Source organism: Shimwellia blattae DSM 4481 = NBRC 105725, from assembly GCF_000262305.1.
In the GTDB taxonomy this organism is placed as follows: Bacteria; Pseudomonadota; Gammaproteobacteria; order Enterobacterales; family Enterobacteriaceae; genus Shimwellia; species Shimwellia blattae.
Map to the genome: position 1 here is coordinate 1,152,930 of NC_017910.1, position 115,343 is coordinate 1,268,272.

At 53.7% G+C, this 115,343-nt stretch carries 101 protein-coding genes, 1 tRNA gene and 4 pseudogenes (2 of these 106 cut by a window edge); 84 read left to right on the forward strand and 22 right to left on the reverse strand.

Going from position 1 to position 115,343, the window contains the following annotated elements; all coding sequences use genetic code 11:
• Window positions 1–589 carry the 3' portion of an alpha-keto acid decarboxylase family protein gene (locus EBL_RS05375; protein WP_002441190.1) on the forward strand. The gene continues 1,094 nt to the left of window position 1, outside the view, so 589 of the gene's 1,683 nt are visible here — the last part of the coding sequence; its start codon lies off the left edge, out of view; the stop codon is at window positions 587–589.
• 141 nt (window positions 590–730) lie between these two features.
• Window positions 731–1,696 carry a glucokinase gene (gene glk / locus EBL_RS05380; protein ID WP_002441188.1) on the forward strand — a complete coding sequence of 322 codons (966 nt, stop codon included), beginning with the start codon at window positions 731–733 and terminating at the stop codon, window positions 1,694–1,696.
• A 31-nt stretch (window positions 1,697–1,727) separates the two neighbouring features.
• Here the strand turns inward: glk and EBL_RS05385 are convergent, their stop codons facing one another.
• Entirely contained in the window at window positions 1,728–2,459 is a 732-nt protein-coding gene (locus tag EBL_RS05385) for a LytR/AlgR family response regulator transcription factor (protein WP_002441186.1), read from the reverse strand.
• Window positions 2,460–2,483: 24 nt separating this feature from the next.
• Window positions 2,484–4,184 carry a sensor histidine kinase gene (locus EBL_RS05390; protein WP_002441184.1) on the reverse strand — a complete coding sequence of 567 codons (1,701 nt, stop codon included), beginning with the start codon at window positions 4,182–4,184 and terminating at the stop codon, window positions 2,484–2,486.
• A 459-nt stretch (window positions 4,185–4,643) separates the two neighbouring features.
• Here EBL_RS05390 and alaC point away from each other — a divergent pair, with 459 nt between their 5' ends.
• Window positions 4,644–5,852 carry an alanine transaminase gene (gene alaC, locus EBL_RS05395; protein ID WP_002441182.1) on the forward strand — a complete coding sequence of 403 codons (1,209 nt, stop codon included), beginning with the start codon at window positions 4,644–4,646 and terminating at the stop codon, window positions 5,850–5,852.
• 54 nt (window positions 5,853–5,906) lie between these two features.
• Here the strand turns inward: alaC and ypdK are convergent, their stop codons facing one another.
• The 3 genes from ypdK to cbpA form a co-directional block, all read right to left on the reverse strand.
• Window positions 5,907–6,014: a membrane protein YpdK gene (gene ypdK / locus EBL_RS20925; RefSeq protein WP_034920251.1), complete on the reverse strand. Its 108-nt coding sequence runs from the start codon at window positions 6,012–6,014 to the stop codon at window positions 5,907–5,909.
• A gap of 341 nt (window positions 6,015–6,355) precedes the next feature.
• The gene (gene cbpM, locus EBL_RS05405; protein ID WP_002441180.1) at window positions 6,356–6,661 is read right to left on the reverse strand and encodes a chaperone modulator CbpM; all 306 of its coding nucleotides are present in this window, start codon (window positions 6,659–6,661) and stop codon (window positions 6,356–6,358) included.
• Complete coding sequence (gene cbpA / locus EBL_RS05410) at window positions 6,661–7,587, reverse strand: curved DNA-binding protein (protein ID WP_002441179.1); 927 nt, start codon at window positions 7,585–7,587, stop codon at window positions 6,661–6,663. The genes cbpM and cbpA overlap by 1 nt, the downstream gene beginning before the upstream one ends.
• A gap of 196 nt (window positions 7,588–7,783) precedes the next feature.
• On the opposite strand from cbpA, the gene EBL_RS05415 reads away from it, so the two are divergent.
• Window positions 7,784–8,485 (forward strand): amino acid racemase, encoded by a 702-nt coding sequence (locus tag EBL_RS05415; RefSeq protein ID WP_002441176.1) that lies wholly within the window; start codon window positions 7,784–7,786, stop codon window positions 8,483–8,485.
• A 40-nt stretch (window positions 8,486–8,525) separates the two neighbouring features.
• On the opposite strand, the gene EBL_RS05420 is transcribed toward EBL_RS05415, so the two are convergent.
• Window positions 8,526–10,337 (reverse strand): sulfatase-like hydrolase/transferase, encoded by a 1,812-nt coding sequence (locus EBL_RS05420; protein ID WP_002441174.1) that lies wholly within the window; start codon window positions 10,335–10,337, stop codon window positions 8,526–8,528.
• Window positions 10,338–10,736: 399 nt separating this feature from the next.
• Here EBL_RS05420 and EBL_RS05430 point away from each other — a divergent pair, with 399 nt between their 5' ends.
• Window positions 10,737–11,036: a hypothetical protein gene (locus EBL_RS05430; RefSeq protein WP_014715895.1), complete on the forward strand. Its 300-nt coding sequence runs from the start codon at window positions 10,737–10,739 to the stop codon at window positions 11,034–11,036.
• Between the two features lie 58 nt (window positions 11,037–11,094).
• On the opposite strand, the gene uspF is transcribed toward EBL_RS05430, so the two are convergent.
• From uspF to mhpA, 4 genes are all read right to left on the reverse strand, one after another.
• Entirely contained in the window at window positions 11,095–11,526 is a 432-nt protein-coding gene (gene uspF, locus EBL_RS05435) for a universal stress protein UspF (protein ID WP_002441171.1), read from the reverse strand.
• A gap of 197 nt (window positions 11,527–11,723) precedes the next feature.
• Window positions 11,724–12,575 carry an intradiol ring-cleavage dioxygenase gene (locus EBL_RS05440; RefSeq protein ID WP_002441169.1) on the reverse strand — a complete coding sequence of 284 codons (852 nt, stop codon included), beginning with the start codon at window positions 12,573–12,575 and terminating at the stop codon, window positions 11,724–11,726.
• A gap of 24 nt (window positions 12,576–12,599) precedes the next feature.
• Window positions 12,600–13,655, reverse strand: a complete 1,056-nt coding sequence (locus tag EBL_RS05445) for a maleylacetate reductase (RefSeq protein WP_002441167.1) — start codon at window positions 13,653–13,655, stop codon at window positions 12,600–12,602.
• Between the two features lie 20 nt (window positions 13,656–13,675).
• Window positions 13,676–15,295, reverse strand: coding sequence for a bifunctional 3-(3-hydroxy-phenyl)propionate/3-hydroxycinnamic acid hydroxylase MhpA (gene mhpA, locus EBL_RS05450; RefSeq protein WP_002441165.1), 1,620 nt, complete (start codon window positions 15,293–15,295; stop codon window positions 13,676–13,678).
• A gap of 244 nt (window positions 15,296–15,539) precedes the next feature.
• Between mhpA and EBL_RS05455 the strand changes: the two genes are divergently transcribed.
• A complete protein-coding gene (locus EBL_RS05455; protein WP_232002149.1) occupies window positions 15,540–17,072 on the forward strand; it encodes a sigma-54-dependent Fis family transcriptional regulator in 1,533 nt (510 codons plus the stop codon).
• Here the strand turns inward: EBL_RS05455 and EBL_RS05460 are convergent, their stop codons facing one another.
• The 3 genes from EBL_RS05460 to ttrS form a co-directional block, all read right to left on the reverse strand.
• Window positions 17,073–18,707, reverse strand: coding sequence for a phosphoethanolamine transferase (locus EBL_RS05460; RefSeq protein WP_014715896.1), 1,635 nt, complete (start codon window positions 18,705–18,707; stop codon window positions 17,073–17,075). It abuts the gene before it with no gap.
• Window positions 18,708–18,826: 119 nt separating this feature from the next.
• Complete coding sequence (gene ttrR / locus EBL_RS05465; protein ID WP_002441159.1) at window positions 18,827–19,405, reverse strand: tetrathionate respiration response regulator TtrR; 579 nt, start codon at window positions 19,403–19,405, stop codon at window positions 18,827–18,829.
• Complete coding sequence (gene ttrS / locus EBL_RS05470; RefSeq protein ID WP_014715897.1) at window positions 19,402–21,174, reverse strand: tetrathionate respiration histidine kinase TtrS; 1,773 nt, start codon at window positions 21,172–21,174, stop codon at window positions 19,402–19,404. Before ttrS ends, ttrR begins: the two co-directional genes overlap by 4 nt.
• A gap of 153 nt (window positions 21,175–21,327) precedes the next feature.
• Here ttrS and ttrB point away from each other — a divergent pair, with 153 nt between their 5' ends.
• From ttrB to EBL_RS05770, 65 genes and pseudogenes are all read left to right on the forward strand, one after another.
• Window positions 21,328–22,077, forward strand: a complete 750-nt coding sequence (ttrB, locus tag EBL_RS05475) for a tetrathionate reductase subunit TtrB (protein ID WP_002441155.1) — start codon at window positions 21,328–21,330, stop codon at window positions 22,075–22,077.
• Entirely contained in the window at window positions 22,064–23,065 is a 1,002-nt protein-coding gene (gene ttrC / locus EBL_RS05480) for a tetrathionate reductase subunit TtrC (protein ID WP_002441154.1), read from the forward strand. Before ttrB ends, ttrC begins: the two co-directional genes overlap by 14 nt.
• Window positions 23,058–26,129 (forward strand): tetrathionate reductase subunit TtrA, encoded by a 3,072-nt coding sequence (gene ttrA, locus EBL_RS05485; protein ID WP_002441152.1) that lies wholly within the window; start codon window positions 23,058–23,060, stop codon window positions 26,127–26,129. The genes ttrC and ttrA overlap by 8 nt, the downstream gene beginning before the upstream one ends.
• A gap of 443 nt (window positions 26,130–26,572) precedes the next feature.
• A complete protein-coding gene (gene tssB, locus EBL_RS05490; protein WP_014715898.1) occupies window positions 26,573–27,070 on the forward strand; it encodes a type VI secretion system contractile sheath small subunit in 498 nt (165 codons plus the stop codon).
• Between the two features lie 33 nt (window positions 27,071–27,103).
• Window positions 27,104–28,651, forward strand: coding sequence for a type VI secretion system contractile sheath large subunit (gene tssC / locus EBL_RS05495; protein WP_002441148.1), 1,548 nt, complete (start codon window positions 27,104–27,106; stop codon window positions 28,649–28,651).
• Window positions 28,652–28,669: 18 nt separating this feature from the next.
• Window positions 28,670–30,019 (forward strand): type VI secretion system baseplate subunit TssK, encoded by a 1,350-nt coding sequence (gene tssK / locus EBL_RS05500; protein ID WP_002441146.1) that lies wholly within the window; start codon window positions 28,670–28,672, stop codon window positions 30,017–30,019.
• Window positions 30,016–30,768, forward strand: a complete 753-nt coding sequence (gene tssL / locus EBL_RS05505) for a type VI secretion system protein TssL, short form (RefSeq protein ID WP_002441142.1) — start codon at window positions 30,016–30,018, stop codon at window positions 30,766–30,768. The genes tssK and tssL overlap by 4 nt, the downstream gene beginning before the upstream one ends.
• Window positions 30,768–32,450, forward strand: coding sequence for an OmpA family protein (locus EBL_RS05510; RefSeq protein WP_002441140.1), 1,683 nt, complete (start codon window positions 30,768–30,770; stop codon window positions 32,448–32,450). Before tssL ends, EBL_RS05510 begins: the two co-directional genes overlap by 1 nt.
• Window positions 32,451–32,454: 4 nt before the next feature.
• Window positions 32,455–32,946: a type VI secretion system effector Hcp gene (hcp, locus tag EBL_RS05515; protein ID WP_002441138.1), complete on the forward strand. Its 492-nt coding sequence runs from the start codon at window positions 32,455–32,457 to the stop codon at window positions 32,944–32,946.
• Between the two features lie 277 nt (window positions 32,947–33,223).
• Window positions 33,224–35,869, forward strand: a complete 2,646-nt coding sequence (gene tssH / locus EBL_RS05525; protein WP_002441134.1) for a type VI secretion system ATPase TssH — start codon at window positions 33,224–33,226, stop codon at window positions 35,867–35,869.
• Window positions 35,869–38,223 (forward strand): type VI secretion system Vgr family protein, encoded by a 2,355-nt coding sequence (locus tag EBL_RS05530; protein WP_002441132.1) that lies wholly within the window; start codon window positions 35,869–35,871, stop codon window positions 38,221–38,223. Before tssH ends, EBL_RS05530 begins: the two co-directional genes overlap by 1 nt.
• Before the next feature lie 11 nt (window positions 38,224–38,234).
• Window positions 38,235–40,520 (forward strand): hypothetical protein, encoded by a 2,286-nt coding sequence (locus tag EBL_RS05535; protein WP_014715900.1) that lies wholly within the window; start codon window positions 38,235–38,237, stop codon window positions 40,518–40,520.
• Window positions 40,517–40,891, forward strand: coding sequence for a lysozyme inhibitor LprI family protein (locus EBL_RS05540; protein ID WP_014715901.1), 375 nt, complete (start codon window positions 40,517–40,519; stop codon window positions 40,889–40,891). The genes EBL_RS05535 and EBL_RS05540 overlap by 4 nt, the downstream gene beginning before the upstream one ends.
• A 176-nt stretch (window positions 40,892–41,067) precedes the next feature.
• On the forward strand, window positions 41,068–41,559 hold the full coding sequence (locus EBL_RS05545; protein WP_002445592.1) for a hypothetical protein: 492 nt from the start codon (window positions 41,068–41,070) through the stop codon (window positions 41,557–41,559).
• A 251-nt stretch (window positions 41,560–41,810) separates the two neighbouring features.
• Entirely contained in the window at window positions 41,811–42,116 is a 306-nt protein-coding gene (locus EBL_RS20485) for a hypothetical protein (protein WP_002445594.1), read from the forward strand.
• A complete protein-coding gene (locus tag EBL_RS20490) occupies window positions 42,113–42,439 on the forward strand; it encodes a hypothetical protein (protein WP_014715902.1) in 327 nt (108 codons plus the stop codon). The genes EBL_RS20485 and EBL_RS20490 overlap by 4 nt, the downstream gene beginning before the upstream one ends.
• Before the next feature lie 37 nt (window positions 42,440–42,476).
• Window positions 42,477–43,564 (forward strand): IS3 family transposase gene (locus EBL_RS05555; RefSeq protein WP_126298247.1). Its coding sequence is split into 2 segments (ribosomal slippage): window positions 42,477–42,729 and window positions 42,729–43,564, totalling 1,089 coding nucleotides; the frame shifts between segments, so codons are not numbered across the junction.
• A 75-nt stretch (window positions 43,565–43,639) separates the two neighbouring features.
• The gene (locus EBL_RS05560) at window positions 43,640–44,251 is read left to right on the forward strand and encodes a hypothetical protein (RefSeq protein ID WP_014715905.1); all 612 of its coding nucleotides are present in this window, start codon (window positions 43,640–43,642) and stop codon (window positions 44,249–44,251) included.
• 117 nt (window positions 44,252–44,368) lie between these two features.
• Window positions 44,369–46,864, forward strand: a complete 2,496-nt coding sequence (locus EBL_RS20800; protein WP_014715906.1) for a penta-EF hand family protein — start codon at window positions 44,369–44,371, stop codon at window positions 46,862–46,864.
• Complete coding sequence (locus tag EBL_RS19685; protein ID WP_002445535.1) at window positions 46,861–47,715, forward strand: hypothetical protein; 855 nt, start codon at window positions 46,861–46,863, stop codon at window positions 47,713–47,715. Before EBL_RS20800 ends, EBL_RS19685 begins: the two co-directional genes overlap by 4 nt.
• Window positions 47,716–47,875: 160 nt before the next feature.
• The gene (locus EBL_RS19690; protein ID WP_071840825.1) at window positions 47,876–48,175 is read left to right on the forward strand and encodes an N-acetylmuramidase domain-containing protein; all 300 of its coding nucleotides are present in this window, start codon (window positions 47,876–47,878) and stop codon (window positions 48,173–48,175) included.
• Complete coding sequence (locus tag EBL_RS05575; protein WP_002445539.1) at window positions 48,159–48,602, forward strand: hypothetical protein; 444 nt, start codon at window positions 48,159–48,161, stop codon at window positions 48,600–48,602. The genes EBL_RS19690 and EBL_RS05575 overlap by 17 nt, the downstream gene beginning before the upstream one ends.
• 300 nt (window positions 48,603–48,902) lie before the next feature.
• Window positions 48,903–49,001: pseudogene (locus EBL_RS20805) on the forward strand (hypothetical protein); the annotation flags it as partial.
• A gap of 291 nt (window positions 49,002–49,292) precedes the next feature.
• Window positions 49,293–49,688 (forward strand): lysozyme inhibitor LprI family protein, encoded by a 396-nt coding sequence (locus EBL_RS20810; RefSeq protein ID WP_232001964.1) that lies wholly within the window; start codon window positions 49,293–49,295, stop codon window positions 49,686–49,688.
• A gap of 275 nt (window positions 49,689–49,963) precedes the next feature.
• Entirely contained in the window at window positions 49,964–52,291 is a 2,328-nt protein-coding gene (locus EBL_RS05585) for a hypothetical protein (protein WP_014715907.1), read from the forward strand.
• A gap of 24 nt (window positions 52,292–52,315) precedes the next feature.
• Window positions 52,316–53,065: a hypothetical protein gene (locus tag EBL_RS05590; protein ID WP_002445170.1), complete on the forward strand. Its 750-nt coding sequence runs from the start codon at window positions 52,316–52,318 to the stop codon at window positions 53,063–53,065.
• Window positions 53,066–53,189: 124 nt separating this feature from the next.
• The gene (locus EBL_RS19700; protein WP_002445169.1) at window positions 53,190–53,540 is read left to right on the forward strand and encodes a VgrG-related protein; all 351 of its coding nucleotides are present in this window, start codon (window positions 53,190–53,192) and stop codon (window positions 53,538–53,540) included.
• Window positions 53,524–54,312: a tetratricopeptide repeat protein gene (locus EBL_RS05595; protein WP_002445167.1), complete on the forward strand. Its 789-nt coding sequence runs from the start codon at window positions 53,524–53,526 to the stop codon at window positions 54,310–54,312. The genes EBL_RS19700 and EBL_RS05595 overlap by 17 nt, the downstream gene beginning before the upstream one ends.
• A 186-nt stretch (window positions 54,313–54,498) precedes the next feature.
• The gene (locus EBL_RS05600; protein ID WP_002445165.1) at window positions 54,499–54,711 is read left to right on the forward strand and encodes a hypothetical protein; all 213 of its coding nucleotides are present in this window, start codon (window positions 54,499–54,501) and stop codon (window positions 54,709–54,711) included.
• Window positions 54,711–55,427, forward strand: coding sequence for a hypothetical protein (locus EBL_RS19705; protein ID WP_002445164.1), 717 nt, complete (start codon window positions 54,711–54,713; stop codon window positions 55,425–55,427). The genes EBL_RS05600 and EBL_RS19705 overlap by 1 nt, the downstream gene beginning before the upstream one ends.
• Window positions 55,428–55,530: 103 nt before the next feature.
• Window positions 55,531–56,910, forward strand: a complete 1,380-nt coding sequence (locus tag EBL_RS05605) for a hypothetical protein (RefSeq protein WP_014715910.1) — start codon at window positions 55,531–55,533, stop codon at window positions 56,908–56,910.
• 30 nt (window positions 56,911–56,940) lie between these two features.
• Window positions 56,941–57,693, forward strand: a complete 753-nt coding sequence (locus tag EBL_RS05610) for a hypothetical protein (protein ID WP_002445160.1) — start codon at window positions 56,941–56,943, stop codon at window positions 57,691–57,693.
• Between the two features lie 28 nt (window positions 57,694–57,721).
• Window positions 57,722–58,093 (forward strand): annotated as a pseudogene (locus EBL_RS05615) (hypothetical protein); the annotation flags it as partial.
• A gap of 178 nt (window positions 58,094–58,271) precedes the next feature.
• Entirely contained in the window at window positions 58,272–58,967 is a 696-nt protein-coding gene (locus EBL_RS05620) for an FG-GAP repeat protein (RefSeq protein ID WP_002445156.1), read from the forward strand.
• A 170-nt stretch (window positions 58,968–59,137) separates the two neighbouring features.
• Window positions 59,138–59,518 carry a hypothetical protein gene (locus EBL_RS05625; protein ID WP_002445154.1) on the forward strand — a complete coding sequence of 127 codons (381 nt, stop codon included), beginning with the start codon at window positions 59,138–59,140 and terminating at the stop codon, window positions 59,516–59,518.
• Window positions 59,519–59,890: 372 nt separating this feature from the next.
• Window positions 59,891–60,742, forward strand: coding sequence for a hypothetical protein (locus tag EBL_RS05630; protein ID WP_002445152.1), 852 nt, complete (start codon window positions 59,891–59,893; stop codon window positions 60,740–60,742).
• Between the two features lie 44 nt (window positions 60,743–60,786).
• Complete coding sequence (locus tag EBL_RS05635; protein ID WP_002445150.1) at window positions 60,787–61,044, forward strand: PAAR domain-containing protein; 258 nt, start codon at window positions 60,787–60,789, stop codon at window positions 61,042–61,044.
• 2 nt (window positions 61,045–61,046) lie between these two features.
• Window positions 61,047–62,207: a hypothetical protein gene (locus tag EBL_RS05640; RefSeq protein ID WP_002445149.1), complete on the forward strand. Its 1,161-nt coding sequence runs from the start codon at window positions 61,047–61,049 to the stop codon at window positions 62,205–62,207.
• A 26-nt stretch (window positions 62,208–62,233) separates the two neighbouring features.
• Complete coding sequence (locus EBL_RS05645) at window positions 62,234–65,605, forward strand: ImcF-related family protein (protein ID WP_014715913.1); 3,372 nt, start codon at window positions 62,234–62,236, stop codon at window positions 65,603–65,605.
• Entirely contained in the window at window positions 65,606–67,225 is a 1,620-nt protein-coding gene (gene tssA / locus EBL_RS05650; protein ID WP_002445145.1) for a type VI secretion system protein TssA, read from the forward strand.
• A gap of 76 nt (window positions 67,226–67,301) precedes the next feature.
• Complete coding sequence (gene tssF, locus EBL_RS05655; RefSeq protein WP_002445143.1) at window positions 67,302–69,071, forward strand: type VI secretion system baseplate subunit TssF; 1,770 nt, start codon at window positions 67,302–67,304, stop codon at window positions 69,069–69,071.
• Entirely contained in the window at window positions 69,035–70,114 is a 1,080-nt protein-coding gene (gene tssG / locus EBL_RS05660; RefSeq protein WP_002445141.1) for a type VI secretion system baseplate subunit TssG, read from the forward strand. Before tssF ends, tssG begins: the two co-directional genes overlap by 37 nt.
• Before the next feature lie 62 nt (window positions 70,115–70,176).
• Window positions 70,177–70,704 carry a type VI secretion system lipoprotein TssJ gene (tssJ, locus tag EBL_RS05665; RefSeq protein ID WP_002445139.1) on the forward strand — a complete coding sequence of 176 codons (528 nt, stop codon included), beginning with the start codon at window positions 70,177–70,179 and terminating at the stop codon, window positions 70,702–70,704.
• Between the two features lie 4 nt (window positions 70,705–70,708).
• A complete protein-coding gene (locus EBL_RS05670) occupies window positions 70,709–73,273 on the forward strand; it encodes a type VI secretion system Vgr family protein (RefSeq protein ID WP_002445138.1) in 2,565 nt (854 codons plus the stop codon).
• 128 nt (window positions 73,274–73,401) lie between these two features.
• Complete coding sequence (locus EBL_RS05675) at window positions 73,402–74,823, forward strand: hypothetical protein (RefSeq protein WP_232001929.1); 1,422 nt, start codon at window positions 73,402–73,404, stop codon at window positions 74,821–74,823.
• Window positions 74,823–75,965, forward strand: a complete 1,143-nt coding sequence (locus tag EBL_RS05680) for an Imm72 family immunity protein (protein ID WP_014715914.1) — start codon at window positions 74,823–74,825, stop codon at window positions 75,963–75,965. The genes EBL_RS05675 and EBL_RS05680 overlap by 1 nt, the downstream gene beginning before the upstream one ends.
• A 123-nt stretch (window positions 75,966–76,088) precedes the next feature.
• A pseudogene (locus EBL_RS05685) lies at window positions 76,089–76,415 on the forward strand (VRR-NUC domain-containing protein); the annotation flags it as partial.
• A 9-nt stretch (window positions 76,416–76,424) separates the two neighbouring features.
• Window positions 76,425–77,654, forward strand: a complete 1,230-nt coding sequence (locus EBL_RS05690) for a DUF3396 domain-containing protein (RefSeq protein ID WP_002445130.1) — start codon at window positions 76,425–76,427, stop codon at window positions 77,652–77,654.
• Window positions 77,655–77,711: 57 nt separating this feature from the next.
• Window positions 77,712–78,530: a DUF2345 domain-containing protein gene (locus tag EBL_RS05695; RefSeq protein ID WP_232001966.1), complete on the forward strand. Its 819-nt coding sequence runs from the start codon at window positions 77,712–77,714 to the stop codon at window positions 78,528–78,530.
• A 2-nt stretch (window positions 78,531–78,532) separates the two neighbouring features.
• On the forward strand, window positions 78,533–79,297 hold the full coding sequence (locus EBL_RS05700; protein ID WP_002445125.1) for a DUF4123 domain-containing protein: 765 nt from the start codon (window positions 78,533–78,535) through the stop codon (window positions 79,295–79,297).
• An 83-nt stretch (window positions 79,298–79,380) separates the two neighbouring features.
• Window positions 79,381–79,929: a DUF3304 domain-containing protein gene (locus EBL_RS05705; RefSeq protein ID WP_002445123.1), complete on the forward strand. Its 549-nt coding sequence runs from the start codon at window positions 79,381–79,383 to the stop codon at window positions 79,927–79,929.
• A 2-nt stretch (window positions 79,930–79,931) separates the two neighbouring features.
• Window positions 79,932–80,195, forward strand: coding sequence for a DUF2235 domain-containing protein (locus EBL_RS05710; protein WP_002445122.1), 264 nt, complete (start codon window positions 79,932–79,934; stop codon window positions 80,193–80,195).
• A gap of 24 nt (window positions 80,196–80,219) precedes the next feature.
• Window positions 80,220–80,378, forward strand: coding sequence for a hypothetical protein (locus EBL_RS20715; protein ID WP_155847053.1), 159 nt, complete (start codon window positions 80,220–80,222; stop codon window positions 80,376–80,378).
• A 32-nt stretch (window positions 80,379–80,410) separates the two neighbouring features.
• A complete protein-coding gene (locus tag EBL_RS05715) occupies window positions 80,411–81,082 on the forward strand; it encodes a hypothetical protein (RefSeq protein ID WP_002445117.1) in 672 nt (223 codons plus the stop codon).
• The gene (locus tag EBL_RS05720) at window positions 81,082–82,056 is read left to right on the forward strand and encodes a hypothetical protein (RefSeq protein ID WP_002445116.1); all 975 of its coding nucleotides are present in this window, start codon (window positions 81,082–81,084) and stop codon (window positions 82,054–82,056) included. Before EBL_RS05715 ends, EBL_RS05720 begins: the two co-directional genes overlap by 1 nt.
• A 36-nt stretch (window positions 82,057–82,092) precedes the next feature.
• The gene (locus EBL_RS05725; RefSeq protein ID WP_002445114.1) at window positions 82,093–82,458 is read left to right on the forward strand and encodes a hypothetical protein; all 366 of its coding nucleotides are present in this window, start codon (window positions 82,093–82,095) and stop codon (window positions 82,456–82,458) included.
• Window positions 82,458–83,522, forward strand: a complete 1,065-nt coding sequence (locus EBL_RS05730) for a hypothetical protein (RefSeq protein WP_002445113.1) — start codon at window positions 82,458–82,460, stop codon at window positions 83,520–83,522. The genes EBL_RS05725 and EBL_RS05730 overlap by 1 nt, the downstream gene beginning before the upstream one ends.
• Before the next feature lie 109 nt (window positions 83,523–83,631).
• Window positions 83,632–84,777, forward strand: coding sequence for an Imm72 family immunity protein (locus EBL_RS05735; protein ID WP_002445110.1), 1,146 nt, complete (start codon window positions 83,632–83,634; stop codon window positions 84,775–84,777).
• The gene (locus EBL_RS05740) at window positions 84,774–85,139 is read left to right on the forward strand and encodes a hypothetical protein (protein WP_002445109.1); all 366 of its coding nucleotides are present in this window, start codon (window positions 84,774–84,776) and stop codon (window positions 85,137–85,139) included. Before EBL_RS05735 ends, EBL_RS05740 begins: the two co-directional genes overlap by 4 nt.
• A pseudogene (locus EBL_RS05745) lies at window positions 85,139–86,202 on the forward strand (type VI secretion protein ImpA). The gene EBL_RS05740 and the pseudogene EBL_RS05745 overlap by 1 nt, the downstream one beginning before the upstream one ends.
• Before the next feature lie 112 nt (window positions 86,203–86,314).
• On the forward strand, window positions 86,315–87,457 hold the full coding sequence (locus EBL_RS05750) for an Imm72 family immunity protein (RefSeq protein ID WP_014715919.1): 1,143 nt from the start codon (window positions 86,315–86,317) through the stop codon (window positions 87,455–87,457).
• A 112-nt stretch (window positions 87,458–87,569) separates the two neighbouring features.
• The gene (locus tag EBL_RS05755; protein WP_014715920.1) at window positions 87,570–88,712 is read left to right on the forward strand and encodes an Imm72 family immunity protein; all 1,143 of its coding nucleotides are present in this window, start codon (window positions 87,570–87,572) and stop codon (window positions 88,710–88,712) included.
• A 2-nt stretch (window positions 88,713–88,714) separates the two neighbouring features.
• Window positions 88,715–89,164, forward strand: a complete 450-nt coding sequence (tssE, locus tag EBL_RS05760; RefSeq protein WP_002439660.1) for a type VI secretion system baseplate subunit TssE — start codon at window positions 88,715–88,717, stop codon at window positions 89,162–89,164.
• Window positions 89,165–89,177: 13 nt separating this feature from the next.
• Window positions 89,178–89,648, forward strand: coding sequence for a hypothetical protein (locus EBL_RS05765; RefSeq protein WP_002439661.1), 471 nt, complete (start codon window positions 89,178–89,180; stop codon window positions 89,646–89,648).
• A gap of 429 nt (window positions 89,649–90,077) precedes the next feature.
• Window positions 90,078–91,478, forward strand: a complete 1,401-nt coding sequence (locus EBL_RS05770; protein WP_002439663.1) for a VasL domain-containing protein — start codon at window positions 90,078–90,080, stop codon at window positions 91,476–91,478.
• Window positions 91,479–91,595: 117 nt separating this feature from the next.
• Here EBL_RS05770 and antC read toward each other — a convergent pair whose 3' ends face one another.
• The 5 genes from antC to EBL_RS05795 form a co-directional block, all read right to left on the reverse strand.
• Window positions 91,596–92,606: an anthranilate 1,2-dioxygenase electron transfer component AntC gene (gene antC, locus EBL_RS05775; protein ID WP_002439664.1), complete on the reverse strand. Its 1,011-nt coding sequence runs from the start codon at window positions 92,604–92,606 to the stop codon at window positions 91,596–91,598.
• 11 nt (window positions 92,607–92,617) lie between these two features.
• Window positions 92,618–93,109 carry an anthranilate 1,2-dioxygenase small subunit gene (gene antB, locus EBL_RS05780; protein ID WP_002439666.1) on the reverse strand — a complete coding sequence of 164 codons (492 nt, stop codon included), beginning with the start codon at window positions 93,107–93,109 and terminating at the stop codon, window positions 92,618–92,620.
• Window positions 93,109–94,518, reverse strand: coding sequence for an anthranilate 1,2-dioxygenase large subunit (gene antA, locus EBL_RS05785; RefSeq protein WP_014715921.1), 1,410 nt, complete (start codon window positions 94,516–94,518; stop codon window positions 93,109–93,111). Before antA ends, antB begins: the two co-directional genes overlap by 1 nt.
• Window positions 94,519–94,663: 145 nt before the next feature.
• Complete coding sequence (locus EBL_RS05790) at window positions 94,664–95,653, reverse strand: AraC family transcriptional regulator (RefSeq protein WP_002439670.1); 990 nt, start codon at window positions 95,651–95,653, stop codon at window positions 94,664–94,666.
• A 384-nt stretch (window positions 95,654–96,037) separates the two neighbouring features.
• A tRNA-Arg gene (locus EBL_RS05795) sits at window positions 96,038–96,112 on the reverse strand.
• A gap of 468 nt (window positions 96,113–96,580) precedes the next feature.
• Between EBL_RS05795 and mlaA the strand changes: the two genes are divergently transcribed.
• Entirely contained in the window at window positions 96,581–97,339 is a 759-nt protein-coding gene (gene mlaA, locus EBL_RS05800) for a phospholipid-binding lipoprotein MlaA (RefSeq protein WP_002439672.1), read from the forward strand.
• 58 nt (window positions 97,340–97,397) lie between these two features.
• Here mlaA and fadL read toward each other — a convergent pair whose 3' ends face one another.
• The gene (gene fadL, locus EBL_RS05805) at window positions 97,398–98,726 is read right to left on the reverse strand and encodes a long-chain fatty acid transporter FadL (protein WP_002439675.1); all 1,329 of its coding nucleotides are present in this window, start codon (window positions 98,724–98,726) and stop codon (window positions 97,398–97,400) included.
• Between the two features lie 499 nt (window positions 98,727–99,225).
• On the opposite strand from fadL, the gene fadI reads away from it, so the two are divergent.
• The 3 genes from fadI to sixA all read left to right on the forward strand — a co-directional run bounded on the left by fadI (window position 99,226) and on the right by sixA (window position 103,382).
• A complete protein-coding gene (gene fadI / locus EBL_RS05810; RefSeq protein WP_002439677.1) occupies window positions 99,226–100,536 on the forward strand; it encodes an acetyl-CoA C-acyltransferase FadI in 1,311 nt (436 codons plus the stop codon).
• A complete protein-coding gene (gene fadJ, locus EBL_RS05815; protein ID WP_002439679.1) occupies window positions 100,536–102,695 on the forward strand; it encodes a fatty acid oxidation complex subunit alpha FadJ in 2,160 nt (719 codons plus the stop codon). The genes fadI and fadJ overlap by 1 nt, the downstream gene beginning before the upstream one ends.
• 201 nt (window positions 102,696–102,896) lie before the next feature.
• On the forward strand, window positions 102,897–103,382 hold the full coding sequence (gene sixA / locus EBL_RS05820; RefSeq protein WP_002439681.1) for a phosphohistidine phosphatase SixA: 486 nt from the start codon (window positions 102,897–102,899) through the stop codon (window positions 103,380–103,382).
• Between the two features lie 79 nt (window positions 103,383–103,461).
• On the opposite strand, the gene smrB is transcribed toward sixA, so the two are convergent.
• Window positions 103,462–104,013 (reverse strand): endonuclease SmrB, encoded by a 552-nt coding sequence (smrB, locus tag EBL_RS05825; protein WP_002439682.1) that lies wholly within the window; start codon window positions 104,011–104,013, stop codon window positions 103,462–103,464.
• A gap of 160 nt (window positions 104,014–104,173) precedes the next feature.
• Between smrB and prmB the strand changes: the two genes are divergently transcribed.
• The 6 genes from prmB to EBL_RS05855 all read left to right on the forward strand — a co-directional run bounded on the left by prmB (window position 104,174) and on the right by EBL_RS05855 (window position 108,868).
• The gene (gene prmB, locus EBL_RS05830; RefSeq protein WP_002439683.1) at window positions 104,174–105,106 is read left to right on the forward strand and encodes a 50S ribosomal protein L3 N(5)-glutamine methyltransferase; all 933 of its coding nucleotides are present in this window, start codon (window positions 104,174–104,176) and stop codon (window positions 105,104–105,106) included.
• A 77-nt stretch (window positions 105,107–105,183) separates the two neighbouring features.
• Entirely contained in the window at window positions 105,184–106,269 is a 1,086-nt protein-coding gene (aroC, locus tag EBL_RS05835) for a chorismate synthase (protein ID WP_002439684.1), read from the forward strand.
• A gap of 5 nt (window positions 106,270–106,274) precedes the next feature.
• The gene (gene mepA / locus EBL_RS05840; protein ID WP_014715922.1) at window positions 106,275–107,099 is read left to right on the forward strand and encodes a penicillin-insensitive murein endopeptidase; all 825 of its coding nucleotides are present in this window, start codon (window positions 106,275–106,277) and stop codon (window positions 107,097–107,099) included.
• Window positions 107,100–107,200: 101 nt separating this feature from the next.
• Window positions 107,201–108,013 (forward strand): sulfite exporter TauE/SafE family protein, encoded by an 813-nt coding sequence (locus tag EBL_RS05845; RefSeq protein WP_002439687.1) that lies wholly within the window; start codon window positions 107,201–107,203, stop codon window positions 108,011–108,013.
• Window positions 108,010–108,564 (forward strand): elongation factor P hydroxylase, encoded by a 555-nt coding sequence (locus tag EBL_RS05850; protein WP_002439690.1) that lies wholly within the window; start codon window positions 108,010–108,012, stop codon window positions 108,562–108,564. The genes EBL_RS05845 and EBL_RS05850 overlap by 4 nt, the downstream gene beginning before the upstream one ends.
• A 25-nt stretch (window positions 108,565–108,589) precedes the next feature.
• Entirely contained in the window at window positions 108,590–108,868 is a 279-nt protein-coding gene (locus tag EBL_RS05855) for a YfcL family protein (RefSeq protein WP_002439692.1), read from the forward strand.
• Window positions 108,869–108,918: 50 nt separating this feature from the next.
• On the opposite strand, the gene mnmC is transcribed toward EBL_RS05855, so the two are convergent.
• Window positions 108,919–110,916 carry a bifunctional tRNA (5-methylaminomethyl-2-thiouridine)(34)-methyltransferase MnmC2/FAD-dependent 5-carboxymethylaminomethyl-2-thiouridine(34) oxidoreductase MnmC1 gene (gene mnmC / locus EBL_RS05860; RefSeq protein WP_002439693.1) on the reverse strand — a complete coding sequence of 666 codons (1,998 nt, stop codon included), beginning with the start codon at window positions 110,914–110,916 and terminating at the stop codon, window positions 108,919–108,921.
• 165 nt (window positions 110,917–111,081) lie between these two features.
• Between mnmC and fabB the strand changes: the two genes are divergently transcribed.
• Both fabB and EBL_RS05870 read left to right on the forward strand, forming a co-directional pair.
• Complete coding sequence (gene fabB, locus EBL_RS05865; protein ID WP_002439695.1) at window positions 111,082–112,299, forward strand: beta-ketoacyl-ACP synthase I; 1,218 nt, start codon at window positions 111,082–111,084, stop codon at window positions 112,297–112,299.
• A 219-nt stretch (window positions 112,300–112,518) separates the two neighbouring features.
• Complete coding sequence (locus EBL_RS05870; RefSeq protein WP_002439698.1) at window positions 112,519–113,724, forward strand: MFS transporter; 1,206 nt, start codon at window positions 112,519–112,521, stop codon at window positions 113,722–113,724.
• Between the two features lie 33 nt (window positions 113,725–113,757).
• Here the strand turns inward: EBL_RS05870 and EBL_RS05875 are convergent, their stop codons facing one another.
• Window positions 113,758–114,747 carry a hypothetical protein gene (locus EBL_RS05875; protein ID WP_002439700.1) on the reverse strand — a complete coding sequence of 330 codons (990 nt, stop codon included), beginning with the start codon at window positions 114,745–114,747 and terminating at the stop codon, window positions 113,758–113,760.
• A gap of 117 nt (window positions 114,748–114,864) precedes the next feature.
• Between EBL_RS05875 and pdxB the strand changes: the two genes are divergently transcribed.
• A protein-coding gene (gene pdxB, locus EBL_RS05880) for a 4-phosphoerythronate dehydrogenase PdxB (protein WP_002439703.1) crosses the window boundary here: on the forward strand, window positions 114,865–115,343 show its start. It continues 658 nt past the right edge of the window; the window shows 479 of its 1,137 coding nt (coding positions 1–479); the start codon lies at window positions 114,865–114,867; its stop codon lies off the right edge, out of view.

The window sequence follows — 115,343 nt, forward strand, 5'->3', positions numbered from 1 at the left end:
TGACCAGACGCGCTTCTGGCAGGTGGTGCAGCACGCGCTGCTGCCGGGGGACATTATCCTCGTGGATCAGGGCACCTCGGCGTTTGGTGCCGCAAATCTGCGCCTGCCGGCCGGGGCGTCGTTTATTGTCCAGCCCCTGTGGGGCTCGATAGGCTACAGCCTGGCGGCGGCATTCGGTGCCCAGACAGCCGAGCCCGGGCGGCGGGTGGTGCTGATCGTGGGTGACGGGGCGGCCCAGCTCACCATTCAGGAGATGGGCTCCATGCTGCGCGACGGGCAAAAACCGCTGATCCTGCTGCTCAATAACGGCGGCTATACGGTAGAGCGGGCGATCCACGGCCCGCACCAGCCCTATAACGACATCGCCGCCTGGAACTGGACCGCTATCCCCCACGCCTTACAGAGCGCGGCGCAGGCCCGCTGCTGGCGTGTGGAGCAGACCGCCCAGCTTGAGGAGGTGCTGCACCAGCTGGCGGCCCCGCAAGTGCTCTCGCTGGTTGAGGTGATTCTGCCGCCAATGGACATTCCCGTGCTGCTCTCCCGGGTGACCCGTTCCCTGGCGGCATGTAATGGCAGCGAGGAGGGCTAACCATCAGGCGCTGAAACGTTAAACCTGTTCTGTGATAAGGTTCAATATTTACACCCTGCGTGCCGCTGTGAACGTTGTTGTCCGGGAGCGATGATTTTACAGTGGTGCCAAGTGTTTTTTGACTTCAGGGGCAGTAAATAAATGACAAAGTATGCTTTGGTGGGCGATGTTGGCGGAACAAATACGCGCCTGGCGCTGTGTTGTCTGGAAAGCGGGGCGATTTCCCACATTCAGACTTACTCGGGGCTGGAGTACCCAAGCCTGGAAGCGGCGATACAAAACTATATTGCCGGGCAACAGGTGAGCATCAGCGACGGCTGCATCGCCATTGCCTGCCCCGTAACCGGTGACCGGGTGGCGATGACCAATCACAACTGGGCATTTTCGATTGCCGAAATGAAACGTAACCTCGGTTTTGCGCATCTGGAAGTGATTAACGATTTCACCGCCGTGTCGATGGCGATCCCGATGCTGAAACCGGAGGATGTTATCCAGTTCGGCGGCCAGGCGCCCCAGGCGAATAAACCCATTGCGGTATACGGCGCCGGTACGGGCCTTGGGGTATCACATCTGGTGCATGTGGAGAAACGCTGGGTAACCCTGCCCGGTGAAGGGGGCCATGTGGATTTCGCCCCCAACAGCGAAGAAGAGGCGCAAATCCTTGAGGTGCTGCGCAGCGAGCTGGGGCACGTTTCTGCCGAGCGGGTGCTCTCTGGCCCGGGGCTGGTGAACCTCTACCGGGCGATAGTCAAAGCCGATGGCCGCCTGCCGGACAATCTGCAACCCAAAGACATTACGAACCGGGCGCTGGATGACAGCGACACCGACTGTCGGCGTGCGCTGTCGCTGTTTTGTGTGCTGATGGGGCGCTTTGGCGGCAACCTGGCCCTGAATCTCGGCACCTTTGGCGGCGTCTATATTGCCGGTGGGATTGTGCCGCGCTTTATGTCTTTCTTTAAGGCTTCCGGGTTCCGGGGGGCCTTTGAGGATAAGGGCCGTTTTAAAGCCTATGTACAGGATATTCCGGTGTTCTTGATTACCCACCCGCAGCCGGGCCTGCTGGGCGCCGGTGCCTGGCTGCGCCAGACCCTGGGCCAGGTGCTCTGATCCCCCCAACGCCAGGGCCGCCGGGCCCTGGTTACAGATGCATTAACTGGCGGAACTCTTTCACCTTGCTGCGGCTGACCGGCACTTCAAAGTCCAGATCCCGCAGGCGCAGAATATAGGTGTTGTTAAACCAGGGTTCGATTTCACGGATCTTACTGATATTCACGCAGTATGAGCGGTGGCAGCGGAAGAAGTGGCTTTCCGGCAGGCGGCTGCAAAACTCGGTAATATTCATGGGCATCACGTAGGATTCCCGCCGGGTGTAGACGAACGTCATCTTCTCGTGGGCTTCGGCGTAGTAAATATCGTCAACCCCGGTCACGATGATGCGCTCATCTTTAATCAGGTTAATGGTGGCGTTTTCCCGGGGGGCGGCTTCGGCGGCCTGGGGGGCATTTTGCTGCAAAAATGCGCTTTCCAGCTTTTGCAGCATGCCGATAATCCGCGACTCCTGATACGGCTTGAGGATGTAGTCAAACGCCTCCAGCTCGAAGGCCTCCACCGCGTGCTCTTTCCAGGCGGTAATAAACACAATAAACGGCCGTCTGGCGAACTTGCTGATGTTCTGGGCCAGCAGGACACCGTCAAGGGACGGAATATTAATATCGAGGAAAATCGCATCAACCTCGTGGTGCTGCAGGTATTTCAGCACGTCCAGACCGTCGTCAAAGGTGGCGACGATCTCCATCTGGCTGTGGTTTTTTATCAGCCAGCTCAGCTCCTGCTGGGCCAGCACTTCGTCTTCGACAATAATGACTTTCATCTGGCTATTCCTGTTCGTGCCCCATTACAGTACCCGGCCGTCTGGCCCGGCGGGGCGCGGCATGGCGTGGGCGGGAATATAAAAAGAAATTTCTGTTCCCGGCGTCAGGCGGCGAATACGCAGCCCGTCGCCATAGAGCAGTTTCACCCGCTGGTGCACGTTCATCAGGCCAATTTTATTGGCGGGCTGGGCATCTGTGGTGACCCGCTCAATCACCGCCGGATCAATACCGTGCCCGGTATCGCGAACCGCAATCCGCACCCGGTCGCCCGCCTCGGTCACGCTGATGGTCACCACCCCTTTTCCTTTGCAGGGCTGGATCCCGTGCACAATGGCGTTCTCCACCAGTGGCTGAAGCAGCAGGCTGGGTAACTGGCAGCTCACGTCCTCATCAATATCATAGATAACCGTCAGCTTATCCCCAAAGCGTGCCTGCTCAATGGCGATATAGTCCTTGATCTGGTACAGCTCTTTCTTAATGTCGATCAGTTCATCGTCACTGAGCTCAATGTTGTAGCGCAGATAGCGGGAGAGATTAATAATCAGCTGGCGGGCGGTGTCCGGATTCAGCCGGATGGAGGACGAAATCGCATTCAGGGCATTGAATAAAAAATGCGGGTTAATCTTGCTCTGCAGGGCGCGCAGCTCTGCTTTATTGGCCATTTCGCGCAACTGCTCGGCCCGGGAGACTTCCAGCTGGGTAGAGATTATCTGGGAAAGCCCCACCGCCATCTCCTGCAGTGATGAGGTTATCTGGTGGGCGTGGCAGTAGTAGATTTTCAGCGTACCGGTAACAACGCCTTTCTCGCTTAACGGGATAACCAGCATGGAGTGGATTTCCGGGGTGCGGTAGGCTTCATCATTGTTTTTAATGATTATCTGGTTTTCTTCAATCGCCTGGCGGGTCACCGGGCTGATGTTATCGTCATGATCCCGGTAGTTATTCTCCCCAACCCCCACATACGCCAGCACCGCCGAGGTATTGGTAATGGCCACCGCATCTGCGTGGATATCGTCGCGGATAATCGCGCAAATTTTACGCAGCGCTTCGCTGTTGACGTGGCGAAACAGGGGCAGGGTTTTATTGGCGATATCCAGCGCCAGCTTCGCCTGGCGCGCGGCGCTGGCCTCTTTTTCTCCCTCGACACTTTGCACCAGCAGCACAATAAACCCGATACAGACACTGCCCAGGATCATCGGCAGGCCGATTTTGGAGACAATATCCACCCCCAGCGCAACAGAGGGCGCCCACAACACCACCAGCAGCATGGTCAGGGTTTCGCACAGCATGCCCCCCAGGATCCCCACCTTCCAGTGCAGCTTTTTGGGAATGCGCACGTGGATCCAGCCGGCGATTATCCCGGCCAGAATACTGGTGATAAGACAGGGAATGGAGGTAATGCCCCCGATATCAATCAGGTAGCGGTGGATCCCGGCGATAATACCGGTTATCACCCCCACCCAGGGGCCAAACAGGATCCCGCCGGACATCACGGCAATCACCCGCACGTTGACCAGCGAGCCTTCCACCGGGACCCCGGACCAGGTGCTGAACAGGGCAAACAGGGAAAAGATAGCGGTCACCGCCAGCAGCTCTCTGGGGGTGTGGGCGCTTTTATTGAGCAGCTCACGAAACAGCCGGATGCGAATCAGGAAAAACAGGCAAATCAGCATTAATGCGGCGCGATCATACACGGCCAGCAGCATATTCAGAATTTCATGCACGGTTACGCTCGTCGGGAAATTACCGGAGTGGTAGCGCAATAATAAAAAACCTTGCCCGGGAAGACCAGCCACCAGCGGCCGATAGCCATCTGGCGCGCGGGTTTCCATGATTAGAGGAAATCCAGGTGCCTAAAAGGGGATATCAGGGGGTGAAAATTATCACGTTAAAAAACAGTGCGTTAAATAAATGCCGTCGATTTTACGGCGTAACGGGCGGTGCACCCGGGGGGATGAGCGGTGCGGTTTTGCCGCAAGGGCAATGCATCCGGGTAATATGCTGATAATAATAAATTTATTGTAAATCCTTATTTCAGGCGTGATTTCCGGTTTTTACGCCGTGCGGTTATTTTTTCTGCGCCCTCTCGACAAGGGGAGATTTTCAGGTCATTTTCAGAAATACCACTGCGGTGGTTGCGTCGCTCGGATGGTCCGGGCGCTTACGTTTCTCAGAGGAAGACTATGGCTGATTCCCGTCCTGAACGCCGTTTTACGCGTATCGATCGTTTACCCCCTTATGTGTTTAATATTACGGCTGAGCTGAAGATGGCTGCGCGACGGCGCGGCGAAGATATTATTGATTTCAGTATGGGTAACCCGGATGGCCCTACACCGGCGCACATTGTGGAAAAACTCTGCACTGTTGCCCGGCGGGAAGATACCCACGGTTATTCTACCTCCCGGGGGATCCCGCGCTTGCGCCGGGCCATTTCCCGCTGGTATCAGGATCGCTACCAGGTCGCGATTGATCCGGAAAGCGAGGCCATTGTCACTATCGGCTCCAAAGAGGGGCTGGCGCATCTGATGCTGGCCACCCTTGATCACGGGGATACGGTGCTGGTGCCCAACCCCAGCTACCCGATTCATATCTACGGGGCGGTGATTGCCGGGGCGCAGGTGCGCTCGGTGCCGCTGGTGGAAGGGGTGGACTTCTTTAACGAGCTGGAGCGGGCTATCCGCGAAAGCTACCCGAAACCCAAAATGATCATCCTCGGCTTCCCGTCGAACCCGACTGCCCAGTGTGTCGAGCTGGATTTCTTCGAAAAAGTGGTCGCCCTGGCGAAGCAGTACAATATTCTGGTGGTCCACGATCTGGCCTACGCGGATATTGTGTATGACGGCTGGAAAGCCCCCTCGATTCTCCAGGTGCCCGGAGCCCGGGACGTGGCGGTAGAGTTTTTTACCCTGTCAAAAAGCTACAATATGGCGGGCTGGCGCATCGGGTTTATGGTGGGCAACCAGGAGCTGGTCAGCGCCCTGGCACGCATTAAAAGTTACCATGATTACGGCACCTTTACCCCGCTACAGGTAGCGGCCATTGCCGCTCTGGAGGGCGATCAGCAGTGTGTGCGGGATATTGCCGAGCAATATAAACGGCGCCGGGATGTGCTGGTCAAGGGGCTGCATGAAGCGGGCTGGATGGTCGAGTGTCCGAAGGCGTCTATGTATGTCTGGGCGAAGATCCCGGCCCCTTATGCGGCGATGGGCTCCCTGGAGTTTGCGAAAAAAATGCTCCGGGAGGCGAAAGTGTGTGTCTCTCCGGGGATTGGTTTCGGGGATTATGGCGATACCCACGTGCGCTTTGCGCTGATCGAGAACCGCGACAGGATCCGCCAGGCCATCAGAGGTATTAAGGCCATGTTCCGGGCAGACGGCCTGTTACCTGGCTGATAAAACAAAAACAGGAGCCGCCGGGCTCCTGTCTGTTCTGATGCGGAAGGGGGGTTATTCGACCATCAGGAAAAAGGTCCCGGCCCACAAAATAATAATCACTGAAATGCCCATCAGAAAATATTTCACGTTACTTCTCTCCGCTGGCGCTGGCGCCATCATCTGCTGTTCTACACGGTGTTTTCACACCCTTTACGCTACCGTAACCGGCCGTTTTGCCGCTACGTGAGTGGTGAATTTTTGTCCGCAAGGGACGGCTGGCGCCTAATGTACCTGCAATTTTCAGGGCTTACAATATGCGGCGAACTGTGATGCTGGTCATTTTTTTACCAATTAACCATAGAGCGGAAAACAGCGAAAAAGATGATTAAAAACAACGTGATAAGTGTCACCATATGGCGACATATTTTCAACGGCCAAAAAATTTTTTTCACCATCGCACAAAACAGACGGGGGCGGTTTCGTCAGGGGGGCTGCCAGCCCGTAACGGGCTGGCAATAGGATTAAAGGTGGGAGATAAACTGCGCCAGCCGCTGGTGGAGCTGGTGGTTTTCTTTATTGAGGCGTTTGACCTCTTCCATCAGCTCCAGCGCCACGGCAATCCCCGGCCAGTCCAGCTCCAGCTCCTGGCGCAGGCGCTGGGCGCGGCGCACCCGGAGCAGGGCCAGATCGTCAAAGAGCCACTCCGGCTCTTGCGGGTTGCGTGGCTCGACCACGCCCAGGCCGACAATCTCACTCAGATCGTCCCGGGTGACCCCGGAGTGCAGACAAAACTCACTGACAGTAAATGTCACTGTAACGCTGACCATTATGCTTTCCCCCAGCCGCTACGGGCATCAAAGGCGCTCTGGTTTTCTGCCAGCTGACGCCACAGTTGCGCGGTTTTTTCGTCCGCTTTCGGCGGCATAACAATTTTAAGCACCGCGTAGAGATCACCGGCCACTTTTTTATGGACCAGCCCCTTGCCTTTAAGACGCAGACGCTGCCCGGCCTGGCTGCCTGCCGGAATGGTCAGCAACAGCGGATCTTTGAGGGTCGGAACCGTCACTTTTGTGCCCAGCGCTGCCTCCCAGGGGGCCAGCGGGACGACAATTTCCAGATCGCGCCCGACAATGGTAAACAGCGGGTGTGGCGCCAGGTGGATAACCAGCCACAGATCGCCACTGGGGCCACCATTGATCCCGGGAGCCCCCTGGCCTTTGACCCGGATCCGTTCGCCGTCGCCAACACCGGCGGGGATTTTCACATTGAGGGTTTTAGGGATCTCTTTTTCTACCATGCCGTAGGCATTGTATTCCGGCAGTGAGTAGCGCAGGGTGCGGGTCTGGGCTTCCAGGGTTTCTTCGAGGAACAGTGCCACTTCCATCTCGATATCCTGGCCGCGCATACCCGGCGCCTGCTGATGGCTGAATCCGCCACGGGCGTGCTGGCCAAATATGGAGGAGAAGATATCGTCGAAATTACCGTTAGCGGAAAAATCGGCCCCCTGCCGGGCACCGGCCCCGAAGTGCGGGTCGTTACGGTGTTGCCAGAGCTGGTCGTATTCGGCACGGCGCCCTTCGTCTTTCAGGACTTCGTAGGCTTCGGCAACTTCTTTAAACCGGGCTTCAGCATCTTTTTCGCTGCTGACATCGGGGTGATATTTACGAGCAAGGCGGCGGTAGGCGGTTTTGATCGCTTTTAAATCGTCGTCACGCTTAACCCCAAGAATGGCATAATAATCCTTTAATTCCATAATGTTATCATCTCATTTCAAGCTATCGACGGGGTGTTGTGGTCCGCAATTTTCTGAAACTGTATTTAATAGTAGGGCAATGGCGCTGAAGGCGTAAGGGAAATTGTGTGATTTTTCATGTGGGCCGCCCGGGGGCTACTCCGGAATACTGTTCGGCGTTATTGTGGTAGTCATTTTTGATTCAGGAGCAGAGCAGATGAGAACAATTGGCCTGTTAGGCGGCATGAGCTGGGAATCTACCGCCCACTATTACCAGATGCTCAACGAAGGCATCAAACAGCGCCTGGGGGGGCTGCACTCGGCAAAAATTGTGCTGCACAGTGTGGATTTCCACGAGATAGAACGTTGCCAGGCACAGGGCGAGTGGGAGAAAGCCGGGGAGATTCTCGCCCGGGCCGCGCAGGGGCTGGAGCAGGCCGGTGCACAGGGGATGGTCCTGTGTACCAACACCATGCATAAGGTGGCCGGGCAGATTGAGTCTGCCATCCGGGTGCCGTTTTTACATATTGCCCAGTCCACCGGCCGGGCCATTACCGCCGCCGGGATCCACAAGGTGGCGCTGCTGGGCACCCGCTACACCATGGAGCAGGACTTCTACAAAGGGCGGCTGGCCGGGGAGTTTGCCATTCACTCGCTTATCCCGGACGCCCCGGCAAGGGAGGAGATTAACCGGATTATTTTTGACGAGCTGTGCCTTGGCAAGATTCACGCCGCCTCCCGCCAGACCATGCTGGATGCCATCGCCGTACTACAGGCCCGGGGGGCTCAGGGGGTGATTTTCGGCTGTACGGAAATTGGCATGCTGCTCAGCCAGCAGGCGTGCCCGCTGCCGGTGTTTGATACCACCGCCATTCACGCGCAGGATGCGGTGAATTTTATGCTGGCAGAAGAGGAGTAACAGAAACGGGGGCCTTACGGCCCCCGTGGTGACAGGCAGATCAGCGCTTATTGAAGTGGCGCATCTGATCCATGGCATCGTAGATAAACTTGTAGTTCGGGGTATCCGGAATATCCTGGTTATGTTTATCCATATAGTGGCTTATCCCCACCCCGTTGACCTGGTAGATGGTATCCGGTGTTTTCACCGCCCACATACTGTAGTTGGACATCAGCAGCCACTGGCGCGGTGTCATCGGGGTATAGAGATCTTCACCGGTGCTGTAGTCGCTCGCCGGGTTGGTGACCCCCAGATAGTGCTTCATCAGGGTCGGAACCACATCTTCATGGCTGGTTATCTGGCGGGCGTTTTGTTCAAGCGCTGCGCGGTACTCCTGCGGTGCGCCGACAATAATAAACGGCACCTTGACCTGGGCATCGGTAAAGTTACCGTTGTGCCCCCAGAAGCCCATTTTATTGTCGTTCATCTCCTGGGCGTGATCGCTGGTGATAATAATCAGGGTATTATCCAGCTCGCCGCGCTCTTTCAGCGTGTCAAATATCGGCTGTACCAGGCTATCAATATAGTAAACGCTGTTTTTGTAGCGGTTAAATACCGGTTGTGGATCGGTCTTATTATTGAGCGTCATATAGTCCAGATTCCCCGACGGCGTAAAGCGCGGCGGGAAGTCCGGCGGGTAGTCGATGGCGTGGGCTGAATCATAAAACAGGAACGAGAACGCCGGTTGCGCCGGATCCCGGTGTTTAAACCACTCTACCCAGTCTTTGGTCATTTGCGCGTCGCGCTGCCAGGCATTATCCCCTTTACTGGTAATGCGCAGCGGTTTCACGGTGGCAAACACGGTACGGTCAAATTCCGGGAACGATACCTTCGCAGAGGTAAAGACCCCAATCTCATATTTTTCCTGCTGCATGGTGGTCACCAGCAGGGAAGGGATACTGCTGTGCAGGAAGGTATCCCAGTAGGTGCCGGGAATTCCGTAATACATGCCAAAGATCCCGGTGCGGGTGGCGTTACCGGTCGAGAAGTGATTCTGGAAACTGATACCGTTCTGCTGCTCCACAAAGCGGTAGAGATTCGGTGACACCTCCCGGGAGAAGGTATCGAAACGCCAGGAGTCCAGCATCAGGAACATGATGTTTTTCGCTTTGCCGGTCACCGGGTTAATGACCAGCGGATGCAGCGGATAACTGACGTTCATATCGGTTTTGCCGGTGACAACCGGGCGTTTTTTCGCGCCGTCTTTATCGATGGCGGTCATAATTTTTTTCGACGTCAGCGGGTAATACAGCGGAATATGTTCGCGCACGCTCATAATGGGCGAATAGGCATAATAGAAGGCCACCATATACCAGCCGTTGGTGATAAGCAGCGCCACCACCGCAAACAGCACCGCGTACACCACCCCTTTTTTGCCGGGTTTAACGTATTTACTGACCAGAAACAGCAGGCCCAGCTCAACAAAAAACACCGCGAAGAAGATAGCCGCAACCAGCAGATACGTTGCCAGGGAGAAATCCACCACCTGGCCGGAGAGCACCAGCGTCAGTACCGACTGGTTAATATGGAAGCGGTACTGCTCAAAAACAATGGTGTCAATGTAGAGAACAATTTGCGACAGGGAAAAAAACAGGGCGAAAACGCTATTGCGAATATAGCGGTTGAGCAATAAAAACGGTAGACAGATCAGGAACAGTAATAAATATAAAACAAAGAAATGACCGGGCAGTGCCAGGGCGGAATATAATGTCACGGCCGGGGTAACAGATAAACCCGGGACCAGAAAGTACCTGATAGAGATCAGTGCTGAAATAAGCACGTTGATAAGCGCAAAAACAAACAACTTCTTCATAAAGTAACCCGATCTTTTGATTTTTCAGTACCACATAGCGTCAGTTACGCACCGTTTTGCAGGCGGCGCCCCCGGTGCTGCTAATCACCGGTTGTTCCGTTCTCCGAATTTTCGACAATGTAGCACACCAGGCGCACCTCATGGAACCAACACACCCTCCGGGCGTGTGGCGCAAAAAATGTTTCGCCGGTAAATAGTGGCTATCTGGTTTTATTTTGTTCGTTTTACCCGGCAATATTTTGCCCCGGCCCCCACCGGGGTAGCGATTGTTCTGGCCCGGGCGCAGACCTGCCGGATTAATCCCTGCCACCTGCCGGGGGGCCGCGTTGCAATTACCGCCCCGTGGCGGTATTTAACACAGCACACTGGAACGTACTGACCTGTATTGCCGGGGGGAATATGCCGGTTAGCCGCGTGGTTCTTGCGCCTTGTCTGCTGGCGCTGCTCTGGGGGCTGTTTGTCGCCAGCGAAATGGTGTTGTGGAGAGTAAGCGATCACTACCCGGCGCTTTTCGCCGGTGTGCGCTATGTGGATGATATTACGCTGCTGACCCCGCAGGCGATGGCGGACATTTGTCGCCTGCCTCTGAGCCGCCCGGAGCTGCAGCAAAAACGCAGCCGGTTATTTTTACGCTGCGGCACGCCAGGTTTCGAAGGGGTATACCGGATAGAGATCTGGGCCGGGGGCGAAGAGCGTTAACCGGGCACAAATTACCGCTTGCGCGGTAATTTTTTGCGCCCGGATAAGCATGGCACGGTTAGCGGATAACCAGTACCGGGCACTCTGCGTGGCGGACAACGGCCGCCGCGTTGGAGCCCAGCAGGTAAGTGGTAATATCCGGCCGGTGAGACGAAATAATCACCAGATCCGCAGGAAGGAGCCGGGCGGTCTCCAGAATGGTATCCCGGGGCGTCCCCTCCGCACAGTGCAGAATTTTACGATCATCGGGCAGGCTGAACTGAGCCGCAATCTCGGCAAGTTTCTTCTCAGCCCGTTCTTTAAGCTCGTGGATATCCGGAATATCCACCATGCCCTGGCCCAGGGACATATAGTAAGGCAGCACCGGGACAACGGTCAGGAAATGCACTTCGGCATCGTCAATACGCGCCTGCGCTTCCACCCAGGTGATGACCTTTTGTGTTAGCTCAGTTTCTGAAACATCAATGGGCACAAGAATCTTTCTTGTCATATAACCTCCTGTTGATTGCTGTTCTGATATTACGTGACTGGTTTAATAATCATACAACCAGAATGGCTTTTTTCCTGTGAACTATGACAAAGTGTGAAAATAAGCACAGATCGTTGCCGGGCTGGCCGGGAAATAGCAGGGGCGACAACCATAAATAAAGAAAACCGCAACCGGAGTGGGGGCCGGTTGCGGTTTCATCAGCAGTATGGTGACTGGGTTGTCATTACAAAATCAAAATCTGCAGTCCATAACGTATCGCCCCGGGGATTCGGCTCAAAGTGCTGAATAAGAGACGCTTTGACGCCAAATACCGCATCTGAGGTGAGATAGTTGTCTCCGGCAACGAAGGTATGAGTCACAATCCGCTGGTAGCCCGGCGCGGTCAGCATAAAATGGGTATGGGCTGGCCGCCAGGGGTGGCGCCCCAGTGCCGCCAGCATCATGCCTACCGGGCCGTCGTCCGGAATCGGGTAGGAGACAGGCCGGACTCCCCGGAAGGTATAGCGGCCATCGGCCCCGGTAATAAACCGGCCCCGGTTATTCCAGCGCGGCTGCGATTGTGGTTGCTGGACATCATAGTAACCATCCTCATTATCTGACCAGACATCCAGCATTGCCCCGGCGATGGGCTGGCCGTCCAGATCCAGCACCCTGCCACGGAACAGGCAGGATTCGCCTTTCCCGTCCAGAGAGATCGTGTCCCCCATCTGGCGCAGCGGTGCATTCGCCACATGAAACGGCCCGAAAACCGTATTTTCAGTGGCCCCCGGCGGACGCCGGTGATTAATGGCATCCACCAGCATCGATACCCCGAGCGTATCGCTGAGCAAAATAAACTCCTGGCGCTCTGGTGAGCATATCTGACCGGTGCGGGTCAGAAAGTCGATAGCCTGCTGCCACTCCGCTTCGCTGAGCTCAACCTCGCGGATAAACCCGTGTAGGTGCTCTACCAGGCTGGTCATTATCTGGCGCAGGCGAGGGGATACCGGCTCCGCCATGCGCCCGTTAACTGCCTGTGCCGATCGGGCTTCACTAAAAAAGTCGCTCATTATCTTCTCCTGAATCACCGGGTGTTATGCCGGGCTGTGCCCGGACCAGGCGCGCTGTAGCAGTGCGCGGATAGCCGTCTGCTCTATCGGGCGCGGGTTCCAGTAAGGGTTGCTGACGGCAATGTCCGCAGCCTGGTCCAGATCGTCTTTACCTATGCCCAGCGCCTGTAAACTCTGGGGAGCGCCCAGTTTTCCGGCGAAGTAAAACACCCCGCAGGCCAGATCGTCACCGAAAAACGCCGCCAGCGGCTGCAGCTCCCGGGCGGCAACATGCTGGTTCCAGGCCAGAGTGTGAGGCAGCATGACGGCGTGGGTCTGGGCATGGGGCAGGTTAAAACTGCCTCCCAGGGTGTGGCACAGCTTGTGGTGTAGCGCCATGCCCACGCTGCCCAGCACCGTACCGCACAGCCAGGCCCCGTATAGCGCCTGGCTGCGTGCCTGACTGTCTGCCGGATCACGGGCTATCACCGGCAGAGACTGGTGCAGGGCGCGGATCCCCTCTACGGCTATTAGCGAGGTGACCGGATTGCGGTCCCGGGCATATAGGCCCTCTATCGCATGAGCCATAGCATTCAGGCCACTGGTTATACTTACGGAAACCGGCAGGCTGAAGGTGAGCTCTGGATCGTAAATTACCACCTCAGGTAGCACCGAAGGGTCGCTCAGGGTGTGTTTGATACCATTGCTGGTCTGGCCCAGTACCGGGGTCACTTCGGATCCCGCGTAGGTTGTCGGGATCACAATTTGCGGGGTGTTGTTGCGCCAGGCGATAGCTTTACCAAGGCCGGTAGTCGAGCCGCCGCCAAGGGCAATCACGCAGTCAGCCTGGTACTGCTCAAAACAGGCCAGAGCCTGTTCAGTCACCTCAACCGGGGTGTGCATTACGGCCCGGGAGAAGAGCCCCGCACAGCGCTCACCAAGTTGATGGGCCAGGCGCTGTGCGTCATCCTGCTGGTCAGGCGTGGACAGCAGCAGTGCCCGCCGACAGCCGAGGGCATCCATCTCTTCTGCGACAAACTGTAGGCTTCCGGCACCAAACCGGATTCGGGCCGGGCGTGAGGTATAGATAAAAGGGGTCATTGGGATCTCCGGATCAATACTCAGTGGGTTACGGCAAGGGGGGACTGGGCGTGGGTTAAGGGCAGCTGTGCTAACCAGCACGCTATTTGTTGGCGAAAATGCCCGGCTGTGCGGGCGCTGGTAGCCACATAAAAATCCGGGCGCACCACCAGATAGCGGGTCTCGCTGGCGGCAAGCCAGGCACCGTAAACGCCGTCGCTATCTTCAATGTCGCACTCGCTTCCCGGGGGGCCCAGCACCACAAAGTGCGCGTTGAGCCGCGCCAGTGCAGTTAGCTGATGCTCCGCCAGCGCCTGGCGCGGGCAGACGCCGTAACCGATAACCATCCAACCGCGTCCGGCGATCTCATCAAAACGATCTTCGCGATCATCACGCCGGACTCTCCCCTGGTGGGCGATTTCGCCAGCGTGGGGGGCGTCGCTACACCAGGCTCCAGGGCCGAGTGCGGCCTGATCGGTCGGGAGCGGAGTGCCGCCCGTGGCGCGCAGTTCCGCCTGCATTTGCTGGTCCCGCAGGGTGGCCTGCTGCGGATCGGTAATGCAGATAATCCGCCCAAGGTACATGGAGAACTCAATATAGTGGCGAGCGTGTTCCCGGCGCTCGCTGGTATAGCTGTCGAGGATGCGCTCGTCCATTACGCCGCGCAGTATCGCATCCAGCCGCCAGCTCAGCGCCGCGGCGTCACGCAGCCCGGCGCACATCCCTTCCCCGGCAAAGGGCGGCATCAGGTGGGCGGCATCACCGGCAATCATGCCCCGCCCGCGCCGCCAGTTATCAGCCAGACAAGCCTGGAAGCGGTATACGGCGCTGCGCTCAAGGGTGGCATTCTGCGCAGTCACATTCCACGGCCGGAGCAGTTGCCAGGCGTTATCCTCCCGGGCTAACTCCTCCCGGGATTCACCAGGCAGGGCCATAAACTCCCAGCGCAGGCGGCCCGGTCCGCCGGGAACAATAGTGGTTGGTCTTTGGGGATCGCAAAGCTGCCAGTGGATCGGATCCATCTGGCGCGGCTGGTGCGGCTTCATATCGAGGATCAGCCAGTCATAGAAAAACCCCTGATCGACCAGGGGCAGATCCAGCGCCTGGCGCACAAAGCTGTTTGCACCATCGGCCCCCACCACATACCGGGCGCGGACAGATTCGGTGGCGGCGTTTGCTGCGGCCTGCCCGCTAAGCAGGATACCGTTCTCATCCTGGTGCAGGGTATGGGCCTCCCAGCCGCGAATCAGCCGGATGTTCTCCATACCTGTTGCGAGCCCGAGCAGCCGCTTTTCCAGATCCGGCTGATAGAACCAGTAGCGCACCCGCCAGCCGGATGCGGAGGTACTCTGCCAGTCAACAATTTGCAGATCCTCCCCGGCAGCATTGCGCCAGTAGTAGAGCGCGTCATGATGATCGATAGCGGGATCGTTATCCGCATCGATCCCGAGGACGGAGAGGATCCGGGCAATCTCGTGATCAAAGGTTACGGCTCTGGGGCGACTGTAAGGCTGAGGCCAGCGCTCAACAAGGGTGACCTGATGCCCCTGACGGGCCAGCAGAATAGCCAGCAGGGTTCCTGTTGGCCCGGCACCGACAATCGCTACATCGGCATCAAAGCGTGCGCCGGGCGCGCAACGTTGCGTCGTCATGTTGTTCATTATTTTCTCCTGGCCTGATGGCCATCTTTTTATGTGTAGGGTGGGCAGTCTGAGTGCCCACCAGGACTAAGCAAGCGCTGTGCCAGAGTGGCGATTATTATTTTTTATTTAAAAAACAATGAATTAAATTTTCAGTACGGGGTGCTTGTGAAGTAAATGTTGCTGATGATTAACATATTTGTTATCCATTGCCGATGGATGCACAACGATGTGAGGTCATGTGAGTCTCGAAGGGGATTTTCCTGTGGATCTGGCCACCCAGTTGCGCCTGATACCGGAGCAAGGGCATATCTGGCTGGGGGAGCAGCGGGCATTTTTGCTGCAGCTTCCGGCATTTGCTGCCTTTCGCAAACGACTGATTCACGCAGTCGGGGTGCCCCAGGCGCGCTATCTGCTGGCTCATATGGGGTTTATCACCGGTGCGACTGATGCCCGGCGGGCCAGGCAGGTGCGGGGATCGCGCCAGGATGCCTTTCAGGCCGGGCCGCTGTTTCACGCAATGGAAGGCATCACCCACCCGGAGACGGTACGCATGGAAATTGATCCGGCGCGCGGTCATTTTTACATCGAGCAGATCTGGCATGACTCGCTGGAGGCCAGCACCTGGCCTGCCCATTTGCCCGCCTCCCGGGAGCCGGTGTGCTGGATGCAAACCGGCCACGCCTGTGGTTTTAACAGCACGTTCTTTGGCCAGGAGATCCAGTTCCGGGAAGTGGAGTGCCGGGCCATGGGCCACGACCACTGCCGGATCATCGGCAAAACGCCGCAGATGTGGCAAACCCCGGCGCCGGTATTTACTCCGGCTGTTGCGGTGCCCTTTTCTGGGTTGGTGGGGCGCGATCCGGCATTTCTGCACGCCTGCCGCCAGGCGGAGAAAATTGCCAGCCGGGAGGTCACTGTGCTGCTGCGCGGTGAGAGCGGCGTAGGTAAAGAGCGCTTTGCCCGGCTATTGCACCAGTTAAGCCCCCGCGTCCGGGGGCCGTTTGTGGCGGTAAACTGCGCGGCTATCCCGGATAATCTTATCGAGTCTGAACTGTTCGGGGTTGAGAAGGGGGCATTTACCGGCGCAAACCGCAGCCGCGCGGGCTATTTTGAACAGGCCAGCGGTGGCACCCTGTTGCTGGATGAAATTGGCGCGCTCTCTGCCAGCGCACAGGACAAACTGCTGCGGGTTTTGCAGGAGCGGGAGGTGCAGCGCTTAGGGGGGGAGCGTCGGCTGCCGGTCGATATCCGCCTGCTGGCGGCGACCAATGCCCGGCTGGAGGAGGCCGTGCGCGAGGGTCGGTTTCGTGAGGATCTCTTCTTTCGTATTAATGTGGTACCGCTGGTGATCCCCGCACTGCGGGAGCGGCCCCGGGATATTTCTCTGTTGATCCGTTACTTTTTCCGCCAGTATACGGAGCGCCACCAGCGCCAGATTGCCGGTTTCACACCCGGAGCGCTGCGCACCCTGCTGTCCTGGCACTACCCGGGGAACGTGCGTGAGCTGGAAAATATTATTGAGCGTGGGGTGGTGCTGGCCGAAGAGGGGCAGCGCATCGGGCTTGCGGAGCTGATGATCCCGGAGGCGCGCCGCACGCGCTCCACGGGGATTTCTGCCGATCCGGCCCCGTTGCTCCAGCAGTGGCTGGACAACCACTCCCTCAACACTCTGGTTGATACCGCAGTACAGCGGGCGCTGGTCAGGGCGGAGGGCAATATCAGCCAGGCCGCTCGCCTGCTGGGGCTGACCCGCCGCCAGCTGGAGCACCGGCTGAAAAAATCACCCCGCAGCTGATTACCCGGCGCGACAGGGGCGGAACATATCCAGTTGCGGATCATAGACCTGAGTAGCGATATCCCATAACCCCAGCACTGATGAAAACAGATTGTCGTGGGACCAGGCATTGTGCGCAGCCGCGTTTTTCAGGCAGGCCATATCCAGATGTTTTGCGGCGCTGAACCCCGGCGACATCCACACCTGTAGCGGCACATGGGTTTGCTGCTCCGGGGCCAGTTTATAGGGGGTGCCGTGCAGATACAGGCCGTTTTCCCCCAGGGACTCCCCGTGGTCAGAAACATAAATCAGCACCGTGTTGTAGCGGTCGGCGTATTTTTTGAGCTTGTCTATCATTTGCGCCAGCACATAGTCGGTATAGCGCACGGTGTTGTCGTAGGTATTTACCAGCTCTTCCTGCGTGCAGTTTTCAATATCGCTGCGCGCGCACTCCGGCATGTAGTGGCGAAACGCTGGCGGATAGCGGCGATAATAGGTTGGCCCGTGGCTGCCGATAAAATGAAACGCCATCAGCTTATCCCCCGGTGTTGCGGTAATTTCCGCGTCCAGATTTTCCAGCATGACGCCGTCATAACAGGTTTCGCCATCACACATGTTATTCCCGGCGGTGGGTTTTATCTCAATGGTGGGGATCCGTTTGCACGCCCCTTTACAGCCGCCGTCGTTCTCTTTCCAGAGCAGGGAGACCCCGGTTTTGTGGACCACATCCAGCAGCCCCTCGCTGTTGGCGGCTTTTTCGGCATCGTAATGTTTGCGCCCCATACCGGAAAACAGACAGGGCACAGAGACCGCCGTTGCGGTGCCGCAGGAGTGAACATCAGCAAACGAGATAACATCTCCCTCCCGGACCGTGTAGGCATTGGTATCCCGGGTATAGCCATTCATCTGGTAGTTCTGGCTGCGGGCCGTTTCGCCAATGACCAGGAACATCAGGGTGGGCTTACCGTTACCCGCCGTTCGCCGGGCATCATCCCCCAGGGTCTGAAACGGTATTCTGGCGGTAAAGTAGGTCTTTTGCAGATACCGGGCGGCACTGTAAATATAGTTGGTGGGGATTATCTCTTTATTCAGTGTCGGGTTGTTGCGCCCCACAGAGGCGTAGTCCTGGTAATAGAGGGCGGCAACACCGCCAATAAAAACCAGCGACACCAGCATGGATAACAGGCGGTAGATAAGCCCCTGATACCACTTCGCGCAGTAGTCGATTTTCACCATAAACAGCAGCACTGCCGGTAATACCCCGGTCAGGGCCACCCAAAGGATGATGGTGCCATTCAGGTAAGAGGTGGCCTCCTGCGAGTCGGTTTCAAGGATGTTCTGGATCATCGACTGATCAAACATCACTTTATAGTGCAAGGTCGCATAGCTGGCGATAGCGCCGGTAATCAGCAGAACCGCGAAAAACGGTTTAAGCAAATAGCGGACGGAAAAGGGCATAAACACCACGTTCAGCGCCGCAATCAGCACCAGCGGAATCGAGATAACAAAACCAGCTTTAACATGTTCCAGGGCGGTCAGGATCTGGTAAAAATGCAGCAGGACAGGCCAGTTAAGCAGGGTGGCGAACACCACCGCCAGTAGTAAAATCAACGGGATGACACGCATCCTGAACAGCACGGGCATTGACAGTCGCATGAAATGCATGGGCTCCGGAAGGGTTAAGGCGTTGACACCGTTATCTGAAAGCAGCTGATTATTACCGGCGCAGATTAATGAAACCTGAAGTTGTGGTACTCCACTGTTGCTGTTGTGATTTAACTGATTTGATTCATCATGCCGATAAACCCGGCAATATTCTTCGCCGCCATTTTTTCCATCACCCGGGCGCGGTGAACCTCCACGGTGCGCACCGCAATATTCATCTGCGCGGCGATATCTTTGTTCATCAGACCGGCGACAACGCAGGCGGCTATCTCTTTTTCTTTTGATGTCAGCGACGCGAAGCGCACCCGGAGTGCGTGCTGCTCGTTAAGCCTTGCGGAGCGCCGGTAGCCTTCCGTAATGGCCGCCTGCAGGGCGTCTGCCGCGATGGGTTTTTCCAGGAAATCAACCGCCCCGAGGCGCATCTCTTTTACCGCCATGGGAACATCCCCGTGCCCGGTGAGGAAGACCACCGCCAGGGTGCTGCCCGCCTCGCGCATGGCCTGGAACAACGCGTGCCCGTCCATGCCCGGCATACGCATATCCAGCAGGGCAACGCCGGTGGTCATCAGCGGTGCGTCGCGCAGAAACTGCGCGCTCTGGTTCCAGCTCTGCACGGTATACCCCATGCTTTCTAATAAAAAACGGCATGAGCGGGTGACCGCGTCATCGTCATCAACTAAGTGAATCATCCGGGGTTCTCATCATTGTCAGTGACCGGGAGGGTGAGCGTAACACAGGCCCCTGCTGCGCCATCCGGCGCCGGGTGATTGTGCAGCGCAATATCACCGCTGACACCGCGCAGCAGGCGCTGGCAGATAACCAGCCCCAGCCCGATACCGCTGTTTTTGGTGGAGTGAAACGGGTGAAAAAGGCGGGCGGACTGCTCTGCTGTAAGCCCTCCGGCGTTATCCTGGAGCGTGATATGCAGCCGGGTGGCGCTGCACTGCGTGGTGATCCACAGGGCGGTCGCCCCGGCCTGTACTGCGTTCAGAATCACATTGACCAGCACCTGCTCCAGCAGCACCGGCGGCAACATAAGCTGCGCCGGGTGCGTATTGTCTGTATGAATGGTCAGGCCGGAGAGCCGCTTATCAAGCTGCAGCAGTGCCAGCACGTGCTTCAGGGTCTGGGCGACATCACAGGGCACGCGCTCCTGCGCCGCCCCCTGAGCCGGGTGGCCCGATGTGGCCCAGGCGCGCAGGTTTTTGATAATCATGCCGCAGCGCCCGGCCTGGGCCTCAATATTGCTGAGCGCCTCGGCTAACGGGGCCTGGTTATCGGGCCGGGCCAGGAGGTTCAGCCCCCCCTGGGCATACATGCGGATGGCCGACAGGGGCTGGTTCAGTTCATGGGCAAAGCCGGAGGCCATCTCCCCGAGGATGCTCATCTGCCGGGCCCGCTCCAGGGTTTGCTGCTGCTCAAGTAGCTGGTGGCTGGCCCGCTGGAGCGCTTTGCCGCGCCGGTTTACCAGCACCATCACCCAGGCGTAGTTGGCGATAAATATCACCACCAGCAATAACACCAGCCCGGGCACCGGCTTATGCTGGTTCAGCCAGTTGAGCACGGTTTGCGCGATACGCTGCTGCTCCGGATGGCGGTTCAGCGCCCGCAGCAGGGCTTCCGTTTCGCTGGTGGAGGTGGGGGCACCCCAGCGCCATTTGTCGGTATCCGGGGCGTTCAGCAGGGCTTTGGTGACCGCATCTGCCATATTGTCTTCCACGCCGGGCAGGGCGGCGAAAGACCAGTCCGGGTACAGGGCGGTACTGGTCTGGCAGGGGAATGAGGTGGTTTTTTGCAGTAATACGCGAAAGGTGTTCTTTGCGATAAGCCCCTCTTTTTCCATATTTTCCAGTAAACATACCGGCACAATGGCCGCCTGGATGGCGTTTTCCCGCAGCAGGTACAGCAGGGCATCCGCCGGGAACCCCATATAGCGCACCGTCAGCTGGTGGTCTACCTGTAAACCGGCCTTTTGCAGCTCGCGATAGCCTAACAGATACCCGCCAAACGCCTGGGGATCCACTGCCCCCAGGGTCTTCCCGGCCAGATCCCCGGCCCTGGTAATGTTGCTTTCCCGGCGCACCAGGATGGTGCTGCCGGTGGCCATACTGGTGGCCGACGGGCCGTGGCCCGAGCGCAGGGAGGCCAGCCAGCGTAAATGGTAGTGGCTGTTTAACTGAACAAATTGCGCCTGATTGGTCAGCACAAACTGGACCTGGCCGGTGCTGATGGCGGTGCGCATGTCGTTAAGACCCAGCGGCAGGAGCCGGAAACGGGCACCCGGAATGCGCTGGTTTAATGCGGTGATCAGCGGTTGCCAGTACTGGCGAGTGGGCGCATCGCCCCGCAACCCGAGGATCCCGATGGTCCACTGCGCGGCCTGAAGCGGAAACATCAGCCCGGAGAGAAGCAGCAGGATAAAAACGTGTACCGTGCGGGTCATGCGACAAATGTCCATTTTCTTTTGCGCCAGATCAAGCCCGTACTGTTTATGTGGTCAGCCACAATAGAGCCCGGACCGGCAGGGTTTTTAGACTGTAACTAATCACATTTGATTAGGTAATGCCATCCCTAATCGCGTCCTCAGGCCGTGTACTGCGTGGAGATGATCATGGACATCAGTAAGCGACATTTTTTACAACACCTGGGTATTGCGGCGGCCGGCGCGTCGCTGGTGCCGTTAGCACAGGCGGGGATCTCCCTGAGACCGGAGCGCCACGGCGGCAGCGCTGAGCACCGCTACGCCATGCTGATTGACCTGCGCCGCTGCATTGGCTGCCAGGCCTGTACGGTCAGTTGCGCCATCGAAAACCAGACGCCCCAGGGGGCATTTCGCACCACCGTCAGCCAGTATCAGACAGAAAGTGACGACCACTCGCAGGTGACCAATCTGTTCCTGCCCAGGCTCTGTAATCACTGCGATAACCCGCCCTGTGTACCGGTCTGCCCGGTACAGGCAACCTTCCAGCGCCAGGACGGCATTGTGGTTATCGACAACACCCGCTGTGTGGGCTGCGCCTACTGTGTGCAGGCGTGCCCCTATGATGCCCGCTTTATTAACCACAGCACCCAGACGGCAGACAAGTGCACCTTCTGCGTACACCGCCTGGAGGCGGGGCTGCTACCGGCCTGTGTGGAGTCCTGCGTCGGGGGGGCGAGAATGATCGGCGATCTGAAAGATCCCCACAGCACAATAAGCACGCTGCTGGCTACCCACCGGGAGGCTATCCACGTACTGAAACCGGAAAACCAGACCCGGCCACATGTTTTTTACCTCGGGCTGGATGCGGCGTTTCTCTCACCCCTTCAGGGCCGTGCTCAGCCCGCACTCTGGCAGGAGGCAGACCATGAACATTTCTGAGGTTGTGGCACACCCCCAGGCGATAACCTGGCAGCCGTGGGCGGTGCAGTATTTTTTCTTCATCGGGATTGGGGCCTGTGCAGCGCTGCTGGCGTGTGTGGCCCGGCTGGTGAGTCACACCGCCAGCAACAGGGTTGAGCGCGCCTGTTTATTTATCGCCTTAACCTGCAGCATTACCGCGCCGCTGGCCCTGACAGCGGATCTGCACCAGACGGCCCGGTTCTGGCATTTTTACGCCTGGCCTACCCCCTGGTCATGGATGCCCTGGGGCGCACTGCTGTTACCGCTGTTTATGGGGCTGCTGGGGCTGTGGTTCTTTTTGTTCTACTTGCACACGCTTACCGGGCGCCACACACCGCTGATGCGCTGGCTGGCCCTGGCGACCGGGCTGACAGCGGCCGGGCTGCTGCTGTATACCGGGCGGGAGGTGTCGGTCGTGCGTGCGGTGCCGGTCTGGTTCAGTTACTGGTATCCGGTGGTGATGCTGCTCAGTGCTATGGGCGCGCTGCTTGCCATGCTCAAACTGCCCCTGCGGGATACCCCCTGGCTGGCAAAAGGGCAGGTGGTGGTGCTTGCCCTGCTGGGGGCAGTGGCGCTGGCCTGGTACCGGGGGGATGCGCTCTCCGGTGAGGCGCTGCGCCAGCAGTGGCATCTGGCGGGGGGGATCCGCCTCTGTATGCAGGTGAGTATCGCTTTATGGGTGCTGGCGCTGGGGGTTGCGCTGTATGCCTGTGCCCGCCCGCTCACGGGTGTGCTGGTATGGGGCAATGTGCTGATTAGCGCGGGCCTGTGCTGGATCCTGCGCTGGTCCCTGCTGATGGGCGGCCAGACAATCCCGAAATACAACGCCCTGATTAATGACTATCACCTGCCCGCAGGTAACGAGGGGGCTATGGCGATAGTCGGCACCTTCGGTTTGTGGTTTGCCCTGATGATAACTCTTGGGGAGTGCGTTAACTGGTTTTTAAGGAGAGTGCGCCATGGCTGAATTATCCCGTCGTCAGTGGTTGAAAATAGGGGTGGCTGTAGGGGGCTTTGCGGCCTTTGGCCTGAGCTATCGCGATGTGGCGCAGCGCGCCGTGGACGGGCTGGTTAACGGCACCTCCGGGAAGGTGACCCGCGATAAAATTTTTGCCAATGCCCTGGAGCCCGAAGGGCGGATACAGGGCGGCTGGCAGCAGAACCCCGATCAGGCCATCTCCATGACCCAGTGCTTTGGCTGCTGGACACTGTGCGGGCTGCGGGTGCGGGTAGACAAAAAAGCAAACCGCGTGTTGCGCATTGCCGGTAACCCCTGGCACCCGCTTTCCCACGAGGCGCCGTTCGACAGCGCCATGCCCTTTGCTCAGGCCATGGCCCGGCTTGGCGGTGAAGGCGGTATGCCTTCCCGCTCCACCGCCTGCGCTCGCGGGGCAACCCTGGCTGAAGGCCTGTACAGCCCGCAGCGCATCCTCACCCCGATGAAGCGGGCAGGGAAGCGCGGGGAGGGCAAATGGCAGCGCATCAGTTTTGAGCAACTGATTGCCGAAGTGGTCGAGGGCGGGGATCTGTTCGGTGAGGGCCATGTTGACGGGCTGAGGGCGATTCGCGATCTGACTACGCCGGTGGATGCCCGGCACCCCGACTATGGCCCGAGGGCCAACCAGCTGATGGTCACCAATGCGGGTGATGACGGCCGGGACGGGTTTTTGCGGCGCTTTGCCCAGCACAGTTTTGGTTCAAAAAATTTTGGCGCACACGGCGCTTACTGCGGGCTGGCTTACCGGGCCGGTTCCGGCGCACTGCTGGGGGATCTGGATAAAAACCCCCACGTGAAGCCAGACTGGGAAAATGTGGAGTTCGCCCTGTTTATGGGGACATCACCGGCCCAGTCCGGTAACCCGTTTAAACGCCAGGCCCGGCAACTGGCCAGCGCCCGTTTGCGTGACACCTTCCGCTATGTGGTGGTGGCCCCGGCGCTGCCGCTGACCACGGTACAGGCCGACAGTCACGGACGCTGGCTGGCGCTCCGGCCGGGCAGCGATTCCGCCCTGGCGATGGCGATGATCCGCTGGATAATCGAAAACAACCGCTATACGGCAGAGTATCTGTCCATGACCAGCCGCGAAGCGATGCTGCGCGCCGGTGAGAAGAGCTGGACCAACGCCTGCTGGCTGGTGATTACGGATGAGCAACACCCCCGGGCCGGGCAGCATCTGACCACCTCGTTGCTGAGCGGTGAAGCGAGCGGCAACGACGAGCCGCTGGTCATCAGCGAGGCGGGGGAGCTGGTGCCGGTAAGCCAGTGCGATCGCGGGGCGCTGCTGGTCACCCGGCAGATAACCCTGCACGACGGCTCCTCTGTAACGGTAAAAAGCAGTTTTCAGTGCCTGGCCGATTCCGCCTGCCGCTTTACGATAGCGCAGTACAGCCAGCAGTGCGGTGTGCCGCAGGCGCAGATCATCGCGCTGGCGCAGGCGTTTACCAGTCATGGCCGCAAAGCGGCGGTGATTACCCACGGTGGCATGATGTCCGGGAACGGCTTTTATAATGCATGGTCGGTGATGATGCTCAACGTGCTGCTGGGCAATATGAGCCTCAGCGGCGGGGTGTTTGTCGGCGGGGGGAAATTCAATGGTGAGGTGAACGGGCCTTGCTATAACTTCGAACAGTTTCCCGGCAAGGTGGCACCCAGAGGGATGAACATCGCCCGGAGCAAGGCGGACTACGCCCGCTCCCCGGAGTACCAGGAGAAGGTGGCCCGGGGCCAGGCCCCCTGGCCGGCAAAAGCGCCCTGGTATCCTTTTGTTGCCGGGCAACTGACCGAGCTTCTGCCCTCGGCGCTGGCGGGGTATCCGTACCCGCTGAAGGCGTGGATCTCAAATATGACCAACCCGCTATATGGTGTGCCCGGGTTGCGCGGCATTATTGATGCACAGCTGCGGGATCCGCAGCGCCTGCCGCTCTTTATTGCCATCGATGCCTTTATGAATGAGACCACCGCCTTTGCGGACTATATCGTGCCGGATACCCATAACTTTGAGAGCTGGGGGTTCAGTACGCCCTGGGCCGGGGTAGCCACTAAAACCACAACGGCCCGCTGGCCGGTGGTCTCTGCCGCAACGGCGAAAACGGCGCAGGGAGAGCCGGTCTCCATGGAGGCATTCTGCATTGCGGTGGCCAGACGGATGGGGCTGCCGGGCTTTGGGGATAACGCCATACCCGACAGCCAGGGCGAGATGCAGGGGCTACACCGGGCGGAGGACTATTACCTGCGCGTGGCGGCCAATATCGCCTTTGCCGGGCAAAAACCACTGCCGCCAGCAGACGAGCAGGATATTGCCCTGTCGGGGGTTGAGCGTATTTTCCCGGCCATCCGCACTACGCTGAAACCCGCAGAGGCGCTGCCGGTGGCGTTTCTGTATAGCCGCGGCGGGCGGTTTGCACCGCCGGAAACGGGCCGGAAAGCGGGCCTTGTGGGGGCGGAGTGGGTAAAACCGCTGCAAATCTGGAACCCGCAGGTGGCGGCCTACAAATACGCCTTAACCGGGGAGCGCTACAGCGGCTGCCCGACCTGGTATCCGGCGCGCCTGTCTGATGGCCGGGCGCTGGAGGCGCTCTACCCGCCCGCCCGCTGGCCGCTGCAACTGATTTCGTTTAAATCTAACCTGATGAGCAGCAGCACCGGGGTGACCGAACGGCTGCACCGGGTGAAACCGGCAGGGCTGGTGGCGATAAACCCGCAGGATGGCAAGCGCTTTGGCCTGCAACATGGCGACAGGGCGCGCATCCGCACCCCCGGGGGGCAGCTGGAGGTGCAGATAAGCCTGCTTGCGGGGGTGATGCCGGGGGTAATTGCCATCGAGCATGGCTACGGCCATAAGGAGTCCGGCGCCCGCTCCTGGTGGCTTGACGGGGAGCAGGTGGCCGGTCAGCACTATGCTGGCGCAGGTATTAACCTTAATGATCTGGGCTTTGCGGATCCTACCCGCAAGATCCCCGGCCCGTGGCTGGACTGGGTGACCGGGGCTGCCGTTCGCCAGGGGCTACCGGCAATGATTGAGAAAGTCTGATTATCGCGGGGCCTGGTATAAACGGGCCCCATTATTATTTGTGGTGGTATTACCACCTTTATATCAATCGGCCCTTAGCCATCAAAATATAAACCTGGTAATATTTCTTTTGTCTCCTGCCTCCCTGTAACCTTAACCTTTAAAAGGTTCGGTGATTTCTGTGTTTCGATATTTATTTAAATTAACGTTGTATCGTCTCACCCACAAATTTCTGCATACGTTAACTGCTGCGATATAAATGTTTGCTGATTGTATCCCCTGCAGTTTATTTTACTAGTATGGTATGTCTGGTTGCTATTAATTCTGGTTTAAAATTCTTAGTAATTTTATTATTTTGACACAATGAACTGTAAATATTATTTTTTACAGATCGTTATTCCATTATCGTGTGTAAAGAATCTTGAGTGAAAAGTGTACACAGCGATAAACAGAGGGATGATGAGATGGCTGAGAGTTTCCAGAATGAAGTGCCCAAAGCACGTATTAATCTAAAACTTGACCTGCATACGGGGGGCGCAAGCAAGAAAACTGAACTTCCCCTGAAATTACTTATTGCAGGCGACTTCAGTAATGGTCAGGAGTCCGCGCCATTACCGGAGCGTAAAAAAGTTAATCTGAACAAAAATAATATTGATGCAGTTCTTTTCGAATATTCTCCAAAAGTAAACCTTACCGTTAAAAATACGCTGGCCGGTGACGGTAGCGAAGACAATATCAGCCTGATATTCCGGAGCATGAAGGATTTCTCTCCGGAGCAGGTCTCCCGGCAAATACCTCAGCTCAAGGCGATGCTTTCCATGCGCAATTTGCTGCGCGATTTAAAAGCAAACCTGCTGGACAACCAGGCCTTCCGAAAAGAGCTGGAGAAGATCCTGCTCGACCCGGCATTAAGCGCCGAACTCCGGGAGGAGCTCTCCGCCCTGGCACCGAAACAGCCATAACGGCCACGATAATTTAACGGATTAATAAGGAAGATGCTGATGTCTGTAAAAAATGAGCATGCCGCTGGCGGCGAGAGTGTGGTACTTGAGCGCCCTGCCGCGGGCGGGGTTTATGCGTCCCTGTTTGAAAAAATCAATCTCAGCCCGGTGTCTGAGCTGAGCGCCCTGGATATCTGGCAGGATGCGCAGGCGATGTCGGATGCCACCGCTGATGAGCGGTTAACCGCCGGAATGCAGGTGTTCCTGGAGTGCCTTAAAAAATCGGGCTCAAAAATTGAAAAGCTCGATAAAACGCTGATTGATCACCATATCGCGGAGCTGGACTACCAGATTAGCCGCCAGCTGGATGCGGTAATGCACAGCGAAGAATTTCAGGCGGTGGAGAGCCTGTGGCGCGGCGTGAAGTCGCTGGTCGATAAAACGGATTTTCGCCAGAACGTGAAAGTGGAACTCCTGGATATGTCGAAAGAGGATCTGCGCCAGGACTTCGAAGACAGCCCGGAAATTGTCCAGAGCGGGTTGTATAAACACACCTATATTGATGAGTACGACACCCCGGGCGGCGAGCCGATTGCGGCACTGATTTCCGCTTATGAATTTGACGCATCCGCCCAGGATGTTGCCCTGCTGCGCAATATTTCGAAAGTGTCTGCCGCCGCGCATATGCCGTTTATCGGCTCCGCAGGCCCGACGTTTTTCTTCCGGGACTCCATGGAAGATGTGGCGGCCATCAAGGATATCGGTAACTACTTTGACCGCGCCGAGTACATCAAGTGGAAATCCTTCCGTGAGACCGACGACGCCCGCTATATCGGCCTGGTGATGCCGCGCGTACTGGGCCGCCTGCCGTATGGTCCGGACACCGTGCCGGTGCGCAGTTTTAACTACGTTGAAGAAGTGAAAGGCCCGGACCACAACAAATATCTCTGGACCAGTGCCGCTTTCGCTTTTGCATCCAACATGGTGCGCAGCTTCATTAACAACGGCTGGTGTGTCCAGATCCGTGGCCCACAGGCCGGTGGTGCGGTGCAGGATCTGCCCATCCATCTGTACGATCTGGGGACCGGGAATCAGGTGAAGATCCCGTCTGAAGTGATGATTCCGGAGACCCGCGAATTTGAATTCGCCAGCCTGGGGTTCATCCCTTTGTCGTACTACAAAAACCGCGACTACGCGTGCTTCTTCTCGGCAAACTCCACCCAGAAACCGGCGCTGTATGACACTGCGGATGCGACGGCGAACAGCCGCATCAACGCCCGCCTGCCGTACATCTTCCTGCTGTCGCGTATCGCCCATTACCTGAAGATGATTCAGCGTGAAAACATCGGCACCACCAAGGACCGGCGTTTGCTGGAGCTGGAGCTTAACACCTGGGTGCGCAGCCTGGTGACGGAGATGACCGATCCGGGCGACGAGCTGCAGGCTTCTCACCCGCTGCGTGATGCCAGAGTGGTGGTGGAAGACATTGAGGATAACCCGGGGTTCTTCCGCGTGAAGCTGTACGCCATCCCGCACTTCCAGGTGGAAGGTATGGACGTCAACCTGTCACTGGTTTCCCGGATGCCGAAGGCGAAATCGTAAGGCGAGGGGAAACCAGGGATGAAAATTCATCGTCCGTTATGGAATGAAGGGGCGCTTCTGGCCCCTCAACAATTTCAGCAACAATCTGAATGGGATGCATTTTCCCGGGCCGGTATTGCCGCCCGTGGAAATGTCTTTCCCTGGGGGGTTGGTCGGGTAGAGCTGGATGAAGCGATGCTGGCCTCCGGTCGCGTCCAGGCGCAGTTACTTCGTCTCTGGCTCCCGGATGACACGCTGGTTGATACCCGGTGCAGCGATCTGCCACCGGAGCCGCGTGAAATCGGGGCACCGGATTCGGCCAGCAATGCCCCGGTGACGGTATATGTGGCGTTGCCTGTGATGCAGGCCGGGATCGTGAATGTGCAGACGGACACGGTCCCGGCTGAGCGCCCGCTGCGTTATCGGGAAGCCTGGGAGACGATCGCCGATTGTTTCGGTCAGGAAGAAGAGCCGATGGCGGTGGCCCGCTTTAACCTGGCATTCCGTTTCGGACATGAAGACAACGGCGCCTGGGATACCTGCGCCATTGCCCGTCTGTTGCCGGACGGGCAGGGGGGCTGGCGTCAGGATCCTGACTTTATCCCGCCGATGGCGCTGTTCTCGGCAAGTCGTCATCTGTGTGAGCGCCTGGCACTGCTGAATCGCCAGCTGCGCTCCCGCCGTCAGCGTCTGATGTCCATGCGCCGTGAGAGCAACGACAGGATGGCTGATTTTGCAGTCGCTGATGTTTCGCTTTTCTGGCTGCTGAATGCCCTGAATTCGCATGCCCGTGTGCTCTCTGAGTATGCGCGTTTCCCTGACAGGCATCCTGAGCAGGTCTGGGGCGAGCTGGCTCGTCTTGCCGGCAGTATGCTGACTTTCTCGCTTGAGCACGATCTGGATGCCATTCCGGGTTATGACCACCTCGCGCCGGAGAAAACCTTCCCGCCACTCTTCGACCTTATCAGCGAACTGCTGGAAGCCAGCCTGCCATCACGCGTGGTGGCTGTCCGTATGGATCGCCTGGAGCCCGAAACCTGGAAGGCGGTGTTGCACGATATTCGTCTGCGCGATGAAGCCGATTTCTATCTCTCCGTTCGGGCAAACCAGCCAGCCTGGCAGATTGCTGAACGCTTCGCCGAAGTCTGTATTGCCGGTGCCCCGGCAAGTGTGGGCGAAGTGTCCGGTCTGGCTGTTGAAGGTATTGGCCTCATTGCCCTGAACCGCGTGCCTGCTGTGCTGCCGGTGCGTCTGGAGAACCAGTACTTTGTGCTGGATATGGAGTGTGATGCCGCCCGTGAAATGCTGGATCAGGGGGTCTGCGTCTTCTATGTTCCGTCCGTGCTCGGCGAACTTGATCTCGAACTGTTTGCGGTGCTGCGCTCATGATAAAGGACTTCGACATTGATGCCCTGTTGGCAGAAACCTGGCTCACCGTGGCGCAATTGCGTCACGGCGGGCGGGTAACGGATGGCCCGGTGCTTTATGCCGCGTGTAAAGCGCAGGTGGAGAGCGTGCGCGAGGCGCTGGACAGGGCCGGGTTTGATGCAGAAAGTATCGATCACATTACCTACGCCCAGTGTGCTCTGCTGGATGAAACCGTTCTGAATCGCAGGCCGGAGCCGAAAAATGCAGTCGTGGAGGTCAGGGGAACAGACGCCACAGAAAGCCATTCCACTGATGAAACGTCCCGTGACGCGCTGAACATGGCCTCGCTGGACGAGGGGCAGAGAACCTGGCGTTCAGCTCCGTTGCAGACGGTGTACTTTGGCTCACTGCGTGCCGGTGAAGCGCTGTATGACCGCATCGCGGAGATACTGCGACACCCCGCGCCTGAGCCTGCCGTGCTGGCCTGTTACCAGCGGGTGCTGGCACTCGGTTTCCAGGGGCAGTACCGGTTGTCCGGCATGGGGCAGTCCCGTCGTGATGAGGTTATTGCAGCACTGAATGAGCGCGTGCCGCCGCTTGAGACCGGCACCTCTCTGGTGGTGCAGAAGACCGGGAGACGTCGTTACAACTTGCTGCGTTCCATCTGGTTCTGGATTGTGCTGGCGGCGCTCCTGACTGGTGCTGTGTGGCTGGGTGGTCATCTGTGGTTGCAGGACTTGCTGCACCAGCAACTGCCGGAGCAGCCCTGATGCGTGGACGAATACTTGCCCGGGCTGCCCTGCCTGTATTGCTGTGCCTTATCGCAGTGTTGTGGCTGGTCTGGGGATTTCTCACATGGCCAGTTGCAGGCAAATCGGCGCTGACGCTGCCCGTTATGCTGATATCAGCTGCTATTATCTGCCGGCGTTACCGTCAAAAACGGCCAGCACTGCAGGTTGATGAAGCTGGTTACTTCCCGCCTGAAGGCCATACAGGACCGGTGGTGCTGGTGTGCGGAGATGTGGATGATGCCATGTTTGCCGGAGGCCCGGGCCGGGGCACCGCACAGGGGTGGTATCTCCGGGTAGCGGAACTGACCGGGCTTATCCCTTTTGCAGAGCGTCTGGTGGCCCGCACCCCAACGATGGCAGGCCAGCTCGCCGTGATGTACCGCTGCCTGCCGGACCAGCATGAGGATGAGGCGTTGTTACGCGCATCCCTGAAAGCGCTGCGCCTGCAGATGAAGCCGTTGCGGGAACTGACCGGCTATAGCGTACCGCTGATCCTGAATAGCGAATTCAGCGGTCCGGAAACACCCTGGATAGTGGTGCGGGGCAATACGGCTCTTGTGTGCCCGGAAGATGAGCCTGCCGTCATCCTCAGCGAATGGCAGCAGTCTTCGCAGACGGCCTTTATTCAGCCGTACCTGACCCAGGCGACATCACTGCTTCACTCCGTGATGCTGGATGAGCTGGGCAAAGCGGACAGGCTGTGCCCGGCCGTACGACCCTTTGCTGTTACTCTGCGTCTCGGGTCGGTAGCCACCTCGACAGCCGCGCTGTGGCCACAATTATTGTTCCGCCAGACCCCCATTGCCCCAGCCGGTCGTGTCACGGTGTATGAACCGCGCTGGCATTTTGCCGATGCGGTACTTCCTCTGCTGGCCCCTTATACCACCCCGTTGCAGAGTGGAAAAACCGGGCGTCAGGTGGTGATGGTTCTGCTGTTATGCACCCTGGGTGCCATTGCCCTGTCTGTGCGCCATAACCAGTCACTTATTCGCAAGGTCAGCGCCGACCTTCAGCGCTGGCAGGCCATCCCGATGAACCACTATGCCCCGAAAGCGCAGGCCCTGTTTGCCCTGCAGCAGGATGCGTTGTTGCTGGAACGCTGGCAGCGTCAGGGAGAACCCCACCGCTACGGGCTTGGGCTGTATCCGGGCAACCGCCTGTGGCTGGCGGTGCAGCAGGCCATTGATACCTGGGTGCCTCCACCGCCTCCATCAAATCCGAAGCCAAAGCCGGTATCGAAAATTGTCCGTCTCGACAGTATATCGCTGTTCGACCCTGGCCAGTCTGTGCTGAAAACCGGCTCCACCAAAATGCTGGTGCAGTCACTGGTCGGCATCAAAGCGAAGCCGGGCTGGCTGATTGTTGTGTCCGGCCATACCGACAACACCGGCAACCCGCAACTGAACCAGACGCTCTCCCTGAAGCGTGCCGAAGCGGTACGCGACTGGATGCGTGACACCGGCGATGTGCCGGAAACCTGTTTTGCGGTACAGGCCTATGGCGCAAGCCGTCCTGTCGCAACCAACGACACCCGGGAGGGCCGTGCGCTCAACCGCCGTGTCGAAATCAGTCTGGTACCGCAGGCCGATGCCTGTCAGATACCGGGCCACACCCCGGCGTCATCGCAGGATGATGGCGCATCACAACACAATGGAGAGTAATTCCATGGCAATTCCTGTTTATCTCTGGCTGAAAGACGACGGCGGCGCGGACATCAAAGGGTCTGTCGACGTTCAGGATCGTGACGGCAGCATCGAAGTGGTGGCGCAGGAGCATAACCTGTACATCCCGACCGACAACAACACCGGCAAGCTGACCGGTACCCGTATTCATACCCCGTTCCTGTTTACCAAGGAAATCGACTCCTCCAGTCCGTATCTGTACAAGGCGGTGACCACCGGCCAGACCCTGAAGTCTGCGGAATTCAGGTGGTACAAAATCAACGATGCGGGCCAGGAAGTGGAGTATTTCAACACCAGGCTCGAAAACGTGAAAGTGGTGAAAGTGAACCCGGTGATGCACGACATCAAGGATCCGTCCTACGAGAAGCACAATCACCTCGAACAGATTGAGCTGCGTTACGAAAAAATCACCTGGACCTATAAAGACGGCAACATTATTCATTCCGATTCCTGGAACGAACGCGCCACCGCCTGATTACGCGTCATCTTTCGCGCTGCAGGTGCGCTGGCTACGTTCGCTTACCCCGTGCTCGTCGGGGTAAGCGAACTTGCTGCCTCCCTGCAACACGAACTCTTCAGCGTAATCCCTGTTTTTAAGCGGAAGGGAGTGACCTTTCCGCTGTTTTGCTGAGCGCCTGCCCGCGCGGGTGTTCAGCAAAAAACATCATATCCGGAAACAGACCTTATGGGCCTTGGTAACGGCCATGGGCGGTAGCGTGTCCGAAAGGTCCTTAACAGTGAGGAACAGCAATATGGAAAACCCGGCAATTCTCCTTCGGCGTCTGAACCCTTATTGTGCCCGCGCGATGGAGGGGGCCGCCTCGCTCTGCCAGACTCGCGCCCATGCGGAAATCCTGCCGGAGCACTGGCTGCTGAAGCTGCTGGAGCAGGGGGAAGGGGATCTGACCGTACTGGCACGCCGCTACGAATGGGATATGGACGCGCTGTGGCAGGATTTGCTGGGCTGGCTGGATAAACAGCCGCGCTCGGTACGCCAGCGCCCGCAGCTCTCGGAAAATATTCAGGCACTGATGCAGGAAGCCTGGCTGATTGCCTCGCTCAACAGTGAAGAGCAGATCCGCAGTGTTCACCTGCTGATGGCGCTGGCCGAAAAACAGAGCCTGGTGCGCTGCGATGGGCTGTGGATGTTGCTGACACTGGGCCAGAGCCAGCTGGAGCGTCTGCGTCCGCTGCTTGATGCGCAGTCTGATGAGCGCCCCGAGGTGCAGCAGGAAGCGGAACTGGCCCGGAACCATGGTGGGGAGGTAGAGCTTGCCGGGCACCCTGCCGATGCGGATGTCAACGCGGGGGAGCTTAGTCCGGCCCTGCAAAACGCGCTGGATAAATTCACCCTTGATATCACAGCAAAAGCGAAAGCGGGCAACATCGATCCGGTATTTGGCCGTGATACTGAAATCCGCCAGATGGTGGATATTCTCTCCCGGCGTCGCAAGAACAACCCGATCCTGGTGGGGGAGCCGGGCGTTGGCAAAACTGCGCTGGTGGAAGGGCTCGCGCTGCGTATTGCCGAAGGTAACGTGCCGGAGTCGCTCAAACCTGTTGTTCTGCGCACTCTTGACCTTGGCCTGTTGCAGGCGGGCGCAGGGGTGAAAGGCGAATTTGAACAGCGCCTGAAAAACGTAATTGACGCTGTGCAGCAGTCACCGGTGCCGGTGCTGCTGTTTATCGACGAAGCCCACACCATCATTGGTGCCGGTAATCAGGCGGGCGGGGCGGACGCCGCGAACCTGCTGAAACCGGCGCTGGCACGCGGTGAACTGCGTACCATCGCTGCCACTACCTGGTCCGAATACAAGCAGTATTTCGAGCGCGATGCTGCCCTGGAGCGCCGTTTCCAGATGGTGAAAGTGGACGAGCCGGACGACGACACCGCCTGCCTGATGCTGCGTGGCCTGAAATCCCGCTATGCGGAGCACCACAACGTGCACATCACCGACGGAGCCGTGCGCGCCGCCGTCACGCTTTCCCGCCGCTACCTGACGGGCCGCCAGCTGCCGGACAAAGCCGTTGACCTGCTCGATACCGCCAGCGCCCGAGTGCGTATGAGCCTTGATACTGTGCCGGAACCATTAACCCGCATCCGCGCGCAGATAACCGCCCTGGAAATGGAAAAGCAGGCATTGCTGGAAGATATCGCCGTGGGTAATCAGAACCATGATGAACGCCTGGCGGCCATTGAGCAGGAGGAGAACAGCCTTATTGTTGAGCTGGACGTGCTGGAAACCCGGTATGGCGAAGCACTGAAATTCACCGGCCAACTGCTGGAAAGCCGCCAGGATATCTCCCGCCAGGGGGAGACCCGTCAACTGCAGCAGGCGCTGAACAGCATGCAGCTGCTGCCGGTGGATGTGGATGCGCGCACTGTAGCTACAGTTATTGCCGACTGGACCGGTGTGCCGCTCTCCTCGCTGATGAAAGACGAGCAGACCGAACTGCTGACGCTGGAAAATGAAATCGGCAAGCGCGTGGTCGGGCAGGATGTGGCGCTTGTTGCTATTGCTCAGCGCCTGCGGGCGGCAAAAACCGGCCTCACGTCAGAAAATGGCCCGCAGGGGGTATTCCTGCTGGTGGGGCCGAGCGGTGTGGGGAAAACCGAAACCGCGCTGGCGCTGGCGGACGTGATGTACGGCGGCGAAAAATCGCTTATTACCATCAACCTGTCGGAGTACCAGGAGCCGCACACGGTTTCCCAACTGAAAGGATCGCCGCCGGGCTACGTAGGTTACGGCCAGGGGGGGATCCTCACCGAAGCGGTGCGCAAACGCCCCTACAGCGTGGTGCTGCTGGATGAGGTGGAAAAAGCGCACCGCGACGTGATGAACCTCTTCTATCAGGTGTTCGATCGCGGCTTTATGCGCGACGGGGAAGGGCGTGAAATCGACTTCCGTAACACCGTAATTATGATGACCTCGAACCTTGGCAGCGACCACCTGATGCAGCTGCTTGATGAGCAACCGGACGCCAGCGAAGGCGATCTGCACGAGCTGCTGCGCCCGATTCTGCGTGATCACTTCCAGCCGGCACTGCTGGCGCGCTTCCAGACGGTGATTTACCGCCCGCTGGCCGAAGCGGCCATGCGTACCATCGTGGAAATGAAGCTGTCACAGGTCAGCAAGCGCCTGTATCGACACTACGGTCTGACTACGCATATCGACAGGGGGCTGTATGACGCCCTGACGGCTGCCTGCCTGCTGCCGGATACCGGTGCGCGTAACGTCGACAGTCTGCTCAGCCAGCAAATCCTCCCCGTGCTGAGCCAGCAGCTTTTAACGTATATGGCCGCGAAACAAAAACCACACTCCCTGACGCTCGGCTGGAATGATGAAGAGGGGATTGGGCTGGAATTTGATGCCACGGATACCACAGGAGAGGCGTAATGATGGAGAGTATTACCAGTCTGGCACAGAAGAAAATCGATGAAGCGCTGGGGCTGTCCCGTTATCGTGTGGATGTCCATGAATGCCCGCATTTTCTCGACGTCCTGCGCTTTCGTGCCAGTGAAAGGCTGAGCCAGCCGTGGTGCTACGATGTCACCTTCACCTGTGCGGCGAGCATCGCCAGCAATGAGGTAATGCTGAAGCCGGCCTCTTTCACCTTCCAGGCACCATTGTTTGATGGTACGCCAGCTGCGCCGGTGCGCACGGTGTATGGCGTGGTGGATACATTCCGTCGGATCTCTGTGTCGGGGGATGAAATCACCTATGCCCTGCGACTCGTGCCGCGTATCGCCCTGATGCAGCACACCGAGCGCTGCGCGGTATATCTCAATCAGTCCGTGCCGGAAGTGGTAGAGCAGATACTGTGCTCCCACGGGCTGGAAGGGGCGGCTTTTGAATTTCGTCTGTCGCAGACCTACCCGGTCCGCGAGCTCATTACCCAGTGGAGTGAGACAGATCTGGCCTTTGTTCAGCGCCTGCTGGCTGAGGTGGGCATCTTCTGGCGCTTTGAAATGGACAGCCGCATTGAACAGGATGTGGTGATTTTTCAGGATAGCCAGATGCAGTATCAGTTCGGCGTGAAGCTGCCCATTATTCCGCCGTCACGCGCCAGCGATAGCGGCCAGGAGAGCACCTGGGATATTCGGCCAACAGACCGTGTGGTCACCGGTAGTGTGGCTACCCGCGATTATAACTATCGCGATGCGCTGGCCCCACAGGACAGTTCAGTGACGGTTCGCCAGGAGGGTGGGGCCACCATCGGTGAGGTGTATCACTACGCTGAGCCGTTCCTGAGCCAGGGGGATGCGGCAACTCCGGAGAGCGGTGCCTGGTATGCCCGCCTGCGTCATGAGCGCTACCTCAATGCTCAGCAGACCGTCACGGGGCGTGCGAGTAGCCCGGTTCTGGCCCCGGGTGAAGTGCTGGAGCCACAGGGCCGCGGACTGCCTGAGTCGCTGAAGGACGGCATCGTCATCACTGGTATTTACACTTCAGGCGCACGCGATAAGGGCTTCCAGTTGCGGTTCACGGGTATTCCTTACAGCGAAACGGTCTGCTACCGCCCTGGGTTGCTGAACCGCCCGGTGATGGCTGGCTCCCTGCCTGCCCGGGTGGAGAGCGATGAGAAGCATGACACTTATGCTTATCTCGACAACCAGGGGCGCTATCGCGTCCGGCTCGATTTTGACCGCAACAGCACTGAGCAGGGATATGCCTACCTCTGGCTGCGTATGGCAAAACCTTATGCCGGAGATACTTACGGTTTCCACTCCCCGCTGCTTGATGGCACCGAAGTCTCGGTGATGTTTGATGGCGGTGATCCTGACCGGCCATACATTGCCGACGCCCGGCACGATTCTGAACACCCTGACCACGTCACGCGTGATAACCATACGCGTAATATCTGGCGCACGGCCGGGGACAACAAATTCCGCCTGGAAGACAAGCGTCAGGAAGAGCATTTCAAGCTCGCGACACCTTTTGGCAAGACGCAACTCAACGGCGGCCACATCGTGGACAGTGAGCGTGAGCCACGCGGTACCGGATTTGAACTGCGTACCGATGAGTTCGGGGTGCTGCGCGCCGGACGGGGGATGTTCCTGACCGCCGATGCGCAGCCTGCGGCGCAGGGCAAAACGCTGGACATGGCGCCGGCGACTGAGCGCCTGCATCAGTCAGCGGCCGAAATGAAGCGGCTCAATCTGCTCGCGCAGCAGGCTCAGGCACTCACGTGCGACCTTGAAAGCCAGAACCGGCTGCTGGAAAAACGCCTGAGAGATCTTCAGTCTGCCGCCCTGCTGGGCAGTGCACCGCAGGGTATTGCGTTCACTTCGGGGGAGCACCTTCAGATGACCGGCAGGCAGAACACTATTCTGAATGCGGGTCAGCATCTGGATATGGGGGCAATGAAGAACATCACGCTGGCTGCCAGTGAGTCTGTCGGGCTGTTTGCCCACCAGGCCGGGGCAAAGCTGATTGCTAATCAGGGAGATGTTGAGGTCCGTGCAGAGGCGAGCTCAATGGAGATGACATCGGCGCTGCTGTTTACCATCAGCAGTAACAAGGATGAGCTGCTGATCAGTGCGCCTAAACTGCGGCTCAACGGCGGTGGATCCAGTATCACGCTGGATAAGGGCGGCATTCTGGAAGAAACCCAGGGTGATTACCTGGTCAGGTCTGCACATTACCGCTCACCGATGGCCGGTGGCAGCATGGATATCACGCCGCCGCAGTTCAGCCAGACGAGCGCCAGCGTGACGCCCTCCAGAACACGCCATATCCCTTCACGTTAAGGATAACCGTAATGAAAATCTGTTTTCCTGCCCGCAAAGCGAATGGTGAACAATACGCCACCCTGGATGAAATGATGCAGCCGCTCTGTCAGGAGCCACACGGCTCCTGGCTGGCCGGAACGAATAATATGTGGCACGGGGGGATCCACATTACCCGTAAGAGTGCCCCCGGTTCTGTGCTGACAAACGAGACGGCAGATTCTGCGGTGCCGCTTCAGTTTATGGCGGGCGGTGAGGTGGTGGCCTGGCGTATTAACCGGGACTATCTGACCGGTAAATACATTAATAACCCGCTGCAGTATTCCGGTACGTTTGTGCTGGTTAAATCCACCTGCACCCCGGATCCCGGAAAGAAGGATAACAGCCTCGATTTTTACGCGCTGTATATCGGGCTTGCTCCGCTGTCGGCCTTTCCGGAACACCGGCTGTATCAGGTTACTGAGAAGGGGGACAGGCTGAGTCAGCGTGAATATACCGGAAAAGAAAAAGACGGAGATAAGGCTCCGGTTGCGAATAATAAGCTGAAAACGGGCGACAGGGTTATTGTGCTGCGTGAGATCACCTTCAGGCTGAAGGGGCGGGCGCAGACGTTCGGGCTTGCCCGGATGCTGAACGGTAAATCCGAAATAACCGGCGTGGCGTTCTGGGTGTCGCTTGACCCGCAATATATGACACCTGCCGGTAAACAGAGGGCGCACCTGCCGGCCTGGATGCAGCAGGCTGTTACGCAGGGGGGTTTTGATACCGTTGCCAGACCTGCCGCTACATTCGAGGTTGCAGCAGGCGATGCTGTGGGGTATCTGGCGGAAGACATTGCCCCTGACGGCACGGGCGGCGTGGAGAAAAGTGCGTTCGCACATATTGAAGTGCTGAGCACCGACAGCCGGATGATCGATTTTCTGAGTAATAAGGCACAGGTGAAGAGCGGCCTGAAATACGTTCATATCCACCCGGAAAGCGCCATTTATAGCCGTTCCGGCGATACCTTCACCCGGACCCGAGGACAGGTGAAGCAAGACATTCACAAAATTATGCCGCAGGACAAATGCCGTCCGTTCACCGACAGCAGCGGTAAGCGCTGGTTTGATATCGGGGACGGGGCCTGGCTCAGCGAAGAGGATGTCGACGCCGATATCGGCCAGTACGACCTGATGGATTTGGGGTTCAGTACCTTTGAGGAGTTGCCCATATCCGATATGACGAAGTCCCTGCATGGGGGGTGGATTAAGGACGGATTCGCCAGAATAGCGGAGTGGGTACGGCCTGAGCGCGGTATCCGGGAAAAACGGGTCTCAGACTACTACAAAGCCCTGCTGCAGAAAATGGACAGCGATAACAGTGGCGATCTTTCCGGTGATGAGCTGCGTCATGCGGTGAATTACGAGGAGCTGGATGTCAGGGATATCGTGGCGCGAATGGTGGTCAGGCACGACAGTGAGTGGTTTGGTGGCAGCAGCCATCACCGCTGGAGAGCGTTTTTAACGCAGCTGGATCCGCTGTGTGTCAGTTATGTCAGAAAGTGGTTTGACGATATGGAATGGATGAGCCAGGTGGAGGGATTCAGCAGCGGTGAGCCTGTCTGGCATATGCATCCGGTGGTGTTTTTGGATAGTATTTGTGATTCCGATGGCGATGAGATGGATAAAAAATGGTTAACAGTACCGAAAGGGCAGCTTACCTTTAATGCTGAAGGGAACGATATCGAAAATAGTATTTACTTTTCGCGTCATCCTCATGTACCTAACAATAAAGGTGTTGTTATAGGTCTCTCAGGTGTAACATTCGGTCGTGGTCTTGACTTTGGACAGCAAACAAAATCATATATTGAAAGCCTTTTTAATGAAATGGAAAAAAACACAAAGCCCTTGCCGTCAACGCTTAAAGTATGGATCTTGGGCAGTGTTGGATTGAAAGGTGCGACTGCTTTGACTTATTGTCAAAGCATTGATAGGCATGTTCCTAAAGAAGAACAGTATTTAACTAGAAAACAGCAACACTTTCTATTTAATGCAGTGTATGATCACTTATATACTGTAACAAAACGAGTTGTAGCGAAAGGTGCCATTATTGATGGACATCAAATCTCAGTTAATCTTGAGGACTACAGCCAAAAAGTTCAAGATGTTCTCGTGGATTTAACATTTCGCGGGGATAATTCATTAAGAACAAGGCAGTATTTTATGAAAGATCTGAAAGCTGGTGAGGTCGATTTTAAAGCCAATATTTCCAATCCTTATTGGAAATCTTCATTTGGAGTGCCAGTTCAAAGATTCAACGAACGAAAAGGATATTTATGATGAAGAAAGTTATCATGCTAGCACTCACTGTGTCTGTATTATCTTCAATTGCAAAAGCTGACTCTCCAAGTGAACGGGTTAATTTTGAGAGAATAAAAGATGCATATTCTAAAGCAGATGCTGAACTGAATTTTGTATATAGACAGCAAATTCAGGAGTTTAAGAAGGAGGGGGCGGAATTTTATGGGCAAAGTGAATCACGCGATATATATCTTAAGAAATCTCAATTGGCATGGGTAAAAATGCGTGACGCTAGCTGTGATTATGAAACTTATGAATCCAAAACAGGGACTGCATTCTCCAGTATATATAAAAAATGTCTTTTAGATAAAACAAATGAACGGATTGAATATCTCAAAAAATACAACTGAATTGTGTTGAGCCCGCTTTTTCATTTTGGGTAAGCAAAGAATTAAATGTATCGGCCAAAAACTTAAGTGTTTATGATGTGACATTCAAAGTAAATAGTGGACATAATGGATATGATGACCGTCGGATTAGGTTTAACAATGTCGCAGAATTACTGAAGATTAATAAGAACTAATATATGTTTTCCAAAATACTTTGTAGTTTATTATTTGCATTCTGTTCATTGCCTTCATATGGACAGGGTGAGATAGTTCAAGGGCCGTTTAAAATCGATGGCGAAAAAGTAATCTACTTTCAGAGAGAATCAAATCCTGATTTCCCTATCGGTTTATACTACGATTCCGGAACAAAAAAAATTCAAGTTGATAAATATGAAGTGGCTGGGGATACTCCCAATATTGATACTGTGTTTTTTATGAAAATTCACAATGTAAAAAACGTTGTTGTTTTAATCTCTTGGCATCAACTGCACCAAGCTGAGTCTATCAATGGGAATGCTTATCAGGTCTACACTTATAAATATATTAATGACTCATTGACTCTAAATGATGTGATCACAAAGGATCCTGCATTAAACGGTATGGATGGTGAGTTTAACGGTGATGAAGTGTATTTTAAATATAAAGATGCAGCATCTATTAAGCAATACATCAAGAGTAAATATAACTGATTTTAATTATTTGTCTTGAATGTGAGCTCGTATATTTAATGTTAGTGGGTGATAAATCACATGGCTATTCCGGAAGTATTGTCTGTGAATAATAAATTAGGATAATTTTCTGGAGATGAAGGTTTTAAGAAACTGAGTGTCAGGATGCACTCAATTATATAAATGATAAAATTACAGCTTTAGAGCTTTATTAATAAAAGTATTCGTTGCAATTTTTTCAGTATTTATTATATCACTCAGGCTCATGGCTCATGGCTCATGGCTCATGGCTCATGGCTCATGCGAGTGAAACTGTAGGATGTTTTAGTGCAGGGAAGACGAATGTCAAATTCATCCAAATATCTCAGGATGGATTGGGTATTGGGTATTGGGTATTGGGTATTGGGTATGTTAAGTACGAGTGTTCGAAATCAGCAATTCCATTGCTTTTTGTGAAAACAGAAGAGCAAGATTCAGCTGATCGTCACTTATCTTTTACAACCGATTGGAATGAAATACTTAATGAAAAGGTGAGTAGTTATTATAAGGTAATATCATACAAATGGTTTTTGATATGAAAAAAACTAGTGCATTTATTTCTGGATTCTTTATTTGCAGTGTAAGTGTAGGATTTTCATCCACTGAAACGGGTTCTAAATTATCTTATGATAAAAGTTTACATCAAATAAAATCAGATGATGGTCGATCGTTTCTTAAGTTTGACGAGCGTGATGAAGGGAATGCATCGTATTATTTTGATTACTTCGGAGGAAAACCCTCTGTAGTGCATGATAGTAATTCTTTAGACTCTTACTCTGTATTCTCAGTAATTGAACGGGATGATATTAATTTTAGGATTAACTGCATTGGTAATCCCCCCGAAAAACCGGTGTGTTCATAAGTAGAATTTTCTCGTAATCTGAACCGGGGAGATCTCTATGAAAAAATCACGCTTTACCGACAGCCAGATCATCGCCATCCTCAAGCAGGCTGAGGCCGGAACGCCAGTTGCTGAACTGTGCCGCGAACATGGTATGAGCAATGCCAGCTTCTACAAGTGGCGTTCACGCTTTGGCGGAATGGACGCATCCATGATGGCCCGACTAAAAGAGCTGGAAGATGAAAACCGCCGCCTGAAAAAGATGTATGCCGAAGAACGGCTCAAAGCCGAAATTATTCAGGAGGCTATGGCAAAAAAGTGGTGAAGCCATCGCAGCGAAAGCAGATGGCACAGGACGCGGTCAGACACCGAAGCGTCAGCATACGTTTTGCCTGCCAGTTGTTTGCTGTCAGCGAAAGTTGCTATCGCTATCAGCCTCAACTGAATGAAGAAAACACGGTTATTGCTGACTGGCTGCTCCGTATCACCGACAGTCAGCGCAACTGGGGTTTTGGTCTGTGCTTTTTGTACCTGCGTAACGTAAAAGGCTTTAAGTTCAATCACAAAAGGGTATACCGGATTTATTGCGAGTTGTCGCTGAACAGGCGAATTAAACCGAAAAAACGACTGAAACGGGATAAGCCCGAGCCGCTGGCGGTGCCTGAAAGCCGCAATGAATGCTGGTCGATGGACTTCATGCACGATCAACTGTCGGATGGTCGTTCCGTCCGATTGCTGAATGTTATCGATGACTTTAATCGTGAAGCGCTGGCCATTGAGGTAGATTTTTCTCTTCCCGCAAATCGTGTGGTGAGGACACTCGAACAACTGATTGAGTGGAAAGGTAAACCAGCAGCAATACGATGTGATAATGGGCCAGAATATACCGGCAAGATACTGATGTCATGGGCTGCTCAGCAGAATATCACCCTGCGTTTTATTCAACCCGGAAAACCTCAGCAGAATGCATATATTGAGCGATATAACCGGACTGTACGTTATGACTGGCTGGGACAGCACCTGTTTACATCACTGGACGAATTGCAGGGCTATGCCACACGCTGGCAATGGTTTTATAATCACGAGCGTCCGAATATGGCACTGAATGGTTTCACGCCAATGCAGCATATTCAACGCATGACCTGATTCTACTTATCGCCTCCGTTAAAAATGGGGGGATTACCCATTTATGCGGATTTTAAAAGTGGCAGTAATGGCGTTATGTCCAAAGAGGGTCTTTGTGGACTAGATAAGAAAATTGATAATAAATCATCTGTTTCAGGGGGGGGAGGTGACGAATTTATCAAAAAAATCACAGATAAAAATAATAAACTCAATACATTATACTTTATAAATGGAAAAGTTAAATACTTGCCAATAATCCTGTTTCAGAATGAAAAAAGATATGTCTATAAATTGTACGAAAGTAAATACGACTTAGAAAATGGAAAGTATAGAATAATTTCTTGTGAAAATAATAATAGCGCCTGTGAATTATATGAAAGCGATACTTGGGTGGTCATTCAGGCTACTCCAGAACCATCAATAGATTTTGAAGTTTTGAAGAATCTGAATGGCAAATCAACTTTTGAGAAGGCTGTCGCTACAAAAGTAGATGTAGTCATAGATAGAAATTCTCCATTTGAAGTTAAATCCTCAAAGGCTTATTTTCAGTCATCGACTGGGAAGAAACTGAAGTCATATCTGGTTAAGGGGGATAAAATAACTCTCTTAAACTTTAGTGAGAGTAGATGTTTTGTCGAATATACTAATCCTAAGAATAAATCTATTGATGGATACATTTCCTGTCAGGATTTGAATATTTTTAACTAATCAGCCTTGAGGTCCGAGTGTATTAATTTCAGATGCTATGGTGAGGTAATCTTCTGGTTAAACCTAAGCGCATCCCGGCCTGGTAAGATCCCTTTATTCACATTAAGGATAACCTTAATGAAAACATGTTTTCCTGCCCGCAAAGCGAATGGTGAACAATACGCCACCCTGGATGAAATGATGCAGCCGCTCTGTCAGGAGCCACACGGCTCCTGGCTGGCCGGAACGAATAATATGTGGCACGGGGGGATCCACATCACCCGTAAGAGTGCTCCTGGCTCTGTGCTGACAAACGAGACGGCAGATACTGCGGTGCCGCTTCAGTTTATGGCGGGCGGTGAGGTGGTGGCCTGGCGTATTAACCGGGACTATCTGACCGGTAAATACATTAATAACCCGCTGCAGTATTCCGGTACGTTTGTGCTGGTTAAATCCACCTGTACCCCGGATCCCGGAAAGAAGGATAACAGCCTCGATTTTTACGCGCTGTATATCGGGCTTGCTCCGCTGTCGGCCTTTCCGGAACACCGGCTGTATCAGGTTACTGAGAAGGGGGACAGGCTGAGTCAGCGTGAATATACCGGAAAAGAAAAAGACGGAGATAAGGCTCCGGTTGCGAATAATAAGCTGAAAACGGGCGACAGGGTTATTGTGCTGCGTGAGATCACCTTCAGGCTGAAGGGGCGGGCGCAGACGTTCGGGCTTGCCCGGATGCTGAACGGTAAATCCGAAATAACCGGTGTGGCGTTCTGGGTGTCGCTTGACCCGCAATATATGACACCTGCCGGTAAACAGAGGGCGCACCTGCCGGCCTGGATGCAGCAGGCTGTTACGCAGGGGGTTTTTGATACCGTCGTTAAACCGGTAACCAAAATGGAAGTTGCAGCTGGCGATGCTGTGGGTTACCTCGCGGAAGACATTGCCCCTGACGGCACGGGCGGCGTGGAGAAAAGTGCGTTCGCACATATTGAAGTACTGAGCACCGACAGCCGGATGATCGATTTTCTGAGTAATAAGGCACAGGTGAAGAGCGGCCTGAAATACGTTCATATCCACCCGGAAAGCGCCATTTATAGCCGTTCCGGCGATACCTTCACCCGGACCCGAGGACAGGTGAAGCAAGATATTCACAAAATTATGCCGCAGGACAAATGCCGTCCGTTCACCGACAGCAGCGGTAAGCGCTGGTTTGATATCGGGGACGGGGCCTGGCTCAGCGAAGAGGATGTCGATGCCGATATCGGCCAGTACGACCTGATGGATTTGGGGTTCAGTACCTTCGAGGAGTTGCCCATATCCGATATGACGAAGTCCCTGCATGGGGGGTGGATTAAGGACGGATTCACCAGAATAGCGGAGTGGGTACGGCCTGAGCGCGGTATCCGGGAAAAACGGGTCTCAGACTACTACAAAGCCCTGCTGCGGAAAATGGACAATGATAACAGTGGCGATCTTTCCGGTGATGAGCTGCGTCATGCGGTGAATTACGAGGAGCTGGATGTCAGGGATATCGTGGCGCGAATGGTGGTCAGGCACGACAGTGAGTGGTTCGGAGGCAGCAGCCACCACCGCTGGAGAGCGTTTTTAACGCAGCTGGATCCGCTGTGTGTCAGTTACGTCAGAAAGTGGTTTGACGATATGGAATGGATGAGTCAGGTGGAGGGATTCAGCAGCGGTGAGCCTGTCTGGCATATGCATCCGGTGGTGTTTTTGTCAGCATTGAAAGATACTGCATGTGACTGTGAATTAAAATATGCTGATAAATTCAAAGTAACAAGATATGGTACTCATTATGGGCCTATCTATAGCGGGACAATTTCTTTGGATAAATATCCTCGCTGGGAGGAACTATTGAAATCAGGTGAGATCACTGAGAATGAAAAAGATATTCTTATCGCAATGTCTCAAAATGAAGGAAATATGGATGCGATTCAATCGTACGATAGCGAGGTTATAACTGCAGGGGCTATGCAGAAGACTGTAAAAGATGGTGCTGGATTAGAAGGAAAAGGGGAGCTATCTGCTCAGATCGCGGCATTCAGAGATGCTCATTCAGATTTATATATTGCCCATGCTGTCAATTGTGGTTGGACTGTAGAGGGGCGTGGTACATCTTCTATTGTGTATTATAGTGATACGGAATTGACCGGCGGCAAAAAAATAACTGCAACGGAGCTTAAATATCTGATTAGAAATGGATGCAGTGAAACAACATTTAGAAAAATTATTTACAATAAGCCGCTGGCTGCATTAGTTAAGCTAATATCTCTTCCGGAATATCTGGATTTACAACTCATTGATTTTGTTAAACGGCTTCATTATGCAGAAAACGGTTCTGTGGGTAATGGGCTTAAAATTAAAGATTATGCAAAAAGTAATTTTGGACGGGCATTAGTTTTAGATGAGTCTGTTAATAGACCAGCTAATGTCACAGCGGATTTTAAAAAAGCAATCAAGAATTTTCATTCCCATAATCCATCAATAAATCCTGATCCAAAAATGTGGGGGGCTCAGCATGAAAGAAATGAAAGTTTATTATTGGATGAATATAGACTAACACGACGAATGACTGACTCTACTAAAAGATATAATCAATTGAAGGCGAAATTATGAAGAATGATTTTCTATTTGTGTTTATGATATTTGTTGCCGTTTGTAATTTTGCTTATGCTGATATAGAGGTAAAGTCTCAAAATGGGAATTCGATTATTTTTAGTCAGCCTAAATATGGTAATAATATTGATCCGGATGCATGGAGTAAATTGATATTTAGTCAAGGTGGTAAGAAAATAGATCTTAGTCGTGCTGAACGATACTATACAGAAGATGGCTCTAGCAAGGTGTCACCTAGTGGCAGCTATCTTGTTGTTAATAGTGTTGCTGGAGATGTTCTTGATTTTGGTAACGGCACTAAACAGTATGCAAGTAAAGCATATTGTAGTGTGATTGATATGCGCAATGGGTGCATTGTAAGTGATTGGGATGGTGAAGTTTGTAGTTATCAATGGACTAAAGGTAAAGATATTCTTGCTAGTTCTGATGATAGTGATGCAGACACTTTTGATTTTCTTACTATGAAACCTTCTGTAAAACGGATTAAAAATTCATATTCAACCCTTAAAGTAATGGATGCCAGTAACTTGATGCGTTGTGATAAAGTTAGTAACGAAAATGTTGACGATTACCAGACTTTATTAAAAGAAAACGAGGAAGTAAGACCGGTAGTTCAGCGTAGTATATTAAATTACATTAATAAGTTAGAGATATCATCATCAATTAGTGTAAGTAAATCATATTTATATTCATCTCCTGATGAAAGTTCAATAACTAAAACTTACTTAGTTACTGGAGATAAAGTGAAAATCATTCAGTTATCACCAGATAAAAAATGGATGGAAATAGGCTATATTAGCCATAGGGGTAACCCGTTGGTTAAATGGGTAAAATCAGATAATATAAAATGATTCCAATGGATAATATGAAAAATAATTCTAACTCGCATTCTTTTTATGTGTGGTGAAATAATCCCTATAAATATACAAACGGGAGATTTTATTCCTAATTGGATATCTCAAATAAAAATTCAGGGGATGCGGTAAAAGTTCAGAACAATACCTAAAATTTTTGAAACCGTATGAGCTCGATAAGCGTTCAGCACTAATGGCAACCTCTTGGGGCAAGTTTCAAATTCTTGCGTCAAATTATAAGGCGGCAGGCTATTCGTCACCAGAGGAGTTTGTGAGATCGATTTCAAAGTCAGAAAAAAATCAATTAGCAGCCTTTGTTAATTTTATTAATTCTGATCCTGTGCTTTTGAAAGCAATCAGAAATAAAGATTGGCTTGCTTTTGCATTGAGATTTAATGGGCCTAGACAGAATGGATACGATTTAAGAATGAGAGGTAATTATGAAAAAAATAAATAGTATCTTGTTAATAAGTGGATTGCTATTCTTGTCTTCCTTCGCATTGGGTGCTGAGACTTATTTTTCATGTTCAACATCGAAGGGTGAACTATCCTTGCAGTCTGATAACGATCAGTTGGTATATGAGATGAAAAATGCCAGCGGCAATGTATTTTTATTTTCATCTCCATCTTACAGTGATTTTTTATATAATCATTACTCGAGGTTTCAAACTGATTATATGAATGTGGTGTTTACTAAAAATAATTTCAAATATACTATCTTCAGTAACTATGAGGATGGAGATAGCACTAAAGGGATTACCGTCACTAATTTAAAAAACAATAAAGAATATACTTATAAATGTAAAGTGGATGGTGTGGATAAACTTTCTGATTTAATTGGTAAGATTCAGTGCAATAAAGATAGCTCTCTTGGGTGTCAGTAATAATGCTGTTTATATGATTGATTTTCAGGATGCAGTTAATTATATGAATAGTGGTGCGCAGCTTAGTTCGAAATAAATTCATGCGCTAAATAATTTTAAATACCAACGTAGTCACTACAAAACTTACTTCGGGGGGTTTCTTTGTTTAGACTTATTTTACTCGTTTCTGTTTTTTATAATATGAGTGCTTATGCGGCTAAATAGCTGCGCGGAGTAGTAGATCACTTTGATAGAACTCAGCCCGGATTGTGCGATCTGAACAATCGCCAAATCAAAACAAATCACCAACCGGACTGAGCGATGCCGATCATAGCACCAATTCCCCGTGACGAACGACGCCTGATGCAGAAAGCAACCCATAAAACGCACGATAAAAACTATGCTCGGCGGCTCACCGCCACAGAACATAAACTATTTGGGCTGATATATCCAGCCTATGTGCTCAGAGCCAAAGGGAATTATAAAACTAAAACTCATGGAATAGCTGGTGCTCTGCCATGGGATAGTTTAGAGCAAAAAATTCAGGATATACTTGTTGATTTCATATATCAGGGTTTTAGTGGTGAAAGCCCAATGAGGGCTGGGATGAGTAATAGTCGTCAGGAGTTGATTTCATATATAGAAAATAATACAACAATTTCTAGCTATGAAAATGGGCGTCATAAAGCAAATTACTTAAGAGGTCAATACATGTCAGTAATTAAAGTATTTGTTTTTGGCTTGTCATTTTTGATATCTATTCCAGTATTAGCAGACGATGCTTGCTCTGCGAAAAGTGAAACTCAATCCATTGATTCTTGCTATGCAGAATTGAAAAGTGACTCTGAAAAACGTCTTAATGATGAATATATCGCATTCAAAAAACGAATAGCTGAGAATTATTTAACGGATAAGGATATGTCTGATCGCTACTTATCTAATTTATTGTCGGTGCAAAGGAATTGGTTGAAGTATAGAGATCAGCAGTGCGCTATGGAGTCACTATTTGCTGACTCAGGATCCCAAGCCAACGTAACGTTAGTCAATAAATGTATTTCTCGCATTGATGAGCAACGGATTAAAGAAATGCAATCCTTACCTTATTAAAAATTCCGCCTGGAAGATAAGTGTCAGGAAGAGCATTTCAAGCTCGCGACACCTTTTGGCAAGACGCAACTCAACGGCGGTGGATCCAGTATCACGCTGGATAAGGGCGGCATTCTGGAAGAAACCCAGGGTGATTACCTGGTCAGGTCTGCACATTACCGCTCACCGATGGCCGGTGGCAGCATGGATATCACGCCGCCGCAGTTCAGCCAGACGAGCGCCAGTGTGACGCCCTCCAGAACACGTCATATCCCTTCACGTTAAGGATAACCGAAATGAAAATCTGTTTTCCTGCCCGCAAAGCGAATGGCGAACATTACGCGACGGTGGATGAGATAATGACGTGGCTTTTTCAGGAGCCACACGGCTCCTGGCTGGCCGGAACGAATAATATGTGGCACGGGGGGATCCACATTACCCGTAAGAGTGCCCCCGGTTCCGTGCTGACAAACGAGACGGCAGATACTGCGGTGCCGCTTCAGTTTATGGCGGGCGGTGAGGTGGTGGCCTGGCGTATTAACCGGGACTATCTGACCGGTAAATACATTAATAACCCGCTGCAGTATTCCGGTACGTTTGTGCTGGTTAAATCCACCTGCACCCCGGATCCCGGAAAGAAGGATAACAGCCTCGATTTTTACGCGCTGTATATCGGGCTTGCTCCGCTGTCGGCCTTTCCGGAACACCGGCTGTATCAGGTTACTGAGAAGGGGGACAGGCTGAGTCAGCGTGAATATACCGGAAAAGAAAAAGACGGAGATAAGGCTCCGGTTGCGAATAATAAGCTGAAAACGGGCGACAGGGTCATTGTGCTGCGTGAGATCACCTTCAGGCTGAAGGGGCGGGCGCAGACGTTCGGGCTTGCCCGGATGCTGAACGGTAAATCCGAAATAACCGGCGTGGCGTTCTGGGTGTCGCTTGACCCGCAATATATGACACCTGCCGGTAAACAGAGGGCGCACCTGCCGGCCTGGATGCAGCAGGCTGTTACGCAGGGGGTTTTTGATACCGTTGCCAGACCTGCCGCTACATTCGAGGTTGCAGCAGGCGATGCTGTGGGTTACCTCGCGGAAGACATTGCCCCTGACGGCACGGGCGGCGTGGAGAAAAGTGCGTTCGCACATATTGAAGTGCTGAGCACCGACAGCCGGATGATCGATTTTCTGAGCAATAAGGCACAGGTGAAGAGCGGCCTGAAATACGTTCATATCCACCCGGAAAGCGCCATTTATAGCCGTTCCGGCGATACCTTCACCCGGACCCGAGGACAGGTGAAGCAAGATATTCACAAAATTATGCCGCAGGACAAATGCCGTCCGTTCACCGACAGCAGCGGTAAGCGCTGGTTTGATATCGGGGACGGGGCCTGGCTCAGCGAAGAGGATGTCGATGCCGATATCGGCCAGTACGACCTGATGGATTTGGGGTTCAGTACCTTCGAGGAGTTGCCCATATCCGATATGACGAAGTCCCTGCATGGGGGGTGGATTAAGGACGGATTCACCAGAATAGCGGAGTGGGTACGGCCTGAGCGCGGTATCCGGGAAAAACGGGTCTCAGACTACTACAAAGCCCTGCTGCGGAAAATGGACAGTGATAACAGTGGTGATCTTTCCGGTGATGAGCTGCGTCATGCGGTGAATTACGAGGAGCTGGATGTCAGGGATATCGTGGCGCGAATGGTGGTCAGGCACGACAGTGAGTGGTTTGGTGGCAGCAGCCATCACCGCTGGAGAGCGTTTTTAACGCAGCTGGATCCGCTGTGTGTCAGTTACGTCAGAAAGTGGTTTGACGATATGGAATGGATGAGTCAGGTGGAGGGGTTCAGCAGCGGTGAGCCTGTCTGGCATATGCATCCGGTGGTGTTTTTGGATTCAGTTAGAAATAAATCTACTATCCATATAACTTCAAGCATGCTTTATAAAGTCTTTAATGGTTTAAAATCACCTGCAAAGTTTTCCTTTATTCAGGAGATCGCAGATGAGATTAACAATCATACAACGGAATATAAATTGGATACTGTTTTGAGAGTTAGCCATTTTTTCGCACAGATAAGGGAAGAAATGGGAAGCACAGCAAGTCCATTTGAAGTTCTTAATTATAGCGAAGAGGGTTTAAAGGCTAATTTTAGCTATTTTAGATCTCATCCTGAAGAAGCAAAGAAATACTCATATACGAAAGTTAATGGAAAAATCACGAAACATGCAAATGAGATTGCTATTGCTGATAGAGTTTATGCTAACAGATTAGGGAATGGAAGTGTTTCGTCAGGTGATGGAAGTACATACCGAGGTAGAGGTGGTATTCATCTTACAGGAAAAGTAAATTACCAGGGTTTTTCCGATTACTATAAAAAGAACTGGGGCACCGATGTTGATTTTATAAACAATCCATCAATGCTTGAGAAAGGGACCTATTGCGTACGCTCTGCTGTTTACTTCTGGCTCCGTGAAAAACTTTATGAACTTGCTGATCAGGGTGATACGGGAGCAGTAGTAGATAAAATCACGGCAAAAGTAAATCTTTATACAACTAGCTATGAAAAACGACGCGGACATTTTGAAAAAATCAAATCAACTAACGTCTTTGCTGATGCGTTTTAATTGATTCAAAATCGAGGTGGAACGATGACTGAAATTAAAGTTGCTTTTTGTTTATTTACACTATTCCTGAGTGCTTCAATTCAAGCTGCATACATGCCATATGTCGTAAGAAATTATGAAGGTTATATCGGGGAATATCCCGTGCATTTGTCTCTTCAGTTTTATGACTTTGGGGGGGAAGTAAATGTAGAGGGGAGCTACTATTACGATAATCACAGGTCACTCATTCCTCTATATGGCGTAAACGAATCAAGTTCAATTATATTATGTGAGGCTGTCAGCGATGAAAGTTTCGAAAAATATATTGTTCAAGGAGAGGGGGTTGATGTTTCAAAATGCCCTTTCAATCTAACACGGAACTCAACTGGTTTTCTTGGTGAGTGGCGTAATGAACGGTTAGCTTTAAAAGTAGATTTAAAGGAGACGGTTCAAGTTAGTGATGGTGTTATAAATGGAAGTGCTAAGGTATTGGATATTCCATTTTGGGGGCAGACTAAACAACATGGTTTCATTGGTCTTTATGAAGCGAGTGCTGATGGTATTGTAATTAACAAAGTAAATGTTATTGATAAGAAAAGTGGTAAGTTAATACAGGTCATCAACCCGCAGATGAATGGTTGTGAATTTGGTTCGTATATGACATCTATCTTTCAAAATATAGAAAGCGATGGCTCTCAAATTCGATTGAATTGTTACAGTACTGGGCCTGATGTGAGTGTTAATTATAAACTCAATACGCAGACCTCACGTTACGATGTTGTTACTGAGCGATAAAGGTAAGTCGTCAATTTTTGATGGCAATGGCAATTTTTTATAGAGGTTGTAGATGCTAAGAAAAATGGCATGTGTATTCTTTCTGTTATTTTTTTTCTGGACATTCCTTTGCGAAAGGTTTTGATTGCAATTTGATAAATTGGTTGCGCATACACTCTCTGAAACCAATGTTGATATACGCTATCACTCTCATACTTTAAATGATGTTGTATGGTCAACAGCTGTTCAACATGACCATTTAAATAATATGGTTATTAATGCTATAAAAACTGTTGGTGGTGATGTTTCAGAATCTAAGGAATATGATCGCAAATTAATTACTGCTATCTATGATGGGCGAGGACGGAAAAATGATGATGGTAATCTGACATATTTGTCAAAAAACTCAAAAAAGGTACAGGATGGTGTCAGCGGTCGTTTCATTAGTGAGAAAAAAGAGGCACTAGGGAGATTAAAAGATGAGAGTGATTACTAGTATATTGGTGCTGTTGTTTTCGTTGAACACAAATGCAAACGTGAAGATCTATGAAAATGATACTTCAATTTTAGGTTTAGAACAGACAGGGGATAGAACAAAAATTTCTTCTACTCTGTATGGGGGAAGCGATCAATCAGGTGAATCATCTCCAGCTAATTGTGTAGTAAAATATATATTAGAAGATGAAGGTGTGAATTTTAAAGGCAGGTTAATTCCATTTTCAACTGATGGTATGAGTTATTCAGTCGATAATAAAATAATGGCATCATTTGAACCAGTGGGAAATGTAATGACTTATGTTTCAGATAGGCCACTGGATGTATGTCCAATGGCGACTGATTTTGTAGGGGATTATGACTTAGTAAGTGATAAAACAGCTAAGTATAAATCTTATTTTGATATTTTAATTAAGCTCAATTATACAAATGCACTAAAGGTTTTTCGTTTAAGGGGTGTTTCTTCTGCTATTGACCTTATTGAACCTTATGTACAGCAGTCTATTCATAATGATTATTATTACGCAGATGTTTTTAATGATTACGGATTTTTATTGCAGCAGGCTGGTAGAAATGTAGATGCAGTGACTGTTCTAAATATTGTAGTGAAGAATACACCGAAACGCGCGGTCGCCTATCTTAATATTGCTGATGCATATTGGGCATCAGGAGATGTAACCAAGTCTTCGCAAAACTACAAAGAATATATTAAGTTAATGAAAATTTCTCACAACAATAAAATACCTAAAAGAGCTATTGATAGAAGTAAGTGAAGATTGTTTTTAGGTGTTGTAAATCAATAAGATATGATAGGTTGATGAGGTGATAATAGAGATGCTGTTGTCGGTGACGGTCCTCGCTATAAAAAATGGGACACTGATTCAGTTAACATAGTTTGACGTTTCTCCAGTTACTCTGTCGTGGATTGTGTTGCTAATTCTGAGTCGGTTTCATCGGTGATGAGTTATGCAATTAAAGCATCTTGTTGGTTTTGGCGTAATAATGGTGGTATTAACAAAAAGTATGGTGCTAAAGGAGATATTAATATTTTAATTGATAATGAGAAAAATAATATTGAATTAATTACTCTTGCTGTCAATGGTGGTCGAAATGGCTTAGCGGAAAGACAGCAGTATTTCGATGCAATTAAAAAAGAATGGGGGTTGGAATAATGGCAAGTAAAAAAATAACAATACTTCTCATGCTAAGTTTAATCGGTATCAGTATAGATAGTTATGCATCTGATTGCACTGTCAGTATATGTGATGGGATGAAGTTGCCTGCTTCTTCTAAAATATTTATAGAAAAGGGTTATGCAGACATTGAAGTTAAAATATTAAATAATAAAAAATATGTTTTTCTTAGTAGTGAAGGAGATATTAATAAATGCTCAGTTATTTTTAATGTTCAAAATAATAAAATAGAAAGCCCTCCTGTTGCTGGTGAAGATGGGAAGTTGTGCAATGTGTCAGCTATAAATAACTATGTTGTAAGTTCCTATCGAGATCAAGGGATATGGATTAATGATGTTTATAAGGTTTTATCAGGGAAACCATGGACTCTACTTTTTTCTGATTTTTGCGCTGACTGTCAGCAGGTAAAGCGGGTTTATTATAAAAACGGTATACGAAGTTTTCAGGAGTTGATGTCAGAAGGTGATGATTACTCAGCCAGGAGACCTTTGAATGGTATTGTGTTGGTTAAGAAAGTTTTTTTGTATTCACGACCTGATGAGCAATCGAAAACAAAGGAATATTTAGTAAAGGGTGATTTATTTAATCTTTCTGATATGTCCGATAATGGTTTTTTTTATCAAATTGAATATACAGCATCATCTGGGGAAAAAGTATCGTATTGGATCAGGTCCGACGATTTTGAATTGAATTGAATTGAATTGAATTGAATTGAATATATATGAAAGGATAATAGTACTTATTGTAGACGCTATTTATAGCCGTTCCGGCGATACCTTCACCCGGACCCGAGGACAGGTGAAGCAAGATATTCACAAAATTATGCCGCAGGACAAATGCCGTCCGTTCACCGACAGCAGCGGTAAGCGCTGGTTTGATATCGGGGACGGGGCCTGGCTCAGCGAAGAGGATGTCGACGCAGATATCGGCCAGTATGACCTGATGGATTTGGGGTTCAGTACCTTCGAGGAGCGGCCCATATTCGATATGACGAAGTCCCTGCATGGAGGGTGGATTAAGGACGGATTCACCAGAATAGCGGAGTGGGTACGGCCTGAGCGCGGTATCCGGGAAAAACGGGTCTCAGACTACTACAAAGCCCTGCTGCAGAAAATGGACAGTAATAACAGTGGCGATCTTTCCGGTGATGAGCTGCGTCATGCGGTGAATTACGAGGAGCTGGATGTCAGGGATATCGTGGCGCGAATGGTGGTCAGGCACGACAGTGAGTGGTTTGGTGGCAGCAGCCACCACCGCTGGAGAGCGTTTCTAACGCAGCTGGATCCGCTGTGTGTCAGTTATGTCAGAAAGTGGTTTGACGATATGGAATGGATGAGCCAGGTGGAGGGATTCAGCCGCGGTGAGCCTGTCTGGCATATGCATCCGGTGGTGTTTTTGGATTCGATAAATGATAAAACATTTTGTGCATGTAATCGCAATATAACAATTGATGAGTTGTGTCTGATAGCTCCAAAAGCTAAAAAAGAACTACTAGAGCAGTATATTTCAGCATTTAACGATGGTTTTGGAGAATTTCAAATAACAACTTGCCGAGAAAAAGCTCACTTTTTGGCCCAATGTTGCCATGAAAGTGGCGGGCTGCAGTTAACAAAAGAAATTGGAGGTGCGTATAAAAATTATGCCCCATGGTTTGGACGTGGTTTAATCCAACTTACATGGCAAGATGTATATGTGCGATATGGTGAGTATGTTGGGGAGGATTTTATATCTAACGATGCGGCTAGAAATAAAGTGGCAGAGTATCCACATTGTGTCAAATCAGCGTTTTGGTTTTATTGTATAAATAAAAAAATATCAAAGTATGCGAAGCTTGATGATTTTAATATGGTTACTGCATTGATTAACGGTGGGTTTAACGGATACATAGAACGGCTTAAATATTTCAAAAATGCTGTCGGTGTTTTAAACGCAGAACATTTATCATCAAAGATGATAGATAGTGTATTTTTGTTTGAAGATAGTGAAATATATAACTATCGAGTATATGCTTACAGTTGGGGGCGTTATCATGATCCTCTTCAGGTTAGACTTGTTGGGACTGATAAAAATAAATCAGAAGCACTTAAAGCCTATCAAAGGGCATTGACCTTATATCAGAATAAAAATGATATGCGAAAAGTTAATGCTATTAATGAAAAACTTGATGCATTGCGCTAGTTTCATTCAATTATTCGAGATTTAGTCATTATGAAAAAAATCATACTAGCAATATCTATATTTTTTACCTCCTATATTTTAGCATCTGATATAAAACCTGTTCCGTTTGTCGGGGTTAAAAGTGAGAGCGCAGAGTATTCTGCTATTTGCAATTATGTCAAAAAATATTGTGGTAAAAATAATCATGATAAAATATGGAAGAAGAAAAATAACCCAGATGAGATTTTCATAGTTACATCATCACGGATTCTGGTGAGAATCAAAAGTGGCGCAGGGTATTCAGTATCTCAAGTGTGGGATTTTAGTGACTATACTATGAAAGATAGTCTTGATGATGATGGGGAAGATTTATCAGATAGCGGTATTAATATTTTTCCCGCCTTATACCCATTGAGTGAAACTAAAAATGCAGTTGCGCTGGTTCAGAAATGGTCTACTTCTTACTCGGGAGGGGGTAAGGAGATGGACCTTGCTGATTTTATCATGCTAAATGAGGATGGAACATACAAGACTGTATTTTCTAAAATACCATTTTATAGCAGGGAACGGATAAAAGCATGTTTTTCTGATTCTGATTATGCCAAAAAATTACATTGCTATGATGAGAGTTGGAGTATTTTGGATATATCAATTATTGATAATGGCTCTGAGTTCTATTCATGGGAACTGATCACAACATCGTATAACTGGCCTGCGTTTGTAGATAAATCGAAAATGAAAAAAGACATCGATAAAAAGTTATTGTATCCCTTCAAAATGCTGGAAAATGCTTCGATAGGGTGATTCCTTCTTCACGTTAAGGATAACCGTAATGAAAATTTGTTTTCCTGCCCGCAAAGCGAATGGTGAACAATACGCCACCCTGGATGAAATGATGCAGCCGCTCTGTCAGGAGCCACACGGCTCCTGGCTGGCCGGAACGAATAATATGTGGCACGGGGGGATCCACATTACCCGTAAGAGCGCCCCTGGCTCTGTGCTGACAAACGAGACGGCAGATTCTGCGGTGCCGCTTCAGTTTATGGCGGGCGGTGAGGTGGTGGCCTGGCGTATTAACCGGGACTATCTGACCGGTTAATACATTAATAACCCGCTGCAGTATTCCGGTACGTTTGTGCTGGTTAAATCCACCTGTACCCCGGATCCCGGAAAGAAGGATAACAGCCTCGAGTTTTGGATGATCGGATGGCAAAACCATTAATAGCTAAAAAAGCATTTGGTCTGGAGTGATTATAGTGGGTAAAATACTACTACTGTCTTTTTGTGTGTTTCCATTTTTTTGCAATGCTTCCGAGGAGGTGAATGCTGAGTATACTATAACCTCCTTATATAGTGGCACGATAGGAAAAAGCAATATCACAATGAGTCTTACCGTTTCTGACGGGGTGATTTTTGGCGTTTATATATATAAAAAATTCAAAAGAAATATTTTTTTAAACGGAGCATTCTCGACAGATTCGGTTGTATTGAATGAAAATGTAGGCGGTAGTACTGCTGTGATGACTCTTAAACCTACAATGGATGGATATCAAGGTCAGTGGTGTGAGAAAAAATGTCTCCCTGTAACTCTGTTAAAGCATGATACCTTTAAAGATGGCCAGCTGGATAATGTAAAAATATCTGATTCTGAGCATGGCGATTACGAGTTAAAGATAACGTTTGAAGGAAATTTTGAAAATATATTATTATTGGATTCAATTGATACTCCGACTGTCGATTTTATAGATATTAATGGCGATGGTTTTTATGATGTAATTGTTCGGACTGACCATCGACCAAATAATGGAAGCCAAAGTGTATATATTTCAACTGATCAAGGCTTTGTGGAACAGAAGGAGTTAAGTGGTGTAAATGGAACATTAACATACAAACCACTCACTAAAAATATAGTGTTTGAATCAAAGGATGATTGTTGCGAGAAGTATAATAAGGTTGTTTATTCATTCAATAAAGGCAAACTGATTAAAATCAATGATATGTATTTTGATTATACAAGTGAGAAAGGATATTCTGAAAATGGTAATGAAGTTTCAAAAGCAATATTCGAATCTTATTGATTTTAAATGGTATAAAGAACATATATTCAAGGAATAATCCGGCTTGGTGATAAAGCTATCCATGGTGGTGAAGTACTGTCCTGTTCAACAACTATGTTTTTACATGATGTTGTATGGTCAATAGCCGTTCAATATGGCCCTTCAAATGATGATTGCCTAAAGGTGAATGTATGAAAAAGATATTGCTGGCTGTACTCTTTGCCACATCAAGTTCAATGGCTTGTATGACAGGCCATTGGGAAAAAATTGGTAAATCAAATTCATTTACTATAAGTCTTGTTCAGACAGGTAAACATGTAACAGGTAAGTATTGTTTTATTACAAATAATGGTAATCGTATAGATTGTGCTGAAAAAGATGATGATGACCATATCCATGGTGATGTGAAAGGTGGGATTGCAAATATTAAATTTGAAAGCACTTTTTATGGTGAAGGAACTGCAAGTGCGAAAATTAAAAACAACAAGTTGATTTATACAATAAAAGATAAAACACCTTTTATTAAAGCCAATATGTCAGTCCCTACAGTAATTGAATTCAATAAAAAGTAGAAATATTTTATTACTGTTTCCAAAGATTAATATGGCTGTATGTGGAAGCGATTTCTCTATTCAAATGCAAACGTGAAGATCTATGAAAATGATACTTCAATTTTAGATTTAGAACAGACAGTGGATAGAACAAAAATTTCTTTTACCCTGTATGGGGCGATATTCCAGTACGTTTGTGCTGGTTAAATCCACTTGTACCCCGGAGCCCGGAAATAAGGATAACAGCCTCGAGTTATGCGGGAGCAGTTGATGAGTTTTCAGATATAACTAACGGTGGCGTTTCTGGTCTTGTTAAAAGACGACAAAAAGAGCGTTCTTTATTTTTACAAGGCATTTATGATTCTTCACACTGATTCAAAACAAGGAATTAAAATGAATAATCATTTTTTAATATTAGCTTTGTTCATTATTTTGTTTGTTTTTAAAATATCATACGCGCAGGATGCTTTGAATAATTCCACTTGGGTATATGACAAAGTTTCAAATATTGATGTTTTTGGACACCATGACTCAAGCGCTATAGCGCATCTCACCGAGGAGTTTGAGAAGGTTACCATTAAAGAAGATGGTAAAAAATTGGCTGTTGAAAATGATTTCCTTGAAAGCAAAAAAGTATGCCTCACTGATTATGTCGAAGTGAAAAAGACACCTCTTTCATATTACTTGTCAAAAAACACCGTCAATATGTATAAGCAGGTGTATAAAAGTAGCAATATCCCATTGCCTAATGATATTTACCTTTTAACTTCGCTTTATCCGGGTAAGGAGTGTCCGCCACCTTATAGTGAGATGCTCAAAGTCGATAACTATCTGACAGTTACCAAACAAAACTATGTTTTGTTTTTTAAACGGCAAAGTAAAGACTTAAGTGAAAATGCAGGGCGTGTTGAACATAATAACTGGTCGAATTATTGCCATGACGACAAGGCAGGTCAAGAATTTGATGGATCATCTAAAGCGTCGTGCTCGTTCCCAAGTATGAATATAAATGACGCATATAATAAGCTCAAAGAAATTGATAAATCAGCTAACACATACTTGCGACCTGATTTGCCAACTAAAAACGTAACAAGTAAGATTGATTCCGGAGTGGTGGATTATAAATGGAGTGGGGGTGGGAATCTTAAAATTACTGTTGAAATGGAAAGCGAAACACAAAAATATTCATTCAAACAAGTTCCCGAGGGAACTAGTCTCATGGTTGAGACTGACTCGCAATATTAATTAGAAATAACCTAGAAACAGCAATTATTAACTAAAGGATGAATATGAAAGGAATAATCCGCCTCGGTGACAAAACTACCCATGGAGGAGCAGTGTTGTCCTGCTCAACAACCATGTTTTTTGGTGATATCGGTGTGGCCCGTATAGGTGATCGCGTTTCCTGCCCTGTGCATGGAGATACCACTATCGTCGAAGGTAACCCAAATTACCGCGATCGGGGTGTTCCTGTGGCGTTCCACGGTCACAAGTGTGGCTGCGGCTGCACGCTTATCAGCTCGCTGCCTGATGCTCTGGTGGGGTAAACGTGCCGGTTGAACTTGAGCGCATCCCCGCACGGGAGAAATTGCCACCTCTCCCGAATTTTAAACGCTGGCTGCTCCTGGGCATTGTAATGCTGCTGGCCGGGGCTGCGGCCACATTCCTGTACTGGAAGGGCGAGCATTCAGGTGCAGCGTTCTGGGGGCTGGCAACAGGACTGCCTGTTGTGTTGTGGGGCCTGCTGATTGTCGGGCGTTATTTGGGCTATGTGTTGCTGTGCAGGCGGAGTGAGAAAAAAAATGCCACGACTGCTGCCCGGTTCCAGGCAGACATTGCGCGCGGGCAGCGTTTTGCCTGGCTTATCGGCGAAGTCCTGATTAACGGGTTGGGGCCCGACAGTCCGACGACGCATAAGGCCGTGTTAGCCAAAAAGCCCCTGATGATGCCCTGTGAACCTGTCAATGGTGGCAACCCGGTTCGTCACCGGGCGCTGGCGGTAACCGGAGAAATGGCTGACCGGGAAGCGCATTATCTCCCGGGAATAACAGCCCACGTTCAGAATCTGGTGGCGTTGCTACCGCCGTCTCTGGCCTGCTATCTGGCGGTGGATACCGGTGAACAGTTTTTGACATTGCCGTCTTTCCTGCAAAAAAGCGTGCCCCATCCGCTGGTGCGTATCCGCGATCTGACGGGGCTGGAACTCCTCGACTACTGGCTGGACTGCCACTATGACCGCGCTGCTGCGTTACTGGTGGTCAGCGCTCAGCTTTACGAACACCCGCCAGAGGACAGTGGTGAAGCCATTTCCGTGCTACTGCTGACCAACTGTCGTCTGAAGAATATCCCGGATGTATCGGTCAGGGTTCACCGGCCGCAGATTTGCCGTGATGGCAATATCGGCCGGGCATTTGAGCGCATCATGATGTGGTCCGGACTGGAAAAAACGGCACTGCAGCAGGCATGGACCAGTGGTGGTCAGATGGTCTCCGGCGACATTTTCAGCAAGGCCCGGGAGGCACATGCCCCGGGGCTTAACGCAGAGAAAATTAAGCATATTGATACGGTTGCCGGGTTTGCGGGTGTTGCTGCTCCCTGGCAGGCGTTACAGCTGGCAACCCGCCAGTGCCTGAGCGACAGTCAAGCGCAGCTTATTGTCACGGAACTGGCTGAAGACAACCGACAACTCTGTATTGTCACACCAGAATAACTTTCAAGGGATTGCTCTCCTCCGTTATGAAAATATTATCCACCTTTCTGCTTGCGCTGCTCCTGGGCGCATTATCTGTCTGCCTTATTGGCGGCGCACTCTGGTTTTATCCTGAGTGGGTTAAGGACACCTTCAACACAGGCCCGTTCAGCACGACCGGCATAGTGATCATCAGCCTGCTGCTGATGCTGGCGGCGCTGATTATCGGTTGGGTACTTGAAACCGTATTTATGAAGAACGGTGAAAAGCAGGGAAAGCTGGATGTGATCACCTCCGGACAGCAGGCTGCTGCATCCCAGCCTGAAGCAAAGCATACCGACGCAGACACCTCCCGGTTTGTGGCTGAGGTGCTGGTCGATCACCTGCGTCTGCGTTACAGCCGCCGCTGGAAAGCCAAAGTCCGTTTGTTACTGGTGCAGGGCAGTGAAAGCGATATCGAAAAAGTGGTGCCGGGCCTTAAACGTGACCACTGGCAGGAGAGCGACGGGATTGTGCTTATTCACGGCGGCCTGCCGGAAAGCGTGCCTGATGATGAATTTCTGTCCGTCCTGAAAGACGTGCGCCCACAGCGACCGCTGGATGGCGTGGTGCAGGTGATGAATGCGGCTACACTGCCGGATACGGCGAGGCAGGATATCCTGGTACGTGTGCGGCAGAAGGCCGATACGTTGCTGGGCTGGCAGCTGCCGGTCTGGTTGTGGCTTGTCCGGGAAGGCACCTGGTTCCGTGACGGGGAGGGAGTGCCGCCGACAGGCGTCCTGTTCGGCCCGGGGGCGACAACGGAAGAGGCCCGCTCGGCACTGGCCACGCTCTCGTCGGAGCTGCAAACTCCCGGTGTGGCGGCACTGCTGGAGAATTCACAACATCACTGGCTGTTGAACCTGTCAAAAGCCCTGCGCGGCACGCTGCGACGCGACCTGGTGCCGCTGCTGACTACGCTGATGTCGGGGCCAGCCCCTTACCGACTGCGCGGAGTGATGCTCAGCCCGGCATTGCCGGGAACCGAAACGGTGCCACATGCGCGCCTGTCGCCACCGGTCTGGCAGGCACTTGAAAATGACAGCCTGCAGGTGCATGCCCGTAAAATCGGCTTCCACTGGCAAAAGGTGCTGCGTCTGGTGGTGCTGGGGCTGGTTCTTCTCTGGGGGGCAGGCACGTTGCTGTCGCTGTCCGTCAACCGCACTCAAATCTGGCTCGCTCAGGATACGGCACGGGTGGCGGCCGATACCCGGCAGCCTTTGCCGGATCGCCTGCGTAACCAGCTGGCCTTGCAGCAGACCATTGCCCGCCTGCAGAACCGTGAAGTACACGGTGCGCCGTGGTACACCCGCTTTGGCCTGAACCAGGACAGGGATACACTGAAGTTGCTCTGGCCTTTATACGCCCGTAACAGCCAGCAACTGATGCGCGATGCGCTGGCAGATGAACTTCACCGCCAGCTCAGCGCCTTTGTTCAGTTGCCTCCGGCAAGCAGCGCACGTACGTCTGCCACCCGGAAGACGTACAGCCTGCTTAAAGGTTACCTGATGCTGGCCCGTCCCGATAAAGCGGATGCAAACTGGCTTGCCGATAATATGCTGAAAACCTGGCCGCACCGCAGCAGCGTGCCGGACAGCGTATGGCAGACCCAGGCCCCGAAGCTGCTCGGCTTCTGGGCGCAGAACTTGCCGGCACACCCGGAGTGGAAAATCACCCCTGACCACGAAATAGTGAGCACGGTACGCCAGATTCTGCTCAGGCAGATTGGTCAGCGTAACGCGGAAAGCGGCCTGTATCAGGAGATGCTCGGGCGTATTGCCCGTAACTGGCCGGATTTAACCCTCGCGGACATAACCGGCGATACGGATGCTTCGTCCCTGTTCTCCTCTGAGGAAGTGGTGCCAGGGATGTTCACCCACCAGGCATGGGAAGAGCAGGTTGAAGATGCGATTGATGAGGTAGTGAAGGCCCGCCGTGATGAAATCGACTGGGTACTCACCGACAAAACCCATCAGCCAGGCGGTGATGTCTCACCGGAGATGCTGAAACAGCGCCTGACGGAGCGTTATTTTACTGATTTTGGCAACGCCTGGCTCAATATGGCCAACAGCATTCAGTGGCACGAAGCGGCCTCGCTCTCCGAAGCCATTGCCCAGCTGAATCTGCTGGCGGATGTTCGTCAGTCACCGCTGGTGGCGCTGATGAATACTCTTGCCTGGCAGGGACAGACCGGAACTAAAGGAGAGCGACTTGCAGACTCTCTGGTGGACTCGGCGAAAAAACTGGTCGGGCGTAAGAAGAGCGCTAAGCAGTTTATTGATCAGGCGCAGGGTCCAAAAGGGCCGCTCGACGGCGTGTTTGGCCCGCTCACGAGCCTGATGGCTGGTAAGGACGGTACCGGCTCGAACGGCAACCTCAGTTTCCAGTCCTGGCTTGCCCGTGTAACCCAGGTGCGACTCAAACTCCAGCAGGTAACCAGCGCTCCCGATCCCCAGGCGATGGCGCAGATGCTGGCTCAGACCGTCTTCCAGGGAAAAGCCATCGACCTGACCGACACCCGTGATTATGGTTCTCTGGTGGCGGCAAGTCTCGGGCAGGAGTGGAACGGATTCGGGCAGGCGCTGTTTGTGCAGCCGCTTGACCTGGCCTGGCGTCAGGTGCTGGCCCCGGCCGCAGGCAGCCTTAATGCCCGCTGGCAGAGCACCATTGTTTCGCAGTGGAACACCGCCTTTGCCGGACGCTATCCGTTCAAGGCCACCGGCAGCGATGCCTCCCTGCCGTTACTGGCCCAGTTCCTGCGGCGCGACTCCGGGCGCATTGCGGCGTTCATCAAAACTAACCTCGGCGGCATGCTGCATCAGGAGGGCAGTCACTGGGTGGTGGATCAGGCCGCCAGCCAGGGAATGCATATCAGCCCCGCGTTTCTTGTCGCCATTAATAAGATTGCCGATATCTCGGATATCGTCTTTGCTCAGGGCGATGCCGGGGTACATTTCGAGCTGATGGCCCGGCCATCACGCGATGTGGCCCGTACCCAGCTGACGCTTGATGGACAGAAACTGGATTACTTCAACCAGATGGAAAGCTGGCAGAGCTTCACCTGGCCGGGCAATACGTATTATCCGGGAGCCGACCTGAGCTGGCGCTCAACCAGCTCTGAAATGCGTCTCTATGCCAGCAACCAGGGCAACTGGGGCTTTATTCGACTGCTCGACAAGGCACAGATCACCCCGCTCGACAGCAGCCGCACCCAGCTGGTGTGGATCACCCCGGACGGCAGCCCGCTGAAATTTATCATGCGCAGCGAGCTCGGCGACGGGCCGCTGGCGCTGCTCGAACTGCAGGGCTTCAGCCTGCCGCAGACGATTTTTACCGTGGGTACAGTTGACAGCACATCCACGCTTGCCGGAGACGAATAAATGGTGACTGCAGAAACACTCCTGACCCTGTGTCTTCCGGATGCAGCCCGGCGTACCGCACTGATCGCACAGGCCCGGGAAAACCTCTCCCGGTGGTCGCCGTGGCTGACACCACTCCCGGGCGGTCATGGGGCCGGAAACGACCCGACCTATGAAGATGATTTCCAGCTGATGCGTGAGGAAATCAATAAGTTTTCCGGCACCGATACCGGGGTGCTGTGCCGCCTGGCGGAAAGCATTCTTACCCGCAGTGCGCGGGATATCCGGGTGGTGACCTGGTATATCCTGGCACGCCTGCTGCGTGATGGTGATGCGGGTCTGGCTGACGGTATCCTGCTGCTGACGGCAATGCTCAGCCAGGCCGGGGGGCACTGTCATCCGCAGCGCAGCGCCGCAAGGCTGGCTGCACTCGACTGGCTGAACAGTGAAAAAATGCTGGATGCATTCTCGCGATGGCCGGACGTGACGCGGGAAGATACCGCCAGAACGGCCGCAGCGCTGTGTCTGCTGGAGTCCGCGCTGGGATCTTTACCGGAGGTTGAGCGCCCTGCGTTTACCGCCCTGCTGCGGACCCTGGAAACCCGCCTTGCCGGTAGCGGTGGGCTGGATACGCCGGTGGCTTCATCAGGCCAGGATAATCCAGGTGAAAGCCCCCACAGCACACCGACACCGGGCGCTGCAGTGCCGGAGGCTGCTGTCGTCAAATCAGAAGTAGAGCTGGTACGCCAGCTGCGCGTGTTGTCCGGCTGGGTGGTAGAGCAGCCGCAGGGCTGGCTTGCCGCTCACCGGATGATGAAGGCCGCCCGCTGGGATCTGGTAACGCAACTGCCGGCGCTGGATGCGAGCGGCAGGACGCGTCTGCTGCCGCCGAAGGCCGACTACCGGGCTCAGCTGAAACGCCTGTACCTGCAGCAGAGCTGGACCGAACTGGTGGAGCAGGTGGATGTGATGTTCACTGAAGGTGGCAACCGCTTCTGGCTCGATTTGCAGTGGTATCTGTGGCAGGGGCTGAGCCGGGCTGGTGGGACGTGGGAACACTGGGCGGAGTACATACTCAGCGATCTGAGACTGTTGCTGAAACGCCTGCCAGGCCTGGAGACGCTTGCCTGGAACGATGGCACGCCCCTGGCCGATGAGGTGACGCTGAACTGGATAGCCGAAAAGGTCAACAATGAAATGTCCGGGTTTGCTGGTGAGCCTGCGGTGCTAAGCGGAGGCCAGACGGATGACATATTTGCGCTGGAAGCCGAGGCGATGGAAAAAGGTGACAACGATGGCCCGGAGGCCGCGCTGGCCTGGCTTCAGAATCGCCCGGATATGGCCTCACCCCGAAGCCGCTGGTTACTCCGTTTACTCATGGCCCGGGTGGCAGAGCAGTACGGGCGCAATGAGCTCGCACTGCACCTGCTCGGTGAACTTACCGGGAGCGCCCCACAGCTGACCCTCAGTGAGTGGGAGCCAGGGCTGCTGTTTGATGTGCAGGCCAGCCGTCTCCGGCTGTTGCGCCTGAAAGCCGGGCGCAGCGAGAGCGACAAAGCCCGTTTTGCGCCTGAAATGGACAGCCTGCTGGCCACGCTGATTGCCCTCGACCCGGCACGTGCGATGGTGCTGTGTGTGTAGGTTCGGCATTTGCTGGTCATTGTTCTGATGCTGCCTCCTTTCTTTTTGATGATTTCTACACTCAGGATGTTCGTCCATGGATGATTTAACCCTGCGCTACTATGAAGCCGAAATGCGCTATCTGCGCGAAGCTGGTAAAGAGTTTGCTCGCGCTCACCCCGACCGCGCGGCCATGCTTAACCTGGATAAAACCGGGGCCCGTGACCCGTATGTGGAGCGTCTGTTCGAGGGCTTCGCCTTTCTGATGGGCCGCCTGCGTGAAAAGCTCGATGATGACCTGCCGGAGCTGACCGAAGGGCTGGTGAGCCTGCTCTGGCCGCATTACATGCGCACCATCCCGTCGCTGTCGGTAGTGGCGTTCACGCCGGACTGGCGTCAGCTTCGCAAAATGGAAGTACTCGAAAACGGCTTTTCCGTCCTGTCGCGCCCGGTCGGCCCCGATAACACGGTCTGCCAGTATCGCACCACCCGTGACGTACCGCTGCAGCCGCTGCATCTGAGTGAGGCCCGCCTGCAAACTGAGCCCGATGGCCGGGCCGCTATTCGTCTGCGTTTCGAATGCCCGGATAAAGTGGACTGGGCGAAAGCCGGGATTGATAAGGTGGCTATTTACCTTGATGCTGACAGCCCGGTGGCTTCGGCCCTGCATCTGGCGCTGACACGTCGGGTGCAGGCGATGTATATCCGCCACAGTGAGACCCGCACCGGGCGGGTCCGCTTTGAGGGCTGGTGTAAACCCATGGGCTTTGATGACACTGACCGGCTGTGGCCGAAAGGGGATTCAGCGTTCAGTGGCTACCAGCTGTTGCTGGAGTATTTCAGCTTCCGCGAGAAGTTTATGTTTGTGGAGCTTAAAGGGCTGGAGCTTGCTGGCCTGAGCCAGAAAACCACCTGGTTTGAGACCGATATCGTGCTCGACGGCGGCTGGCCATCAGATATGCCGTTTGAGACCGATAATTTCCGCCTGCACTGTGCGCCGGTGATTAACCTGTTCTCACTGGAAGCGGATCCGCTGACGCCCGATCCGCTGCAGAACGAATACCTGCTGCGCCCGATGCGCGTGCAGGACGGGCATACGGAAATCTACAGTGTGGACACTATCCACGGTGCGGTGAAGAATGGCAAACACCCGTACGTACCATTCACCAGTTTCCGCCACCGTGGTGGCATGATGCGCCATGACGCGCCGGAGCGTTATTTCCATACCCGTGTTAAGCGCGGACCTTCGGGCCTTTATGACACATGGCTTATCCTGGGCGGCAAGTCATTCGAGATGGAGCAGTTGTCTCAGGCCCCGGAGTCGCTCTCTATCCGCATCACCGGCACCAACGGCCAGCTGCCGCGCCGCTCACTGGAAAGTACGCTACTTGACCGGGTGGTGAAGGCGGGAAAGGTGCCGGTCAGGGTCCTGAACCTGACGGTGCCGACGCTGCCGATTTACCCGCCAGCAAACGACCGCTTCCACTGGCGGGTGATGAGCCACCTGGGCTCCAGTTTCTTAAGCATGATGGATAACCCGGAAGTGCTGCGCGGCACCCTGGCACTGTACGACTGGACGGATGACGAGATGAACCGCCGTCGTCTGGAGGCGATTGTGGCGGTGAAACACACCCTGATCCGCCGCTTTGAGCAGGGCTTTATGCTGCGCGGGGTTGATATCGAAATCACCCTTAACGCGGACAATTTTGCCGGAGAAGGCGATGTCGCTCTGTTTGGCGAAATGCTGCACCGCTTCTTTGCCCTCTATGCCGATGTCCACCTCTTTAACCAGCTCACACTGGTGCTGCAACCGACAGGGAAACGACTGCGATGGAAAGAGAATCACAGCCAGCACATTCCGGGCTGACGAAGCGGCTGAGCGGCCACATCTGGCGGATTAATTTTTACCGCTTCTGCCAGCTTCTGGAGCAGGAAAAACCGGATGCGCCGAAGCTCGGCAGCACCGAAAAACTCGCTGCCGACCCGGTGCGTTTTCGCCCGTGGCCGGGCATGGGGTTCCCGGTCAGTGAACTGAAGGCGGTCGAAACCGATGAGGACCACACGGACCTGTCGCCGACGGTGCGCACCACTTTTCTCGGGATGTATGGCGTGGATTCGCCACTGCCGACCGCCTGTCTCGACGATATTGCGCAGCGCCGGGAAGGGCATGAAGCCACCACCGCGTTCCTTGATATCTTCAGCCACCGTATCCACACCCAGTATTACCGTATCTGGCGCAAATACGCTTACCCGGCAACCTTCGAGGCAGGCGGTGTGGATGACACGTCTCAGTGCCTGCTGGGGCTGGTTGGCCTTGGTATTCCGGGTACGGCAGAGCAGGTGGCTACACCGGTTTCCCGCTTCCTGGCGCTACTGGGCACCATGCGGCTGCCAACCCGAAACGCCGAAGGCATCCGCCAGCTGGTGAGCCTGCTGGCCCCGGATACCCGGGCCACGGTTATCAGCCCGGATCCGGTGAAAGTTCCTGTAGAGAATCGCAGCGGGCTCGGTAAAGGACACCGGGTTTCCCTGTCACAGCGCGCCACGCTCGGCAGAACCGGGAAAGAAGCCTGCAGCCGTATCCTGCTGATGCTGGCAACCGACAACCCACAAGAGGCACAGGGCTGGCTGCCCGGCGCTCAGCTGCACACTGACCTGATGGTACTGCTGCGGGTGTACATGGGTTACCGCTCTGATGTACGCCTTCGCCTCACTGTACCGGTAAGCTGCCTGCCTGAACCGCGTCTGGGTAAGACAAGCCAGGTACAACTGGGGCGCACCGGTGTACTGGGCCTGAAGCGGGGCCGCCCTGCGACCTGCACGCACCTGACCGTAAGCCTTGGCACCTGTGAAGGCCTGTCCTGCGAGACTCTGCGGCCGGCACAACCCGGTGGCTACCGTTTCGACTGATATCCCGACCTACAACACATTCAATACGCCCCTGTTTCTGAAAGCTGAAAAGGACACCCCGAATGATATTCGCTTCCCTGTCGCGCAGCGCTGCGCTGGTATTGCTCTGTTCCCTGCTTACCGCATGTGGCCTGACTCAGGCCGTATCGGACGGCACGGTCAGCGCAACCAGAGCTATTTTCTTCAAAAAAATAAAGGTGCTGCATCTCGATTTTGAGCCCCGCGCGGCCATCAACGCCGGTGAAAGCCAGACGCCGCTGGCCACCATGGTGCATGTTTACCAGCTCCGGGACCGCCAGAAGGTGGACGCGGCCGACTACCAGAAACTGCTGCGCGATGCGGATACCACGCTGAAAGAAGACATTGTGGTGAGCAAGTCGCTGCTGGTGATACCCAAAGGCAGCGTAACCCTCAATATGCCAATGAATGAAGAGACGAAATTTGTAGCGGTGGTGGGGCTGTTTAATCGTCCGGATATCCATAACAACACCTGGAAACTGGTGCTGAGCCGCAACGACCTCGATCCTGACAAGCCGCGCACTATCCAGCTCAACAGCACCGGGCTGAACCTGGTCCCGGTGAAGGAGTAAACACATGGATACAACTCTGGATAACTGGCTGGCGCTGTTTGACGGGCAAACCCGCTATCGTCTTGAGATTAACGACAGCCCCCTGAAGCCGGATGTGCTGAACTTCCGCGGGCGCGAAGCGCTGAATGCGCCGTTCGAATGGTGGATTGAGTTCACCACACCACAGAAAGGCATCAGCCGCCGGGATGCGATGCTGAAGTATGCCACGCTCAGTATGCACTCAGGCCGGGTGGTACAGGGTATCATCACTGGTTTTGAGGTCCTCCGGGAGACTGTGGACCAGACACATTTTGCCGTAACGCTCTCCTCGCGCCTGGCGCTGCTTGCCCACACCCGCCGCTGTGCGGTGTACCAGAATGTCTCCGTCCCGGAACTGGTGGAGCAGATCCTGCGCAGCCACGGGCTGGAGGGGGCGGATTTTGAATTCCGGCTGGAGCGGGCTTACCCGGTTCGCGAACTGATCACCCAGTGGCAGGAAACTGACCTGCAGTTTATTCAGCGCATTCTCGCAGAAGACGGTATCTGGTTCTGTACAGGCGTCAACACCACCACCGGGCTCGATACGGTGACCCTGGCAGACAGCCAGCTGTGTTATCAGTTTGATGTGCGCCTGCCATATCGTGAGCCCTCCGCACTGTATGATGGTGCGGTCGAAGCAGTGTGGGATGCCAGAGTGTGGCACCACACGGTGACCGGCAGTGTGACCACCCGGGATTACAACTACCGCACCGCCGGTACGCCAATGGATGCGACCGCAAGCGTCAGAAACGAGGCGGCCACCACCGGCGAACGCTACCGCTATGCGGCCCCGTACCGCGAGGCGGGCGATGACACCACCCCTGAGCCGGAAACCGAAAGCGGTGCCTTTTACGCCCGTATTCAGCATGAACATGCCCTCAATAATGCCATCCGCCTGCATCTGTTCAGTAACGCCAGCCACCTGACACCGGGCATGGTGCTGGAAACCGGCGACAGTGAAGTGCCGGAGCTGAAAGAGGGAATGGTGATTACGCTCGCCACTTTCCGCGCGGCCCGTGACACGCGTTTGCATGTCTCCGTCTGGGGTATGCCTTACAGCGAGCAGTTCTGCTTCAGGCCAGAGCCAATACCACGTCCGCTTATCGCCGGTACGCTGGCCGCCCGCATAGAGAGCGATGAGAAGAATGCGCCGTATGCGCATCTCGATGAAACAGGGCGCTACCGGGTGAAGCTGGATTTCAGCCGTGAGGACGCTGCGCAGGGCTATAACTACCTGTGGATACGCCAGGCGAAGCCATATGCCGGGGAAATATACGGCTGGCACACGCCGCTGACTGACGGCACCGAAGTGGGCATTGCCTTTGACGGTGGAGACCCGGACCGGCCGTATATCGCCCGTGCATTTCATGACTCTGAGCATCCGGATGTGGTCACCCGCGACAACCGTAGCCAGAACATCCTGCGCACTGCGGGCCAGAACGAACTGCGCATGGAAGACCAGCGCAAGAGTGAGCATATTGCCCTCAGTACTCCGTTCGGGGCCACGGCGCTGAATCAGGGCCACATCGTCAACAGGGAGAACGGGGTGCGCGGTACCGGGTTTGAGCTGCGCACCGATGAGTTCGGGGTTATTCGTGTGGCTAAAGGGCTGTTTATCACCGCCGACGGAAAAGTGCACGGCGAAGGCCATGTGCTGGATATGGATGTGGCACTTCGTGAGATAGAAGCCATACGCGCTCAAATCGGGGAGCTGGCCATCGCTACCCGGAAGGCGAAAGCCCTGGAGGCCGATATCGCCAGCCAGCAGGCGATGTTTACCACACGCCTGAAGACCCTCAATGAGGTGCTGCACTTCTCTGCCCCCGGGGGGATGGCGTTTACCAGCGCTGAGCATCTGCAACTGGCGGCCGCTGACAATCTCGCCCTGAATGCGGGCGGGGATATCAGCATTGGCGCTGAGGGACATATCACCGGCCTGGCCGGAGACAGCGTGGGGATGTTTGCCCAACACGGCAAGCTGAGCCTGATTTCGGCACAGGGGCCGGTCCAGTTTCAGGCGCAGAACGGGGTGATGCACCTGAGTGCGGAGCAGAAACTGACCCTCATCTCAGCAAAAGAGATGCTGCTGGCCGGGAAGAAGCGCATACGCCTGGTGGGGGGCGGAAGCTCCATCCTCATTGAGCAGGGGCAAATCAAATACGAGACGGCGGGGACGTATACCCGCAAGGCCAGCCGGCTGGACACGGAAGGTGGGGCTTCGCAGACTCCGGATGTGCCGTGGCTCGCAGACCCGCTGAAAGACCGCAATGATGCACTGATGCAGTACCTCTATCATGATGACGCACCGGTGGTTGGTGCGCCGTTTACCGCGACACTGGCAGACGGCTCTGTGCGTACCGGGAACCTTGATGGGGCAGGCTACCTGCATCTTGATGATGTGCCCGATGGCCCGATGGCGGTGGAGTTGGGGCCGGATGCACGGAATTATTTACGAAAAAATAATTCCGATAATCAGCAATTTGTTGGTTCGTCGGTGACTGAATCCGATATTGACGTACTGATAACGAAACATAGCGGAGGTGTTGAATGAGTATGCCGGGCATTGCGTGGTTTAAGGAAACCAGCCTGGAAACCGGACAGTGGATCTGGGGAACCCTTCAGGGGGCGTTTAATGAAAAACAGACCATCGGCCAGATTCTTGTCGATGCAGCGATAGGCATGGTTCCGCTGGTGGGGGATGTGACGGCAGTGCGCGACCTGATAGCGGTTTCGATGGGGCTGGCAAAAGAGCCGAAAAAGCGGGAAAGCGTTACGGAATGGCTGTTTCTGGTGATTTTGCTGTTTGCCCTGATCCCGGTGATTGGCGGCGTGATAAAAGGTGTCGGACGTCTGGCTTTGCGTGTAACAACACAAGCGGCAGAAAATGTGGAAACGCTCAGGGACGTGATTAAGTTTCTGAACCGTGTCGGCGAAGGTGATGCGGTGAAGTGGCTGAACAAACTGAATGTGGTTGAGTATCAGGCGCAGCTGATTGAGAAAATGAATGGTTTTTGCCACACCATGATTACGGCAATTAATCAGATACTGAAAGCCCGGGTGGGGCGAATGCTGCCGGAGAGATGGCGGACGGATTTAATCCGGGTACGGGATGGTTTTGCGGCGCTGCAGCCGCTGGCGTCGAAAATGATCCCACAGGCACTGAAAGAGCTGGACGCAAAACTGCGGGTGTTGCAGGCACTGGTGTATAGAAGAGAAATCCATACGGTGGCAACGGGTAAGGGCAGGGCTGAAGTACGGCGTGAAGCGGAAGCCTATCTGATAGAACGCCCGCTGCGGGATGCGCCGAAGCAGGGAACGCGATTTCCGAGTATTCATGCTGAGGAAGTACATGAAGACAGATTGCGTCTGAAATATTCGAAGCCTGGGTATCCGGATATTGTTAGCTGGAAAGGGGAAAGTCCGGCATTTGTCAAAGGACAACAGGTCTTTACAGATATCGCTTCCTTCAGCGGTGAAATTACCGCCAAAAGCGCCCGCGAGATGGCGGGTAGTACGATTTTTCGCGCTTTCGGTAACGAGACTGCGCTGACAACAAATCCTGGCGGTTCCTGGGCGGCCGGAGGATTCTGGGGCTATCAGAAAGTCCCTGGTCACGCGGAGGAGTGGCGACAGCTATCGGCGGTACTGGATGAGTGGAACGGCAACGGTTTTCTTGTGGTGTTGCATCTGCCGGAAGACCTTGCCACGCGGATGCCGGGCACTAATGCCTGGCACGGTAAAATAGCTGAGCAATTCGGGCAAAAAATACCTAATCAGTACCTTGAAGGCGGCGGTGAGCAGGTGATTATCAACCTGGATAAAATGCTGAAAAAAGAGCTTAATCGCATCGGTGAGCAGGTCAAGTCCTCCGGACAGCCTGCCAGCGTGGAAATTAATGGCGTAAAGGCGGAATTTTATCCCACTCACTGGAAGGATGTGGAGGGGACTTATGGCTATACCCGACCTGAGGGGATAGAGCCGCCCTATGCCACGTATACCCGCGAACTGCATGATGATGAACTGCGCAGCAAGGTGAAGGAGAGAACGATAATTAACGCTGCCCGTGTGGAGCGCCAGACAACGACAGGAGGTGAACAATGATGAGTATCGAAAAAACAAAATATCCGATGAGCGATGAGCAGGTGCGTCGCAGGCTGTTCTGGCTGTTACAGCGGTTAAGTAGCTACACCCTGTGGCAGCGCAAACGGGATGCCTGGGCATGCTTTACTGAAAAATATGAACATGCGCTGAAAACCTGGCCGGAAGAGATAACGAAGGGATTTCATCCGAAAAGTATTATCAGGGCATATGAAGCGTTGCGCCTTTATGATGAAGGATTACCGGAACTGGCGGCGGGCAACCGGCAGGTATGGCAGATAAAAACAGGCGAGTTCGATCAACTTTTTCGTCCGGTGAGTTTAATTGAGAAGTACTTTTATTGGCCTTGTCATGACGAGCGTGGCGGGCAACGGGAACCTTATCCCCCGGAAATAGAAAAAATTAATAAGTGGCGCATTGCCGCAGAGTTTTGGGGCGATAATTTAATTTATCCACCGCATGATAATGTCTGTAATTTCTTTGATGCAGAATATTTGCTTGATCCTAAAAATTATAACTATAATTTGACTCAGCTTGCATACCCTGTTTTTCCTGGAAATCTTCCCCCCGTCCCTGAACGCAGAGACATTATTATAAAAACTGATGATCCGGTACCCTGTGATGGTATCTGGGAGCCGGTAAATATTTTGTACAACCATAAGTTTCTGGTGATTAAAGACGGTATCAGCGGTTTTAAAAATCTCGGGGCGTACAACTATTTTATTCGCGGAATGAAGGCCCCACGTCAGATTTATTATGATGTATTGATGGAGAGCGATAAGGAAATGCTCATCACTGATGACCCCATTCGTTACCGTGATGTTCACTGGCGTCTGGTCTGGGAAGATACGCGCTACTGTGACGGTATTATCCCGGATGAGTCAGAGTATTTTCTGGATGATGCTCCGGGTAAACGTATTACCTGCCGGAGTGGTGAACAGTGCCCGCATTCCGGACAGTGGGCCACGCTTAGCGGAGGTCATCAACAGTTTATTGATGTTCAGGCAGGAGTGATTATGCCAGAGGCCACGAAATATCAGCATGATATGTATGTACCTGAAATACGCATCCCGGCGGAGTGGAGTCTTATTGACAGGGATGATGGTGGCAGTGTATTTGCTGTGACCCCAGATGAGGAGAGTTGATCATACTGAGCGCTTCGCCCTCATTATACGAGATGCTTTACGCTGGTTTTTCCTCTACGTCCACACCTGCCCCCCCCCCGGTACCTGAAAAAATTGAACCCTGGACCTATGCAGGGAAAGCCGTGGCGGTGGGTCAGTCAGACATGGCGTGCAGCGGCGTCATGGACGGATGAACAACTCCGGGCTGCATGGCTGAAAATCCAGAAAGCCACCGATATAACGCTGGATATGCTGAAACAGGTCGACTGGGTACAGGTACTGACGGATGTGGCAGTCACCGTTGGCGTGGTGCTTGTCGCGGTGGGGGTAGGGGCTCTGGTGGTGACATTAGGTGTCCCGGAAGCCCTGCTGGTCGCGTTTTTACTGATTATTCGTCTGGCGATAAGTGCCTGGGAAGTGCTGGCTGCTGTTCTGGGTGCCGGAGCGGTCGGCACGCTGGCAATCCAGTAAGGAATGATAATGAAACTGAATGATGTAGACCTGAATTATATCGAGCAATGGTTGCCGGAAGCGTCCGTGAAATATAAAGACGGCAGTCAGGCGGTGAATCTTGGACTGATAATTACCGTATTTTTTAAAGATGGTCATTTACCCGAAGTGCGCCAGAAGATGGTGGAGTGTGTGGATCGCTATTACGCTGAATTTAAATCGGGCCTGAAAAAGACAGTGTATGGTAATAAATGGGTTGGGATCACGGGAAATAACTATCAGAAAAAACGGCAACAACTTTTAGCTTTATCTGAAGAAGAAACTGCTTCTTGGTATCTCGGTAGTGTGGAGAAGGATTACGAAGCACCGGACTACAGTATCCTGGTGATGAATACACGAATTTTCCATAATGAAAACGATCGTTCGGTAATCAAGTTAACCTTTCCCCTCTCTCTGCTGAAAGAGCCTGATGGGAACACACATTATCAGGCCTGGATTATGTGGTTGTGTGAATCATTTGCCGTTGAAAGTGGTTACGCTGGTCTGTCGTTTGTTCTGCCGTACGAATTTCATCGAATGTTCCCTTACGAATACAAACTGGCTCAGCGTTTTCCGGGCGTGATGGTGGATTCTCTGGGAACACTTGAGGGCGGCGAGGCTGTGGAGGGTCTCAAAGGTCCCTGCTGGTATACCATTCTGGGCAACCCCTGGCTGGAAAAACTTGGCGGGGCAGAGAAACTGGCCCACCGACTGAATAACACCTCTGAGATTGAACTGCTTCCCTATAATGGCGGGCTTATCCTCAAGGCAGGAGTGCTACCGCCGGGTCTGGGTGAGACGAAAACTGAAGAGTTGCCCCCATTGCTGGTGAAAGTGAATCAGTTAATTAAACCTATTAGATACGACGGGCATAACGGTCTGCATTTCTACTGCGAATACGAAAACTTCCAGTTCGAGGAAGCATCCTCCATGGCATGGTTTGCTCGCTTCGATGAAGCCAGTGCAGTGCTGGATAAAGAAGATGAAGGTAAGTCCTGGGATCCGGTCAGGATCACTTGCTGGAGTGGTGAAAAATCCCCGTTTGACGGGCGATGGGCCACCATTATTAACGGGGAGACACGGTACACCCAAACCCGTGCCGGGCAGATTATGCCTGAATTTGAAGATAAGCATGGTCAGAAACATCCGGCCCGTTGGTCGCTGCTGGAAAGGGATGATGGTGGCAGTGTGTTTGCTGTGACCCCAGATGAGGAGAGTTGATCATACTGCGCGATTCGCCTTCATATTGTCCTCAGTACCCCGTTCGGGGCCACGGCGCTGAATCAGGGCCACATTGTCAACAGGGAGAACGGGGGGCGCGGTACCGGCTTTGAGCTGCGGACCGATGAGTTCGGTGTAATTCGTGTGGCAAAAGGGCTGCTGGTCACCGCCGATGGCAAAGTGCACGGCGAGGGCGATGTGCTGGATATGGATGTGGCACTTCGTGAGATAGAGACCATACGCGCTCAAATCGGGGAGTTGGCCATCGCTACCCGGCAGGCGAAAGCCCTGGGGGCCGATATCGCCAGCCAGCAGGCGATGTTTACCACACGCCTGAAGACCCTCAATGAGGTGCTTCACTTCTCAGCCCCCGGGGGGATGGCGTTTACCAGCGCTGAGCATCTGCAACTGGCGGCCGCTGACAATCTCGCCCTGAATGCGGGCGGGGATATCAGCATTGGCGCTGAGGGACATATCACCGGCCTGGCCGGAGACAGCGTGGGGATGTTTGCCCAACACGGCAAGCTGAGCCTGATTTCGGCACAGGGGCCGGTCCAGTTTCAGGCGCAGAATGGGGTGATGCACCTGAGTGCGGAGCAGAAACTGACCCTCATCTCAGCAAAAGAGATGCTGCTGGCCGGGAAGAAGCGCATACGCCTGGTGGGGGGCGGAAACTCCATTCTCATTGAGCAGGGACAAATCAAGTACGAGACGGCGGGGACGTATACCCGCAAGGCCAGCCGGCTGGACACGGAAGGTGGGGCTTCGCAGAGGATAGAAATGCCAGACTTGTACCCGCCAATCGAAAATAAAATTTGTATTCCTTGTCTGCTTAAAGCTATTCAGGCGAATGATGCGATAGTGCAGGGAGCATAAAAATGGACAGTACAAAACTCATTACAGCGTTATCCTGCTGTTCAGACGAGAACATCAGCCTGCTGTTTGAAGCCGGAGCGCAGCCGGAGGCCGATTTTCTGGTACTTAAAGAGCAGCATGCCCACAGGCTGCATTCTCTGTATATCCATCCTCAATTGACAGAATTTCAGAACTACGGTCCCTGGTTGCTGGAAATTGATAATGCAGAGCAGTTACCTGATTATCTGACGTCTTTACCGGGATGTGCCGCAGTCATTGTTTCAACGCGTTATTCATCAATGCTGGCAGTGCAGCTATCACGTGGATGCACTATTGTGCAACCTGATGGTTCTACGGCGCTGACGCGCTTCTATGCGAGCCATGTTATCGGTGTGCTGGCGCAGTGTGCCGAGAACGACTGGCATGCCTTTCTGTTCAACGGCATCACACAATGGTGGCTTCCTGGCGAAACGCAGTGGCAAACGCTTGCCATAAATCCCCCAGAAGTAGATAAGCCCACTAATCATATTATCAGGCTTGATAAAGCGACCTGGCAGCAGATCACGGATAAGCCGGAAGTGACCAGCGTGTTGAGAGAATGGCAAAAAATGCCGACCAGCAGGGCGTTCCCACCGTGTGCGCAGCGACTGATGGTGATAAAGGCTTTGAAGAAAGCTGAGTGCCTGAAACTGGATAAGTCCAAAAATCGAATATTATATGCTCTTTTTTTCCTTAATGGGGGGAATATGCCGGAATCGGGTGTGCTGACGCGTACTATGAGCCCCTGAACACCAGATATGGCTCGCAATACGCAAGGGGCAATCGGATGACCCTGAATGCACACTAACGAATAACATAACTGGGAGTGATGATGGGATTTTGGGGAAAACTTGAACGTGTTGATTCTGCGATAAACCGGTTTTATGCCCGACGAAAAGTGTGGCTCTGGGGCGTGCTGTCTCTGCCGGTGGTGTTTCTGCTCGGGTGGATAGTGTGGGTGATGTTCTGGGCCCCGCCGATGGGCGGCGTGACGCTGATTATTCACAGCAAAATTGACCGGCCCATTCTGGGGTTCAGCGTGAACGGCATGGCGGGAGGGAATGCCGGGGCTTTTGACCCCGGTAATAAGTATGCGGGTGAAAATGGAGCAACAACCTGCTGCGGCAGTATCAGCGGGAAGACTGCCGAGGTGATCTGGACGCTGGATGTCACCGGGCCACAGTACGATGCAGGAATGCGGCTGGAACAGCGGCGGCTGGTGATGCCGCTGCCAGAACGCAAGCGGGGTGAGAACGATTTGCACGTCCATTTTTTACCGGGTGACCGGGTGCTGCTGGGGTGGAGTGATAACGCATTCTCGCCCTACGACCCGCGTAGCCCGAAGTACACTCCGTCACAACTGCACACAGAGGATAAGTGACCATGGAAATGGATTTGGACGCGATTATCGCGGCTGCACACCGGGCACAGCAGGCCTGCGATTACCGGCTGGGGAACTGCTCGCGGATACTGCATATCGGGTTCTTCTTTGACGGCGTGGGGCGCAATATCGAGCAGGACGCGCCAGAAAACCGGCTGAGCAATATTGCCAGGCTGTACCGGGCATATCCAATGCCTGAAAAAAACACCTCTACAGAATCATATCAAAAGCACTACATATCCGGGCTGGGCACGCCCTTTCTCTAAAGAGAGGGGGAAGCACTTCAGCAGGTGATGGACGGGACCGGCAAATCGGTACTGGAGAGCGGGAAATCTCAGCCTGTCGATGCACTGAAAGATGTCGTCAAAGCGAAACTGGGCGGCGCCAGCAATCAGGACGTCCGCGATGAGATGAAAAAGAAACTCTTGAACATCTGGCGAACCGCCTGAGAGTTGAGGGGGACAATGCGTTTCGTGCGCATGTGGGTGATAACGCTCATTTGTATGGTGGAGCCCGTGCCAGTGAAGAACTGACGTATTTCAGGCGCGAGAAGCCGGATTGGGTTGATGTGGGGGTAGGCAAACCTAGATATCAAGCTCTTGAAGAACTTGAAAATGTTAAAGCGGTAAAAGAAGGCTGGCCTGATATCAGTGATACCAGTAAAAACCCAGCATTAAGAAGTAAGTACAATACTTTCGACGACTCTATGCAGGCTGCTGAAATCCCTACTGGTACAGTTCTTTATCGTGTAGTTGACCCTTCCTCCAGCGATAACAATATCTGCTGGATGCGTAAGTCTGAGTTCGACAAATTAACCAGCAAAAATGACTGGCGGCGGCGTTTTGCTGTGTGGAAGAGCTGGAATGAAAACGGTGAGTATGTGACCTATACCGTTCCACCAGGTCAGCAATTAAAGGTCTGGGAAGGGCGTGCAGGTACGCAAATTAATCAAAATGCACCAGAGTTTTCACTGGAAGGTGGAGCGGTGCAGATAGTGCTTGATCCGTCACAACTAAAAAAAGAGTACACCGGGCCACGGCAGAAAACAGGCTGGGGATATGGTGATACCACTAATGACCCTGTTTATCCGTATCTGGGGTTGCCGAAACTGGAAAATACCCATAACTGGTACGAACCAAAGGATAAAAAATAATGGCTGTATTACATCCTCAGGAATGCTACCTGCTGGAGAAGTTTATTTCTCCTGAACATTACGCCGCAACGCGCGATGCGATTATTGCCTATATTGACGCTCATGAAGCCGCATTTGCCCGTTATCTGAGAGAAATGCCGTTAAATAACCGTAAATTTCCGCTTTGGCAACGGGCTGATATGGTTTGGGGAAACCGGGTACTACCCAACATTCGTCCAATGAAAGATCGGTATACGCAGGCGTATATTTTACGCACCCACAATGATATCCAGGCATTTAACATCGGTCATGCGATGAGCAATATTGGCAAGGGCATTACCGAATGTTGGGACGGCTGGATGACGGAAGAGGAAATCGAAACAATATCTAAACTTCAAGGAATTGCATACAAATTAGATCAACAACTATCAACCACAATTTCTGGCGGTTGGAAAGAAGGGCGTCTGACTTATCGCGCTGAAAGTATTATCAGCGCTAACCCATTGCCTGCTGAGATCCCTCGCTATGAGCTCGATCATTCAGTTCGTATAGAAGCAGACGAAAAACCAGTCCAAACTGGTATATATTTACCAGACATAGATTTTGCTCCAGCCTGCTTTATCCCAGCCAGCTATCATCTTCCTCCAGAGGCAAACATGGGGATTGAACGAAGTGATTATGTTGGAATCGATGGAAAGCCTAGTTATAGCTGGAAAAAGTCTGAGTGGGCCAAAACAGGCTGGACACTGATCCGTCGTATCGAAGGTGAATATATCGATGTGCCGCCGGGTGGTTTTTTTCCAGAGGGGAAACCGGAGGAGCTTTATAACTGGCCACAGCGTGAAAAGAAACTTTTGCAGGAAGAGAGGGAACGTATTACCTGCTGGAGCGGCGTTTTTGCACCGTTCATTGGCCGCTGGGCAACCATTATTAACGGCACAACGCAATATACTCACACTCACGCCGGACAGGTGATGCCGGAAAAGGCCAGATAACAGTATTTTAATAAAATCATAAAAAATACTTTCTGAATGCAGAAAGTTGAGTTCGACAAATTAACCAGTAAAAGTGACTGGGGGCGTCGTTTTGCCGTATGGAAACGCTGGAATGAACACGGTGAGTTTGTTACTTATACTATCCTTCCTGGGCAGCCACTGAAAGTCTGTGAGGGACGAGTGAGTACCCAGACAAATGAAAATGCTCCAGAGTTCACACTTGAAGGTGACGCAATACAAATTGTACTTGATCCAACTCAATTGAAAAAAATTACACTGGTCCGCGTCAGAAAACAGGCTAGGGATATGGTGATGCGGTTAACGATCTTGTTTATCCGTATCAGGGGTTTCCAGAGCTGGAAAATACCCATAACTGGTATGAACCAAAGGACAAAAAAATAATGGCTGTATTACACCCGCAGGAATGTTATTTGCTGGAGAAATTCATTTCCCCAGAACATTACGCCGCAACCCGCGATGCAATTATTGCTTATATAGATGCTCATGAGGCCGCCTTTTCTCGTTACTTGCGAGAAATGCCGCTAAACAACCGTAAGCTACCTTTATGGCAGCAAGCTGATATGGTGTGGGGAAATCGTGTGATGCCCAATATTCGCTCCGCCAGAGAGCGTTATACTGAAGCTTTAATTCTGAGAACTCATGATAATATTCAAGCATTCAATATTGGTCATACGATGAGTGATATTCACAAAGGTATTACCGAATGCTGGAATGGCTGGATGACGGAAGAGGAAATACAAAAGATATCTGAGCTTGATGGTATAGCAGCAGAGTTAGATCGAAGGCTATCTGTTACATTAGATGCGACATGGCATGAGGGAAATTTGACGTATGATGGCAACGGTGTTTATACCAGCGATGATATTCCTTCTAGGATACCTCGATATGAACTTGACCTGACCGTTCGTATAGAGTCAGGTGATAATCCTGTACAGACAGGCATTTATTTGCCGGACATTGATTTTGCACCAGCCCGGTTTATACCAGCAGATTTTGGTGAACCGCCTGAAGCCAGGCAGGGAATACTGCGAAGCGATTACGTTAGCAGAGATGGCAAACGGAGCTATAGCTGGAAAAAGTCTGAGTGGGCCAAAACAGGCTGGACGCTGATCCGTCGTGTTGAAGGTGCGTTTATTGATGTCCCGCCAGAAGGTTTTTTCCCTGAAGGAAAACCGGAAGAGCTTTATAACTGGCCGTTGCATGAGAAGAAAATCCTACAGGAAGAAAGGGAGCGTATTACCTGCTGGAGCGGCGTTTTTGCACCGTTCATTGGCCGCTGGGCAACCATTATTAACGGCACAACGCAATATACTCACACTCACGCCGGACAGGTGATGCCGGAATTTGAAGATAAGCATGGTCAGAAACATCCGGCCCGTTGGTCGCTGCTGGAAAGGGATGATGGTGGCAGCGTGTTTGCTGTGACGCCTGAGGAGGGGAATTGATCATACTGCGTAATTTGCCCTCATTAGATGAACTGCGCAGCAAGGTGAAGGAGATAACGATAATTAACGCCGCCCGTGTGGAGCGCCAGACAACGACAGGAGGTGAACAATGATGAGTATCGAAAAAACAAAATATCCGATGAGCGATGAGCAGGTGCGTCGCAGGCTGTTCTGGCTGTTACAGCGGCTGAGCAGCTATACCCTGTGGCAGCGCAAACGGGATGCCTGGGCATGCTTTACTGAAAAATATGAACATGCGCTGAGAACCTGGCCGGAGGAAATTACGAAAGGGTTTGATAAAGAGGTTATTATCTGGGCATACGATGCCCTGCGCCTTTATGATGAAGGATTACCGGAGTTGGCTGTGGGCAACCGGCAGGTATGGCAGATAAAAACAGGTGAGTTCGATCAACTTTTTCGGCCGGTAAGTTTAATTGAGAAGTACTTTTATTGGCCTTGTCATGACGAGCGTGGCGGGCAACGGGAACCTTATCCCCCGGAAATAGAAAAAATTAATAAGTGGCGCATTGCCGCAGAGTTTTGGGGCGATAATTTAATTTATCCACCGCATGATAATGTCTGTAATTTCTTTGATGCAGAATATTTGCTTGATCCTAAAAATTATAACTATAATTTGACTCAGCTTGCATACCCTGTTTTTCCTGGAAATCTTCCCCCCGTCCCTGAACGCAGAGACATTATTATAAAAACTGATGATCCGGTACCCTGTGATGGTATCTGGGAGCCGGTAAATATTTTGTACAACCATAAGTTTCTGGTGATTAAAGATGGTATCAGCGGTTTTAAAAATCTCGGGGCGTACAACTATTTTATTCGCGGAATGAAGGCCCCACGTCAGATTTATTATGATGTATTGATGGAGAGCGATAAGGAAATGCTCATCACTGATGACCCCATTCGTTACCGTGATGTTCACTGGCGTCTGGTCTGGGAAGATACGCGCTACTGTGACGGTATTACCCCGGATGAGTCAGAGTATTTTCTGGATGATGCTCCGGGTAAACGTATTACCTGCCGGAGTGGTGAACAGTGCCCGTATTCCGGACAGTGGGCCACGCTTAGCGGAGGTCATCAACAGTTTATTGATGTTCAGGCAGGAGTGATTATGCCAGAGGCCACGAAATATCAGCATGATATGTATGTACCCGAAATACGCATCCCGGCGGAGTGGAGTCTTATTGACAAGGATGATGGTGGCAGTGTATTTGCTGTGACCCCAGATGAGGAGAGTTGATCATACTGCGCGATTCACCTTCATATTGTCCTCAGTATCCCGTTCGGGGCCACGGCGCTGAATCAGGGCCACATTGTCAACAGGGAGAACGGGGGGCGCGGTACCCTCCAGGTCAGCAATTAAAAGTCTGGGAAGGGCGTGCAGGTACGCAAATTAATCAAAATGCACCAGAGTTTTCACTGGAAGGTGGAGCGGTGCAGATAGTGCTTGATCCGTCACAACTAAAAAAAGAGTACACCGGGCCACGGCAGAAAACAGGCTGGGGATATGGTGATACCACTAATGACCCTGTTTATCCGTATCTGGGGTTGCCGAAACTGGAAAATACCCATAACTGGTACGAACCAAAGGATAAAAAATAATGGCTGTATTACATCCTCAGGAGTGCTACCTGCTGGAGAAGTTTATTTCTCCTGAACATTATGCCGCAACGCGCGATGCGATTATTGCCTATATTGACGCTCATGAAGCCGCATTTTCCCGTTATCTGAGAGAAATGCCGCTAAACAGCCATAAACTGCCTTTGTGGCAACAGGCTGATATGGTGTGGGGAAATCGCGTGATGGAAAATATTCGATCCGCCAGAGAGCGGTATACAGAAGCATTTATTTTGCGTACCCATAATGATATCAGAGCATTTAACATAGGTCATACTATGAGTGATATTCGCAAAGGCATTACCGAATGCTGGGACGGTTGGATGACGGAAGAAGAGATAGCAAAAATATTTGATATTGAAAGTCGTGCCACAGAATTAGATAAGCGGCTATCTGTGACAATTAGAGGGTCCTGGAGTGAAGGAGACTTAACTTATGATGGTGAGGGGGTCTATACCTTTGATGATATTCCAAACTCGATTCCACGATATGAGCTTGATCAGGCAGTTCGAATCGAATTAGGTGAGATTCCAACTCAAACTGGTATTTATCTGCCTGATATAGATTTCGCACCAGCAAGATTTATTCCTGCTGATTATGGGCAACCCGCATCAGCACGTCAGGGGTTAGAGAGAGGTAATTATGTCAGCAGAAGTGGAGAAAGTAGTATAGTTGGAAAAAGTCTCAATGGGCCAAAACAGGTTGGACACTGATCCGTCGTATCGAAGGTGAATATATCGATGTGCCGCCGGGTGGTTTTTTTCCAGAGGGGAAACCGGAGGAGCTTTATAACTGGCCGTTGCATGAGAAGAAAATCCTACAGGAAGAAAGGGAGCGTATTACCTGCTGGAGCGGCGTTTTTGCACCGTTCATTGGCCGCTGGGCAACCATTATTAACGGTGCAACGCAATATACTCACACTTGCGCCGGACAGGTGATGCCGGAATTTGAAGATAAGCATGGTCAGAAACATCCGGCCCGTTGGTCGCTGCTGGAAAGGGATGATGGTGGTAGCGTGTTTGCTGTGACGCCTGATGAGGGGAATTGATCATACTGCGTAATTCGCCCTCATTAGATGAACTGCGCAGCAAGGTGAAGGAGAGAACGATAATTAACGCCGCCCGTGTGGAGCGCCAGACAACGACAGGAGGTGAACAATGATGAGTATCGAAAAAACAAAATATCCGATGGGCGATGAGCAGGTGCGTCGCAGGCTGTTCTGGCTGTTACAACGGCTGAGCAGCTATACCCTGTGGCAGCGCAAACGGGATGCCTGGGCATGCTTTACTCAGCAATATGAACATGCGCTGAAAACCTGGCCGGAAGAGATAACGAAGGGATTTCATCCGAAAAGTATTATCAGGGCATATGAAGCGTTGCGTCTCTATGATGAAGGGTTGCCGGAGCTGGCGGCGGGCAACCGCCAGGTATGGCAACGTCAGTCAGGAGTCTTTCATCAGCTTTTTCGGCCGGTAAGTTTAATTGAGAGGTACTTTTATTGGCCTTGTCATGACGAGCGTGGCGGGCAACGGGAACCTTATCCCCCTGAAATAGAAAAAATTAATAAGTGGCGGGTCATGGCAGAATTCCGGGGTGATAATCTGTTGTATCCGCCACATAATAATGTCTGTAATTTTTTTGATGCGGCGACTTTGTTGAAACCCAGTAATTATATTTATAATTTAACCCAGTTGGCCTATCCGGTATTTCCTAAAAATCTTCCCCCCGTCCCTGAACGCAGAGACATTATTATAAAAACCGACGATCCGGTACCTTGTGATGGTATCTGGGAGCCGGTAAATATTTTGTACAACCATAAGTTTCTGGTGATTAAAGACGGTATCAGCGGCTTTAAAAATCTCGGGGCGTACAACTATTTTATTCGCGGAATGAAGGCCCCACGTCAGATTTATTATGATGTATTGATGGAGAGCGATAAGGAAATGCTCATCACTGATGACCCCATTCGTTACCGTGATGTTCACTGGCGTCTGGTCTGGGAAGATACGCGCTACTGTGACGGTATTATCCCGGATGAGTCAGAGTATTTTCTGGATGATGCTCCGGGTAAGCGTATTACCTGCCGGAGTGGTGAACAGTGCCCGCATTCCGGACAGTGGGCCACGCTTAGCGGAGGGCACCAGCAGTTTATTGATGTTCAGGCAGGAGTGATTATGCCAGAGGCCACGAAATATCAGCATGATATGTATATACGTGAAATACGCATCCCGGCGGAGTGGAGTCTTATTGACAGGGATGATGGTGGCAGCGTGTTTGCTGTGACGCCTGATGAGGGGAATTGATCATACTGCGTAATTCGCCCTCATTAGATGAACTGCGCAGCAAGGTGAAGGAGAGAACGATAATTAACGCCGCCCGTGTGGAGCGCCAGACAACGACAGGAGGTGAACAATGATGAGTATCGAAAAAACAAAATATCCGATGAGCGATGAGCAGGTGCGTCGCAGGCTGTTCTGGCTGTTACAGCGGCTGAGCAGCTACACCCTGTGGCAGCGTAAACGGGATGCCTGGGCATGCTTTACTGAAAAATATGAACATGCGCTGAAAACCTGGCCGGAAGAGATAACGAAGGGATTTCATCCGAAAAGTATTATCAGGGTATATGAAGCGTTGCGTCTCTATGATGAAGGGTTGCCGGAACTAGCGGCGGGCAACCGGCAGGTATGGCAACGTCAGTCAGGAGCCTTTCATCAGCTTTTTCGGCCCGTGAGTTTAATCAGAACTTATTTTTATTATCCCTGCCATAATGAACGTGGTGGTCAGGAAGAACCTTATCCTCCGGAAATAGAAAAAATTAATAAGTGGCGCATTGCCGCAGAGTTTTGGGGCGATAATTTAATTTATCCGCCGCATGATAATGTCTGTAATTTCTTTGATGCAGAATATTTGCTTGATCCTAAAAATTATAACTATAATTTGACTCAGCTTGCATACCCTGTTTTCCCCGGAAATCTTCCCCCCGTCCCTGAACGCAGAGACATTATTATAAAAACTGACGATCCGGTACCCTGTGATGGTATCTGGGAGCCGGTAAATATTTTGTACAACCATAAGTTTCTGGTGATTAAAGACGGTATCAGCGGGTTTAAAAATCTCGGGGCGTACAACTATTTTATTCGCGGAATGAAGGCCCCACGTCAGATTTATTATGATGTATTGATGGAGAGCGATAAGGAAATGCTCATCACTGATGACCCCATTCGTTACCGTGATGTTCACTGGCGTCTGGTCTGGGAAGATACGCGCTACTGTGACGGTATTATCCCGGATGAGTCAGAGTATTTTCTGGATGATGCTCCGGGTAAGCGTATTACCTGCCGGAGTGGTGAACAGTGCCCGCATTCCGGACAATGGGCCACGCTTAGCGGAGGGCACCAGCAGTTTGCTTATGTTCGTGAGGGAGACAATATGCCAGAAGCGAGGGTTTATACAATCGGCAGTCTCAGTCCGGAGAGATTTACACCCGCAAACTGGAGTCTGCTGGATCGCGACGACGACGGCAGCGTGTTTGTAAGCGCTACAGGTGAGAGGCCCTGACTATGCCGATAAATAGCCCTTCTTTATACGAGATGCTTTACGGTAATTTTGCCGGTGATCTCGACCTTCAGCATATCAGTGAAGAAAATCAGGTCATCCTGTCGGTGCTGGATAATATGCAACGGATCCTTAATAGCCGCGCCGGCACTCTGGCACATTTGCCGGACTATGGTCTGCCGGATATGACCACCATTCTGCAGGGGCTCCCTGGTACTGCACATAAGCTGATGTCGACGCTGTCTGCCGTTCTGCTGAAGTATGAGCCGCGCCTGAAGTCTATTGACGTGCTACTGCTTGATCAGGAAATTCCTGGTGAGTTGCGCTATGCCATTGATGCAGAACTTAGCGGTGTTGGTCTGGTGCGCTATGGCACTGAGTTTATGCCCGAAGGGCGGGTGTTACTCCGACATCTTAAGCAGCATCAGTATCTCGATACAGCAACCCGTCTGTAAAGCAGGTAACATCATGTCAGTAAAATCACAGTTTCTCGAAAGATTGCAGAACAGGCAGCCTGCTCCGGCTTCATCGGTCAGTAAGAGTCAGGCCGATATCACAGAGTTTCGCCTGCGAATGACGCAACTTCAGGAGCAGATGGACACGTGGCTGGTGGGCACCGGGCTGAATGTGGAGACGTTCAGTACATCCGTTACGGACCTGCTGGTTGAGGGGCGAGTATTTGATATTGCCGCCCTCGTTTTGCATATCGACGACCGGTCTGTAAAATTTGTGCCAGCATTCCTGTATGGTCAGGGTGTGACCGGGTGTGTGGAGACGGCCTGCCATAATGGCGGAGTCGTGACGCCTCTGGGGCGGTTATTTATGCGGTCAGGAACGGTGAACAACTGGGCCTTTTCTCCATCAGGTGCTTTATCCTCTCCCGGGCAGAGTTTTGATGAGAGCACGTTTTTTAGTTTGATATTGACGCTCCTTCCATAGCGGAACCGGAATAAGTAATATTTTTTCCCTGTTAGTTATTGCATATTTACCTGGCGAAATAGTTAATTGCTGCCTGGGCACAGAGGTACAAAATAAATCACGGATGTAGAAATGAGGAAATTAATCTCCCTTCTGGTATCAGAAGTTATTTTTACGACACAATCTGATGTCGCTCGTGGAATAAATCTCACCATGCCAGAAATAAAGCCTCCCGGGCTCTGCAACGTATTGTGGATTCAGCGTATAAATTGAAAGTTAAAACTCTGCTTTCCGGCCTTATCAATAAGGCTGAGTGTCACTACGGGCAGCTTGAATATATTACTGACCTGGTAGCGCTACGGTATTTGCAGCGTCTCGAATATACAGAAAGCGAAGCCGCATAAACGATAACCCTTAATAACTTCTTGTACGTCAAATGGACAACCGGTCATGAATGACATTACCTCACGTAAAATTAAAACCGGTGGCGACCCGCGCACGCTACCGGATTATGCCGCCCTGCGCGATGAACTGAGCAAGCTGGCACACCCGGCACGCCCGGATGTGAACTGGCAATATGTGGAAAAACGCTGCCTCTCGCTGTTTGAACAAAACGGTGTGGAGCTGCAGACCGCCGCCTGGTATGCACTTGCCCGTACGCAACTGGCCAGCCTGTACGGCCTTAATGAAGGTCTGGAGATTCTGGAGGCACTGATAAGCCATCAGTGGGGCGTGCTCTGGCCACAGCCTGTTCATGCCCGGATGGAGATTCTCAGCAGTCTGAGCCAGCGCCTGCAGCAACTGATGCGTATGCTGCCACTGCATTATGGCGATCTCGGCCAGCTGTACCGGGCAGAGCAACGGCTTACTCGTCTGGGGGAGGTATTACAGCGTCTGGAGCTCAAACACCTCAGCCAGCTCGATACCCTGCGAACCCTGATACATAACAGTGCTGTGCGGCTGGAGAACAGCGATGCGGCAACCAGCACCGGGCCTGATATTCAGCCAGGTATTGTGTTGCCAGCGAGCGTCATGCACAGCGTGGCGGGGCCTGCCAGGGCACCAGCGGAAGAGAAACGCGCGCCGGAGAGCACCGTAAAGTGGGTGTTTGTTGCACCGCCGGAACGGCAGCCGGACGTGGAGGTGCAGGCGGCCCCCCCCGCGCCATTAAGCAAGCCGGTAAATAAAGGGAAACCGTTCGCCGCCGGAATGGTTACCATGCTGGTGATAAGCACCATTGCCGTATGGGGCTGGCACTATCTCCGCCAGCCTGATCCACTACAGGTTCAGCTTGCCGCATCACTGGCGCCGTTACCCGCACCACTCACGCCAGCACAACTGGGGGCACTGCGCCAGCACTCCCTGTTACCACAAACGGTTATCTCACAAACCGGGCAGCAGCTTGCCTGGCTGGATAAATTGCCCCCTGACTGGCGTCTTGCCCGGAGCCAACAGCTAGTGGATCAGGCGCAGATCCTGTGGCCGGAGCAGGCAAAACCCCTGATACAGAAGTGGCAACAACAGCTTAATGCCGCCACATTACCACCCGAATATCTGAATGGCTGGCATCAGGGGATGACGACGCTGCAACAACTGAGTGACAAGCTGAACAGGCTGGATGTGCAGAAGGGGAAATACATAACGGTCAGTGAGCTTAAGTCATCCGTATTCAGCATGATGACCGCTTTCGGGCAGAGTATTCCGCTTGAAGAGCAGCTTCGGCAAATGAACCAGTTACCGATCGATTCCCCTCAGCGTCAGCGGCTCAGCAGGGATATTGAACAACACCTCCGGTCACAGATTTATACGCTGGGGCAGATGAAAAAGAGTACGCAGGGGGAAGGGCAGTAAAAACAACTGGGGGATACTCCACGGTGAATGGCTGGTGTTGGGGCTGTGTTTTTTTGAACCACTAACCGGATACCAGGCCGCCCTGGCCAGTACAGCATTGCCAGGGCGGTGTGTACACTAACTGGATAAGAACTTTTCGTAATAAAGCCGGGTGGCGGGCAGGCTGGCCTGGCTCAGCCAGTGGCTGATACTGTCGACCATCCCTGGCGGGCCACACACGTAGAGATCAACCCCGTTTTGCCAGGTTTCTGACGGGCTGAGATGATCTGTAATGTAGCCCGTTTTTCCCCCCCAGCCCGGCCCCGGGTTGCTGAGCACAATATCAAAACTGAATGCACTCATACTGGACTGGTAACCAATCAGCCTTTCCAGTTCGCAGATATCCTCCGCCGTGCGCACGCCATAGTAGAGGTGGATCGGGAATGTGGTGCCCCGGGCAGCAATGCTATCCAGCATGGCCAGAAAGGCGGAAAGCCCCGTTCCACCTGCGGCCATGACAACCGGGCGCGTGATATCACGCAGGTAAAACGTGCCGTAAGGGGCATCCAGCGTAATGCGGTCCCCGGGTTTGCATGTTTCACGCAGGTACTGGCTCATTTTGCCGTCTGCCAGCATACGTACCAGGAACTCGATATTGCCCCCGGCGGGCCAGTTTGAAAAGGAGTAGGCCCGCTGGCATTCACTGCCGGGCACGGTCAGCCGGGCATACTGGCCGGGTAAATATTCCGGGCCGCCGTGTGCGTCATCCATTGCGATCTTCAGCACCGCCGTGGTGGGGGATATGTGCTGAATATCACTCACCAGGCCGCTGTAACATGCCTGCTCACCGGTACACAGGCTGGAATCAAAATTAAATGAAAACGTTGCGTCTGAATGGAGGTGGGTCTGGCAGGTGAGTACCTTGCCGTTGCTCAGATCATCAGCGTTTAAGGCGTCTTCATCCACATATTGCTGGCTATATTTCCCTGATTCGCACTGGCCTTTACAGGTGGCACAAACGCCTTCCCGGCAATCGAAGGGAAGGCGGATACCGTTTTTCAGGGCGGCATCCAGGACGCTCTCCTGCTCGCCGACCGGGCAGAAAAGGGTTTTACCGTCAGCAAAAGAGAAGGCGGCTTTGAAAGTCATAAGATACCCCCTCAGAGATGGTAGAAATCAAGCACGGAGTTAATCGTGTCATTCAGCAGCACAACGTGCTTGCGGGCGATACGCCAGCTTTGCTGGTGTGGCACCAGCGTATAGGTGGCATAACCGTAAAAGTCTTCACTGGTGCTGTGCCGGTAATAGGACGTTTTCCAGTTTGCTTTGACACTCAGGGCGCCATCTGCCTGCGGGGAGATGCGCACGTTGCTGATAAAATGGACCGTTCGCGGCAGCGGTACGGCGGAGGCCGCTTTCCCGGTGCGCAGGCGGAAAACCCGGTCTTCAAGCCCTGTGCGGTTCGCGTAATAAATCAGGGATAACCCTTTGCGCGGATCCTGCGTGTATTCATGCTCAGAATCCCACTGGGGAAGATGAAACTCGCAGTCCTCCGTGAAAAGCGCCAGGTAGTCATCCCACGCTTTTGCATCACAAAGCGCTGATTTTTCATAAAGAAATTGTTCAATCTGGTACTGGAGTTCGGCGTTCATTACTGGGCCTCGCGAATATTAAAGGGGTTCATCTCTTCAGCCATTGCCTCAAGGCCCGCCATTAAGAATTTTTGCCAGTACCCGTGCTGGTTCACATATAAGCCCTCATGGGTAAATTCGGTGCCGGTCATGGCCGGGGTTATGTCCAGGGTTGTGGTGTTTTGTGTCGGGCCGCGCTCCCAGCGGTCGCAGCCGCGGGAGATATCATTCCAGCGTTCAAGACGGGCCTGAAAGCCCCGCTGCGCCTCGCGGAACTCCACCAGATCGTCTGGCGTGCCCATTCCGGAAACGTTGAAAAAGTCCTCAAACTGGCGAATGCGGCTTTCCCGATCGGCGGCTGATTCCCCCTTCACGCCGATACAGAAGCTGTGGATCTCGGTTTTATTCCACGCCAGCGGGCGGATAATACGCAGCTGGGAGCTTATCTGGTCGAGGAAAAACATACTGGGGTAGATATTGAGATTGCGCAGGCGGTGCATCATCCATTCGGCGCGTGGCTGCCCGTGTTCTTTGATCAGGCGCGGCATAATATGCGCGTAACCGGGGCGCACGGCAGGGTTGGGCATATCGCTGAACAGGACGCTGTGGCCGTTGTGGAACGCAAACCAGCCATCGTCCGTATCTGCATCACCGGCACCCAGTTTACTGTAGTCGAGCGTCTGGCTGGCCTGAGGGTTATGTTGCTGATTAACCTGCTGGCGGTGCTGTACGGTGGTTACGTAGTTGTAGTGGACCGTGGAAACATGATAACCGTCGAGACCATTTTCATTCTGCAGTTTCCAGTTGCCTTCATAGGTATAGGCGGAGCGCCCTGGTAAGACTTCCAGCTCGCCGCTCTCTGACTGCGCGACCATCATGTCAAAGAAGATACGCGCATCGCCAAGAAACTCTTCCAGCGTGTCGCTGCCCCGGGTGTTGAGATTGATAAAAACGAAGCCGTTATAGCTGGCAATCCGCGCTTTTTTAAGGCTGCGGGTGGCTTTGTCAAAATTTTCCGGATACTCCCCCGGCGCTTTGACCTTTACCAGCCGCCCGTCACTTTTGTAGCACCAGGCGTGGAACGGACAGGTAAATGTGGACTGGTTGCCCTTCATCATGCGTGTCAGGGTGGTGCCGCGATGCTGGCAGGCATTGATCAGGGCGTGCAGTTCTCCCTGACCGTCGCGGGTCACAATAATGGGCTGGCGACCTGCCCGCAGGGTCATAAAATCATGGTTGTTGGGGATCTCGCTTTCATGGCAGGCGTAGATCCACTGTTTTTCAAAGATGAGCGCCATTTCCAGATCGAATAACGCTTCGTTGGTGAAAATGTCGCGGGCGACGCGATAGATACCTTCGTCCGGGCGAATATCCAGACAGCCGCTGATATAGGCTTTCCAGTCATTTATTTCGGATAGTGTATACGTCATTTGAATGATCTCGTTGTTGTACAGGCGAGCCATCATTCAATACGGGGGGGCGGAGAAGCGCTATCCGGTAAATCAGCAGAATTTATCCATTTTGTTTGCGCAGTGAAACGCGCGGGCCATTATGTGATGGCCGTTGGGTTCCGGGCTAACGCGATTTAACACGTTCGGCGGTTTTACGTGGGCTTTCACCAAACAGGGTTTTGTACTCCCCGGAGAAACGGCTCAGATGGGTCATGCCCCAGCACATGGCGATTTCGGAAATATTTTTCCGGCAGCCATCGTTTATGATCTCCTCCCGGATCCGCATCATCCGGTACTGACGTAAATAAGCCACTGGTGAGATATTCAGATGGCGTTTAAACCCTTCAAATAACTTTAATTTATGCACGCCCGAGGCGAGCACAATATCCGCCAGGCAAATATCCTGCCGGGCATGGTGCTCAATAAACTTACAGGCCAGCAGAACGTAATGGGGAGGCGTGCGGGCCAGTGCTTCAGCCAGGGCAGAGGAATAATTATGCTGCTGGGTCATCAGCAGGGATTTTATCAGGATATTTTCATAATCACGCTGGATAAGTCCCAGATCAAATAGTGATCCTGCACACTCCATTTCATTAAGCAGGTTTTGTGTCAGCCTCCACCAGGAGTGGGTTTTCCGGTCATTCAGGTTCATGGCCGATGTAAATATTAACGGTACAGAGAGCGGCGTGCCGAGCAGATTTTCCAGTACGGCCGATACCAGATGGCTGGGAATAGAAATCTGGATTTTACGGCAGCGCCCTTCAATATCCAGTGTCTGGTTTTCATGCGGATTAATAATGACGCCCAGCTGATGATCAGATACAACCTCAACACCGTTTTTGAGCAGCATCTGCTGGCCTTCCACCGGTAAACTAAGGCTGAAACAGCGCAGTGCCTGGTGTTGCTCAATACCGATAGAGGCATCTGTACCATAACCAATCACGCCAATAGAGAGGAGATTCAACCGGTGGCCTTCATAGCGGAAGTCCAGATTGCCTTTTCCCGGAATATTGAGGCAGTGGGGCCCGCATATCCCCTCCATCCATGAGTGAGCGTCTTTGCGGTTAACACTGTAATTGCGATAGACCTTATGGGGGACAGGGATTACATGCATTGTTCACTCCTCCGGACCAACCAGATGTAATAAAAAGACGTCTTATTTTTATTATCAGAATCCAGGATGCAGCCTGACATTACCACGCTGGCGGAACAAGTTCTTGCGGCAGATATCTTCTGTAATTTTAAGGCAGGTCTAAGTTCTTCAGAGATCTTCGTCTTTCCGGAGACTTCGGATAAATTCAGCCGGAGCCATTGGGGTTTACTTGCAGGTAGAGGCCACCGCTATCAGTAAGTTTAAATATCGTATCTTTCGGTTTCGCGGTGTCGATTTTGGGTTGTCTGAGTTGACTTCGGTTGACTCAGAATAGCCTCAATGAATGGCTGGTTATCGATTTTTGTGGGTTTTATGAAATTCGGTAGACGTCAGAAGAGGCGAGAGTGGTGTCCCCTGCAGGAATCGAACCTGCAACTAGCCCTTAGGAGGGGCTCGTTATATCCATTTAACTAAGAGGACAGCCCGGGCATAGTACCCTGTTTCGTTCGTAAGGTTAAGAGCGACAGTCGCTGACTGGCGATTAACTCACCAGAATCGTTCGCTTTTTCACCATTCAACGCCGCTAAAAGCAACATACCGCAATAACTGCGATGCCGCCCTGCACCGGAATGATTACACTAGGGCGCAAGCGAAACGGCAGATCTGGTCATATAAGTTCTCATCTGGTTATAGCCCCGGCCCCGAAGGGCTGGTCTGTAGCATCCTGTCCGCAGGCATTTATGATGTGGCGAAGAGCCCGGAATATCCGTATCGATTAATGCAGCGTAACATTGCCTGCCCGGCTATAATCCCAGAGAGCCTCACAAATCATCAGGTCGTAAGGCTGGCCGGAAGGCAGCGCCGGTATTGTATTAACGGATCACCCCGCGCCCCATGAGGTTGCGGCGGCGCCTGCTCGCGGCAATGACTATTTACAGGGAGAAAGCTATGAAATTTCGCCTGACCGGGCTGGCCCTGGCAACCACGCTTCTGGTGGGATGTGCCAGTTCGGCCAACGAAGACACACAGGGGCGTTCGGATCCATTCGAGGGCTTCAACCGCACAATGTATAACTTTAACTACAATGTGCTGGATCCCTATATCCTGCGCCCGGTAGCTGTGGGCTGGCGTGACTATATGCCGCAGCCTGCCCGTACCGGGATCAGCAACTTTACCAGCAACCTGGAAGAGCCAGCCTCGATGGTCAACTACATCCTGCGCGGCGATCCCTATAAAGGTATGGTGCACTTCACCCGCTTCTTCCTGAATACCATTCTCGGGTTGGGGGGCTTAATCGATGTGGCCGGGATGGCGAACCCGGAACTGCGTCGTGAAGAGCCGCACCGTTTCGGCAGCACGTTAGGGCATTACGGTGTCGGTTATGGCCCGTATCTGCAACTGCCGGTATACGGCAGCTTTACCCTGCGTCAGGACGGCGGCGACTATGCGGATACCCTGTATCCGGTGCTGAGCTGGCTGACCTGGCCGATGTCGATAGCCAAATGGTCACTGGAGGGGATAGAAACCCGCGCCCAGTTGCTGGATTCCGACGGGATGCTGCGCCAGTCTTCAGATCCTTATATCCTGGTGCGCGAAGCATACTTCCAGCATAACGACTTTATCGCCAGCGGCGGTAAACTCAAAGCCCAGGAAAACCCGAACGCCAAAGCCATTCAGGGTGATCTGAAAGATATCGATTCTGAATAACGCGCAATAAAAAAGGGTGGGACCGCGGTCTCACCCTTTTTTTATCTGAACGCCGTTATCAGAAGCGGTAGTTAAAGTTCGCGCCGTACAGCCACGCTTTACCGTTAGATTTAAACTCGTAAGGCCCTTCTTTAATGGTCACGTGCTGGCCGTGCATATAAGAGGCGCCCACATCCACAGAAGCATCCTGGTTAAAGGCATAGGTTGCACCGGCACTCAGCCACAGGCGGTCCTGATCCGGTATGGAGATGGAGCTGTGCTCTGCCGGAACCGGGCTGTCATCAAAGGCGATACCGGTACGGAAGGTCCAGTTATCGTCCATATAATAGGTGGTCCCCAGCGCAATACGGTAAGAGTCTTTGAAGCTCTCATCTTTATAGAACAGGGTCTGGCTGGCGCTGTTTTTGGCCTTCAGCTGCTGGAACTGGCTCCAGCTGGTGTAGGCCAGGCTGTAGTGCACCGCCCACTGTGGCGCGACCCGGTTATACCCTGAAACTTCCCACATTTCTGGCAGGTTCAGCCCCAGGTAACCGCCAATGGTGCGGCCATCGGTACCCATCGGGAAGCCCATCTTGCCCAGCACGGAGTTGTAGGCAGAAGGCAGGTTACTTTTATAATCGCCGCTGAAGTCAATTTTCACTTCTGAGCGGTAGGTAAAGGCATAGCGGTTGTTTTTGTCGAGCTCATACAGGATCCCGGCGTTCCAGCCAAAGCCCCACTCATTCCCTTTCAGTTTGGCAATTTGCGTATCTGCGGGGATCCCGGCGGCCAGCTGCGCCAGCTGGTTCTGGCCCTGTTTTTTGAGCTGGGAGGCGGCAATCTGGCCGGCATCTCCGGCGTAGCGCTCGATCTTCGCCCGGGCGTAGACCGCGTCAAAACCCACACCAAAAGTAAAATGTTCCGTTAACCGGTAAGCGCCGCTCAGGTTCAGGTTGGCGGTTTCCAGATCGGTCTTGCCACCCATGGAGCCTGCGGCATAGTTGTCGTTGAACTCGGTCGCCAGACCAAAGTTAGATGTCACAGATGCGCCAATCCCGAACTGGTCGTTAATGGGCATCACAAAGTGGAGGTTAGGCACCCAGGCGGTGGGGGCGATATTTTTGGCGTCCAGGCTTTTCCCGGTGGGGGACTGGCCGCTGATATCCACGCTGGGATCGATAAAGACGCCACCGACCGACAGCTGCGGGCGATCAAACATCATGATAAGTGCCGGGTTACGGCTGACGTTACCTGCGTCGTCGGCGATTGCACCCTCTCCGGAGTAGGCCCGGCCAAGGCCAGACGAGGAGAACTCATTGAGCTGAAAACCAGCAGACCACACCGGGGTAGAGATACATGCCACTGCAATAGCAAGAGTTGAACGGGTTAACCGGGTTTTCTGGTTCATGACCAAAACCTCATCATTTATTTTTATTCAAACAATGTTACACACCGTAACAGCGAGCGCGAAGTGTAGGGTCTGGGTTTACCGCAAGAAATCAGACCAGTGGCGTGAGTATAGGTCTGACCAGATGATATGTTGCAAGTTTGTTTCTTTGTTTTTACATAATTGATATTAGAAACGAGATCTGTCTGGCAAATTCGCAGCAGATGTCACGTAAAAAAAGCCGAGCAGTTTGTTTTTTATCAATTTTAAACTGTGACCGGCTTCACTGGCTGGCCGGGGTGTAACAATCACGCTCCGGGTGCGACTGCCGGTTAAATCACCAGAAATCATTTTTCCCCTTACATGGTGGCCTGGCCTGCCGCTGTCCGGTGGTTTTTTTCCGTCACTTGAAAGCGTGCCAGTGGTCGCATTTTCAGCGCAGGTGCTTGCTGAATGTAAAAATATCGTTAAATTACTTATCAGGTCAGACCACTACCGGGCTGAAAACGAGGGGATCACTATGCATCAGCCATTACCGCTGACAACGCGTCAGGGGGAGAGAATTGCGATTGTCCACGGATTGCGAACGCCATTTGCCCGTCAGGCCACGGCCTTCCACGGGATACCCGCCGTTGAGCTTGGCAAAATGGTGGTCGGGGAGTTGCTGGTGCGCAGCGCCGTTCCGCCCGAAACCGTGGATCAGGTGGTGTTCGGCCAGGTGGTCCAGATGCCGGAAGCCCCGAACATTGCCCGGGAAATTGTGCTGGGCACCGGCATGAACGTCCACACAGATGCCTACAGCGTCAGCCGGGCATGCGCCACCAGTTTTCAGGCCGTGGCAAACGTGGCAGAAAGCCTGATGGCAGGGACCATACAGGTCGGTGTGGCCGGCGGGGCGGATTCGTCATCGGTACTGCCCATTGGGGTGAGCAAAACCCTGAGCCGGACCCTGCTGGATGCCAGCAAATCCCGCAGTCTCGGGGCCAGGCTGAAGCTCTTTTCCCGCCTGCGGCCCCGGGATCTGCTGCCGGTTCCGCCTGCCGTTGCTGAGTATTCCACCGGGCTGCGCATGGGGGATACCGCAGAACAGATGGCCAAAAGCCACGCCATCACCCGTGAGCAGCAGGATGCCCTGGCCCACCGCTCCCACCAGCTGGCGGCCCGGGCCTGGGAGGAGGGCAAACTGGCCGGTGAAGTGATGAACACCTGGATCCCGCCTTACCGGGAGGTCTTCACACAGGATAACAACATTCGCGGCACCAGCAGCCTGGCGGACTACGCCCGGCTACGCCCGGCCTTTGACCGGCAGCACGGCTCGGTGACAGCGGCCAACAGCACCCCGCTGACCGACGGGGCCGCCGCCCTGCTGATGATGACCGAATCCCGGGCAAAGGCGCTGGGGCTGGTACCGCTGGGCTTTCTGCGCAGTTACGCTTTTACCGCTATCGATGTATGGCAGGACATGTTACTGGGGCCCGCCTGGGCAACCCCCCTGGCGCTGGATCGGGCCGGGATCACCCTTGCGGATCTGACCCTGTTTGACATGCATGAAGCGTTTGCCGCCCAGACCCTGGCGAATCTGAAAATGCTTTCCAGCAACCGCTTTGCCCGGGATGTGCTGGGGCGCAGCCAGGCCACCGGCGAGGTGGACGAGGCCCGCTTTAATGTGCTGGGCGGTTCAATTGCTTACGGGCACCCCTTCGCCGCCACTGGCGCCAGGATGATCACCCAGACGCTGAACGAGCTGAAGCGCCGCGGCGGCGGTCTGGGACTGGTCACCGCCTGTGCGGCCGGGGGCCTTGGAGCAGCAATGGTTCTGGAGGCGGAATAATGGAAAAAGTTTGCGCATACACCCTGGCCCTGCGTGAGGACAGGATTGCGGTTATCACGATTGATGTCCCCGGGGAGAAGATGAACACGCTGCAGGTTTCCCGCAGCCGGGAAGTGCAGGATATCCTCACCACCCTGCGGGCAACACGCGATCTGGCCGGGGTGATTTTTATTTCTGCCAAGCCGGATAACTTTATCGCCGGTGCCGATATCAACATGATAGCCGGCTGCCGGACGGCGCAGCAGGCGGAAAGCCTGGCCCGGGAGGGGCAACAGCTGATGGCGGAAATCGCCGGGCTGCCGGTGCCCGTGGTGGCCGCCATTCACGGGGCCTGCCTGGGCGGAGGGCTGGAGCTGGCACTGGCCTGCCATCGCCGGGTCTGCACCAGTGATGACAAGACCCTGCTCGGCCTGCCGGAGGTCAAACTGGGGCTGCTGCCCGGCTCCGGGGGTACCCAGCGCCTGCCGCGCCTGGTGGGGGCCAGCCGGGCGCTGGAGATTATCCTCTCCGGCATGATGCTGCGCCCCCGCCAGGCCCTGAAACTGGGGCTGGTGGATGAGGTCGTACCGCAGGCCATTTTGCTGGAGGCCGCACTGGCCCAGGTCAAAAGCGCCCGCAAACCCCGCGCCCCGTTACCCCTGCGCGAGCGTCTGCTGGCCGCACCGCTGGTCAGGCAGCTGCTGTTTCGCGCCGTTACCCGCAAAACGCACCAGCAGACCCACGGCCATTACCCGGCCACGGAACGCATTATTGATGCGGTAAGAACAGGGCTGGAGCAGGGGGGCGACAGCGGATACCAGGCAGAGGCCCGCGCCTTTGGCGAGCTGGTCATGACCCGGGAATCTGCGGCATTACGCAGCATCTTCTTTGCCAGTAACGATCTGAAAAAAGATCCGGCAAGCCCGGCCACTGCCCGTGATGTTCAGCAGGTGGGGATCCTCGGCGGTGGCCTGATGGGCGGCGGAATAGCCTATGTCACCGCGGTTAAAGGCAACATTCCGGTACGCATTAAAGACATCTCCCCGGAGGGGATCAACAACGCCCTGCGCTACAGCTGGGCGCTGCTGAGCAAAAAAGTGCAGCGCCGCCAGCTCACGGCGGCCCGGCGCGGCAGTCAGATGGCGCTGATTTCCGGCAGCCTGGATTATCAGGGGTTTGCCGACCGGGAGGTGATTATCGAAGCGGTGTTTGAAGATCTGGCGCTGAAGCAAAAAATGGTGGCCGAAGTGGAAGCCATGACCCGCTGCGGGGCAATTTTTGCATCCAATACCTCTTCACTGCCCATTCACCACATTGCTGCCCGGGCACAGCACCCGGAGCGGGTCATTGGCCTGCATTACTTCAGCCCGGTGGATAAAATGCCGCTGGTGGAGGTTATCCCCCACGCAACCACCAGCGCGGAAACGATTTCCACCACGGTAAAACTGGCGAAGCGCCAGGGGAAAACCCCTATCGTAGTCAGAGACTGCGCCGGGTTCTACGTTAACCGGATCCTGGCCCCCTATATTAACGAGGGGCTGCAGTGCCTGGCTGAGGGCGAGCCCATTGAGCATATCGACAGGGCGCTGGTGGCGTTTGGCTTCCCGGTGGGGCCCATCCAGCTGCTGGATGAAGTGGGGATTGATGTGGGCACCAAAATTATCCCCATTCTTGAACAGGCATACGGGGAGCGCTTCTGTGCGCCTGCGGGGGTCGAGGCCATTCTCAATGACGACCGTAAAGGGCGCAAAAACCGGCGCGGGTTCTATCTCTACCCGGCGGGCAAACAAAAAGGCGGCAAAAAAGCCGATCCGGCCATTTACCGCCTGCTGCATGTGGATCCCCGCGAAGATCAGTCCGCAGAGCTGATTGCCCGGCGCTGTACTTTGATGATGCTCAACGAGGCGGCCCGCTGTCTGGATGAGTCGGTGGTGGGCAGCGTGCGCGACGGGGATATTGGCGCGGTATTTGGTATCGGTTTTCCGCCTTTCCTCGGGGGGCCGTTCCGTTATATGGATACCACCGGGATCGCCAGTATCGTGGCCCAGCTTGAGCAATTACGCGCCCGCTACGGGGAGCGTTTTGCGCCCTGTGCGCTGCTGCTGGAGATGGCCGCGCATAATCGCTCTTTCTGCCAACGGGAGACGCGTGGTCCACATGAAGTTGTCAGGGTAGCGTGATAGACTGAGCGGGAAACGCTGTTTTTGATTAATTCGTAAGCAGCTATTGACTATACTTGCAGCGATGAGTTAAAACACAGCGTTCCATTCGTCGTAAGGATAAGGCACAATGCCAGGCCGCCTGCGGGCAGCTTTATACCCTGTCGACAGGCAGAGTGGCATAGCCCCAAAGGCGTTTCTGGTTAACAAAAGCGGTGCAATATGCAAGTTTTTATCATGCGTCACGGCGACGCGGCTCTCGATGCCGCCAGTGATTCGGTTCGTCCTCTTACCGTAACCGGTTGTGACGAAACCCGTCTGATGGCAACCTGGCTAAAGAGCCAGCAGGTTAAAATCGACAGCGTTCTGGTAAGCCCTTTTCTGCGCGCAGAACAAACGCTGGAAATCCTCGGGGAAACACTTACGCTGCCGGTGCAAACGGAAGTGCTTGCGCAATTAACCCCATGTGGCGATGTGGGGCTGGTCGGGGACTATATTAATGCCCTTGCCAGTAAAGGTATTAACAGTGTGCTGGTGGTGTCTCACCTGCCGCTGGTGGGGTATCTGGTCTCAGAGTTATGTCCTCAGGAGGCACCGCCGATGTTCTGCACATCGTCTGTGGCCTGCGTCACCCTGGACGCTGAGGGCAACGGTCTCCTGGACTGGCAAATGAACCCCTGCAACCTGAAGGTTGCTAAAGCTATCTGATAGCGGCCCGGGTGCCGCCGTTTATCTCTGTTTAAGGGCCACATAGCGTGGCCCTTCGTATTTTTATTCCGCCTGAAACTTAAGGCAGCTCTGGCGGCTGCCACTCTTCGGATTCAATCAGCACCAGCAGTGCCGCATCGCCGCCGTACTCTTTCGGGGCCTGGTGAAACGCCATCACATGCGGGTGCTGGGCCAGCCACAACGGGGTTTGTTGTTTGAGGATATGCTTGCCGTGGCCGTGCATCACGCAGGCGCAGAACAGGTGCTCCCGGCGGCAGGCGGCAATCAGCGCCCCCAGCTCCTGCTTTGCCTGTAGCTGGGTGAGCCCGTGCAGATCGAGAAACAGCTCCGGCGAGTAGTCCCCGCGGCGCAGTTTTTTCAGCTCAAAGTGGCTCACGCCTTCCCGCACGTAGCGGGCGGGGCCGTCGCTGGAAAGCAACGGCTGAAACTCATCAGAAAAGTAGTGGCTGTTGTCCACCTGCTCCTGAATCAGGCGTTTTTCCGGCACTTCGCTCAGTTTTTTACGTGGCGGGCGGTGGACGATAGTGTCCTGTTTCAGCTCCCGGGTGCCGCGCATTAAGTCGCGAAATAGTGTCTGATCGTCACGGGTTAGGGTGGGTTTGTTTTTCATATCGCTCTCAGTTCCTGTCGCTCGCCGGTTATTTTACTCAGTTTGCGCGCCGGTGCTAAATAAAACCCGCCTGCGGATTGCAGGTTGTCTGCTGATTTGTCGGCCTGTTCATGGCAAACTAGCGCGGTTTAATCAGCACGCACCGCCTGCGGAGGGCACAGTGGATAAAATTTTCGTTGATGAGGCAGTCAGTGAACTGCACACCATTCAGGACATGCTGCGCTGGGCAGTAAGCCGTTTTAGCGCGGCCGGCATCTGGTACGGCCACGGGACCGATAACCCCTGGGATGAAGCCGTCCAGCTGGTGCTGCCAAGCCTCTACCTGCCGCTGGATATCCCGGAAGATATGCGTAACTGCCGCCTGACCTCCAGCGAGCGCCACCGCATTGTGGAGCGGGTGATCCGCCGGATCAACGAGCGCATCCCGGTCGCCTACCTGACCAACAAAGCCTGGTTCTGCGGCCATGAATTTTATGTTGATGAGCGGGTACTGGTGCCGCGCTCGCCCATTGGCGAACTCATCAATAACCGCTTCCGGGGGCTGGTGGATAACGATCCGCAGCTGATCCTGGATATGTGCACCGGCAGCGGCTGTATTGCCATCGCCTGTGCTTATGCCTTCCCGGAGGCAGAAGTGGACGCGGTAGATATTTCCACGGACGCCCTGGCCGTGGCTGAGCAGAACATTGCCGAACACGGCATGGAGCATAACGTGACGCCGATCCGCTCTGATCTGTTCCGCGAGCTGCCGCAGGTGCAATACGATCTGATCGTCACCAATCCGCCCTATGTGGATGCGGAAGATATGGACGATCTGCCGGACGAATATAAATGCGAACCGGAGCTGGGCCTGGCCTCCGGCACAGACGGCTTAAAACTGACCCGCCGCATTCTGGCCTGTGCACCAGACTACCTCACTGAAAACGGCGTGTTAATTTGTGAAGTGGGCAACAGCATGGTACATCTGATGGAGCAATACCCGGATGTGCCATTCACCTGGCTTGAGTTTGACAACGGCGGTGACGGGGTCTTTATGCTGACCAGACAACAGCTACTGGACGCCCGCAGCCATTTCAGTATTTACCGGGACTAAACGCCATTATCGTGCGGGCACCCCGGGTGCCCGCCTTTCGGGCCTTCGACAATAACGACAACGGTTAAGGAGCCGTGATGGCAGGGAACAGTATTGGACAATTTTTTCGCGTAACCACGTTTGGTGAATCCCACGGCCCGGCACTGGGTTGTATTGTGGACGGTGTACCGCCGGGCATTCCACTGAGCGAGGCCGATCTGCAACAGGATCTCGACCGCCGCCGCCCGGGCACCTCCCGCTATACCACCCAGCGCCGGGAGCCGGATCAGGTTAAAATTCTCTCCGGCGTGTTTGACGGGGTCACCACCGGCACCAGCATTGGCCTGCTGATTGAAAATACCGATCAGCGCTCCCAGGACTACAGCGCCATTAAAGATCTGTTTCGTCCGGGCCATGCGGATTATACCTACGAGCAAAAATATGGCCTGCGGGACTACCGGGGCGGTGGCCGCTCTTCGGCCCGTGAAACCGCCATGCGCGTTGCCGCAGGTGCCATAGCCAAAAAGTACCTGGCAGAGAAACACGGCATTGTGATCCGTGGCTGCCTGACCCAGATGGGGGACATTCCGCTGGCGATCAAAGAGTGGGAAAGCGTTGAGCAAAACCCGTTCTTCTGCCCGGATCCTGACCAGCTGGAGGCCCTGGACGCGCTGATGCGCACCCTGAAAAAAGAGGGTGACTCCATCGGCGCCAAAGTGACCGTAGTGGCAGACAACGTACCGCCCGGGCTGGGTGAGCCGGTGTTTGACCGCCTGGATGCGGATATCGCCCACGCGCTGATGAGCATCAACGCGGTAAAAGGCGTTGAAATTGGCGATGGCTTCGGTGTGGTGGGCCTGCGTGGCAGCGAAAACCGCGACGAGATCACCCGGGAAGGCTTCCAGAGCAACCACGCAGGCGGCATTCTGGGCGGGATCAGCAGCGGCCAGCAGATTATCGCCACCATGGCGCTTAAGCCCACCTCCAGCATTATGGTTCCCGGGCGTACCCTTAACCGGGCGGGCGAAGAGGTAGAAATGGTCACCCGTGGCCGTCACGATCCTTGCGTGGGGATCCGCGCGGTGCCGATTGCTGAGGCGATGCTGGCCATTGTTCTGTTAGATCATCTGCTGCGCCAGCGGGCGCAAAATGCGGATGTCGCGTGTGCGCTTGCGCGCTGGTAATGATGATGAAAAAAGTCTGTTGTGCACTGCTGGCTCTGGCGGCCAGTAGTGTTGCCTGGGGGGCCACCCCGTGGCAGAAAATTACTCACCCCATCTCCGGTAGTGCCCAGTCCATAGGCTCATTTGCCAATGGCTGCATTATCGGCGCCCAGCCATTAGCGCTGAACTCGCCGGACTACCAGGTAATGCGCACCGATCAGCGGCGCTATTTTGGCCACCCGGATCTGCTGGCGTTTATCGGGCGGCTCAGCAGCCAGAGCCGCCAGCAGGGGCTGGGAACCTTGCTGATCGGCGATATGGGCATGGCAGCGGGCGGGCGCTTCAGTAGCGGGCACGCCAGCCACCAGATTGGCCTGGATGTGGATATCTTCCTGCAGTTACCCCAGGTCCGCTGGAGCCAGGCCCAGTTGCTGAAACCCCAGGCGCTGGATCTGGTGAACGCCAGCGGGAAGAACGTCTCTGACCGGCTCTGGCAGCCTGAAATCGGCCAGTTGATTAAGCTGGCCGCCGAAGATCAGGACGTCACGCGCATTTTTGTCAGCCCGGCCATTAAGCAGCGTTTGTGTGAAGAGGCGGGAAGCGAGCGCGACTGGCTGCATAAAGTCCGCCCGTGGTTCGGGCACCGGGCCCATATGCATGTGCGTCTGCGCTGCCCGGCCGGGAGCCTGGAGTGCCAGGATCAGCCTGCACCACCACCGGGAGACGGCTGCGGTGCAGAGCTGCAAAGCTGGTTCGAACCGCCAAAACCGGGCAGTACGTCGCCGGTGAAAAAATCACCGCCGCCATTACCCCCTTCATGCCAGGCACTACTGGATGAACATGTACTGTGATGAACGGCGCGAATAGCTAACCCAGAAACCCGAAACCGGTGCCCCCGGTTTCGGGTTTTATTTTTCTTAAAATAATAATCAGACAGAGGTCAGGGAAACGCATGGATATGCTGGATTCGGTGTTTATGGTTTCACCACTGGTGCTGGTGGGGCTGTTTTTTGTGGCAATGCTGGCGGGGTTTATTGATGCGCTGGCCGGGGGCGGCGGGCTGCTTACCGTACCGGCGCTGATGGCGGTGGGCTTCTCCCCGGCCCATGCCCTGGCAACCAATAAACTCCAGGCCTGCGGGGGCTCTGTGGCGGCGAGCCTCTATTTTATTCGCCAGCGGGTGGTCAGCCTTAAGGATCAGAAACTGAATATCGCCATGACGTTTATCGGCTCTACCGCCGGGGCGCTGCTGGTTCAGCATATCAAGGCGGATGTACTGCGCCAGATCCTGCCGTTGCTGATTATTGGTATCGGGCTCTATTTTCTGCTGATGCCGCGCCTGGGCGAGGAAGATCGCCATCGCCGCCTGTACGGCCTGCCGTTTGCGCTGGTGGCCGGGGGATGCGTGGGGTTTTATGATGGTTTCTTCGGCCCCGGGGCCGGATCGTTTTACGCACTGGCATTTGTCTCGCTTTGCGGGTATAACCTCGCCAAATCAACTGCGCATGCCAAGGTGCTGAATGCCACCTCCAATCTGGGCGGGCTGCTGCTGTTTATCCTCGGCGGTCAGGTCGTCTGGGGAACCGGCTTTGTAATGATGGCCGGTCAGTTTTGCGGTGCACGGGTAGGATCGCGCCTGGTACTGAGCAAGGGACAACGGCTGATCCGGCCGATGATAGTGATTGTCTCCGCCGTGATGAGTGCCAAACTGCTTTTTGATAGCCACGGGCAGCAACTGCTGCACTGGCTGGGATGGATGTCATGACCACCAGTAATCAACACCACTACCAGCAGCTGATTGATATTTTCAATCACTGCTTTGCCACCGAATACAACACCCGGCTGGTTAAAGGGGACGACGAGCCCATCTACCTGCCGGCAGATGCCAGCGAGCCCTGGAACCGTATCGTGTTCGCGCACGGCTACTATGCCAGCGCCATTCATGAAATCTCCCACTGGTGCATTGCCGGAAAGGCGCGCCGGGAGCTGGTTGACTTCGGCTACTGGTATTGCCCGGACGGACGCGACAGGCAAACCCAGAGTGAATTTGAGAATGTTGAGGTTAAACCCCAGGCCCTGGACTGGTTATTCTGTGTTGCGGCGGGGTTTCCGTTTAATGTCAGCTGCGACAACCTCAATGGCGACTTTGAGCCGGACCGGATAGCCTTCCAGCGCCGGGTACACGCCCAGGTCATGGATTATCTGGCGCAGGGGATCCCGCCACGCCCGGCGCGGCTGATTAGCGCCCTGCACGACTATTACAAAACCCCGCCACTGGCTGCTGAGCAGTTTCCGTGGCCGGAAGATTTAAACTGATGCTATGCAATAGGACGGAGATACGATGATCGCGGAATTTGAAAGCCACATTCTGGCGCAGATAGACAAGATGGTGGAGCACGCCAGTGATGATGAACTCTTTGCCAGCGGTTATCTGCGCGGCCACCTGACTCTGGCGGTAGCCGAGCTTGAGCAGCACGGTGAGCCAACGCCACAGGCGCTTAATGACCAGGTGGTCCACAGTATTGAAAAAGCCATCCAGGCCGGTGAGCTGACCCCCCGGGATCGCGTACTGGTTCAGGAGATGTGGTCCACGCTGTATCAGCAGGCCCGGGCCCGCTGAGCCAGGGCAGATGCCAGTCCATGCCGGGGATTGCCCCGGCATTTTTGTTTTTATACCGGGCGGCCTTTGAGGAGCTTACGCACCCACAGGCGGTTCGGGTTCAGGGCGGCGAGGGTGTCGGCATCCAGCGGCAGCGGCTCGTCGTTCATCTGGGAGGCCAGCAGCTCCGCAGCCAGCGGCGCGCTGCATAACCCCCGGGAGCCCAGCGCGCCGAGGACAAACAGATCCGGGTGAACCGGGGCGCTCACGGCGCTGTCTTGCCTGGTTGCCAGCCCGGCATACGCACTGAGGGTGGCTTCATAGTCCGGCGCGTTGCCCACCAGCGGCAGATGATCGCGGATGGCCCCGCGCACCCCGCTGCGGGATGCCCCGGCGCTGACATCCACCTCCCGGACCCAGGTTGCACCCGGCAGGCAGTCTGCCAGGCGCTGGCGGTTGTGCTGCTGGTCCTCGTCCCGGTATGTGGTGTCGCTACTGCCCCGGTGGTAACTGGCGCCAATACAGTGTTGCCCGTCTGCCGGGTTGTATGGGGTCATATAGCCGTCATAACACAGCACCTGGCGCAGCTGCATCAGCTGTGGCGTGGTCGGAATATGGCTGACCTGGCCCGCCACCGGATAGAGCGGCAGCTCCGCTGTCTGGGCGAACTGGCCAAGCTGCCAGCCGTTGGCCAGCACCACCACCGGGTGGCGGGCCTGCTCCCCGTTACTGAAAGCCAGCAGCCAGTCATCCGCCTGGCGGGTGAGGGAGGTTACCTGATGCCGGTAGCGCAGTACCGCGCCCCGGCGGGCAGCAAGCTCACATAATCCCGCCGTCAGCTGTGCCGGGCTCAGCCAGCCTCCCGCCGGGTAGGTGATACCACCGCAGCCGGTCTCCAGCCCGCACAGCTGCGCGCTTTGCGGCGCGCTGAAGGCCTGTGCCAGCGCGTCGGGCAATGCCAGCGCCAGCATCTGGTCAATCTTCGCCTGGCTTTTTTCATCCCACGCCAGCTGGCTGACCCCGCACCAGTCGTGATCAAAGGCCACCGGCTGCTGGTCATACTCCCGCCGGGCGAAGGTAAACGCCGCCGTGAAAAAGCGGGTCAGGGCGGGATCATGCTGGCTGAGTAGCGGATAGAGCGCCCCCTGGTGATTACCGCTGGCCCCCCGGGCGGGTTGATCATCGGCACAATAGAGGGTCACCTGCCAGCCGCGCTGTAGTAGCTTCAGCGCCAGCAGGGCGCTGGCAATGCCGCCACCGGCGATGGCGACATCGCGCCCGCTGGCCGGGCTGCGGGTATACCAGGGGGCGCTGGCCGGCTGCGGGACGGCGGCAGGCAGTACGCCCACCAGCATCTCCCGTTTGCGGCCAAAGCCTTTTTGTTTTTGCATGGTGAAGCCCGCTTCCTGTAACCCACGGCGCACAAACCCGGCGGAGGTAAAGGTTGCAACGGTGCCGTCTGCCCGGGCGAGATGCGCCATGGCGTTAAACAGGGCCGGGGTCCACATGTCCGGGTTTTTGGCCGGGGCGAAACCATCCAGAAACCAGGCGTCCACTTTATGGCGCGCACTGTCGTCCAGCTGCGCCAGAGTGTCGTTAATGTCGCCAAACCACAGATCCAGGGTCACGCGGCCACTGGCCAGCAGCAGGCGGTGGCAGCCCGGCAGGGGCAGGGGCCAGTGGGCCTGCAGTTCACCGGCCCAGGGGGCCAGCTCCGGCCAGTGACTGTGGGCGAGGGCCAGATCCTGCGGGGTCAGGGGGAATTTTTCAAAACTGATAAAGTGCAGGCGGCGCAGTGTGGCGCCGGGCTGCTGCCGGCAAAAGGCGTCAAAGGCCTGCCAGAGCGTCAGGAAATTCAGCCCCGTACCGAAGCCGCTTTCCGCCACCACAAAGGACTCCCGGGGGTGGTGGTTGAAACGCGCCGGGATCTGATTTCCCCCCAGGAAAACATAGCGGGTCTCTTCCAGACCGTTGTCCCGGGAAAAATAAACGTCATCAAATTCTCGGGATACAGGTGTACCCTCATCGTCAAACTTCAGGTTGGCGGGTTGTATAGTGGTTTGTTTCACGTAAGTTGCTCGTGTGACAGGCGGTGGCACGATCTTAACCAGCCATGTGAATGGGCGCAAATTTACAGACTTTTTGCCTGATCGGACTTGTTCGGCGTACAAGTGTACGCTATTGTGCCTCCCGATTCTTAAATTTTTTAAGTTACGACTTATAGAGGGTATTGAATGAAACGTGCAGTGATTACTGGCCTGGGCATCGTTTCCAGCATCGGTAATAACCAGCAGGAAGTCCTGGCATCTCTGCGTGAAGGGCGCTCCGGGATCACTTTCTCTCAGGAATTCGCCGATGCCGGCATGCGCAGCCACGTATGGGGTAACGTAAAACTGGACACCACTGGTTTAATCGATCGCAAAGTGGTCCGTTTCATGAATGACGCCTCCATCTACGCCTACCTCTCCATGCAGCAGGCAGTGCAGGATGCTGGTCTGAAAGAAGAGGTGTACCAGAATAACCCGCGTGTTGGCCTGATTGCCGGCTCCGGCGGCTCTTCTAAATCTCAGGTTTTTGGTGCCGATGCCATGCGCAGCCCGCGCGGCCTGAAAGCCGTAGGCCCATATGTGGTGACGAAAGCCATGGCCTCTGCGGTGTCTGCCTGCCTGGCAACCCCGTTTAAAATCCACGGTGTTAACTACTCCATCAGCTCCGCCTGTGCGACCTCTGCCCACTGCATCGGCAGCGCGGTAGAGCAGATCCAGCTGGGTAAACAGGACATTGTGTTTGCTGGCGGCGGCGAAGAGCTGTGCTGGGAAATGGCCTGTGAATTCGACGCGATGGGCGCGCTGTCTACCAAATACAACGCAACGCCGGATAAAGCCTCCCGTACCTATGACGCACACCGCGATGGTTTTGTTATCGCAGGCGGCGGCGGTATGGTGGTGGTTGAAGAGCTGGAACACGCTCTGGCCCGCGGTGCGCATATCTACGCGGAAGTGGTTGGCTACGGTGCCACCTCTGACGGCGCGGATATGGTTGCCCCGTCTGGTGAAGGCGCGGTGCGCTGCATGAAGATGGCGATGGACGGTGTGGACACCCCTATCGACTACCTCAACACCCACGGCACTTCTACCCCGGTAGGTGACGTTAAAGAGCTGGGCGCCATTCGCGATGTCTTTGGCGACAATACCCCGGCCATGTCTGCGACCAAAGCAATGACCGGCCACTCTCTGGGGGCAGCAGGCGCCCAGGAAGCTATCTACTCTCTGCTGATGCTGGAACACGGCTTTATCGCCCCGAGCATTAACATCGAAGAGATGGATGAGCAGGCCAAAGGCATGAACATCATCACCGAGCCGACCGAACGCCAGCTGACGACGGTTATGTCTAACAGCTTCGGTTTTGGCGGCACCAACGCCACCCTGGTCATGCGTAAATACAGCGCATAACCGGCAAGCGGTAAGTGACATAAAGGGGCTGATTAGCCCCTTTTTCGTTGTTGTGTGCATTGACTCGGCCCCGCGGAGCAGGCACACTTCCTGCCCTCAACAATACCGCCCGGTATTGCGTAAGCGTTTCACGTCAACCAACGCGCCTTAAACCTGATAATCGGGTGGAGAAGGCGTGGTCTGTTCCCGCCTTACTTCGCAACATGGGAGTAAAGCCTAATGAGTGTTGTTCAGCAATCTGTATCTGCCGGTGAGCGTGTGACCGGTAAAAAACCCTCCGGCCATAATTTTGCGCTGTTTCGTATCGCGTTCGCGGTCTTTCTTACCTATCTGACAGTCGGGTTACCGCTGCCGGTGATCCCGCTGTTTGTCCACCAGGAGCTGGGGTATGGCAATACCATGGTGGGTATTGCCGTCGGGATCCAGTTTCTGGCGACGGTACTGACCCGGGGCTACGCGGGGCGGCTTGCGGATCAGCACGGGGCGAAGCGCACAGTCATGCAGGGGATGGTGGCCTGCGCACTGGCCGGGGCCGCCTGGCTGCTGGCGGCGGTGCTGCCGGTATCTACGCCGGTAAAATTCGGCCTGTTACTGCTCGGGCGTCTGATCCTCGGGGTGGGGGAGAGCCAGCTTCTGACCGGCACCCTGACCTGGGGAATGGGGCTTGCCGGGGCGGGGCGCTCCGGTAAGGTGATGTCCTGGAACGGCATGGCTATCTACGGGGCACTGGCCGCCGGGGCGCCACTGGGGCTGATGATTCATGCCCGCTACGGTTTCGCGTGCCTTGCCATTGTGACCATGTGCCTGCCCCTGGCGGCCTGGCTGTTTAACGGCACGGTTCGCAAAGTGGCCCCCCAGCCGGGGGAGCGCCCGCCGCTGCGCCGGGTGGTGGGGCAAATCTGGCAGCCGGGCCTGGGGCTGGCGCTCCAGGGGGTCGGCTTTGCGGTTATCGGCACCTTTGTGTCGCTGTTTTTTATGTCCCGGGGCTGGGCAATGGCCGGGTTTACGCTCACGGCCTTTGGCGGTGCCTTTGTGCTGATGCGTATTCTCGGGGGCTGGATGCCGGATCGTTTCGGCGGGGTGCGGGTGGCGACAGGCTCGCTGGTGATTGAAATGGTCGGGCTGCTGGTGCTCTGGCAGGCCAGTAACGCCGGAATGGCGATGCTGGGCGCTGCGCTGACCGGATTTGGCTGCTCCCTGGTGTTCCCGGCGCTGGGGGTTGAGGTGGTGAAGCGGGTTCAGCCCCAGGTGCGCGGCACCGCGCTGGGAGGCTATGCGGCGTTCCAGGATATCTCCTACGCGATCAGCGGGCCGCTGACCGGTATTCTTGCCACCTCATGTGGTTATGCCTCGGTATTCCTGGCCGGTGCGCTCTCGGCGTTTACCGGCATCCTGGTGACACTTATCGCGTTTCGTCAAAAATAACTGCCCGCGCAGCGCGGGCCGTCGCGCTGCGGTTTACCACAGATACCACACCACAAAACAGAGCATGATAAGCAGCACCAGCCCGACGGCGGGGCGGCTGAATAGCCGGGTCAGCGGGCCTGCCGGTTCCGGTGTTTTGTTCCAGGCGTCGTCATCTTCGGTGTGCGCCGGGCCCATCCGCCGCTGGTAGAGCAGATTCAGCACCACCAGCGCCTGAGCCTGGCTGAGCGCCATATGATCATCTTTTCTGAAATGGCGCTGGATATAGCGGCTGGCGCTCTGCCATTCAGTCTCATCCATCGGGTGCTTCAGCACCCCCTGCACACTGTGCAGATTAGGTGCCGGGATCTCCGTGAGCGACTGGCGGGCCTGTAACCAGTTAGTAAACAGCGGGTAATAGCGCACCGGAACAGGCTCGCCGATGCGCCGTTTTGCCATGTGCAGCATCGCCTGCCAGATGGCTTTTGCCGGTTCCCCGGTGGTGGCGGCAAGGCGGCTGACCGACTGGCTCAGGGCGCTGTGTTCTGCCGGTAGTAGCGGGCGGCCGGAAGGCGGGCGCACCTGCGGCGGGGGAATAGACAACTGGCCCTTTTGCAGCAGAACCAGAATTTGCTGGATCTGCGTTGCGCTAAGCTGGCTCAGCACCGACTGACCAAAATGCTCACGGATATACAGGCTCACCGCCCGGCGATTATTCCCCTGCTGAAGAAGCTGGGTCAGCAGGACCATCTGGTGGCGATCGCTGGCGCTCTCTTTCGCCTGGCTCAGGCGCTGGTTCAGACACTGCACGGCCGCGGGAAAGTGCGCTGCCGTCAGGGGCACGCTGGCGGCGATATTCAGATCGTGCCTGACGCTGGCCCACACTTCCGGCGTTTGCTGGTGGGTGAGGGCGATAATTCGGGTGATCAGGCTTTCCAGGGCAGTGCGCTGCTGCCCGGTTAACGGCCCGGTTTCTTTGCCCGGGGGAAGTGAGGCGCTGCCACCACCCGGAGGTTGAGCGGATGAGCCCGTGATGGGGTGCATAATAGAATTATCCTTCACTTGCGATAACAATAAACATTCGCCTGGGCGTTGGTATGCCTGGCGGCGAGATTATGGCACACTTATGCGCAATCCTCCCGTACACTCAGGTATTGTGACGTGAAAATTATTGTTGATGAGAATATGCCTTACGCGACTGAGCTGTTCAGCCGGTTAGGCGAGGTTAAGGCTGTCCCTGGCAGACCGCTACCGCAAGGGGTGCTGGATGACGCCGATGCCCTGATGGTGCGTTCAGTCACCAAAGTGAATGCTGCCCTGCTGAGCGGTAAGCCGGTCAGGTTTGTCGGCACGGCAACTGCCGGTACTGACCATGTGGACACCGCCTGGCTGGCAGAGGCCGGGCTGGGCTTTTCCGCCGCTCCGGGCTGTAATGCCATTGCGGTGGTGGAATATGTATTTTCCGCGCTGCTAATGCTGGCAGAGCGTGATGGCTTCGCCCTCCGGGATCGCACCGTAGGGATTGTCGGGGTAGGTAACGTGGGCCGCCGCCTACAGGCACGCCTGGAAGCGCTGGGTATTCGCACCCTGTTATGCGATCCGCCCCGGGCCGACAATGGCGATGACGGTGACTTTCTGCC

What these genes read in the sequence shown, in the direction of transcription:
- glk (WP_002441188.1), top strand. Translation starts at nt 731, where the DNA reads ATGACAAAGTATGCTTTGGTGGGCGATGTTGGCGGAACAAATACGCGC.
- EBL_RS05385 (WP_002441186.1), bottom strand. Translation starts at nt 2,459, where the DNA reads ATGAAAGTCATTATTGTCGAAGACGAAGTGCTGGCCCAGCAGGAGCTG.
- alaC (WP_002441182.1), top strand. Translation starts at nt 4,644, where the DNA reads ATGGCTGATTCCCGTCCTGAACGCCGTTTTACGCGTATCGATCGTTTA.
- ypdK (WP_034920251.1), bottom strand. Translation starts at nt 6,014, where the DNA reads ATGATGGCGCCAGCGCCAGCGGAGAGAAGTAACGTGAAATATTTTCTG.
- cbpM (WP_002441180.1), bottom strand. Translation starts at nt 6,661, where the DNA reads ATGGTCAGCGTTACAGTGACATTTACTGTCAGTGAGTTTTGTCTGCAC.
- cbpA (WP_002441179.1), bottom strand. Translation starts at nt 7,587, where the DNA reads ATGGAATTAAAGGATTATTATGCCATTCTTGGGGTTAAGCGTGACGAC.
- EBL_RS05415 (WP_002441176.1), top strand. Translation starts at nt 7,784, where the DNA reads ATGAGAACAATTGGCCTGTTAGGCGGCATGAGCTGGGAATCTACCGCC.
- EBL_RS05420 (WP_002441174.1), bottom strand. Translation starts at nt 10,337, where the DNA reads ATGAAGAAGTTGTTTGTTTTTGCGCTTATCAACGTGCTTATTTCAGCA.
- EBL_RS05430 (WP_014715895.1), top strand. Translation starts at nt 10,737, where the DNA reads ATGCCGGTTAGCCGCGTGGTTCTTGCGCCTTGTCTGCTGGCGCTGCTC.
- uspF (WP_002441171.1), bottom strand. Translation starts at nt 11,526, where the DNA reads ATGACAAGAAAGATTCTTGTGCCCATTGATGTTTCAGAAACTGAGCTA.
- EBL_RS05440 (WP_002441169.1), bottom strand. Translation starts at nt 12,575, where the DNA reads ATGAGCGACTTTTTTAGTGAAGCCCGATCGGCACAGGCAGTTAACGGG.
- EBL_RS05445 (WP_002441167.1), bottom strand. Translation starts at nt 13,655, where the DNA reads ATGACCCCTTTTATCTATACCTCACGCCCGGCCCGAATCCGGTTTGGT.
- mhpA (WP_002441165.1), bottom strand. Translation starts at nt 15,295, where the DNA reads ATGAACAACATGACGACGCAACGTTGCGCGCCCGGCGCACGCTTTGAT.
- EBL_RS05460 (WP_014715896.1), bottom strand. Translation starts at nt 18,707, where the DNA reads ATGCGACTGTCAATGCCCGTGCTGTTCAGGATGCGTGTCATCCCGTTG.
- ttrR (WP_002441159.1), bottom strand. Translation starts at nt 19,405, where the DNA reads ATGATTCACTTAGTTGATGACGATGACGCGGTCACCCGCTCATGCCGT.
- ttrS (WP_014715897.1), bottom strand. Translation starts at nt 21,174, where the DNA reads ATGGACATTTGTCGCATGACCCGCACGGTACACGTTTTTATCCTGCTG.
- ttrB (WP_002441155.1), top strand. Translation starts at nt 21,328, where the DNA reads ATGGACATCAGTAAGCGACATTTTTTACAACACCTGGGTATTGCGGCG.
- ttrC (WP_002441154.1), top strand. Translation starts at nt 22,064, where the DNA reads ATGAACATTTCTGAGGTTGTGGCACACCCCCAGGCGATAACCTGGCAG.
- ttrA (WP_002441152.1), top strand. Translation starts at nt 23,058, where the DNA reads ATGGCTGAATTATCCCGTCGTCAGTGGTTGAAAATAGGGGTGGCTGTA.
- tssB (WP_014715898.1), top strand. Translation starts at nt 26,573, where the DNA reads ATGGCTGAGAGTTTCCAGAATGAAGTGCCCAAAGCACGTATTAATCTA.
- tssC (WP_002441148.1), top strand. Translation starts at nt 27,104, where the DNA reads ATGCTGATGTCTGTAAAAAATGAGCATGCCGCTGGCGGCGAGAGTGTG.
- tssK (WP_002441146.1), top strand. Translation starts at nt 28,670, where the DNA reads ATGAAAATTCATCGTCCGTTATGGAATGAAGGGGCGCTTCTGGCCCCT.
- tssL (WP_002441142.1), top strand. Translation starts at nt 30,016, where the DNA reads ATGATAAAGGACTTCGACATTGATGCCCTGTTGGCAGAAACCTGGCTC.
- EBL_RS05510 (WP_002441140.1), top strand. Translation starts at nt 30,768, where the DNA reads ATGCGTGGACGAATACTTGCCCGGGCTGCCCTGCCTGTATTGCTGTGC.
- hcp (WP_002441138.1), top strand. Translation starts at nt 32,455, where the DNA reads ATGGCAATTCCTGTTTATCTCTGGCTGAAAGACGACGGCGGCGCGGAC.
- tssH (WP_002441134.1), top strand. Translation starts at nt 33,224, where the DNA reads ATGGAAAACCCGGCAATTCTCCTTCGGCGTCTGAACCCTTATTGTGCC.
- EBL_RS05530 (WP_002441132.1), top strand. Translation starts at nt 35,869, where the DNA reads ATGATGGAGAGTATTACCAGTCTGGCACAGAAGAAAATCGATGAAGCG.
- EBL_RS05535 (WP_014715900.1), top strand. Translation starts at nt 38,235, where the DNA reads ATGAAAATCTGTTTTCCTGCCCGCAAAGCGAATGGTGAACAATACGCC.
- EBL_RS05540 (WP_014715901.1), top strand. Translation starts at nt 40,517, where the DNA reads ATGATGAAGAAAGTTATCATGCTAGCACTCACTGTGTCTGTATTATCT.
- EBL_RS05545 (WP_002445592.1), top strand. Translation starts at nt 41,068, where the DNA reads ATGTTTTCCAAAATACTTTGTAGTTTATTATTTGCATTCTGTTCATTG.
- EBL_RS20485 (WP_002445594.1), top strand. Translation starts at nt 41,811, where the DNA reads ATGGCTCATGGCTCATGGCTCATGGCTCATGCGAGTGAAACTGTAGGA.
- EBL_RS20490 (WP_014715902.1), top strand. Translation starts at nt 42,113, where the DNA reads ATGAAAAAAACTAGTGCATTTATTTCTGGATTCTTTATTTGCAGTGTA.
- EBL_RS05560 (WP_014715905.1), top strand. Translation starts at nt 43,640, where the DNA reads ATGTCCAAAGAGGGTCTTTGTGGACTAGATAAGAAAATTGATAATAAA.
- EBL_RS20800 (WP_014715906.1), top strand. Translation starts at nt 44,369, where the DNA reads ATGAAAACATGTTTTCCTGCCCGCAAAGCGAATGGTGAACAATACGCC.
- EBL_RS19685 (WP_002445535.1), top strand. Translation starts at nt 46,861, where the DNA reads ATGAAGAATGATTTTCTATTTGTGTTTATGATATTTGTTGCCGTTTGT.
- EBL_RS05575 (WP_002445539.1), top strand. Translation starts at nt 48,159, where the DNA reads ATGAAAAAAATAAATAGTATCTTGTTAATAAGTGGATTGCTATTCTTG.
- EBL_RS20810 (WP_232001964.1), top strand. Translation starts at nt 49,293, where the DNA reads ATGTCAGTAATTAAAGTATTTGTTTTTGGCTTGTCATTTTTGATATCT.
- EBL_RS05585 (WP_014715907.1), top strand. Translation starts at nt 49,964, where the DNA reads ATGAAAATCTGTTTTCCTGCCCGCAAAGCGAATGGCGAACATTACGCG.
- EBL_RS05590 (WP_002445170.1), top strand. Translation starts at nt 52,316, where the DNA reads ATGACTGAAATTAAAGTTGCTTTTTGTTTATTTACACTATTCCTGAGT.
- EBL_RS05595 (WP_002445167.1), top strand. Translation starts at nt 53,524, where the DNA reads ATGAGAGTGATTACTAGTATATTGGTGCTGTTGTTTTCGTTGAACACA.
- EBL_RS05600 (WP_002445165.1), top strand. Translation starts at nt 54,499, where the DNA reads ATGAGTTATGCAATTAAAGCATCTTGTTGGTTTTGGCGTAATAATGGT.
- EBL_RS19705 (WP_002445164.1), top strand. Translation starts at nt 54,711, where the DNA reads ATGGCAAGTAAAAAAATAACAATACTTCTCATGCTAAGTTTAATCGGT.
- EBL_RS05610 (WP_002445160.1), top strand. Translation starts at nt 56,941, where the DNA reads ATGAAAAAAATCATACTAGCAATATCTATATTTTTTACCTCCTATATT.
- EBL_RS05620 (WP_002445156.1), top strand. Translation starts at nt 58,272, where the DNA reads ATGAGTCTTACCGTTTCTGACGGGGTGATTTTTGGCGTTTATATATAT.
- EBL_RS05625 (WP_002445154.1), top strand. Translation starts at nt 59,138, where the DNA reads ATGAAAAAGATATTGCTGGCTGTACTCTTTGCCACATCAAGTTCAATG.
- EBL_RS05630 (WP_002445152.1), top strand. Translation starts at nt 59,891, where the DNA reads ATGAATAATCATTTTTTAATATTAGCTTTGTTCATTATTTTGTTTGTT.
- EBL_RS05635 (WP_002445150.1), top strand. Translation starts at nt 60,787, where the DNA reads ATGAAAGGAATAATCCGCCTCGGTGACAAAACTACCCATGGAGGAGCA.
- EBL_RS05645 (WP_014715913.1), top strand. Translation starts at nt 62,234, where the DNA reads ATGAAAATATTATCCACCTTTCTGCTTGCGCTGCTCCTGGGCGCATTA.
- tssA (WP_002445145.1), top strand. Translation starts at nt 65,606, where the DNA reads ATGGTGACTGCAGAAACACTCCTGACCCTGTGTCTTCCGGATGCAGCC.
- tssF (WP_002445143.1), top strand. Translation starts at nt 67,302, where the DNA reads ATGGATGATTTAACCCTGCGCTACTATGAAGCCGAAATGCGCTATCTG.
- tssG (WP_002445141.1), top strand. Translation starts at nt 69,035, where the DNA reads ATGGAAAGAGAATCACAGCCAGCACATTCCGGGCTGACGAAGCGGCTG.
- tssJ (WP_002445139.1), top strand. Translation starts at nt 70,177, where the DNA reads ATGATATTCGCTTCCCTGTCGCGCAGCGCTGCGCTGGTATTGCTCTGT.
- EBL_RS05670 (WP_002445138.1), top strand. Translation starts at nt 70,709, where the DNA reads ATGGATACAACTCTGGATAACTGGCTGGCGCTGTTTGACGGGCAAACC.
- EBL_RS05675 (WP_232001929.1), top strand. Translation starts at nt 73,402, where the DNA reads ATGGTTCCGCTGGTGGGGGATGTGACGGCAGTGCGCGACCTGATAGCG.
- EBL_RS05680 (WP_014715914.1), top strand. Translation starts at nt 74,823, where the DNA reads ATGAGTATCGAAAAAACAAAATATCCGATGAGCGATGAGCAGGTGCGT.
- EBL_RS05690 (WP_002445130.1), top strand. Translation starts at nt 76,425, where the DNA reads ATGAAACTGAATGATGTAGACCTGAATTATATCGAGCAATGGTTGCCG.
- EBL_RS05700 (WP_002445125.1), top strand. Translation starts at nt 78,533, where the DNA reads ATGGACAGTACAAAACTCATTACAGCGTTATCCTGCTGTTCAGACGAG.
- EBL_RS05705 (WP_002445123.1), top strand. Translation starts at nt 79,381, where the DNA reads ATGGGATTTTGGGGAAAACTTGAACGTGTTGATTCTGCGATAAACCGG.
- EBL_RS05710 (WP_002445122.1), top strand. Translation starts at nt 79,932, where the DNA reads ATGGAAATGGATTTGGACGCGATTATCGCGGCTGCACACCGGGCACAG.
- EBL_RS05720 (WP_002445116.1), top strand. Translation starts at nt 81,082, where the DNA reads ATGGCTGTATTACATCCTCAGGAATGCTACCTGCTGGAGAAGTTTATT.
- EBL_RS05725 (WP_002445114.1), top strand. Translation starts at nt 82,093, where the DNA reads ATGCAGAAAGTTGAGTTCGACAAATTAACCAGTAAAAGTGACTGGGGG.
- EBL_RS05730 (WP_002445113.1), top strand. Translation starts at nt 82,458, where the DNA reads ATGGCTGTATTACACCCGCAGGAATGTTATTTGCTGGAGAAATTCATT.
- EBL_RS05735 (WP_002445110.1), top strand. Translation starts at nt 83,632, where the DNA reads ATGATGAGTATCGAAAAAACAAAATATCCGATGAGCGATGAGCAGGTG.
- EBL_RS05750 (WP_014715919.1), top strand. Translation starts at nt 86,315, where the DNA reads ATGAGTATCGAAAAAACAAAATATCCGATGGGCGATGAGCAGGTGCGT.
- EBL_RS05755 (WP_014715920.1), top strand. Translation starts at nt 87,570, where the DNA reads ATGAGTATCGAAAAAACAAAATATCCGATGAGCGATGAGCAGGTGCGT.
- tssE (WP_002439660.1), top strand. Translation starts at nt 88,715, where the DNA reads ATGCCGATAAATAGCCCTTCTTTATACGAGATGCTTTACGGTAATTTT.
- EBL_RS05765 (WP_002439661.1), top strand. Translation starts at nt 89,178, where the DNA reads ATGTCAGTAAAATCACAGTTTCTCGAAAGATTGCAGAACAGGCAGCCT.
- EBL_RS05770 (WP_002439663.1), top strand. Translation starts at nt 90,078, where the DNA reads ATGAATGACATTACCTCACGTAAAATTAAAACCGGTGGCGACCCGCGC.
- antC (WP_002439664.1), bottom strand. Translation starts at nt 92,606, where the DNA reads ATGACTTTCAAAGCCGCCTTCTCTTTTGCTGACGGTAAAACCCTTTTC.
- antB (WP_002439666.1), bottom strand. Translation starts at nt 93,109, where the DNA reads ATGAACGCCGAACTCCAGTACCAGATTGAACAATTTCTTTATGAAAAA.
- antA (WP_014715921.1), bottom strand. Translation starts at nt 94,518, where the DNA reads ATGACGTATACACTATCCGAAATAAATGACTGGAAAGCCTATATCAGC.
- EBL_RS05790 (WP_002439670.1), bottom strand. Translation starts at nt 95,653, where the DNA reads ATGCATGTAATCCCTGTCCCCCATAAGGTCTATCGCAATTACAGTGTT.
- mlaA (WP_002439672.1), top strand. Translation starts at nt 96,581, where the DNA reads ATGAAATTTCGCCTGACCGGGCTGGCCCTGGCAACCACGCTTCTGGTG.
- fadL (WP_002439675.1), bottom strand. Translation starts at nt 98,726, where the DNA reads ATGAACCAGAAAACCCGGTTAACCCGTTCAACTCTTGCTATTGCAGTG.
- fadI (WP_002439677.1), top strand. Translation starts at nt 99,226, where the DNA reads ATGCATCAGCCATTACCGCTGACAACGCGTCAGGGGGAGAGAATTGCG.
- fadJ (WP_002439679.1), top strand. Translation starts at nt 100,536, where the DNA reads ATGGAAAAAGTTTGCGCATACACCCTGGCCCTGCGTGAGGACAGGATT.
- sixA (WP_002439681.1), top strand. Translation starts at nt 102,897, where the DNA reads ATGCAAGTTTTTATCATGCGTCACGGCGACGCGGCTCTCGATGCCGCC.
- smrB (WP_002439682.1), bottom strand. Translation starts at nt 104,013, where the DNA reads ATGAAAAACAAACCCACCCTAACCCGTGACGATCAGACACTATTTCGC.
- aroC (WP_002439684.1), top strand. Translation starts at nt 105,184, where the DNA reads ATGGCAGGGAACAGTATTGGACAATTTTTTCGCGTAACCACGTTTGGT.
- mepA (WP_014715922.1), top strand. Translation starts at nt 106,275, where the DNA reads ATGAAAAAAGTCTGTTGTGCACTGCTGGCTCTGGCGGCCAGTAGTGTT.
- EBL_RS05845 (WP_002439687.1), top strand. Translation starts at nt 107,201, where the DNA reads ATGGATATGCTGGATTCGGTGTTTATGGTTTCACCACTGGTGCTGGTG.
- EBL_RS05850 (WP_002439690.1), top strand. Translation starts at nt 108,010, where the DNA reads ATGACCACCAGTAATCAACACCACTACCAGCAGCTGATTGATATTTTC.
- EBL_RS05855 (WP_002439692.1), top strand. Translation starts at nt 108,590, where the DNA reads ATGATCGCGGAATTTGAAAGCCACATTCTGGCGCAGATAGACAAGATG.
- fabB (WP_002439695.1), top strand. Translation starts at nt 111,082, where the DNA reads ATGAAACGTGCAGTGATTACTGGCCTGGGCATCGTTTCCAGCATCGGT.
- EBL_RS05870 (WP_002439698.1), top strand. Translation starts at nt 112,519, where the DNA reads ATGAGTGTTGTTCAGCAATCTGTATCTGCCGGTGAGCGTGTGACCGGT.
- EBL_RS05875 (WP_002439700.1), bottom strand. Translation starts at nt 114,747, where the DNA reads ATGCACCCCATCACGGGCTCATCCGCTCAACCTCCGGGTGGTGGCAGC.